The 113,975-nt window shown below is 61.6% G+C and carries 99 protein-coding genes and 3 pseudogenes (2 of these 102 only partly in view); 53 read left to right on the top strand and 49 right to left on the bottom strand.

Annotated elements, in window-relative coordinates; genetic code table 11:
- Window positions 1-1,724: the 3' portion of an NACHT domain-containing protein gene (locus BM186_RS10345; protein ID WP_074915132.1), read on the top strand. 109 nt of this gene lie to the left of the window's left edge; the window shows 1,724 of its 1,833 coding nt (coding positions 110-1,833); its start codon lies off the left edge, out of view; it ends in the stop codon at window positions 1,722-1,724.
- A gap of 35 nt (window positions 1,725-1,759) precedes the next feature.
- On the top strand, window positions 1,760-2,530 hold the full coding sequence (locus BM186_RS10340) for a hypothetical protein (protein WP_074915130.1): 771 nt from the start codon (window positions 1,760-1,762) through the stop codon (window positions 2,528-2,530).
- Here BM186_RS10340 and BM186_RS26620 read toward each other — a convergent pair.
- From BM186_RS26620 to BM186_RS10330, 3 genes are all read right to left on the bottom strand, one after another.
- Window positions 2,514-2,987, bottom strand: a complete 474-nt coding sequence (locus BM186_RS26620) for a hypothetical protein (RefSeq protein ID WP_143520406.1) — start codon at window positions 2,985-2,987, stop codon at window positions 2,514-2,516. The two genes, BM186_RS10340 and BM186_RS26620, sit on opposite strands and share 17 nt — an antisense overlap.
- A gap of 57 nt (window positions 2,988-3,044) precedes the next feature.
- The gene (locus BM186_RS10335) at window positions 3,045-3,470 is read right to left on the bottom strand and encodes a type II toxin-antitoxin system HicB family antitoxin (RefSeq protein ID WP_074915128.1); all 426 of its coding nucleotides are present in this window, start codon (window positions 3,468-3,470) and stop codon (window positions 3,045-3,047) included.
- Between the two features lie 126 nt (window positions 3,471-3,596).
- Window positions 3,597-3,773 carry a type II toxin-antitoxin system HicA family toxin gene (locus tag BM186_RS10330; protein ID WP_074915126.1) on the bottom strand — a complete coding sequence of 59 codons (177 nt, stop codon included), beginning with the start codon at window positions 3,771-3,773 and terminating at the stop codon, window positions 3,597-3,599.
- A gap of 792 nt (window positions 3,774-4,565) precedes the next feature.
- On the opposite strand from BM186_RS10330, the gene BM186_RS10325 reads away from it, so the two are divergent.
- Window positions 4,566-5,927 carry a UDP-glucose dehydrogenase family protein gene (locus BM186_RS10325; protein WP_074915124.1) on the top strand — a complete coding sequence of 454 codons (1,362 nt, stop codon included), beginning with the start codon at window positions 4,566-4,568 and terminating at the stop codon, window positions 5,925-5,927.
- Window positions 5,928-5,969: 42 nt separating this feature from the next.
- Window positions 5,970-6,809, top strand: a complete 840-nt coding sequence (gene galU / locus BM186_RS10320; RefSeq protein ID WP_003460169.1) for a UTP--glucose-1-phosphate uridylyltransferase GalU — start codon at window positions 5,970-5,972, stop codon at window positions 6,807-6,809.
- A 48-nt stretch (window positions 6,810-6,857) separates the two neighbouring features.
- Here the strand turns inward: galU (BM186_RS10320) and BM186_RS10315 are convergent, their stop codons facing one another.
- A complete protein-coding gene (locus BM186_RS10315) occupies window positions 6,858-7,280 on the bottom strand; it encodes a VOC family protein (RefSeq protein ID WP_074915117.1) in 423 nt (140 codons plus the stop codon).
- A gap of 73 nt (window positions 7,281-7,353) precedes the next feature.
- On the opposite strand from BM186_RS10315, the gene gorA reads away from it, so the two are divergent.
- The 7 genes from gorA to BM186_RS10280 all read left to right on the top strand — a co-directional run bounded on the left by gorA (window position 7,354) and on the right by BM186_RS10280 (window position 12,447).
- Window positions 7,354-8,712: a glutathione-disulfide reductase gene (gene gorA / locus BM186_RS10310; protein ID WP_074915115.1), complete on the top strand. Its 1,359-nt coding sequence runs from the start codon at window positions 7,354-7,356 to the stop codon at window positions 8,710-8,712.
- 7 nt (window positions 8,713-8,719) lie between these two features.
- Window positions 8,720-9,343 (top strand): trimeric intracellular cation channel family protein, encoded by a 624-nt coding sequence (locus tag BM186_RS10305; RefSeq protein WP_072423924.1) that lies wholly within the window; start codon window positions 8,720-8,722, stop codon window positions 9,341-9,343.
- Between the two features lie 2 nt (window positions 9,344-9,345).
- Window positions 9,346-9,726 carry a VOC family protein gene (locus BM186_RS10300; RefSeq protein WP_074915113.1) on the top strand — a complete coding sequence of 127 codons (381 nt, stop codon included), beginning with the start codon at window positions 9,346-9,348 and terminating at the stop codon, window positions 9,724-9,726.
- A gap of 165 nt (window positions 9,727-9,891) precedes the next feature.
- Window positions 9,892-10,755: a UTP--glucose-1-phosphate uridylyltransferase GalU gene (gene galU / locus BM186_RS10295; RefSeq protein ID WP_072423926.1), complete on the top strand. Its 864-nt coding sequence runs from the start codon at window positions 9,892-9,894 to the stop codon at window positions 10,753-10,755.
- Window positions 10,756-10,780: 25 nt separating this feature from the next.
- Window positions 10,781-11,635, top strand: coding sequence for an SDR family oxidoreductase (locus BM186_RS10290; RefSeq protein ID WP_072423927.1), 855 nt, complete (start codon window positions 10,781-10,783; stop codon window positions 11,633-11,635).
- A 92-nt stretch (window positions 11,636-11,727) separates the two neighbouring features.
- Window positions 11,728-11,898 (top strand): con-10 family general stress protein, encoded by a 171-nt coding sequence (locus tag BM186_RS10285; RefSeq protein ID WP_017676855.1) that lies wholly within the window; start codon window positions 11,728-11,730, stop codon window positions 11,896-11,898.
- Between the two features lie 78 nt (window positions 11,899-11,976).
- Window positions 11,977-12,447 carry a hemerythrin domain-containing protein gene (locus tag BM186_RS10280; protein ID WP_072423928.1) on the top strand — a complete coding sequence of 157 codons (471 nt, stop codon included), beginning with the start codon at window positions 11,977-11,979 and terminating at the stop codon, window positions 12,445-12,447.
- A 214-nt stretch (window positions 12,448-12,661) separates the two neighbouring features.
- Here the strand turns inward: BM186_RS10280 and BM186_RS10275 are convergent, their stop codons facing one another.
- A complete protein-coding gene (locus BM186_RS10275; protein ID WP_074915111.1) occupies window positions 12,662-13,630 on the bottom strand; it encodes a class I SAM-dependent methyltransferase in 969 nt (322 codons plus the stop codon).
- Between the two features lie 24 nt (window positions 13,631-13,654).
- Entirely contained in the window at window positions 13,655-15,046 is a 1,392-nt protein-coding gene (locus BM186_RS10270; RefSeq protein ID WP_072423930.1) for an iron-containing redox enzyme family protein, read from the bottom strand.
- 172 nt (window positions 15,047-15,218) lie between these two features.
- Here BM186_RS10270 and BM186_RS10265 point away from each other — a divergent pair, with 172 nt between their 5' ends.
- The 4 genes from BM186_RS10265 (at window position 15,219) to BM186_RS10250 (ending at window position 17,471) form a co-directional block, all read left to right on the top strand.
- The gene (locus tag BM186_RS10265; RefSeq protein ID WP_072423931.1) at window positions 15,219-16,355 is read left to right on the top strand and encodes a carboxylate-amine ligase; all 1,137 of its coding nucleotides are present in this window, start codon (window positions 15,219-15,221) and stop codon (window positions 16,353-16,355) included.
- A 79-nt stretch (window positions 16,356-16,434) separates the two neighbouring features.
- On the top strand, window positions 16,435-16,779 hold the full coding sequence (locus BM186_RS10260; protein ID WP_017676860.1) for a YgaP family membrane protein: 345 nt from the start codon (window positions 16,435-16,437) through the stop codon (window positions 16,777-16,779).
- 72 nt (window positions 16,780-16,851) lie between these two features.
- Complete coding sequence (locus BM186_RS10255; protein ID WP_074915109.1) at window positions 16,852-17,274, top strand: hypothetical protein; 423 nt, start codon at window positions 16,852-16,854, stop codon at window positions 17,272-17,274.
- Window positions 17,271-17,471, top strand: coding sequence for a hypothetical protein (locus tag BM186_RS10250; protein ID WP_072423933.1), 201 nt, complete (start codon window positions 17,271-17,273; stop codon window positions 17,469-17,471). The genes BM186_RS10255 and BM186_RS10250 overlap by 4 nt, the downstream gene beginning before the upstream one ends.
- 111 nt (window positions 17,472-17,582) lie before the next feature.
- Here the strand turns inward: BM186_RS10250 and BM186_RS10245 are convergent, their stop codons facing one another.
- Window positions 17,583-17,963 carry a Rho termination factor N-terminal domain-containing protein gene (locus BM186_RS10245; RefSeq protein ID WP_074915108.1) on the bottom strand — a complete coding sequence of 127 codons (381 nt, stop codon included), beginning with the start codon at window positions 17,961-17,963 and terminating at the stop codon, window positions 17,583-17,585.
- Between the two features lie 152 nt (window positions 17,964-18,115).
- On the opposite strand from BM186_RS10245, the gene BM186_RS10240 reads away from it, so the two are divergent.
- The 4 genes from BM186_RS10240 (at window position 18,116) to glgB (ending at window position 26,250) form a co-directional block, all read left to right on the top strand.
- Window positions 18,116-18,640, top strand: a complete 525-nt coding sequence (locus tag BM186_RS10240) for an MgtC/SapB family protein (protein ID WP_074915106.1) — start codon at window positions 18,116-18,118, stop codon at window positions 18,638-18,640.
- A gap of 152 nt (window positions 18,641-18,792) precedes the next feature.
- On the top strand, window positions 18,793-20,775 hold the full coding sequence (locus BM186_RS10235; RefSeq protein ID WP_074915093.1) for an alpha-1,4-glucan--maltose-1-phosphate maltosyltransferase: 1,983 nt from the start codon (window positions 18,793-18,795) through the stop codon (window positions 20,773-20,775).
- Window positions 20,776-20,791: 16 nt separating this feature from the next.
- Window positions 20,792-24,091 (top strand): maltose alpha-D-glucosyltransferase, encoded by a 3,300-nt coding sequence (treS, locus tag BM186_RS10230; RefSeq protein ID WP_074915092.1) that lies wholly within the window; start codon window positions 20,792-20,794, stop codon window positions 24,089-24,091.
- A complete protein-coding gene (gene glgB, locus BM186_RS10225) occupies window positions 24,088-26,250 on the top strand; it encodes a 1,4-alpha-glucan branching protein GlgB (RefSeq protein WP_074915090.1) in 2,163 nt (720 codons plus the stop codon). Before treS ends, glgB begins: the two co-directional genes overlap by 4 nt.
- Before the next feature lie 141 nt (window positions 26,251-26,391).
- On the opposite strand, the gene BM186_RS10220 is transcribed toward glgB, so the two are convergent.
- From BM186_RS10220 to BM186_RS10205, 4 genes are all read right to left on the bottom strand, one after another.
- Window positions 26,392-26,805: a CBS domain-containing protein gene (locus BM186_RS10220; RefSeq protein ID WP_024308219.1), complete on the bottom strand. Its 414-nt coding sequence runs from the start codon at window positions 26,803-26,805 to the stop codon at window positions 26,392-26,394.
- Between the two features lie 70 nt (window positions 26,806-26,875).
- Window positions 26,876-27,646, bottom strand: a complete 771-nt coding sequence (locus BM186_RS10215) for an alpha/beta hydrolase family protein (protein WP_074915088.1) — start codon at window positions 27,644-27,646, stop codon at window positions 26,876-26,878.
- On the bottom strand, window positions 27,643-28,731 hold the full coding sequence (locus BM186_RS10210; protein WP_072424208.1) for a DUF3182 family protein: 1,089 nt from the start codon (window positions 28,729-28,731) through the stop codon (window positions 27,643-27,645). The genes BM186_RS10215 and BM186_RS10210 overlap by 4 nt, the downstream gene beginning before the upstream one ends.
- The gene (locus tag BM186_RS10205; RefSeq protein ID WP_072423941.1) at window positions 28,731-29,159 is read right to left on the bottom strand and encodes a hypothetical protein; all 429 of its coding nucleotides are present in this window, start codon (window positions 29,157-29,159) and stop codon (window positions 28,731-28,733) included. Before BM186_RS10205 ends, BM186_RS10210 begins: the two co-directional genes overlap by 1 nt.
- 184 nt (window positions 29,160-29,343) lie before the next feature.
- On the opposite strand from BM186_RS10205, the gene BM186_RS10200 reads away from it, so the two are divergent.
- On the top strand, window positions 29,344-31,809 hold the full coding sequence (locus tag BM186_RS10200; RefSeq protein ID WP_074915086.1) for a glycogen/starch/alpha-glucan phosphorylase: 2,466 nt from the start codon (window positions 29,344-29,346) through the stop codon (window positions 31,807-31,809).
- 54 nt (window positions 31,810-31,863) lie between these two features.
- Here the strand turns inward: BM186_RS10200 and BM186_RS10195 are convergent, their stop codons facing one another.
- The 10 genes from BM186_RS10195 to glgA all read right to left on the bottom strand — a co-directional run bounded on the left by BM186_RS10195 (window position 31,864) and on the right by glgA (window position 45,946).
- Window positions 31,864-32,085 (bottom strand): hypothetical protein, encoded by a 222-nt coding sequence (locus BM186_RS10195; protein ID WP_072423943.1) that lies wholly within the window; start codon window positions 32,083-32,085, stop codon window positions 31,864-31,866.
- 172 nt (window positions 32,086-32,257) lie between these two features.
- Window positions 32,258-33,232, bottom strand: a complete 975-nt coding sequence (locus tag BM186_RS10190) for a lysylphosphatidylglycerol synthase domain-containing protein (RefSeq protein WP_074915084.1) — start codon at window positions 33,230-33,232, stop codon at window positions 32,258-32,260.
- On the bottom strand, window positions 33,229-34,431 hold the full coding sequence (clsB, locus tag BM186_RS10185; RefSeq protein ID WP_074915082.1) for a cardiolipin synthase ClsB: 1,203 nt from the start codon (window positions 34,429-34,431) through the stop codon (window positions 33,229-33,231). The genes BM186_RS10190 and clsB overlap by 4 nt, the downstream gene beginning before the upstream one ends.
- Entirely contained in the window at window positions 34,428-35,216 is a 789-nt protein-coding gene (locus BM186_RS10180; protein ID WP_074915080.1) for an endonuclease/exonuclease/phosphatase family protein, read from the bottom strand. The genes clsB and BM186_RS10180 overlap by 4 nt, the downstream gene beginning before the upstream one ends.
- A gap of 259 nt (window positions 35,217-35,475) precedes the next feature.
- Complete coding sequence (gene glgX, locus BM186_RS10175; RefSeq protein ID WP_074915078.1) at window positions 35,476-37,590, bottom strand: glycogen debranching protein GlgX; 2,115 nt, start codon at window positions 37,588-37,590, stop codon at window positions 35,476-35,478.
- Between the two features lie 10 nt (window positions 37,591-37,600).
- Entirely contained in the window at window positions 37,601-37,852 is a 252-nt protein-coding gene (locus BM186_RS10170) for a DUF2934 domain-containing protein (RefSeq protein ID WP_074915077.1), read from the bottom strand.
- 16 nt (window positions 37,853-37,868) lie between these two features.
- Entirely contained in the window at window positions 37,869-40,613 is a 2,745-nt protein-coding gene (locus tag BM186_RS10165; RefSeq protein ID WP_074915075.1) for a malto-oligosyltrehalose synthase, read from the bottom strand.
- Window positions 40,606-42,660: a 4-alpha-glucanotransferase gene (gene malQ, locus BM186_RS10160; protein WP_074915073.1), complete on the bottom strand. Its 2,055-nt coding sequence runs from the start codon at window positions 42,658-42,660 to the stop codon at window positions 40,606-40,608. The genes BM186_RS10165 and malQ overlap by 8 nt, the downstream gene beginning before the upstream one ends.
- The gene (treZ, locus tag BM186_RS10155) at window positions 42,657-44,387 is read right to left on the bottom strand and encodes a malto-oligosyltrehalose trehalohydrolase (RefSeq protein WP_074915070.1); all 1,731 of its coding nucleotides are present in this window, start codon (window positions 44,385-44,387) and stop codon (window positions 42,657-42,659) included. Before treZ ends, malQ begins: the two co-directional genes overlap by 4 nt.
- A gap of 23 nt (window positions 44,388-44,410) precedes the next feature.
- Entirely contained in the window at window positions 44,411-45,946 is a 1,536-nt protein-coding gene (gene glgA, locus BM186_RS10150; RefSeq protein ID WP_074915068.1) for a glycogen synthase GlgA, read from the bottom strand.
- 228 nt (window positions 45,947-46,174) lie between these two features.
- On the opposite strand from glgA, the gene BM186_RS10145 reads away from it, so the two are divergent.
- Window positions 46,175-46,657, top strand: coding sequence for a CinA family protein (locus BM186_RS10145; RefSeq protein WP_074915066.1), 483 nt, complete (start codon window positions 46,175-46,177; stop codon window positions 46,655-46,657).
- A 48-nt stretch (window positions 46,658-46,705) separates the two neighbouring features.
- Here the strand turns inward: BM186_RS10145 and BM186_RS10140 are convergent, their stop codons facing one another.
- Window positions 46,706-47,230, bottom strand: coding sequence for a DUF4142 domain-containing protein (locus tag BM186_RS10140; protein WP_072423954.1), 525 nt, complete (start codon window positions 47,228-47,230; stop codon window positions 46,706-46,708).
- A 266-nt stretch (window positions 47,231-47,496) separates the two neighbouring features.
- Here BM186_RS10140 and katE point away from each other — a divergent pair, with 266 nt between their 5' ends.
- Entirely contained in the window at window positions 47,497-49,635 is a 2,139-nt protein-coding gene (gene katE / locus BM186_RS10135) for a catalase HPII (protein WP_074915064.1), read from the top strand.
- A 13-nt stretch (window positions 49,636-49,648) separates the two neighbouring features.
- Here katE and BM186_RS26615 read toward each other — a convergent pair whose 3' ends face one another.
- The 9 genes from BM186_RS26615 to coxB all read right to left on the bottom strand — a co-directional run bounded on the left by BM186_RS26615 (window position 49,649) and on the right by coxB (window position 56,344).
- Complete coding sequence (locus BM186_RS26615; RefSeq protein ID WP_158234280.1) at window positions 49,649-49,822, bottom strand: hypothetical protein; 174 nt, start codon at window positions 49,820-49,822, stop codon at window positions 49,649-49,651.
- Window positions 49,819-50,148 (bottom strand): four-helix bundle copper-binding protein, encoded by a 330-nt coding sequence (locus tag BM186_RS10130; protein ID WP_072423956.1) that lies wholly within the window; start codon window positions 50,146-50,148, stop codon window positions 49,819-49,821. The genes BM186_RS26615 and BM186_RS10130 overlap by 4 nt, the downstream gene beginning before the upstream one ends.
- A gap of 123 nt (window positions 50,149-50,271) precedes the next feature.
- Window positions 50,272-50,496, bottom strand: a complete 225-nt coding sequence (locus BM186_RS10125) for a PLD nuclease N-terminal domain-containing protein (protein ID WP_074915062.1) — start codon at window positions 50,494-50,496, stop codon at window positions 50,272-50,274.
- A 130-nt stretch (window positions 50,497-50,626) separates the two neighbouring features.
- The gene (locus tag BM186_RS10120) at window positions 50,627-51,013 is read right to left on the bottom strand and encodes a hypothetical protein (protein ID WP_074915060.1); all 387 of its coding nucleotides are present in this window, start codon (window positions 51,011-51,013) and stop codon (window positions 50,627-50,629) included.
- An 84-nt stretch (window positions 51,014-51,097) separates the two neighbouring features.
- Window positions 51,098-51,415, bottom strand: coding sequence for a hypothetical protein (locus BM186_RS10115; protein WP_074915058.1), 318 nt, complete (start codon window positions 51,413-51,415; stop codon window positions 51,098-51,100).
- Between the two features lie 345 nt (window positions 51,416-51,760).
- Window positions 51,761-52,582: a cytochrome c oxidase assembly protein gene (locus BM186_RS10110; protein WP_074915056.1), complete on the bottom strand. Its 822-nt coding sequence runs from the start codon at window positions 52,580-52,582 to the stop codon at window positions 51,761-51,763.
- A complete protein-coding gene (locus tag BM186_RS10105) occupies window positions 52,573-52,926 on the bottom strand; it encodes a hypothetical protein (protein ID WP_074915054.1) in 354 nt (117 codons plus the stop codon). The genes BM186_RS10110 and BM186_RS10105 overlap by 10 nt, the downstream gene beginning before the upstream one ends.
- Window positions 52,926-55,457 (bottom strand): cytochrome c oxidase subunit I, encoded by a 2,532-nt coding sequence (ctaD, locus tag BM186_RS10100; RefSeq protein ID WP_074915052.1) that lies wholly within the window; start codon window positions 55,455-55,457, stop codon window positions 52,926-52,928. Before ctaD ends, BM186_RS10105 begins: the two co-directional genes overlap by 1 nt.
- Window positions 55,454-56,344: a cytochrome c oxidase subunit II gene (coxB, locus tag BM186_RS10095; protein WP_074915260.1), complete on the bottom strand. Its 891-nt coding sequence runs from the start codon at window positions 56,342-56,344 to the stop codon at window positions 55,454-55,456. Before coxB ends, ctaD begins: the two co-directional genes overlap by 4 nt.
- A gap of 147 nt (window positions 56,345-56,491) precedes the next feature.
- Here coxB and BM186_RS10090 point away from each other — a divergent pair, with 147 nt between their 5' ends.
- Complete coding sequence (locus tag BM186_RS10090; RefSeq protein ID WP_013715587.1) at window positions 56,492-56,950, top strand: DUF2231 domain-containing protein; 459 nt, start codon at window positions 56,492-56,494, stop codon at window positions 56,948-56,950.
- A gap of 79 nt (window positions 56,951-57,029) precedes the next feature.
- Here the strand turns inward: BM186_RS10090 and BM186_RS10085 are convergent, their stop codons facing one another.
- Entirely contained in the window at window positions 57,030-57,443 is a 414-nt protein-coding gene (locus BM186_RS10085) for a CopD family protein (RefSeq protein WP_072423964.1), read from the bottom strand.
- A 415-nt stretch (window positions 57,444-57,858) separates the two neighbouring features.
- On the opposite strand from BM186_RS10085, the gene BM186_RS10080 reads away from it, so the two are divergent.
- The 3 genes from BM186_RS10080 (at window position 57,859) to BM186_RS10070 (ending at window position 59,630) form a co-directional block, all read left to right on the top strand.
- Complete coding sequence (locus tag BM186_RS10080) at window positions 57,859-58,410, top strand: ATP-dependent Clp protease proteolytic subunit (RefSeq protein ID WP_074915050.1); 552 nt, start codon at window positions 57,859-57,861, stop codon at window positions 58,408-58,410.
- A gap of 129 nt (window positions 58,411-58,539) precedes the next feature.
- Window positions 58,540-59,004, top strand: coding sequence for a ferritin-like domain-containing protein (locus BM186_RS10075; protein ID WP_072423966.1), 465 nt, complete (start codon window positions 58,540-58,542; stop codon window positions 59,002-59,004).
- Window positions 59,005-59,081: 77 nt separating this feature from the next.
- Entirely contained in the window at window positions 59,082-59,630 is a 549-nt protein-coding gene (locus BM186_RS10070) for a PA2169 family four-helix-bundle protein (protein WP_074915048.1), read from the top strand.
- A 9-nt stretch (window positions 59,631-59,639) separates the two neighbouring features.
- Here BM186_RS10070 and gabD read toward each other — a convergent pair whose 3' ends face one another.
- From gabD to fabG, 5 genes are all read right to left on the bottom strand, one after another.
- On the bottom strand, window positions 59,640-61,082 hold the full coding sequence (gene gabD, locus BM186_RS10065; RefSeq protein WP_072423968.1) for an NADP-dependent succinate-semialdehyde dehydrogenase: 1,443 nt from the start codon (window positions 61,080-61,082) through the stop codon (window positions 59,640-59,642).
- Window positions 61,083-61,157: 75 nt separating this feature from the next.
- On the bottom strand, window positions 61,158-62,801 hold the full coding sequence (locus BM186_RS10060) for an acetolactate synthase large subunit (protein WP_074915046.1): 1,644 nt from the start codon (window positions 62,799-62,801) through the stop codon (window positions 61,158-61,160).
- Between the two features lie 43 nt (window positions 62,802-62,844).
- The gene (locus BM186_RS10055) at window positions 62,845-63,189 is read right to left on the bottom strand and encodes an antibiotic biosynthesis monooxygenase family protein (protein WP_074915044.1); all 345 of its coding nucleotides are present in this window, start codon (window positions 63,187-63,189) and stop codon (window positions 62,845-62,847) included.
- 40 nt (window positions 63,190-63,229) lie between these two features.
- Window positions 63,230-64,204, bottom strand: a complete 975-nt coding sequence (locus tag BM186_RS10050) for a zinc-dependent alcohol dehydrogenase family protein (RefSeq protein ID WP_074915042.1) — start codon at window positions 64,202-64,204, stop codon at window positions 63,230-63,232.
- A 307-nt stretch (window positions 64,205-64,511) separates the two neighbouring features.
- Window positions 64,512-65,459 carry a 3-oxoacyl-ACP reductase FabG gene (gene fabG, locus BM186_RS10045; protein ID WP_241519868.1) on the bottom strand — a complete coding sequence of 316 codons (948 nt, stop codon included), beginning with the start codon at window positions 65,457-65,459 and terminating at the stop codon, window positions 64,512-64,514.
- 207 nt (window positions 65,460-65,666) lie between these two features.
- Between fabG and qhpR the strand changes: the two genes are divergently transcribed.
- Window positions 65,667-66,719, top strand: coding sequence for an AraC-like transcriptional regulator QhpR (qhpR, locus tag BM186_RS10040; RefSeq protein WP_074915038.1), 1,053 nt, complete (start codon window positions 65,667-65,669; stop codon window positions 66,717-66,719).
- A gap of 78 nt (window positions 66,720-66,797) precedes the next feature.
- On the opposite strand, the gene BM186_RS10035 is transcribed toward qhpR, so the two are convergent.
- Window positions 66,798-67,811 carry a phosphotransferase enzyme family protein gene (locus tag BM186_RS10035; protein ID WP_074915036.1) on the bottom strand — a complete coding sequence of 338 codons (1,014 nt, stop codon included), beginning with the start codon at window positions 67,809-67,811 and terminating at the stop codon, window positions 66,798-66,800.
- A 259-nt stretch (window positions 67,812-68,070) separates the two neighbouring features.
- Between BM186_RS10035 and BM186_RS10030 the strand changes: the two genes are divergently transcribed.
- The 10 genes and pseudogenes from BM186_RS10030 to BM186_RS09980 all read left to right on the top strand — a co-directional run bounded on the left by BM186_RS10030 (window position 68,071) and on the right by BM186_RS09980 (window position 81,775).
- Window positions 68,071-69,381, top strand: a complete 1,311-nt coding sequence (locus BM186_RS10030) for an aspartate aminotransferase family protein (protein WP_074915035.1) — start codon at window positions 68,071-68,073, stop codon at window positions 69,379-69,381.
- A gap of 55 nt (window positions 69,382-69,436) precedes the next feature.
- Complete coding sequence (exaC, locus tag BM186_RS10025; protein ID WP_074915033.1) at window positions 69,437-70,957, top strand: acetaldehyde dehydrogenase ExaC; 1,521 nt, start codon at window positions 69,437-69,439, stop codon at window positions 70,955-70,957.
- Window positions 70,958-71,036: 79 nt separating this feature from the next.
- Window positions 71,037-72,485, top strand: coding sequence for an ethanolamine permease (gene eat / locus BM186_RS10020; protein WP_074915032.1), 1,449 nt, complete (start codon window positions 71,037-71,039; stop codon window positions 72,483-72,485).
- A 95-nt stretch (window positions 72,486-72,580) separates the two neighbouring features.
- Window positions 72,581-73,231 (top strand): annotated as a pseudogene (locus tag BM186_RS10015) (AMP-binding protein); the annotation flags it as partial.
- Window positions 73,182-73,355 (top strand): AMP-binding enzyme, encoded by a 174-nt coding sequence (locus BM186_RS27075; RefSeq protein WP_083431589.1) that lies wholly within the window; start codon window positions 73,182-73,184, stop codon window positions 73,353-73,355. The pseudogene BM186_RS10015 and the gene BM186_RS27075, both read left to right, overlap by 50 nt.
- 165 nt (window positions 73,356-73,520) lie before the next feature.
- A pseudogene (locus BM186_RS10005) lies at window positions 73,521-74,485 on the top strand (GNAT family N-acetyltransferase).
- 591 nt (window positions 74,486-75,076) lie between these two features.
- Window positions 75,077-75,694 (top strand): translesion DNA synthesis-associated protein ImuA, encoded by a 618-nt coding sequence (gene imuA, locus BM186_RS09995; protein WP_074915028.1) that lies wholly within the window; start codon window positions 75,077-75,079, stop codon window positions 75,692-75,694.
- A gap of 7 nt (window positions 75,695-75,701) precedes the next feature.
- Complete coding sequence (locus tag BM186_RS09990) at window positions 75,702-77,111, top strand: Y-family DNA polymerase (RefSeq protein WP_074915026.1); 1,410 nt, start codon at window positions 75,702-75,704, stop codon at window positions 77,109-77,111.
- Complete coding sequence (locus BM186_RS09985; protein ID WP_074915024.1) at window positions 77,108-80,176, top strand: error-prone DNA polymerase; 3,069 nt, start codon at window positions 77,108-77,110, stop codon at window positions 80,174-80,176. The genes BM186_RS09990 and BM186_RS09985 overlap by 4 nt, the downstream gene beginning before the upstream one ends.
- Before the next feature lie 345 nt (window positions 80,177-80,521).
- Window positions 80,522-81,775, top strand: coding sequence for an OprD family porin (locus BM186_RS09980; RefSeq protein ID WP_074915023.1), 1,254 nt, complete (start codon window positions 80,522-80,524; stop codon window positions 81,773-81,775).
- A 33-nt stretch (window positions 81,776-81,808) separates the two neighbouring features.
- On the opposite strand, the gene pdxR is transcribed toward BM186_RS09980, so the two are convergent.
- Window positions 81,809-83,308 carry a MocR-like pyridoxine biosynthesis transcription factor PdxR gene (pdxR, locus tag BM186_RS09975; RefSeq protein ID WP_074915021.1) on the bottom strand — a complete coding sequence of 500 codons (1,500 nt, stop codon included), beginning with the start codon at window positions 83,306-83,308 and terminating at the stop codon, window positions 81,809-81,811.
- Window positions 83,309-83,435: 127 nt separating this feature from the next.
- On the opposite strand from pdxR, the gene BM186_RS09970 reads away from it, so the two are divergent.
- The gene (locus BM186_RS09970; RefSeq protein ID WP_074915020.1) at window positions 83,436-84,641 is read left to right on the top strand and encodes an NAD(P)/FAD-dependent oxidoreductase; all 1,206 of its coding nucleotides are present in this window, start codon (window positions 83,436-83,438) and stop codon (window positions 84,639-84,641) included.
- Between the two features lie 46 nt (window positions 84,642-84,687).
- Here BM186_RS09970 and BM186_RS09965 read toward each other — a convergent pair whose 3' ends face one another.
- The 4 genes from BM186_RS09965 to BM186_RS09950 all read right to left on the bottom strand — a co-directional run bounded on the left by BM186_RS09965 (window position 84,688) and on the right by BM186_RS09950 (window position 88,390).
- Window positions 84,688-85,551 carry a helix-turn-helix transcriptional regulator gene (locus BM186_RS09965; RefSeq protein ID WP_074915018.1) on the bottom strand — a complete coding sequence of 288 codons (864 nt, stop codon included), beginning with the start codon at window positions 85,549-85,551 and terminating at the stop codon, window positions 84,688-84,690.
- A gap of 195 nt (window positions 85,552-85,746) precedes the next feature.
- Window positions 85,747-86,250 carry a hypothetical protein gene (locus tag BM186_RS09960; protein ID WP_072424017.1) on the bottom strand — a complete coding sequence of 168 codons (504 nt, stop codon included), beginning with the start codon at window positions 86,248-86,250 and terminating at the stop codon, window positions 85,747-85,749.
- A 165-nt stretch (window positions 86,251-86,415) separates the two neighbouring features.
- Window positions 86,416-87,309 (bottom strand): chemotaxis protein CheV, encoded by an 894-nt coding sequence (locus BM186_RS09955; protein ID WP_072424018.1) that lies wholly within the window; start codon window positions 87,307-87,309, stop codon window positions 86,416-86,418.
- Between the two features lie 58 nt (window positions 87,310-87,367).
- A complete protein-coding gene (locus BM186_RS09950; RefSeq protein WP_074915016.1) occupies window positions 87,368-88,390 on the bottom strand; it encodes a zinc-dependent alcohol dehydrogenase family protein in 1,023 nt (340 codons plus the stop codon).
- A gap of 218 nt (window positions 88,391-88,608) precedes the next feature.
- Here BM186_RS09950 and BM186_RS09945 point away from each other — a divergent pair, with 218 nt between their 5' ends.
- From BM186_RS09945 to BM186_RS09920, 6 genes are all read left to right on the top strand, one after another.
- Complete coding sequence (locus tag BM186_RS09945; RefSeq protein WP_072424020.1) at window positions 88,609-89,523, top strand: LysR substrate-binding domain-containing protein; 915 nt, start codon at window positions 88,609-88,611, stop codon at window positions 89,521-89,523.
- A gap of 186 nt (window positions 89,524-89,709) precedes the next feature.
- Complete coding sequence (gene mexE / locus BM186_RS09940; protein WP_074915013.1) at window positions 89,710-90,948, top strand: multidrug efflux RND transporter periplasmic adaptor subunit MexE; 1,239 nt, start codon at window positions 89,710-89,712, stop codon at window positions 90,946-90,948.
- Between the two features lie 27 nt (window positions 90,949-90,975).
- Window positions 90,976-94,155 (top strand): efflux RND transporter permease subunit, encoded by a 3,180-nt coding sequence (locus BM186_RS09935; protein ID WP_074915011.1) that lies wholly within the window; start codon window positions 90,976-90,978, stop codon window positions 94,153-94,155.
- The gene (locus BM186_RS09930) at window positions 94,152-95,540 is read left to right on the top strand and encodes an efflux transporter outer membrane subunit (protein WP_074915009.1); all 1,389 of its coding nucleotides are present in this window, start codon (window positions 94,152-94,154) and stop codon (window positions 95,538-95,540) included. Before BM186_RS09935 ends, BM186_RS09930 begins: the two co-directional genes overlap by 4 nt.
- Window positions 95,541-95,788: 248 nt before the next feature.
- Window positions 95,789-96,565: an AadA family aminoglycoside 3''-O-nucleotidyltransferase gene (locus BM186_RS09925; protein ID WP_074915257.1), complete on the top strand. Its 777-nt coding sequence runs from the start codon at window positions 95,789-95,791 to the stop codon at window positions 96,563-96,565.
- Window positions 96,566-96,596: 31 nt separating this feature from the next.
- The gene (locus BM186_RS09920) at window positions 96,597-96,950 is read left to right on the top strand and encodes an MmcQ/YjbR family DNA-binding protein (protein ID WP_017676915.1); all 354 of its coding nucleotides are present in this window, start codon (window positions 96,597-96,599) and stop codon (window positions 96,948-96,950) included.
- Here the strand turns inward: BM186_RS09920 and BM186_RS09915 are convergent.
- Together BM186_RS09915 and BM186_RS09910 are read right to left on the bottom strand one after the other, a co-directional pair.
- Entirely contained in the window at window positions 96,936-97,658 is a 723-nt protein-coding gene (locus tag BM186_RS09915; protein ID WP_074915007.1) for a DUF1294 domain-containing protein, read from the bottom strand. The two genes, BM186_RS09920 and BM186_RS09915, sit on opposite strands and share 15 nt — an antisense overlap.
- On the bottom strand, window positions 97,655-98,485 hold the full coding sequence (locus BM186_RS09910) for an undecaprenyl-diphosphate phosphatase (protein ID WP_072424025.1): 831 nt from the start codon (window positions 98,483-98,485) through the stop codon (window positions 97,655-97,657). Before BM186_RS09910 ends, BM186_RS09915 begins: the two co-directional genes overlap by 4 nt.
- 251 nt (window positions 98,486-98,736) lie before the next feature.
- Between BM186_RS09910 and BM186_RS09905 the strand changes: the two genes are divergently transcribed.
- The 4 genes from BM186_RS09905 to BM186_RS09890 are packed head-to-tail and all read left to right on the top strand — an operon-like array spanning window position 98,737 to window position 102,161.
- Window positions 98,737-100,371, top strand: coding sequence for a methyl-accepting chemotaxis protein (locus tag BM186_RS09905; RefSeq protein WP_074915005.1), 1,635 nt, complete (start codon window positions 98,737-98,739; stop codon window positions 100,369-100,371).
- A gap of 7 nt (window positions 100,372-100,378) precedes the next feature.
- Window positions 100,379-100,993 carry a hypothetical protein gene (locus BM186_RS09900; protein ID WP_017676920.1) on the top strand — a complete coding sequence of 205 codons (615 nt, stop codon included), beginning with the start codon at window positions 100,379-100,381 and terminating at the stop codon, window positions 100,991-100,993.
- Between the two features lie 50 nt (window positions 100,994-101,043).
- Complete coding sequence (gene pnuC / locus BM186_RS09895) at window positions 101,044-101,613, top strand: nicotinamide riboside transporter PnuC (protein ID WP_074915003.1); 570 nt, start codon at window positions 101,044-101,046, stop codon at window positions 101,611-101,613.
- Complete coding sequence (locus BM186_RS09890; RefSeq protein ID WP_074915002.1) at window positions 101,610-102,161, top strand: AAA family ATPase; 552 nt, start codon at window positions 101,610-101,612, stop codon at window positions 102,159-102,161. Before pnuC ends, BM186_RS09890 begins: the two co-directional genes overlap by 4 nt.
- On the opposite strand, the gene BM186_RS09885 is transcribed toward BM186_RS09890, so the two are convergent.
- On the bottom strand, window positions 102,129-102,596 hold the full coding sequence (locus BM186_RS09885) for a DUF3429 domain-containing protein (RefSeq protein WP_072424029.1): 468 nt from the start codon (window positions 102,594-102,596) through the stop codon (window positions 102,129-102,131). The genes BM186_RS09890 and BM186_RS09885 overlap by 33 nt on opposite strands.
- Window positions 102,597-102,665: 69 nt before the next feature.
- Complete coding sequence (locus BM186_RS09880) at window positions 102,666-103,838, bottom strand: sigma-54-dependent transcriptional regulator (RefSeq protein WP_241519867.1); 1,173 nt, start codon at window positions 103,836-103,838, stop codon at window positions 102,666-102,668.
- Between the two features lie 266 nt (window positions 103,839-104,104).
- Between BM186_RS09880 and BM186_RS09875 the strand changes: the two genes are divergently transcribed.
- From BM186_RS09875 to BM186_RS09860, 4 genes and pseudogenes are all read left to right on the top strand, one after another.
- Window positions 104,105-105,979, top strand: coding sequence for a di-heme-cytochrome C peroxidase (locus BM186_RS09875; protein ID WP_074915000.1), 1,875 nt, complete (start codon window positions 104,105-104,107; stop codon window positions 105,977-105,979).
- 33 nt (window positions 105,980-106,012) lie between these two features.
- A complete protein-coding gene (locus tag BM186_RS09870; RefSeq protein WP_074914998.1) occupies window positions 106,013-107,206 on the top strand; it encodes a catalase family protein in 1,194 nt (397 codons plus the stop codon).
- A gap of 181 nt (window positions 107,207-107,387) precedes the next feature.
- Window positions 107,388-107,657: a hypothetical protein gene (locus BM186_RS09865; protein WP_003460201.1), complete on the top strand. Its 270-nt coding sequence runs from the start codon at window positions 107,388-107,390 to the stop codon at window positions 107,655-107,657.
- 101 nt (window positions 107,658-107,758) lie between these two features.
- Window positions 107,759-107,985: pseudogene (locus tag BM186_RS09860) on the top strand (DUF1272 domain-containing protein).
- A 51-nt stretch (window positions 107,986-108,036) separates the two neighbouring features.
- Here BM186_RS09860 and nfuA read toward each other — a convergent pair.
- Both nfuA and BM186_RS09850 read right to left on the bottom strand, forming a co-directional pair.
- Window positions 108,037-108,621 carry a Fe-S biogenesis protein NfuA gene (gene nfuA, locus BM186_RS09855; RefSeq protein WP_072424033.1) on the bottom strand — a complete coding sequence of 195 codons (585 nt, stop codon included), beginning with the start codon at window positions 108,619-108,621 and terminating at the stop codon, window positions 108,037-108,039.
- A 142-nt stretch (window positions 108,622-108,763) separates the two neighbouring features.
- The gene (locus BM186_RS09850; protein WP_074914997.1) at window positions 108,764-111,040 is read right to left on the bottom strand and encodes a fatty acid cis/trans isomerase; all 2,277 of its coding nucleotides are present in this window, start codon (window positions 111,038-111,040) and stop codon (window positions 108,764-108,766) included.
- A 152-nt stretch (window positions 111,041-111,192) separates the two neighbouring features.
- Between BM186_RS09850 and metH the strand changes: the two genes are divergently transcribed.
- On the top strand, window positions 111,193-113,975 hold the 5' portion of the coding sequence (metH, locus tag BM186_RS09845) for a methionine synthase (RefSeq protein ID WP_074914995.1). 928 nt of this gene lie beyond the right edge of the window; the window shows 2,783 of its 3,711 coding nt (coding positions 1-2,783); the start codon lies at window positions 111,193-111,195; its stop codon lies beyond the right edge, outside the window.

The following is a 113,975-nucleotide window of genomic DNA, read 5'->3' as shown; positions in this document are numbered from 1 at the left end:
TTAAAGTTATACTCGAAAAGAGCTTCTCAAAATACTTGGTGAGAAGTTATGAGAGATACTCAAAAACTAAAACATTACTATATCGTGATCAACCTGTAAGGCTGAGGGATTTTTACGTAAAAACTGATCTTTCTCTAGGCCAGGAAAGGGTTGAGGCTGAGAACTTCTATGGGGAGGTTGTCAGGTACAGAAAGGTTGTCGTGAGTGGCACTGCAGGAACGGGTAAGTCTACTTTTTGTAAAAGTCTGTTCTTGGATATGGTGGAGAATGGAGGAGAGGTCGTACCAATATTCGTAGAATTGAGGCATTTGAACTCGGCTGGCAGCTCAGGGATTATAGAGTTTCTTATGTCGGTGATGACTGAAATAGAGCCGGCTTTCAGCCGCATTCAGTTAGAGTACGCATTGAGGCTGGGAAGGGTTTTGCTGATCTTAGATGGTTACGACGAGCTTTTGGTAGAGCGCAGGGAAGAGTTCTATCAAGAGGTGTTAAAGCTCTCTAATCAGTATGGACGATTAATGGTTGTGGTATCTAGCCGTCCAGATGGCTGCTTTGATTCATGGGAAGAATTCTACCTATATCGAGTGCTTCCTCTCGATAAAGAAAAAGCTAAATCTTTGATAGGGAAGCTGGAGTACGACAGGGCTGTTAAAAGAAAGTTCCTGGAGGACTTGGATGATAGTCTGTTCGATAAGCATCAGAGCTTTGCTAGCGTGCCGCTGTTGCTTACGATGATGCTTATGACCTACGAGCAAATTGCTGAGATACCGAACAAAATACATCTATTTTATGAGCAGGCCTTTTTAACGCTGTTTAATAAGCACGACTCTCTTAAAAGCCTTTATAAGAGACAGAGCATGTCTAAGTTGGCTCTCGATGATTTCAAAAAGGCCCTTTCGTCATTTGCGGTTGTAAGTTATGTTGATGCTAAATATTATTTCTCAGAGGAAGAAGTTGTCACTTACGCTAGAAAGGCAATCGGACTGTGCGGTCTGAAAACCAAAGCTGAGGATTTTGTACATGACTTAGTAAGTAATGTCTGTGTGTTGCAGCGCGATGGACTTGGCTATGCTTTTTCTCACAGATCTTTTCAGGAGTATTTTACAGCGCTTTTTCTGGTTGGCTACGCTGGTGCAAATAAATTTGAACTGATAGATAAGGTGGCTTTCATCAATCATAGGAATGATGTTATTCCTATGGTCTATGATATTAATGCTGATCTCTTGGAAAAAGAGTGGTTGTTGCCTCGACTAAATCGTCATGTAAGTAATATGCAGCTTTTTCCGGATACTCTTGAAGGCCAGGTTTCAATGATTGCCTCTATGTATGACTCTATAAGCGTGAGGCTTCATGAGGGTCGAAGACTGATCTATTTTGGTATAGTTGGTTCTGACGTAAGAGATAATTCTGAGGCTTTTTTTTATATGATCCTTAGCAGGCTGTATAGCAAGGATTGGTCTAGATTTTTTTCTCGAAATCGCTGGGATAAAGAGCTTTCCGAGAGTCAAGAGAAAGCTTTGAATGATCTTTTTAAAAAGAAAAATGTTCACGGGAGCTTGGATTTGACATCTGACCTGACGTTAAAGCAAAAAAAACTAATTGTTGAAGCAGGGTATCTTGAGAGATTTGTGTCTAGGCTTGAATTTGCCAAAGGCAAGATAAAGGTTCTTGAGAGAAAACATAAGAAAAAACAAGCGGATATATCTGAGTTCTTGTTAGGTTGAAACATAAGGAGATTAAGGAATAGCAGGGAGGCAATATGAAATCAGACTGGGATGACGCACCAGACTACCTACGCAGCAAGAAAAAGCCCGGCCCATGGAGAATGATGGCCATCTTGGGCGTAGGTTCCGCGATTACCTGGGGCGTGATCGCGATGTTTGCAAAGCCAATCGTGATCAATGTGGATCAGCTCAAGCAGGCGATCCACGTAGACGGCAAACCCCTATTCAGCCAGCAATCGGCGCCACAGCCCTACAGCGAGCCGGAAGAGCCTATAAGGCTGCCATCCATTCCCATCGATCCACCCTCGCGACAGGTCGCATACGAACCGGTAAGCCAGCCTCAGCCATACGCCTCGATGGAGTGGACGGAGGAAGAAAAGGCGAGGGCGATTGCCAGCTCTCAGAACGTGTTTAGTGACAAGAACTACACACCCAAGCAGCCGGCCAGCACCTACACACCGCCCGCTACCCATCGCATAGCCCAAGCACCCCAGCAGACGCAGCAGCGCCAAACCAGACAGGTGAGCAACGAGCGTACTTCCAGATGGATAAAGAGTTGGAACGGTGGCAGCAACTACCTGGCGGAATGGCTATCGGTGAATAACTACATCGACAGCACCAGCGTCTGCGCCAATCACCGGCGCGGATCAATCGACTACCGCGAATGCCGAAAGGCCGCCAAACAGCACTTCCACGAAGAGTGCCGAACCTGGCGCGCCCGCTATGACAGTGACCGCAAGACAAGCAGTGATCGCATGAAGACGCGCTATTGCTCTGCAGCGAGCAGTTTTAATCCGATGGGGTAGGCCCAATATTTGTCTGGCGTCCTTTTTTAAGGAGGGCTATTAATACTAGGCTTTTTCCAATGATTAGACATATAGCGCTACTTATTAATAGCCATAGTTTTATTTTAGAGAAAAGCTCAGCTTGCCCTTTTAATGCTTTTTTGCGTTCGTCTCGCATGGTTATAGATCGAATGGCAGCGTCTGTGGCTCTGTTCTTAGCATCTATAGCCATTTTGTTCTGAAGATTTTGATCTGTTACAGCCGCTAGCGCAGCTAGGTCAGCTAGAGTGTATAGCGTCGCTAGATTTACCTCTTCCTGAATCCAGTATTGCCACTCTGGGGATTGGGTGTCCCACCAGCCAGAATATTCATTTTCCCAAAAGGTTGCAATCAATAGTAGAAAGAGGCCTATAGCCTCTAATGCCACTCCCGATATTTCATATTTTTTTTTGCAATTATTGCTCCGCTTGGCATGCATAGGAAACGTGCTAGTTATTGCCTAAATAAATAAGGCCCCATTGCGGGGCCTTGATATTTATGCAACAGATATTTCTAGGTGCTTGCCTAGTCTTTCTAGCGCTTCCTCTAAACCTTCCAGTTTTGATTTATGCCTTACGTCAAGGAGTCTATCAATCTGTGGCATTGCAACGTGTAGTCTACGTGCAAGTTCAGATTTCCTTATTCCTTGCTCAAGCATTTCATTATGCAAGATTGCTTTGGTTGCTGTTAATGCGGGTATTCTTACTTTGTAAAGGTCTTTAATTTTTTTAGGATTTGCTGGTGGAGTTGGCCACCTACGACGTTCCTGAATATATATTTCTAAAGCTGTTTCTAAGCCGTCAACTGCGTTGATCAAGGCTTCTTCAATGTCATCTCCGACACTTGCAAATTCAGGAATATCGGCGCAAGTGACCAGGACACTACCATTAGTGTCTTGCTCAACTTCTACTAAATATTCCATGGCTACCCTCGTAAGTATAAATAATATTAAGTTTTTCCGCTGTGTCTAAAGTGTAGTTGGATCGTTCACTTTTATTACCTCTCTGTGAATCAGCTCGCCTACCGCGTAGTCCGTTAGGACCTAGCTTTACAAGCCTAGGTCCTTCAGGATTTTACGGCGGAGGCCCTCGCCGATTTCCTTGGAGCCGTGGTAGGGAACCGTTGTTTGCCTACCATTGATAGCGGCAATCAAGTGGCTCCCTTTCCCTGGCTGGAATTCAACACCTTGTTGGGCCAGCCACCGCTTGAACTCGCTGTACTTCATGGTACGGCTCCTTCTAGCCAGTGGGCGGCCACAGACTACAACAGAAGTGTTGCGTTATGCAACATTTGTGTTGTCTTTTAGTAGGGCACATCCACAGGTATTTGTCAGTGATTCAGACGAGCGGTCGTAGAATCCGCGAGGGATACGTGGTGAGCATGAGAAACCTTAGGTGACCTACTGTTCCCTAAGAGGTGTCGAAAAAGTGTCGAAATTACTGTGACGAACTGAGACGAAACGAGCAGGCGGGGAGGCTGGAAAGCCCGTATTGAGAGGGTTTGGTACGGACTGACACGCTGTCGAAACGGGTTCGAATCTCTTCTTCACCGCCACTTTCGCAATACCAAAAGCCCTGAAAGCTAACAATCTTTCAGGGCTTTTGGTTTTCTGGCTTGTCGCTCATCTCTCGGCGCAAGACGCTAAACAGCCAGCCGCTCGTTTCAAATCGATGGAGGAGGTGACTGCCTGGAGCGTCGTACACGTTCACGCAGGCTAGCGAAATATCGCTGATTGGCGGGCTTTGCTGGCTTGGATTCGGCGCCGGCCAGCAACTTATTGCGTAGTTGCTGGCGTTTGTCGTCTGGCATGGTCGTTCCCTTGGGGCAATTAGCTCGAACGGTTATTCGTCTGGCACGGTCAGGCCGTGCTCCTTACCTACAGCGCCGAAGATACAGCCACATTGGCCAATACCCGCCGACTACGGCGAAGGCGCTTGTCATCATTCCTTCGTCGTTCCGTCATATCGCTGCCACCGCGATTGGTTGCAATCGCAGCATAGGCCAGGAGGATGCTGCGATGCAGATATGCGTGATTGGAGCAGGGTACGTAGGTTTGGTGACGGCCACCTGTTTTGCCGAAATGGGCAATCAGGTGGTCTGCGTCGAGCGAGATCCGCAGCGCGTCGCGATGCTTTCTCGAGGTGAGGTGCCGATTTATGAACCTGGCCTGGAAACGATGCTCAAGGTGCAGCTGGCCGCAGGGCAGCTCAGTTTCACTTCGCAGCTGAAGTCCGGCATCCGCCGCGCCGAGGTGATTTTCATTGCGGTGGGCACGCCCAGTGGTGAGGACGGTTCGGCCGATCTGAGCCATGTGCTGGCGGTTGCCGACGAGCTGGGTGAACGGCTCGATCATGCGTGTCTGGTGGTGGACAAATCCACGGTGCCGGTGGGCACCGCCGAGCGTGTGGCGCAGCGCATCAACGCCGGCCTGGCGCGTCGGGAACAACGGGCGCGGGTGATCGTGGCGAGCAATCCGGAGTTTCTCAAGGAAGGTTCTGCGGTCGAGGACTTCATGCGCCCCGATCGGGTGATCGTCGGCTGCGACGACGAGCGTGGGCGCGAGTTACTACGCCGGCTGTATGCGCCATTTCTGCGCAATCACGACCGCCTGTTGTGCATGGGCGTGCGCGCCGCCGAGTTCAGCAAGTACGCGGCCAATGCCTTTCTGGCGACCAAGATTTCCTTTATCAACGAGATGGCAGGTATCTGCGCGCGGTTGGGCGTGGATATCGAGGAGGTACGCCGCGGTATCGGTAGCGACCGGCGTATCGGCACGCACTTCATCTACGCTGGTTGCGGTTATGGCGGCTCGTGCTTTCCCAAGGATGTGAAAGCGCTGATCCGTACGGCTGAGCACGAGGGTATCGAGCCGGGCATCCTGCGTGCGGTCGAAGCGCGCAATGCGCTGCAGAAAACGCTGCTGTTCCAGGCCTTGCGCGAGCATTTCAATGGCCACTTGCAGGGGCGGGTCGTCGCGCTCTGGGGGTTGGCATTCAAGCCCGGTACTGACGATCTGCGTGAAGCGCCCAGTCTGGTGCTGCTCGACGCATTGCTGACCGCTGGCGCCAAGGTGCAGGCTTGCGACCCTGCTGCCACGGCAGCTGTTGCTGCACGTTATGCGGCGGCCGTCGAGGCGGGGCAACTGGTGCTGAGCGAATCCCCCTATGCCGTCGCCCAGGGTGCGGATGCGCTGGTGCTGGTGACGGAGTGGAAGCAGTTTCGTCAGCCTGACTTCCCGCGTATTCGCGGTGCGATGCGCATGCCGGTGCTGTTCGACGGGCGCAACATCTATGACGCCGATCAGCTGGCGGAGCTGGGTTTTCTTTATCGCGGCATCGGTCGACCTGCAAGCGGCAGTTGTAAGGCTAGCGCGGCTTGATAGACTGAGCGCGCATTCCAACCATCCCCACTAGGGAGTCCCATGATCAAGAAATGCCTGTTCCCCGCTGCCGGTTACGGCACGCGCTTCCTGCCTGCTACCAAGGCAATGCCCAAGGAAATGTTGCCGGTGGTGAACAAGCCACTGATTCAATACGGGGTTGAAGAGGCACTCGAGGCTGGCCTCAACCAGATCTCCATCGTCACCGGTCGCGGCAAGCGTGCGCTGGAAGACCATTTTGACGTGAGCTATGAGCTCGAACACCAGATCAAGGGCACCGACAAGGAGAAGTACCTGGTTGGCATCCGTCGTCTGATCGACGAGTGCAGCTTCTCTTACACCCGTCAGGTCGAAATGAAAGGCCTGGGCCACGCCATCCTCTGCGGTCAGCCGCTGATCGGTGACGAGCCGTTCGCTGTGGTACTGGCTGACGACCTGTGCCTGAACCTGGAAGGCGATAGCGTGTTGGCGCAGATGGTCAAGCTGTACAACCAGTTCCGCTGCTCCATCGTGGCGATTCAGGAAGTGCCGAAGGACGAGACGTCCAAGTATGGCGTGATCGCCGGCGAGATGATCCGCGATGACATCTACCGCGTCAGCAACATGGTGGAGAAGCCCAAGCCCGAGGACGCGCCGTCGAACCTGGCGATCATCGGCCGCTACATCCTCACCCCGGACATCTTCGATCTGATTCGCAGCACACCGCCGGGCAAGGGTGGCGAAATCCAGATCACCGATGCGCTGATGCGCCAGGCCCAGCAGGGCTGCGTGATGGCATACAAGTTCAAGGGTCAGCGTTTCGACTGCGGTAGCGCCGAGGGTTACATCGACGCGACCAACTTCTGCTTCGAGAACCTGTACAAGACCGGCAAGGCATTCTGATACGCCTTCAGGTCAACGAAACGCCACCTTCGGGTGGCGTTTTGCGTTTCAGGGGATGGGCATTTCCTCGGAGCCAGGCCCGAGCGGCTGGCCATAGCTGAACTCCACGTAGTTGCCGGCCGGATCGCGCAGGCCGCAGTAGTAACCGACCGGGTAGGGCTCGTCCCGCGGTGGCCAGATCAGGCAGCCCGCTTGTTCGGCCATGGCGGCGATGCGATCGACCTCTGCGCGGCTGCCCAGGGCGAAGCCGAAGTGGCTGTAGTCATTGGCGGCCAGGTGCCTGTCCTGGCCGCCGGGCATGATCACGAAGATGAACTGGTGCTCCTTGCCCGGCTCTGCCATCCAGACGATGCGTGTGCCTTTGCCGGGGCGCTCGTGGATCACCTGCATGCCACAGAAACGCTGATAGAAGGCAATGCAGGCGTCGAGAGCGGGGACGTGCAGGGCCAGGTGAGTCAGGGTAGGGCGCATGGTGTTCTCCTCTGCCTATCAGCTTAGCGCGGGCCTTTACGGTATGCTCCTCGTCTGCCAAGGAGATACCCTCATGAGTTACGACTTCGACCTGTTCGTTATCGGCGCCGGTTCCGGCGGCGTGCGTGCGGCGCGCTTCGCCGCTGGTTATGGTGCGCGCGTTGCGGTCGCCGAGAGCCGCTATCTGGGCGGAACCTGCGTCAACGTCGGCTGCGTACCAAAAAAACTGCTGGTGTACGGCGCGCATTTCGCCGAGGACTTCGAGCAGGCCTCGGGTTTCGGCTGGTCGCTGGGCGAAGCGAATTTTGATTGGACGACGCTGATCGCCAACAAGAACCGCGAGATCGAACGCCTCAATGGCATCTACCGCAATCTGTTGACCAACAGCGGCGTCAGTCTGTTCGAGGGGCATGCGCGCATCGTCGATGCGCATACCGTCGAAGTGAACGGCCAGCGGCACAGCACTGAACGCATCCTGATCGCCACTGGCGGCTGGCCGCAGATTCCCGATATCCCCGGTCGCGAACACGCCATCAGCTCCAACGAAGCCTTCTTCCTCAAGCAACTGCCCAAGCGCGTACTGGTGGTGGGCGGCGGTTATATCGCCGTGGAGTTTGCTTCGATCTTCCATGGCCTGGGTGCAACTACCTCGCTGCTTTATCGAGGCGATCTGTTCCTGCGCGGCTTCGACGGCGCCGTGCGCGAGCACCTGCGCGACGAGTTGAGCAAGAAGAGCCTGGACCTGCAATTCAACGCCGACATCGCCAGCATCGAACGCAAGGCCGATGGCAGCCTGGCTGCGACGCTCAAGGATGGTCGCGTACTGGAGGCCGATTGCGTGTTCTACGCCACCGGCCGCCGGCCTATGCTGGACAACCTCGGTCTGGAAAACGTCGAGGTCAAGCTGGACAAGCGCGGCTATATCGAAGTCGATGACCTGTTCCAGACCTCCACGCCGTCGATTCTCGCCCTTGGCGACGTGATCGGCCGCGTGCAGCTGACCCCGGTTGCGCTGGCCGAAGGCATGGCCGTGGCGCGTCGGTTGTTCAAGCCCGAGGAATACCGGCCGCTGGATTACAGCATGATCCCTACCGCCGTGTTCAGCCTGCCGAACATCGGCACCGTTGGCCTGAGTGAAGAGCAGGCCATCGAAGCCGGGCACAAAGTGAAGATCTTCGAGAGCCGCTTCCGCCCGATGAAGCTGACGCTGACCGAGAACCCGGAACGCACGCTGATGAAGCTGGTGGTCGATGCCGACAGCGATCGTGTGCTCGGCTGCCATATGGTCGGGCCGGAGGCCGGCGAGATCGTCCAGGGCCTGGCCATCGCGCTAAAGGCCGGTGCGACCAAGCAGATCTTCGATGAAACCATCGGCGTGCACCCGAGCGCTGCCGAGGAGTTCGTCACCCTGCGTACGCCGGTCAGCCGCTGAGGGCAGCATGGAAAAGCTTTTCTATGTCGCAGACCTGTTCGGTGTGGCGGTGTTCGCCATCACCGGCGCCCTGATGGCTGGGCGCAAATCCATGGATCTGTTCGGCGTGCTGGTGATGGCCATCGTCACTGCGCTGGGCGGCGGCACGCTGCGCGACCTGATTCTGGACAATCATCCGGTCAGCTGGATTCGCGACGACACCTACATCCTGGTGGCCTCGCTGGCGGCACTGGGCACGGTGGCCTGGGTGCGCATGACCCGGCCGATTCACGAGAAAGGCCTGCTGATCGCCGATGCCTTTGGCCTGGCCGTGTTTACCGTGTATGGCACCGAGCTGGCGCTGCAGCACGGCACTCCGATCAGTACCGCGGTGATCATGGGCGTGATGACCGGCGTGGTTGGTGGGGTGATTCGCGATGTGCTGTGCAACGAGATTCCGCTGATCTTCCAGAAGGAAATCTACGCCACGGCCTGCATCGCCGGCGCGCTGACCTTCATCGGCCTGCGAACCCTGGGCACGCCGCACTGGCTGGATACTGCCGCGGCGATGTTCGTGGTGCTGGCCGCTCGTCTGGCGGCAATCCACTGGCACCTGGGGTTACCGCGTTTTCATCTTCTGGACAGGCATTGAGCATGATCGAGAGACTGGACCATCTGGTACTGACGGTGGCGGATATCGACGCCACCGTCGACTTTTACCAGCGCGTGCTGGGCATGCGTCACGAGCGTTTTGGCGCCGGGCGCAGTGCTCTGGTATTCGGCCAGCAGAAATTCAATCTGCATCAGGCCGGGCGTGAGTTCGAGCCCAAGGCGATCAAGCCGACACCGGGTGCCATCGATTTGTGCCTGATCACCCTGTGGCCGCTGGAGCGAGTCATGGCTCATCTGGCCGAGCAGGGCGTGACGGTGGAAGAGGGGCCAGTGGCGCGCACCGGCGCCGTGGGTCCTATCGAATCGGTGTATTTTCGCGACCCGAACGGCAATCTGATCGAAGTGAGCCGTTATCCCGCGTAGGGACAGTTTCTGGCTAGCGGCACCTCGGCATCCGCGTGCTGAGGTCTAGGTGCCGAACTTCGCAAAAGTGCAGCAGCGAAACGGCGCCTGCTGAAATATCTTGAACCGTAAAGGTTCTAAACGGGTCAGGTTCTATTACCGAGTCACTCAATTGGTATAGAACTCATGATCAAGAAATGTTTGTTTCCCGCAGCCGGTTACGGCACCCGTTTTCTTCCCGCTACCAAGTCCATGCCCAAGGAAATGCTCCCGGTGGTCGACACCCCGTTGATCCAGTATGGCGTCGAAGAAGCACTGCAAGCCGGGCTGCATGAAATCGCCATCGTCACCGGCCGTGGCAAGCGTTCGCTGGAAGACCACTTCGACATCAGCTACGAGCTGGAACACGAGATTTCCAACACCGGCAAGGAAAAATCCTTGAGTGGTGTACGCCACCTGATCGATCAGTGCACCTTCTCCTATACCCGCCAGATCGAGATGAAAGGCCTCGGTCACGCCATCCTCACAGGCCGCTCGTTGATCGGCGACGAGGCCTTCGCCGTGGTGCTGGCCGATGACCTGTGCCTGAACCTGGAAGGCGACGGCGTGCTGGCCCAGATGGTCAAGCTCTACGAACAGTTTCGCTGCTCCATCGTCGCCATTCAGGAAGTGCCGATGGAGGAGGTTTCGCGCTACGGCGTGATCGCCGGCGAAGCGCTGCGTGACGACATCTTCCGCATCGAGCGGATGGTGGAAAAACCCAACCCCGAAGATGCGCCGTCGAACCTGGCGATCATCGGCCGCTACATCCTCACGCCGGATATCTTCGAGCTGATCGAGCAGACCGAACCGGGCAAGAGCGGCGAGATCCAGATTACCGACGCGCTGATGAAGCAGGCCCAGCAGGGCTGTGTGCTGGCCTACAAGTTCAAGGGTCGCCGCTTCGATTGCGGTTCGGCCGAAGGCTACGTACAGGCCACCAACTTCTGCTTCGAGAATCGCCACAAGACCCATCCGGTGACTGCGAGCCCGCGCCTGCAGGCCGTCTGAACGCCAGCGAAAGGAGGAGTGAAGGATGAACGACAAGACCCTGCCGCCTCAGCATCAGCAGCGGCAACCCGGTGTCGAACACGCCATGCACCCTGAGCCGGTCTACCTTGCCGATGATTACCGCGCGGCCGGCAAGCTGACCGGCAAGGTGGCGATCATCACCGGCGGCGACAGCGGTATCGGCCGCGCCGTTGCCGTGCACTACGCCCTGGAAGGGGCCAAGGTCGCCTTGGTTTACCTGAACGAGGATGAAGACGCGCAGAAAACCCTCGACGAGGTAAAGCACCACGGCGGTGAAGCCATCGCCCTGGCCGGTGACGTGGGCGACGGCGGCTTCTGCCAGTGCGTGGTCGACGCCGTGATCGCCAAGTGGGGGCGCCTCGATATCCTCATCAACAACGCCGGCGAACAGCATCCCGAGCACAATCTCGAAGCACTCGACGAGGCGCAGTGGGAGCAGACCTTCCGCACCAACATCTTCGCCATGTTCCACCTGACCAAGGTCGCGCTGGAGCATCTGCAGCCGGGAGCGAGCATCATCAACACCAGTTCGGTGACAGCCTACAAGGGCAACCCGATGTTGCTCGACTATTCCTCGACCAAGGGCGCGATCACCTCGTTCACCCGCTCGCTGTCGATCAACCTGGCGCCGCGTGGCATTCGCGTCAATGGCGTCGCGCCTGGGCCGATCTGGACGCCGCTGATCCCATCCACCTTCAGTGCCGAGAAAGTCTCCGAGTTCGGCGCGGACACGCCGCTGGGCCGGCCTGGACAACCTGCGGAGGTCGCTCCGGCATTCGTTTATCTGGCCAGCAACGATGCCTCCTACATCACCGGGCAGATGCTGCATGTCAACGGCGGAAGTGTGGTCAACGGCTGATGAAAAAAAGCCTGAACGACTCGCAGTAGAGCCTGCCTCATTTTATGTAGAGGCAATAACGCCTCGCGAGTAACTATCAGGAGGTACCAGCAATGGCGACCAACAAAAATCCGGGTAACTTCGCAAACGATCGTGAAAAGGCCTCGGAAGCCGGCCGTAAAGGCGGTCACAACAGCGGCGGCAACTTCGCCAATGACCGCCAGAGAGCGTCCGAGGCCGGGCGCAAGGGTGGTCAGAAAAGCCAAAGCGGTCGCGAGTCGTGACCGTCATGCCAGGGCCCGCCAGAAGCGGGCCCTGGCATTTTTACCGATGTGATTGGTAGGCCTGAGGAGAGCAAAACGATGAATGCCATCGAACTGCTGAAAAAGGATCACGAAACCGTAAAGGAGCTGCTGAGCAAGCTCGAGGACACCACCGAGCGCGCGGTGCAGACGCGCAAGAAACTGCTGCTCAAGATCGAGCAGGAATTGAAGATTCATACCGAGCTTGAAGAGCAGATTTTCTATCCGGCTTTCAGGCGCGCCGGCAGCAAGGACGACGCCGTGCTTGCCATCGAGGCCAAGGAAGAGCACCGCGCCGTAGAAGCGCTGGTGTTGCCCGACATCAAGGAAACCTCGCCATCGACCCTCGAGTTCGCCGGCCGGGTCAAGGTGCTCAAGGAACTGCTGGAACACCACATCGAGGAAGAGGAACGCGACATGTTTCCCCAGGCCAGCAAGCTGCTGAGCAAACGTCAGCTGCAGGAACTGGGGCAGTCGATGGAAGTGCTGCGCAAGTCGCTCAAGAGCAATGCCCAAGCCAAGGCGGCCTGAGCATCACCGGGCCGATGCTTGCGCAAGGCAGGCATCGGTCTAGCAGGCCGTTGAAGAACTGCCTGCGTTGGCAATACTGCGTTAAAAACGGCCTCGCGTGCGAGCCCAGTCAAAATGCTCATTTACAACGCGTAAACTGCGTTTTTTCGGCCATTTTTGCGGGGCCGCAATCGGTATTGTCTTGCCTGCCTCGCCAACGTTTTTCAACAGCCTGCTAGCGCTGGCGCAGATTGGGCTGATAGCTCAGGCGCAACGCCACGCAAGCGATCCGCTCGGCCTGATCGTACTGCGGTTTTTCCAGCTCCTCACCGAACACATCCGGATCGATTTCCTGGTAGTCCCAGTCCCAACCCGTATCGCCCAGCGACAGGCGAATGGCATTGAGCAAAGGATCTTCGCCGTCAACGATCGCCACCCCGGTATAGAGCAACAGCGTGCCGCCAGGCGCGAGTCTTTCCATTGCCGTATCGAAGATCGCCAGGGACAGTCCGGCGCCATGCTTGCCGCCGCCGTGGCGATAGGTACGCTGTTGCGGATCGAGCATATAGGGCGGGTTGGCGATGATCATGTCGAACTGCCCGTCCACATCCCGTAGCAGGTCGCTGCTCTGCACGCGCAGGTTATAGATGCCCGCCAGGCGCGCATTCACTGCGGTCAGGGCCAGCGCTCTAGGGTTGATATCCAGCGCCATCACTTCTGCCCCTGGGCGTAGTTGCGCTGCCGTGATGGCGCCAGGGCCGGCGCCGCAGCCAATATCGGCGATGCGCCGCAGCGGCTGGTTGGTGTGCGCCAGGTAATCGCGCAGCAGACGGGTGAAGCGGTAGGTATCGGGGCCGAAGAACACTGCGTCGCTTTCCTCCGTGGGAAAACGCGAGTGCACATAGAGCCCGTCGCCCAAGGTCGACCAGCGCACCTGGCTGATCCAGCCTTGCGCGTGAGGTTGCAGCACCTCGGCCTCACGCATGCTGTCGAGGATTTCCTCGTCCAGCGTGCCGTCAGCGAAGGGTCGGCTCCAACCGAAGACATCACGCAAACCCTTGGCCATGGCATTGCCCGGACGCTGGTTGACGCGCTGATGGCTGAGTGGTGTGGGGGTGACGAAGCGATAGCCGCGTGCACGTAAAAGCGTGCCCAGGCGCAGCAAGGCGAGACTCTGGGGGGCGTTGAAGGTGGGTTCGAGCATGAGCGGATTCCAGGGGCAGGGCGGCTATTGGATCAGCGCCGCGAAGGTACGGGTGGCCGCCAGACCGGCGCTGGACCAATGCTGCGCCGGCGCCTGCAGGCCGATCAGGCGAGATTCGCGGCGATAGGCGTCCATGCCTTGCAGCTCCTGGATCAACTCGCGGCGCTCGCGGTCCAGCTCGCCATGCTGCGCGCTGCCCGCTAGCGAGAGTGCGGCTTGAGGCTTGCGCCGCGGACGGAAGGGTTTCGCCGGCGCCTCCGGCTGCCAGCTACCGGCAATCCAGTCATGCAGCAGCTGGCGCTCGTAGGGGCTGAACACACCGAACATGGCCGCTCCTGGCCCCTGAATCAGGCGCCAGAAGCGGCTGCAGGCCGGGTCCGTGTCGCGCCGTATCCAACCGCTGTTCTGCAGTGCTTCGAGAAAGTTCGCCACGCTGCCGGAGCTGCCCAGCCATTGATTGACCGTGCGTCCTTCGATACGGCAGTAGTCGGAATGCACCTGGCTGGCGACCGCGCGCTTTTGCTCGAACATCTGCAGTAACTGCTGCTGCAGATCGAAGCTGTCGATCACAACCGTCGAGCCCACACCCAGCTCATTGAGCATGTAGCCGCGCAGCACGCGCTGGTAGAACGCCTGGGCGTCGCCCACACGCGGCAGATTGGTCAGCACACTCTGAACGGCCTTGGCGGCATGACCGCTGGAGCCGTTATCGATGGTCACGTGCAGTTGGAAGTAGTAGGGGTCGATGTCCAGCTCGTTCAGCTCGAAGGCACTGATCAGCAGGTGCAGCGGCAATTGTTCATAGCCCAGGTTGTAGCCGATCACTTCGGGCAGGAACTCGTCGGCCAGCAGGCCCAGCGCCAGCTGGATGGCGCCCTGGCGATACAACTCATCGCCCAGTTCGAGGGCATCGTCACAGCCTTGGCTGGCCAGCAGGCGCTGGTAGAGCAACACGTGATTCTGCGCCGCGACCCCGTCGCCAAGCTCTTCCAGGTAAGTGCGTACCAGCGGATACACGCGATAGTCGCGCCAGTGGGGCAGAACTCCGTACAGCCAGGCACCGTCGACCAGCTTCGTCGGTGCCACGGCGCGCAGAAAGTGCAGGGCATCGGCCTTGCGTGGGAAATAACGCCGGCCTTCACCGGCGCGTCGCCCCGCGAGATAGTCAGCGTAGTCCGCTGTCACACGCTGGTGCTGACGTTGGGACCAGGCCGCCAGTTCATAGGGGCTTTGCGGCAGTTCGCAGGGTAGCTCCGCCACCTCCTGCAAGCACTCCAGCAGAAACTCACGGGCCTGCGGGTGGCCCGGTTCGGGCTCAGCCAGCAGTTGCTGATAAAGATTCTGAAAAGGTCCTGAAATGGGCGCGAGCGAAATGCGCTGGGCGCCGGGGCTGTCGATGAAACTGGCAATCGACATGGGGCAGATCTCCTGAATAAGTCCATCTATAAGAGGGCGATGTGTTGCATAGGAGCGGTCGATTCGGACAAAGATTCCCACTGAATTTTCGCCGCCCAACGGGCGATCAAAGAGGTTGAACTCACGCTTGCCGGCGGCCCTCAACTACAGGAACCACGGGAGCAGGCGAGTCATGGCAGCGAGCACGTTCGGCATCGAGGAAGAGTACTTTCTGACTGACCTGGCAAGCCGCTGCGTGGCGCAGCATGGGGTCGAGGCCTTTGCCATATCCAGTCGTCGCGCGCTGGGCCAGCGGGTGACGCGAGAGATGTTCGCCGCACAGTTCGAAGTGGTCACGCCGGTGCTGAACAGTCTCGACGAGGCGCGCGACTGTCTTGGCCAGGCGCGCACGACCATGGCCGACCTGGCCAGCGAGTTCGGCTGCGGCATCCTCGCTGCCGGCACCCATCCGTTGGGGCAATGGCGTAGCGTTCAGGCGACCAACATGGCGCGCTACCGGGCGATCTTCGATGACTACCGGATCGTTGCCAGCCGCAGCGTGCTGGCCGGCCTGCATGTGCATGTCGGCGTGCCCGAGGGTGTCGACCGCATTCGCCTGATGAACCGGCTGACGCCCTGGCTGCCGTTATTGCTAGGTCTGAGCGCGTCGTCGCCGTTCTGGGATGGTCGGCCCTGCGGTTTGATGAGCTATCGTCAGGCGGTCTGCGATGAATGGCCGCGCATGGGCATTCCCGATCATTTTCGCGATGACGCCGAGTACCAGCGCTACCTGAAGGTAATGACCGATACCGACTGCATCGGCTCGGCCGTCAATCTGTGGTGGAACATCCGCCCGTCACTGCGCTTCCCCACCCTGGAGCTGCGCATCGCCGATGCCTGCCCGCGTCTGGACGATGCCCTGTGCATCGCCGGGCTGTTTCGCGCCATGCTCGGCCATGCCCTGGACGCGCCTCACCATGGCTGGTTCGATGATCCGCTGACCCGCATCCTTACCCTGGAAAACCGCTGGCGCGCCAAGCGCCGCGGCCTGCGTGGGCTGTTCATCGAGCCGCACAGCCAGAGCACTTTGCCATTCGCCGCTTGGCTGGACGAAGTGCTGGCCTGCATCGGCGAGCAGATTGCGCCTGACGAACGCTGGGTCATGGCCCACGCACGCAAGCTGGCGCGGGTCGGCGGCAGCGCCGAAAACCAGCTCATTACCTACCGCCGCGCCCGCAGTGGTGGAGCCGATCATCGCGCAGCCCTGTTCGATGTGGTCGACAGGCTGATGCAGCAGACCGCCCTGCAGGACGTTCGGCAAATAGCCTGAACCTTTGCCGTACACCTGGCTTTCTAAACCTCACGTGAGCCGCAATTGGCTGCGTCATCCAACGCTAAGGAGAAACGCCATGTCACTGACCCATAACGTTCATCGTCTGGAACGTGCCGTATCACTCGCCACCGGCGCCACCGCCATCGTCGCCGGGGTTTGCCAGGGCGGTACCTCAGGTGTGCTCAAGGCCCTTGGTGGCGCCGCGCTGCTGCAGCGCGGGATCAGCGGACACTGCGTGGTCAAGGGAATGATCAGCGACCCCAAGAGCGAACTCGAAAGCTTGCGTGAGCGGGTGGCCGAGCTGCGCGCGGCATTACCGAAACTGCAAAAGGAGATGGAGCGGGTGAAAGGGCGCCAGGAAAACCGGCTGGATCATGCGGTGGAGGAAACCTTTCCTGCCAGCGACCCGATTTCGCCTTGAACCGAGCGTACGGACGATGGCGCATCTGCGCCGTCGCCATGCGCGGCCCATATCGTTCGAAGGAGGCATCTCATGAAAGACACAATTCCAGGTCCCACCCCGGAGCGAATCGATGAACAGGCGCTGGACTTCAGCGATGAGGAGTACAGCCTCGGCACCGGCGATCCCACCTTGCAGCCGACCGCGCGACCATCGTCCACCCCAGAGGAGGAAATCGGCCTGACCGGTGCCGCGACGCTAGGCGAAAGCGAGCATGAGGACAACGTCAGCCTCGACGATCTCAGCCCGGATACGCTGATCGATGACAGCGGTGCGCGCTCGCCGCTGGAACGCGGTGGCGATGGCGCCCTCGATGAGGAGTTCAGTGTGGTCGACGAGAATCAGGTCGGTGGTGGCTCCGGCCTCGACGAAGCGGAACTGGCCCGTTCCGCGCCGCTCGATGGCAAACCCTGGAGCGACAAGGTCGTATCCACCGACGAGGAGCGTGAGCCATGAGCGCATATACCTGTGCATGCCCGCATTGCGATTGCGCGGTCGAGTCTCGGGAGTGGGTACACGAAGTCGCGGGAGATGATCTGGTCTATTGCTGCGAAGCCTGCATGCAGCGCCATCCCAAGGGCATGGTCCCGTGCCATAGCCCAGGCTGCGATTGCGGCGAGCGCATGGAGCGTGAGCGCGAACTGGCGTCTTGATAAACGTCACTCCCGCGTAGGCGGGAGCCCAGCTCGCAGGGTATTTCTGGGTTCCCGACTATGAAGAGATCTTCAGGCCGACCGAGTCATTGCCCGAGAAGGCAACGTGCCTCAGGCACTGGCCTTGCGCAGCGCCTGCAGCAGCTCCTCCTTGCGCATACGGGAGCGCCCGGCGATATCCCGCTTGCGCGCCAGCTCCATCAGCTCGGTCTTATTCATCGCTTCCAGACGCTGACCAGGGCGGGGTGTGCCTTCACGGGTCGCTGCCGCACGCCGTGCCGAGGACTTGCGTGCGGCCTCCTTGCTGGCCGCGCTGGTCTTCTGCCCGGAACCGCCAGCCTTGTTGCCACCGCCGGACTGCTTGTTGACCGTGGCCCAGGCACGCGCTTCGGCCTCATCCTCGGGTACACCGCGGGCCTTGTAGCTGTCTTCGATGTGCTCGGCCTTGCGCTTCTGCTTGGCGGTGTATTTGTCTTTGCTGCCTCGGGGCATGAGCGTTCTCCCGGTTGGTTTGGGTCTCTAAGGGAAGTGAATGCCCGTTGGGGCATAGGTTCCCTGTTTCGGATAACCGGCAGTGAGGATGATCCGAACCTCTGCGTGCCGAATTCGCTCAGATGAAAAGCATCCGTGGAGATTGAACGACGATGGACGTATTCGAACGAATTCTCACGACCCTGGTGCAGGAGTTTTCCGACCTAGGCCAGGTGGAGCACATCACCCGCGCCACGTTGCGCCTGATTCTGGCCATGGTCCTCGGCGGCCTGCTCGGCTACGAGCGCGAGGTGATGGGCAAGGCCGCCGGCATGCGCACGCATATGCTGGTGTGCCTCGGCGCGGCGATCTTCGTCATGGCGCTGGAGCAGGACGGCGCTGAAGCCGATGCCATGAGCCGGGTGATCCAGGGTATCGCCGCCGGTGTCGGTTTTCTCGGCGCCGGCACCATCCTCAAAGGCCAGAACATCTCCGACGTCAAAGGCCTGACCACTGCAGCCGGTCTGTGGGCCTCGGCCGCCATCGGCGTGGCGGTCGGGCTCGGGCGCGAGGCCACCGCTGTGCTGTCCACTGTGATCGTGCTGGTGGTGCTGCACCTCATGCCGCTGCTGGTCGATCCGGGCACCAGGACCAAGCCGGACGACCAGGCCGATGAAAACCCGGGCGACAGGCAATAGCCGTCAACCTGGTGAACCGGCAAAAACTGCCTGAACTTTTTCCGCCGCCTCCGCCTCGGAATTTCTGACAGGTGCAGCGCTTCGCGCGCTGCCGCAAACCTGCCCGCCAATCCCTTCGAACACGTCTGCCAGGCGTAGAGGAGCCAGGAACGATGCCGTCCCCGCAACATGCTGACCAGGCCGTCACCCATGCCATCGCCCAGCCTCGGCTTGCCATCGAAGCAGTACAGCCGATCATTGAAGGTGGCCGCTTCGCCAGCAAATGCCTGTGTGGTCGGGAGTTTCCGGTCACGGCGGTGATCTTCAGCGACGGCCATGAGCAACTGGCCGCCGACCTGCTGTGGCGCGCCAATGGCGAGGCCACCTGGCAGCGCGTGCCCATGCAGGCCCTGGGCAATGATCGCTGGAGCGCCGTGCTGCGCATCGACCAGCAGGGCCGAGGCGAATTTGCCATCGAAGCCTGGCTGGACGTTTACGCCAGCTTTCGCCAGGAACTGGTGAAGAAACTCGGGGCCGGTGTGCCGGTGGAAGTCGAACTGCAGGAGGGCGCTCAGCTGGTTCGGCGCATCGCCGCGCAGGCCCCGGAAGAATTACGCGGCGAGCTGGCGGCGCTGATCGAACGCATGGAGGCCTCGCAATCGCAGGCCGAACGCGAAGCGGTGCTGATCGATCCCTCCGTCAATGATTTGATGCGTCGCGCCGAATATCGTCCGCACTTGCTACGCACGCCGAACTACCCGCTGGATGTCGAGCGCAGCCTGGCCGAGTTCGCCAGCTGGTACGAGCTGTTTCCCCGCTCGCTGGGCGACGAGCAGCGCCACGGTAGCTTCGCCGACGTGCATGCACGCATCCCCGAGATCGCCCGGATGGGCTTCGATGTGCTGTATTTCCCTCCTATTCATCCCATCGGCCGGGCGCACCGCAAGGGGCCGAACAATAGCCTCAAGGCCGGCCCGGGCGACCCTGGTAGCCCCTACGCCATCGGCAGCGAGGAGGGCGGTCACGACGCCGTGCACCCGCAGCTAGGCAGCCTCGAGGACTTTCGCCAACTGGTGCGCGTAGCGCGTGAGCACGGTCTGGAAGTGGCGCTGGATTTTGCCGTGCAGTGCTCGCCGGATCACCCCTGGCTCAAGCAGCACCCCGGCTGGTTCAGCTGGCGCCCGGACGGCAGCATCCGCCATGCCGAGAACCCGCCGAAGAAGTACGAGGACATCGTCAACGTCGAGTTCTATGCCGAAGCGGCGCTGCCCGATCTGTGGCTGGCTTTGCGTGACGTGGTGCTGGGCTGGGTGGAGCAGGGTGTGACGCTGTTTCGCGTCGACAACCCGCACACCAAGCCGATGCCGTTCTGGGAATGGCTGATCGCCGACGTGCGTGAGCGCCACCCCGAGGTGATCTTCCTTTCCGAGGCGTTTACCCGCCCGGCGATGATGGCGCGTCTGGGCAAGCTGGGTTTCAGCCAGAGCTACACCTACTTCACCTGGCGCAACACCAAGGCTGAGCTGCAGAGCTACCTGACCGAACTGAACCAGCCGCCATGGCGCGATTGCTACCGGCCGAACTTCTTCGTCAACACCCCGGATATCAATCCCTATTTCCTGCAACGCAGCGGTCGCCCCGGCTTTCTCATCCGCGCCGCGCTGGCGACCATGGGCTCGGGGCTGTGGGGCATGTATTCGGGCTTCGAGCTGTGCGAGGCCGAGCCGGTGCCGGGCAAGGAGGAGTACTTCGATTCGGAGAAGTACCAGCTGCGTCCGCGCGACTACCAGGCGCCGGGCAACATCAACGCCGAGATCACCCGGCTCAACCAGATTCGCCGCGAGAACCCGGCGTTGCAGACCCATCTGGGCTTCCAGGCCTACACCGCGTGGAACGACAACATCCTCTACTTCGGCAAGCGCACGGCTGATCTGAGTAACTTCATCCTGATCGCCATCAGCCTCGATCCGCATCACGCCCAGGAAGCCCACTTCGAACTGCCGCTGTGGGAGCTGGGCCTGCCCGACGATGCCGATCTGCAGGGTGAAGACCTGATGAACGGCCACCGCTGGACCTGGCACGGCAAGGTGCAGTGGATGCGCATCGAACCCTGGCACCTGCCTTTCGGTATCTGGCGAATCCAGACCGCCCGCTGAACAACGGAGTAGCACCATGGCCAAGCGCAGCGCCGGCAAGACCTTCCTCAATGACCCACAGTGGTACAAGGACGCGGTGATCTACCAGGTTCACGTCAAGTCGTTCTTCGATGCCAACAATGACGGCATCGGCGATTTCCAGGGCCTGATCGACAAGCTCGACTACATTGCCGAACTGGGCGTGAACACGCTCTGGCTGCTGCCGTTCTACCCGTCGCCGCGGCGTGACGACGGCTATGACATCGCCAAGTACAACGATGTCCACCCGGACTATGGCTCGCTGAGCGACGCCCGGCGCTTCATCGCCGAGGCGCACCGGCGCGGCCTGCGCGTGATCACCGAGCTGGTGATCAACCACACCTCCGATCAGCACCCCTGGTTCCAGCGCGCGCGCCGGGCGAAGAAGGGCTCCAAGGCTCGTGATTACTACGTCTGGTCCGACAGCGACGAGAAGTACGCCGGCACGCGGATCATCTTCATCGACAGCGAGAAGTCCAACTGGACCTGGGACGCAGTAGCCGGCCAGTACTTCTGGCACCGCTTCTACTCGCATCAGCCGGACCTCAATTTCGACAATCCCAAGGTGCTCGAAGCCGTGCTCGGAGTGATGCGCTTCTGGCTCGACATGGGCGTCGATGGCCTGCGCCTGGACGCCATCCCTTACCTGATCGAGCGCGACGGCACCAACAGCGAGAACCTGCCGGAGACCCACGCCGTGCTCAAGCGCATCCGCGCCGAACTGGATGCACGCTATCCGGATCGCCTGTTGCTGGCCGAGGCCAACCAGTGGCCAGAGGACACCCGCCCGTACTTCGGTGAAGACGACGAGTGCCACATGGCCTTCCACTTCCCGCTGATGCCGCGCATGTACATGGCCATCGCCCAGGAAGACCGCTTCCCGATCACCGACATCCTGCGCCAGACGCCGGAGATTCCGCCCAATTGCCAGTGGGCGATCTTCCTGCGCAACCACGATGAGCTGACCCTGGAGATGGTCACCGACGACGAGCGCGACTACCTGTGGAACTACTACGCCGCCGACAGCCGTGCGCGCATCAACCTCGGCATTCGCCGCCGACTGGCGCCGCTGGTGGGGCGTGACCGGCGGCGCATCGAGCTGCTCAACAGCCTGCTGCTGTCGATGCCCGGCACGCCGACGCTGTACTACGGTGACGAGCTCGGCATGGGTGACAACATCTACCTCGGCGACCGCGACGGTGTACGCACGCCGATGCAATGGTCAGTGGACCGCAACGGCGGCTTCTCCCGCGCCGATCCGGCGAGCCTGGTACTGCCGCCCATCATGGACCCGCTATACGGCTACCAGACCATCAACGTCGAGGCGCAGGCGCGCGACCCGCATTCGCTGCTCAACTGGACGCGGCGCATGCTCGCCATCCGCAACCAGCACAAGGCCTTCGGCCGTGGCTCGCTGACGATGCTGACGCCGAGCAACCGGCGCATCCTGGCGTACCTGCGCATGCATCGAGGCGAGGGCGGCAGCGAGCAGCAGATACTCTGCGTGGCCAACCTGTCCAGTGCGGCCCAGGCCGTGGAGCTGGAACTGGCTGACTACCGCGACCGGGTACCGGTGGAAATGATCGGCGGCGCCTCGTTCCCGCCCATCGGCCAGCTCACCTACCTGCTGACCCTGCCGCCGTACGGCTTCTACTGGTTCTACCTGGCCGACGCCTCGCAGATGCCCAGCTGGCACCTGAAACCGGTGGAGCGCATGCCGGAGCTGCAGACCCTGGTGCTGGGGCGCGCCCTGAGCGAAGTGATGGATGGGCGCGCGCGGCAGACGCTGGAGCGCGAGTCGCTGCCGTTGTATCTGCCCAAGCGCCGCTGGTTCGCGGGTGAACAGCGCCCGGCCGTTAGCGTGCTGTACGTGATGCCGCTTGGTGGCGATGCCAATGCGCCGCTGCTGGCCGAGGTTCAGGTGACGGGGGGGGGCGGCGTCGAGCATTACCGCCTGCCGCTGGCGGCCGTGCCGGAACGCGCCGAGGGTAACGATCTACCACAGCAACTGGCGCTGGCCCGGCTGCGCCGGGGTCGCCATGTGGAGCTGCTGACCGATGCCTTCAGCCTGCCGCAGTTCAGCCAGCAGGTTCTGCGCCTGCTGCGTGAGCAGGCAGTGCTGCGCAGCGCTGGCGGCGAATTGCAGTTCCGCGCCGAGGCGGCGCTGCTGGCGCTCGAAGGTATCGACGAGAACGACTTCAAGCTGCTTTCGGCCGAGCAGTCCAACAGTTCGGTGCTGATCGGCGAGCAGCTGTTGCTCAAGCTGTTGCGCCGCGGCTTCCCCGGTATCCACCCGGAGGTGGAAATGGGACGTTTCCTGACCGATCACGGCTACGCCAATGTCGCGCCGTTTCTTGGCGAGGTGGTGCGGGTCGACGAGCACGGTCAGCCTCACACCCTGATGGTGATGCAGCGTTATCTGGACAATCAGGGCGACGCCTGGCAATGGACGCTCAATACCCTCGACCGTGCCATCCGCGATGAACTGGTCGGCGGCACCGCCGATCCGGATGTCGATGCCCTGGGCGAACTGCAACAGTTCGCCGGCGTGCTCGGCAAACGCGTCGGCGAGATGCACGCGGTACTGGCGCGGCCGGTTGAGAATCCGGACTTCGGTTATCAGCTCAGCGGCGAGCGCGACAGCGCCCACTGGGCCAAATCCATCACGGCGCAGCTGCAGGAAGCCTTGCAGGCTCTGGCTCGTCAGCGGGACGCCCTCAGCCCGGCGACAGTCGAACAGGCCGACTGGCTGCTGGCCAGGGAGAAATCCTTGCTGGAGGCCGTCACCCGCCTGGCAACGCAGGCGGCAGGTGGCCTGCGCATACGGGTGCACGGCGACCTTCACCTGGGCCAGGTCCTGGTGGTGCAGGGCGATGCCTACATCATCGACTTCGAGGGTGAGCCCAACCGCTCGCTGGAGGAGCGCCGCCAGCGCCACAGTCCGTTCAAGGACGTTGCCGGCATGCTGCGCTCCTTCGACTACGCGACCGCGGTAGCCCAGCGCAACGCCGGCGGCGTGGAAGGCGCGGCGGACGCCCAGCAGGTAGTTCGCGACGTGGTGTCACGCTACCGCGAGCAAGCGTGCAGTGCCTTTCTCGATGCCTATCGTCTGGCCGCCAACGGCCTGCCCCACGAATGGCACGAACGCGACGGCGAGGGCGCAGCCCTCGACCTGTTCTGCCTGGAGAAGGCTGTCTATGAAATCGTCTACGAAAGCGGCCACCGCCCCGACTGGATCGATGTCCCGTTGCAGGGGCTAGTGGATCTCGCTAACCAATTGCCAGGAGTGCGACCTTGAATCAGAACAGAGTGCAGCGCCTGCAGCGCGCCGAAGACGGCGATCCGTTCAGCTTCCTTGGCCCACACCCGCAGGGCGACGAGAGCCTGGTGCGGGTCTGGCTGCCCGGTGCCGACGCGGTGGAGCTGCTGGCCAGCGACGGCTCGCTGCTGGGACGCATGCACTGCAGCGACCCGCAGGGTCTGTTCGAATTGCAGCTGCCCCAGGCGCAGCGCTACCGCCTGCGCATTCACTGGCCGGGCAGCGTGCAGGAGACGGAAGATCCCTATGCCTTCGGCCCGCTGCTGGGTGACACCGACCTCTACCTGTTCGCCGAAGGCAACCACCGCCAGTTATGGCGCTGTCTGGGCTCGGCACCGGTAGAACATGAAGGCGTGCCTGGCGTGCGTTTCGCCGTCTGGGCGCCCAATGCACGGCGGGTGTCGGTGGTCGGCGACTTCAACAGCTGGGACGGGCGCCGGCACCCCATGCGTCTGCGCTACCCGGCGGGGGTGTGGGAACTGTTCATCCCGCGGCTGCAGCCTGGCGATTGCTACAAATACGAAATCCTCGGCCCTCACGGCGTGTTGCCGCTGCGCGCAGATCCCATGGCGCAAGCCACCGAGACTCCGCCGGCTACCGCTTCGAGGGTGCCGCAGGGCGAGGCCTTCGCCTGGCAGGACCAGCAGTGGATGAGCGAGCGCCAGCAGCGCCATGCTTCGCAGGCACCGCTGTCGATCTACGAGCTGCACCCAGGCTCCTGGCAATGGCAAGACGATCACGCGCCGGACTGGGACGAGCTGGCCGAACGGCTGATTCCCTATGTACAGGATATGGGCTTCACCCATATCGAGCTGATGCCGATCATGGAGCACCCGTTCGGCGGTTCCTGGGGCTACCAGCCGCTGTCGATGTTCGCACCCACCTCGCGCTTCGGCAGCCCACAGCGCTTCGCCGCCTTCGTCGATCGCTGCCACCGCGCGGGCATCGGCGTGATTCTCGATTGGGTGCCGGGGCATTTCCCCAACGACGCTCACGGTCTGGCCGAATTCGACGGCACAGCGCTTTACGAGTACGCGCACCCGTTCGAGGGATTTCACCCGGACTGGAATACCTGCATCTACAACCTCGGCCGCACTGAAGTACACGGTTTCATGCTGGCCAGCGCGCTGTACTGGCTGCGCGAATACCACGTCGACGGCCTGCGCGTGGATGCAGTGGCGTCGATGCTCTACCGCGATTATTCACGCGAAGCAGGGCAGTGGATCCCCAACCGCCACGGCGGGCGCGAGAACCTGGAGGCCATCGACTTTCTCCAGCACCTCAACGAGGTGGTGCGCAGCGAAGTGCCCGGCGCGCTGATGATCGCCGAGGAATCCACTGCCTGGCCTGGCGTCAGTCGCCCGGTGCAGCAGGGCGGCCTGGGCTTCAGCCACAAGTGGAACATGGGCTGGATGAACGACAGCCTGAGCTACATCCAGCAGGACCCAATGTACCGCCTGCACCATCACCACCAGATCACCTTCGGCCTGCATTACGCCTTCTCCGAGCGTTTCATCCTGCCGATCTCCCATGACGAAGTGGTGCACGGCAAACGCTCGCTGCTCGGGCGCATGCCTGGTGATCGCTGGCAGCAATTCGCCAACCTGCGCCTGTTCCTCGCCCTGATGTGGAGTCACCCGGGCAAGAAGCTGCTGTTCATGGGCTGCGAGTTCGGCCAGTGGCGCGAATGGGACCACGACCAGCAACTGGACTGGTACCTGCTGCAGTACCCCGAGCATGCCGCAGCCCAGGCGCTTGTACGCGAGCTGAATCGCCTGTACCGCGAAGAGCCGGCGTTGCACCGTCTCGATGACCAGGACAGCGGTTTTCAGTGGCTGGTAGGCGATGACGCGCGCAACAGCGTATTCGCCTGGCTGCGCAAGGGCGGCGAGGGCAGCGCACCGCTGCTGGTGGTGCACAATTTCACCCCGCAGGTGCTTGATGGCTACCGCATCGGCGTGCCGCACGCGGGCCGCTGGCGGGTGCTGCTCAATACCGATGACCGTTGCTGGAGCGGCTCGGGCGCAGGCAGCGAGGGTGAGCTGCACAGCGAGCAGACGACCGCTCACGGCCAGTCCGATTCGCTGAATTTGCAGTTGCCCCCACTGGGCACGCTGATTCTGCGACCGGTGCAATAAGTGTCGCCGCTGAAGCGCCTCCCACAAAGGGCGAAGTGTGTCTTGGAGTAATGATTCTGCTCCGGCCAACTAGGCGCCGGACTCGTAGTGGGAGGGCTTTAACGGCAATCGCGGCTAAAGCCCCTCTCACACAGGGTGCGGTCAGTGCGCAGAGGTCACGCCGCGCAGCACGGTGTCGTTGGCCATCCGGCTGTGGCCGGAGGCGATATTGCCCAGCGAAACCACACCCACCAGGCGCTTCTCGCGGTTGAGCACGGGCAGCCGGCGTACCTGGATATCGGCCATGTTGGCAGCCACATGCTCGACGTCCTCGTCGTCGAAGCAATAACGCACGTTGCTGCTCATCACCTGACGTACCGGCGTATTGCCGTCCAGGCCCGCAGCAACGGCACGTACGGCAATGTCGCGGTCGGTGATCATGCCGATCAGGCGGTCACCTTCATTGATCAGCAGCGCACCGCTGTCGATATCGGCCATCAGCGTGGCGGCCTCACGAATGCTGCGCTCGGGCTCTAGGGTACGAACGTTGCGAGTCATTATTTTGCTGATTTTCATCGGTGTCTCCTGTTGCAGTTGTGAAAGGGCGAATGCCCAGGGGGAACCGCAGCGAGCAGGGCACGGCGATTCAGGAATAGCGCACCAGGTGATGCGGGTAGTCACCTACCCGTGCGCCCATCACCATCTCGCTGACCCAATCGATCAGGATGCGCGTATAGGCTTGCTGGTGACGGTCCTCGCTGAGCCCGTGGTCGGCACCGGCCATGGTGCGATGGCTCAGCGAGTGTGCCTTGTCGAAGGCATTGCGGTAGCTCATCAGCGTGGTGTGCGGGACGAAGTCGTCATGCTCGGACTCCACCAGCAGCACATCGCCGCGAAACTCGGAGCAGGCGCCGAGCGCCAGATTGTCCTGCGCGCGCAGCGGCGTGCGGCGGTACTCGGCCAGCCGTGCAACGTCTAGCTGGCGCTTGGGCAGCTGCCATTGCTCGTCCCAGTACAGCGCCGGCACGCGCAGGGCCAGCCAGCGCACTGGGCGCCGCACGCTGAGCAGGGTGGCGAGGTAGCCGCCGTAGCTGGTGCCGATTACCGCGATGCATCCGGGGTCGACCGCCTCGTGCGCGGCCAGCAGGTCGTAGGCGGCGAGGATATCGGCCAGGTTGTCTTCGCGCGATACGCGCTCCTGCGCCTCGACGTTGCGCTCGTGCCCGCGCAGGTCGAAGGTCAGGCACACGCAGCCCAGCCCGGCGATACCACGGGCACGCGCCAGATCGCGTTGCTGGCTGCCGCCCCAGCCGTGCACGAACAGCACGCCGGGAACCTTGTTCGGTGGGGTCAGCAGGGTGCCTGCAATGTGCTGGCCATCCACCAGAATATCGAGGCTCTGGCTGCTCGCACTCATAGCGGCCCGACCTTGACATACTTGGCAAGCGGGCCGTCTTCGCTGTCCTGGCCTTGGTACAGGCAGATGGAACCAGGTGGCGGTGGTGCGTCCCGATAGCATTCGTGGGTCGAGGCCTGCAGTGTTTGCAGCTGCGGGTCCTTGATGAACGCTTCCAGGGCAAAGATTTCCGCCGCACTGGCCCCGCCGACGCGCCAGGATTGCTCGAGTACGCCACTGCGCGACTTGCCTCGCGCGTTCAGCCCTTGCGCCACGTCGTAATTGCGCCGTGACGCCTGGATGGAGGGATATATCTCCAGTGCCGCCAGTTCGAAGATGCGCGCCTGCTGCACGGCCAGGCGCACGGCGCGTGGCAGATCGAGGGTCATCAGTGCCAGGTAGTCGCCGCGCACCAGCGTCAGGCGTGAGCCGCCGTAGACCTGATTGCCGTGACCGTCGTCAGTCAGTTGCTGGGTACCGTGGTAACTGAGAGTGACACCTGCCACGCGAATCTGGCCGACGCTATAGGTATCGGGCTGCTGCAGGTCTTCCTCGAGCACCAGGCCCTGTTGCCGCACATGTTGCTCATCGAGCGCCGCCAGCGCGCTTTCCAGCTCATGATGGGAGCGCACCACCTGCTGGCCTCGGCCGCCGGTGCCAGCAACCGGCTTCAGGCGAATCGGCCCGTCGCGCAGCAGGCGTTTACCTGCTTCGGTAGCGTCCTCCAGATCAAAGACGCTGAAGCCCCGCAAGGTGACGCTTTCGACCTGCCGGGCGAAGCGCTCGGACCAACCCTCAGGCAAGTGGCGCGGTGCATCGAGGGCAGGGTGACTGATGGCCTTGGTGGCCAGAAAGGCATGCTCGACCTGGCCGCCAAAGAAATCGTCCGGCCCGTCGATGCCCAGCGAGCCGACATCGCCGACCAGGGTGTCCTCAGGCAGGTAATAGTGACGTCCGCAAATCTGCGTGCCCGGCTGGCAAGGGCCGAGGAAGGGACAACCGAGCAGGTCGGCGAGTTTCTCGCCGAGCTGGCGTTGCACCATGCGCTCATGGGCCATGTGCTGAGCGGTGCCAGGTAGCAGAAGCAGGCCTTGGTAAGCACCCATCATCGATCCCGCCAGGTGCCGCCGGCACTTTCGCAATCGATGCGTACCTGCTTGAGGTCGCCCGCCTGGTAATAGTGGGTGACCACCTTGGCATCGTTGGGCACGGCTGGTCGCGCTTCGCCCCGGTCATCATCGCCGGAGCGATAGTTGGTCAGAGTTTCCTGGGTCAGCGCCGCTTCGCAGCTGCCCAGCTTGGCCTCGGCGCAGCTGGCCACCGTGCGCTGGTCAGTGTTGAGCATGTCATCCGCCTCGTTATTGCACGACCAGTCAATGGCACCCTCGTCCATGCCGGTGAATTCGTAGCAGAACTCCTGTGCGACCTCGGCGATGGCATCGCTGGAAGTCCGGGCGCTGACGTAGCAGGCTTCCGCCAGTGCGTCGCCGGCTGCCAGCGCGCCGACCAGAAGGCCGGGAATGATGGCTCGCATGATTTTCTCCTCGACAATGGCGTTCTTAAGTTGTGAGGGGAGCCACCAAGTCGAAGTTCAGGCTTTTTGATCAGAGGGGGCAAAGGGCAGAAAAACCCTGAACTCATCGCCGTTGTGACGGCCACAAAGAAAAAGCCGGACCCATCGCTTCGGCTGTAATCGACGCGCGCGTGAGGGGATCGATATGAGCGAATCGCACAGCGAGGCCGAGAGTGCCGTAGTCCAGTTCAAGGCGGCCATCCTGGCCAAGCTGCGCTACGCCGTGGGCAAGGACCCGAGTACCGCCTTCGATCACGACTGGTTCGAGGCGCTGGCCCTGGCCACGCGCGACCATATGATCGACCGTTGGGAAGAGTCATCCGCCCAGATCGAGCGGCAGGGCGCCAAACGCGTCTATTACCTGTCCCTGGAATTTCTGATCGGCCGTTTGCTGGTGGATAACCTGAGCAACCTTGGCTTGCTCGATGTGGCGCGCCAGGCCATGGCCGAACTCGGTGTCGAGCTCGAACGCATCCGAGAGGTCGAACCCGATGCAGCGCTCGGCAATGGTGGGCTAGGGCGTCTGGCCGCCTGTTTCATGGAGAGCATGGCGACCCTGCGCCTGGCCGCCCATGGTTACGGTATCCGCTACGAGCATGGCCTGTTCCGCCAGGCGATCGTCGACGGCTGGCAGGCCGAACAGACCGAGACCTGGCTGGATTTCGGCAACCCCTGGGAGTTCGAGCGGCCTGAGGTGGCGTATCGCATCGGCTTCGGCGGTGGTGTGGAAACCCTGGACGACGGTACCGGCGGCACACGCCAGCATTGGCATCCGCAGGAGAGGGTGCGTGCCATCGCCTATGACACCCCGGTGGTGGGCTGGCGCGGCGCCTCGGTCAATACGCTGCGGCTGTGGCGTGCACGCGCCGAGGAAAACCTGCAGCTGGACCGCTTCAATGCCGGCGATCACTTCGGCGCAGTGGCCGGCGAGGTGCGTGCCGAAAGCATCTCACGCGTGCTCTATCCCGCCGACGATACCGAGGCCGGCCAGGAGCTGCGTCTGCGCCAGGAGTATTTTCTGGTCTCCGCGTCGCTACAGGATCTGCTAGAGCGTCATCTGCGTCTGCATGACGGTCTGCAGTGTCTGCCGCAGCAGGTGGCGATCCAGCTCAACGACACCCACCCGGCCATCGCCGTGGTCGAGTTGATGCGCCTGCTGGTGGACGAGCATCGCATGTCCTGGGCGCAAGCCTGGCAACTGACGGTCTCCACCACCTCCTACACCAACCACACGCTGCTGCCCGAAGCGTTGGAGTCCTGGCCGGTAGCGTTGATGGAGCGTCTGCTGCCGCGGCATTTGCAGATCATCTACCTGATCAACGCCGAGCATATCGATGCGCTGCGTGCCAAGGACATCCACGACTTTCGCCTGCTGCGCGCGGTGTCGCTGATCGAGGAAGACCACGGCCGCCGCGTACGCATGGGCAACCTGGCGTTTCTCGGCGCGCACAGCATCAACGGCGTTTCCGCGCTGCATACGCGGCTGATGCGCGATACGGTGTTTCGTGATCTGCACCGGCTCTATCCAGACCGGGTGAACAACAAGACCAATGGCGTGACCTTCCGTCGCTGGCTGTTTCAGGTCAATCCGGGGCTGACGCATCTGCTGGTCGACGCTCTGGGCGAGCAGGTTCTGCATCGCCCCGAGGATCATCTGCAGGCGCTGGAACCCTTCGCCGAGCGCCAGGATTTCCGCGACGAATATGCACTCTGCCGCCAGCGCAACAAGGAGCTGCTGGCCGAGCGAGTCAGGCACGTGCTGGGGATCAGCATCGACACGACGGCCATCTTCGATGTGCACGTCAAACGCATCCATGAATACAAGCGTCAGTTGCTCAACCTGCTGCATACCGTCGCGCTGTACCAGGCCATCCGCAACGATCCGACCACCGACTGGGTACCGCGGGTGAAGATCTTCGCCGGCAAGGCGGCGGCCAGTTATCGCCAGGCCAAGCTGATCATCAAACTGGCCAACGACATCAGCCGCACCATCAATGGTGACCCGACCGTACGCGGGCTGCTCAAGGTGGTGTTCATCCCCAATTACAACGTCAGCCTGGCCGAAACCATCATTCCCGCAGCCGACCTTTCCGAGCAGATCTCCACCGCTGGGCTGGAAGCTTCCGGTACCAGCAATATGAAGTTCGCCCTCAATGGCGCGTTGACCATCGGCACGCTGGACGGCGCCAACGTGGAAATGTGCGAGCAGGTTGGCGAAGATCACATGTTCATCTTCGGCATGACCGCCCAGCAGGTTGCCGCCCGGCGGCGCCTGGGCCTGGAGATGAGCGATGTGGTGGCGGATTCGGAACGTCTGGAGGCCGCGCTCGGCGCCATTCGCGGCGGAGTGTTCTCCCCAGACGATCCAGCGCGCTATGTGGGCCTGGTGGATTCGCTGCTGTACGAGGACCATTTCATGGTCTGCGCCGATTTCGATGCCTATTGGAAGGCGCAGCGCCAGGTCGATCAACGCTGGCAGCGGCCTGAGCAGTGGTGGCGTTCGGCGGTTCTGAATACCGCGCGCATGGGCTGGTTTTCATCCGATCGCACCATCACCGAATACGCCCGGGATATCTGGCAGGTGCCGCTGCCGCGGCGTGAGGGAGACTAGGCGCGGCCTGTTCAACCTCTTGCAGCGAGACACTGCAAGAGGTTGAACAGGCTTTCAGCGCTGTACGCGGTGCGCCGGCGTGCCGCCGCCTTTCTTCGGATGCAGGATGCGCGTGACCTGCACGTCGGTGAACTCGTTGGGCCATTCGAAGGTGTGCAGGGCACTGAGGTAGAAGCGTGCCTGGTCCGGCGTGAGCTGTTCGCGGTCCGACTCGACTTCGACGCTGTGCGGCTGGTTGTGCAGGATGTAGCTGATCAGATGCAGTGGCTTGGCCATGGTATGCCTCCGGTTTTGCTGAATGATGTGAGATAGACCTGCGTAACGCGCTTGTGAGTTCCCACCATCCGCCGGGTGGTTGCCCGTAGCGGTGCGCTGCGTGCACCGGCCCCGGTGCCTTGTGCAGCCGGTGCGCATGGCGCACCCCGCGTCAATAGGTTGTTTGGCCTCGTTAGCCGGGCTGGGTCTCTACACCTTGTTCACCACGCTTGCGCAGCGTTTTCGCGCGCTTTTCCAGCAGCAGGTAGGTAGCGCTGGCCAGGAGCAGCGGCAGCAGGTAATAGAGCACGCGATAGGCGAGCAGGGCGGCGATCAGGCTGGCCTGGCTGTATTGATGCTGCAGCAGGGCGAGAAACACCGCCTCGAGCACGCCCAGCCCGGCGGGGATGTGCGCCACCACCGCCGCCATGCAGCTGATCAGCAGCACCCCGAGCACCGAGGTATAGGCGGCGCCCTCGGGTAGCAGCCAGAAGATCAGGGCCGCCATCAACGCCCAGTTGCTCGCGCCCAGGACTATCTGCATCACCGCCATGCGCAACGAAGGCAGGGTGATCGAACGCTCGCGCAGGTGCCACACGCGTTGCCGCGCGAAAGCGCAGATGCCGATATAGGCACTGACCACTCCCAGCAGCGCGAACCCCACCAATTGCAGGCCGGTGACGCCCAAGCCCCAGTTGTCGGGCAACTGCACCAGGCGCAGGGAGAAGATCACCCCAGCCAGTGCCATGTAGCCGGTCCAGTTGGTCAGCAGGCTGAGGCTGAGGATGCGCGTCACCGTCGAGGCGCTAAGGCCCAGGCGCATGTACAGGCGGTAACGCATGGCCACACCGCCGATCCAGGTGGTGAAGTTGAGGTTGAAGGCGTAGCAGACCATCGCCACCGGCAGGACCTGGCGTGCCGGCAGGTGATGGCGACTGTAATGGCGGCCCAGCAGGTCGTAGCAGCCAAATACCAGATAGCTGGCGCAGGCGATCAGCGCGCCCACCAGCAGGGTTTGCAAGCTGTAATCACTGAGCGCCTGGCGCACTTCGCCCCAGTCCAGGTTGCGCGCCAGCATGTACAGCAGGGCTGGTACGGCCAGGACAAAGAACAGGGTGAGTGCGCGTTTGCCCCAGCGCATCCAGGGGTTGGTGGGAGCGGCATTCATCCAGTCTTTTCCTCTTCGTAACCGCTGGCCTTGTCGATTGGCTCCAGCGGCTTCAGGTTCTTGCGGTGCGCCGGCAGCCAGCCGGCGATGGCCGGGAAGCGGCGCAGAAAGTGAAAGCACAGGAACACCAGCGGTGCGCGCCACCAGTAGCCGCGTATCACCCGCTCCAGTTCGATGCGCTTGCAGTGTTCGCTAGACAGCGCTAGCAGGTGCTCATGCAGGTAATGGTTGAAGGCCCGGTCACGGATCACCAGATTGGCCTCCAGATTCAATGCCAGGCTCAGCGGGTCGAGATTGCTCGAACCGACCGTGGACCATTCGTCATCCACCAGTGCCACCTTGCCGTGCAGCGGGCGCTGGCAGTATTCGTAGACCACTACACCGTGGCGCAGCAGGTAGTTGTAGAGCAGGCGGGAAAAGGCCTGGACCCAGCGCATGTCCGGCTGGCCCTGCAGGATCAAGGTCACCTGTACGCCGCGCTGCGCCGCGTTGCGCAAGGCGCGCAGCACACGATAGCCGGGGAAGAAATAGGCGTTGGCGATCACCAGGCGCTTGCGCGCCGCTTCGAAGGCGCGCAGGTGTTCGTCTTCGATATCGGTGGTGTGGCGCTCGTTGTCGCGCTCCAGCAGCATCACCCGCGCATCGCCCACCGGCTCTCTGGAGGGTTGCGCCGGACTCGGCTCGCTGAACGCCGGGCGTAGCAAGCGCAACATGGCCACGTGCAAGTCGCTGACGATCGGGCCGCTCACCTCCACGGCATAGTCCTGCTTGGCCATCTCGCCGAAGTCGCCGAGATGGTCGGCCGAATAGTTGATGCCGCCGACGAAGGCGCACTGGCCGTCGATCACAACCAGCTTGCGATGAAGGCGGCGGAACAGGTTGGTACGCATGCCAAAGCGCCGGGGGCTGGGATCGAAGACATGGATCTTCACCCCCTCGCGGGTCAGCGCTGCGACGTACTCATGCTGCAGGTCGGCGGTGCCGTAGCCGTCCACGGCGATGACCACGCGCACGCCACGCCGCGCGGCCTCGATCAGCACCTGTTGCAGTTCGAGGCCGACCTTGTCCTCACGAATGATGAAGGTTTCCAGCAGCACTTCGATGCGCGCCGCGCGAATGCATTCGAACACCCGCGGATAATAGTCTTCGCCATTGATCAGCAGGCGCAGCTGGTTACCGTCTCGCCATATGCCGCTCACAGGTGAATCTCCGCAGCGAGTGGCGCGTGGTCGGAGAGGTGCGACCAGGGCCGGGTGGACAACACCTGCGGCTGGTATGCCGTGGCATTGCGGGTGTAGATGCGATCCAGGCGCAGCAGCGGCATGCGGGCCGGAAAACTGCGCGCAGGCTTGCCGTGGCGATGCTCGAACGCCTCGCGCAGGCCATGCGGTGCCAACAGATCGTCCGCGCGCAGACGCCAGTCGTTGAAATCGCCGGCGACGATTACCGGCGCACCGGGTTCGAAGGTCGCCAGCAAATCCAGCAACAAGCCCATCTGCTGACGACGATGCGCCTCACGCAAACCGAGGTGTACGCACACCGCATGTACGGCGTCCTGCCCTGGTACGTCGAGGCGGCAATGCAGCAGGCCGCGCTGCTCGGTGCCGCTGACCGTCACGTCGAGGTTGTGATACTCGAGGATGGGAAAGCGCGAGAGCAGGGCGTTGCCGTGATCGCCCGCCGGGTACACGGCGTTGCGCCCGTAGGCGAACTGCGGCCACATGCTGTCGGCGAGAAATTCGTACTGCGGCACGCTGGGCCAGTCGTGGAAGCGCTTGGCATGCAGGGCATGGTTGCCGAGCACCTCCTGCAGGAACACCAGGTCGGCCCCGGTGGCCTGCACCGCGCTGCGCAATTCGGGGAGGATGAAGCGACGGTTGAGTGCGGTAAAACCCTTGTGCGTGTTGATCGTCAACACGCGCAGACATTTCATCGGTGTCACGCGGTCGATGATTACCTCCGGCTTGGCAATGGTGCTGTTCATTGTCGGCTGCGCTCGCTCACAGGTCGCCCACCGCATGAGCGAGCATGTCGACCTGATCCCGGCAGCTATCACGGTCGGCATTGAGTACTTCGGTTGTCATCACGGGCTCCCTTTGCCAGCCAGGCGGCCGGTTTGCGTAGGTTCGCTATTTCTCTGTCAGGCTGATGCGCCGTGCACGGCGCCGCTTCTAGAACTTTTTCTCATCCTAGTTTTCGAGTTGGCAGACAAAGGCTGGGTTCAGGCTTTTTTTTTGCGCCTGCTAGCGCAGCAACTCCAGCAGCTGCAGCGAGCGCCCGGCCAGCTCTATCGCAGCGTGCTGCAACGGGCTTGGCACTGTTTGCGCGGTATGCGTATCGACCAGGCACAGCCAGTGGCGCCCGCCGTGCACTTCGGGCAGTTGGAACTCGCAGGGCTGGTGGCCCGCGTTGAGGAGCAAGAGCAGGGTGGCGTCGGCGCCGCTGCGCTTGACGCCCGATGGCTGCGCGCGGCCGTCCATGAGCATGCCCATGCAGCGCGCTTCCTCGTCGTGCCAGTGGTCCTCGTTCATCTCGCCGCCTTCCGGTGCCAGCCAGGTGACGTCCTTGACGTCCAGCTCCTCGTTGTAATGCCCCACCAGAAAACGCTGGCGGCGCAGGATCGGGTAACTTCGGCGCAGGGCGATCAGATGCTGGCAGAAGGCGAGCAGCTCGCGGCCTTCGTCGTCGAGTGTCCAGTCCACCCAGCTCAGCTCGTTATCCTGGCAGTAGGCGTTGTTGTTGCCGTGCTGGGTGCGGCCGAACTCGTCGCCGGCCACCAGCATCGGTGTGCCCTGGGCGAACAGCAGGGTGGCCAGCATATTGCGCATCTGCTGCACGCGCAGGCGGCGGATCGACGGGTCGTCGGTGGCGCCTTCGCAGCCGTGGTTCCAGGAAATGTTGCGGTCGGTACCGTCCTGGTTGTTCTCGTCGTTGGCCTCGTTGTGCTTGTGGTCGTAGGACACCACGTCGCGCAAGGTGAAACCGTCATGTGCGGTGATGAAATTGACCGAGGCGAATGGCCTTCGTCCGCGCTGGTTGTACAGATCGCCCGAGGCGGTCAAGCGTCTTGCCAGTTCGCCGAGCTCGCCGCGATCGCCCTTCCAGTAGGCGCGCACGTTGTCGCGAAACTTGTCGTTCCACTCGGCCCAGCCCGGCGGAAAGCCACCGACCTGATAGCCGCCGGGCCCACAGTCCCAGGGCTCGGCGATCAGCTTGACCTTGCTCAGTACCGGGTCCTGACGGCAGGCGACGAGAAAGCTGTGGCGCTCGTTGAAGCCATCGGCATAGCGCCCGAGAATGGTCGCCAGGTCGAAGCGAAAGCCATCCACGCGCATCTCGGTAGCCCAGTAGCGCAACGAGTCGGTAACCATCTGCAGCACGCAGGGATGGCTCAGATCCAGCGTATTGCCGGTACCGGAGTCGTTGATGTAGTAACGGCGTTCGTCCGGCAGCAGGCGGTAGTAGCTGGCGTTGTCGATGCCGCGCATGGACAGCGTCGGGCCGCGCTCGTTGCCCTCGGCGGTGTGGTTGTAGACCACATCGAGAATCAGCTCCAGGCCGGCTTTGTGCAGGTGCGCGACCATCTCCTTGAATTCGCTGATACGACCGCTGGCGAGGTAGGCCGGGTGCGGGGCGAAGAAGCCGATGCTGTTGTAGCCCCAGTAGTTGTTCATGCCCTTTTCCAGCAGATGCTGGTCGTTGACGAAGGCATGCACCGGCAGCAATTCGACGCTGGAGACGCCCAGCTCGCGGATATGCCGCAACAGTTCGGGGTTGGTCAGCCCGGCGCAGGTGCCACGCTGGCGCTCGGGCACAGCCGGATGACGCATGCTGATGCCGCGCAGGTGCGTTTCGTAGATCACCGTGCGATCCCAGGGCGTGCGCAGGCTGGGTTGTTCACCCCAGGTGAAGGCGGGGTCGATGACCTTGCACTTGGGCACGAACGGCGCGCTGTCACGCTCATCGAAGCTCAGGTCGCCGGCTGGGTCGCCAATGGTGTAGCCGAATAGCGCCTCCGACCATTGCAGCTTGCCCACCAGCTGCTTGGCGTAGGGATCAATCAACAGCTTGTTGGGGTTGAAACGGTGCCCGGCTTCGGGCTCGTAGGGACCGTACACGCGGTAACCATAGACCTGCCCGGGACGTGCGTCCGGCAGGTAGCCGTGCCAGATCTCGTCGGTGTATTCCGGCAGTTCGATGCGTTCGATTTCGGTCTCGCCGCGCTCGTCGAACAGGCACAGTTCGACCCGCGTGGCATGCGCCGAGAACAGGGCAAAGTTGACGCCAAGCCCATCCCAACTGGCGCCGAGCGGAAATGGTGTGCCCTCGGTAACGCGTGAGCGCTGATGTTTGCGCATGGTGGTGACCTCAGGCTTTCGGCGGCTTGGGCGTGCGCGGGGCACGGGGTTTCTTCAGCAGCGCCGGCTGTTCGGCTTCGCTCAGCGGCACCGTTTTGGGTTTGCTGATGCGCCGTGGTTTGGGTGTGGCCTGGGCTTGCGCCTCGGCTTCGGCCAGCTTGCTGGCCATCTTCCAGTGCCGCTCGTGCTGGCCATGGGGGCGGCCCTCGGATTCCCAGATCTGAAAGGCAAACTCGCGTATGCGCTGCTCATCGATATTCATGGCGTGACTCCTGTGATCAAGGGGTAAGGCGAAGCAGGTTGACCGGCAACTCGGCCAGCGCGTCGGCAAGTGGCACGCCCCTGCGCGTTGCGACCTGGCAGGGGGTGAGCAAGCCGGTGACATGTCCGTCGTTCAGTTCGCCCGGCAGCACCACGGTGGTGTCGCCCCAGCGCTGTGCGGGTACATGGGGCCGGTCGTGTTCTGCGAGCAGGCCGGCGGCCAGGCGCGGCACGATCACCAGCAGGTGCTCGTCACCGTGACTACGCAGGAAGGCGAGCACCTGGGCGGCGTGTCTGCCTGTGACAGCCAGGGGCTGGTAACTGCCCTGGCTGAACAGCGAGGAATGCGCCGCACGAATCGCCAGCACCTGCTGGATCAGCCATTGTTTGATACGCCCGTCCTGCCAGCTGGCCAGCATCGCCGCTGGCGCATCCCCGGCCTGTAATGCGGCCTGTCGCGCGGCGAAGTCCACCGGGCGACGGTTATCCGGGTCGACCAGGCTGAAATCCCAGAACTCGCAACCCTGGTACAGATCGGGCACGCCTGGTGTGGTCATGCGCAGCAGACATTGCACCAGGCTGTTCAAGGCGCCGGCAGGGGCTATTGCCGCGACGCTCGCAGCCAGTTCGGTGCGCAAGGCCATCCCCGCTGGCTCACACAGCAGGCGCCGCAGAAAGTCGGCGCAGGCGGCCTCGTGTGCGTCGTTCGGCGCACTCCAGGCGCTGTTGAGCTTGGCCTCGCGCAGCGCCTTGCGTTGCCAGCCGAGCAGGCGTTGCAGGTAGGCATCCAGGGCGACCTCATCGTCCGCCTGCAGCCCCAGCGGCCAGCTGCCGATCAGCGCCTGATAGAGAATCGCCTCTTCACCACCGTCCGGCGCCTGTTGCAGCTGACTACTGCGCAGCGGTTGAGCGAGGTGCTGCCAATGCCGGACACGCTCGGCGTACCAGGCGGCGCGCTCGCTCAGCACCGCCAGACGCGCGCGGCAGTCTTCGCCGCGCTTGTGGTCATGGGTGGCGGTGGCCAGCAGGTTGAGCGGGTGGTGGTCCGCACGCTCGGCGCAGGCCTGGTGAAAACGCTCGATGCTGGCACTGAAATGCTCGGCATCGAAGCCCACGTCATAGCGCGACAGCAGCACGCCGGCGCGATACAGCGCGGTGTCTTCCACGGCCTTGGCAGCCACTGGCGAAGTCAGCTGCTGGAAGCGCGTCAGCGCCTGGGCACGCAGACGCCGCGCACGGCCGGGCGGCAGTGCACGCAGGAAGGCACCGCCAAGCCAGTCGTCGAAATGTGGCAGCAGGGGCCAATCAGCCTCGGCCAGGGTTTGCCGCGCACCGTCCAGCGCCTGCTGGAAGAAGCGCCGATCCTGCTGTGAGCGACCACAGGCCTGGGCATAGGTGCGGTACACCGGAAAGTGCACGATCAGCTCGCGCAGCGCCCGGCGGATCGCGCCGAGGGTCAGGTCGCGCGTGGCGATGTCATGGCGGGCGACGTGTAGCAGGCGCTGGGCAACTTCCTCCAGATCACCGGCCAGCGAGCCTTCCAGCACCAGACGGCGCGCCTGCTGAGTCTCGTCCTCGAACGCCGTCGGCCGGCCGCTGAGCGCTTGCCACAGTTCGCTCAGCGGCAGCTCGCCGTGCGGATCGTGTTGCAGCAGCGACACCTGGTTCATGAATTCGTAGCCGGTACTGCCGTCCACCGGCCACTCCTGCGGCAGCCGTTCGTCCGCGCCGAGAATCTTCTCCACGAAAATGGGGAAGGGCGCGTCACCACGTAGTTGCCGGATGCGTCGTCGCAGCCGGCTGCAATAGGCGCGCGGATTGGCCAGACCGTCGACATGGTCGATGCGCAGGCCGTCGATCAGGCCGCGCTCGATCAGCTCGAAGACTTTGGCGTGGGTCTGCTCGAACACCTGGCTGTGCTCGACACGCAGCGCCCCCAGTTCGTTGATATCGAAAAAGCGCCGCCAGTTGATGTCATCCGCTGCGGTACGCCAACTGGCCACACGGTAATGCTGACGTTCGAGCAGCGCATGCATGCGCTTTTGTGCCGCTTCGTCACTGCCCTGAAAACTGGCCAGCAGGGGACGCACCTTATGCGCTTGAGCGGCCAGCTCGGCGCACAGCTGCTCGGCTTGTGTACGGCTATCGCCAGCGCTGCCCAGGCGGGCGAAGCGCTGGCCGAGTTCGCGCAGCGCGGCATGGTCACTGCTGCGCAGGATGCTGGCGTAGCTGGATGGCGTCAGCGGCAGGCGGTGTTCGAAGTGCTGGACGTGAAAGCGCCCGCGCTCGGCATCGAACACCAATTCCAGCGTGCCGTCACGCAGCGCCTCGCCGTAGTCGCTGCGCAGGAAGGGCACCAGTAGCTGGCCGCTGAGCAAGGGGTCATGGGATTGCCACTGGATGTCGAAGAAGTCCGCATAAGGGCTTTCTTGCCCCCATTCCAGTACGTCCAACCACCAGGGGTTGCCGTCGCCGCCCACGGCCATGTGGTTGGGCACGATATCCAGGATCAGCCCCATGTCATGGGCGCGCAGGATGTTCACCAGTCGCACCAGGGCTTCTTCGCCGCCCAGCTCGGGGTTGATCCTGCTCGGATCGATCACGTCGTAGCCATGTTGCGAGCCGGGGCGGGCGGTAAGAATTGGCGAGGCGTACAGGTGGCTGATACCCAGCTGCGCCAGGTAGGGTACCTGCGCTGCCGCGTCGCGCAGGGTGAAGTCCTTGTGCAGCTGCAGACGCAGCGTGGCGCGCAGCTCAGTCATGGCCAGCCTCCCGGCGTGCGCCGTCCAGGGTAGTCAGACGCTCGCTGGTGGCGGGCTGTTCCAGCAGTTCGCTGACCGCCAGCGGGTAGCGCCGTCGCCAGTTCGGGTGAATATCGCCCGGACCGGGCAGGTTGGGCTGCTGCTCCAGGCCGCAGGCGTCCTCCAGTGGCAGCAGCGCCAGCGGCGCCGGGGTACGGCCGACGTGTTCGATGCAGGCTTGCAGACAGGCATCGTCATCACCGCCGCTCACCATGCCTTGGCGTTCCAGCAGTTGGCGTAGCGCCACGCGCTCACCGGCACGCTCGGCGTGATCGCCCTCCAGCAGCTCGGCGTCGCGCTGGCCTGCGCGCACTCGCCATTCCAGATCGCGGCCGGCGAGCCAGCCCTTGATCGTCGGCAGGTCATGGGTGGTGGTGGTCGCCAGGGCATTGCCTGGCCAGCGCTCGGCCGGGACGAAGCCGAGGTCGTCCTGCTCGAACAGCAACACGCGGGTGCCGAGGATATTGCGTGCGGCGAGCTTGTCGCGCAGCCCCTCGGGCACAGTGCCGAGGTCTTCGCCAATCACCAGGGCACGATGGCGATGCGACTCCAAAGACAGCAAGCGCAGCAGGTCATCAAGCGGGTAGCGCAGGTAGGCGCCGTGTTGCGACTCCGCGCCTTGCGGGATCACCCACAGGCGCTGCAGGCCCATCACATGGTCGATGCGAATGCCGCCGGCATGCGCCAGGTTGGCCTGGAGCATCTCGATATAGGCGCGAAAGCCGTGCTGACGCAGGCCTTGCGGCGAGAAGGCGGCCACGCCCCAGTTCTGCCCCTGACGATTGAGCACATCCGGCGGCGCACCGACGGTGACCCGTGGCAGCAGTTCGTCCTGACGCGACCAGGCCTGACTGCCGGCGCAATCGGCGCCCACCGCCAGGTCGGCGATCAGGCCGATGCCCATGCCTGCGCCGCTGGCGGTGGCCTGCGCCGTTTCCAGACCATGGGCGATCAGCCATTGGCAGAAGGCATGAAAGCCCAGCTCGTCAGCATGTTCGATGGCGAAGCGGGTCACTGCGCCCTGATTTGGGCTGCGCAGGGCCGCCGGCCAGGTGCGCCAGTCGCCGCTGGCTCCCTCGCGCAGGCGCTGTGCATGGATGGCCTCGAAACAGCAATGCTGCTGCAGCGCATCACCCCCGGCGGTGCGAAAGGCGTCGAAACGCTCCTGCAACTGGCCGGAGTCATTGCAGAAATCCGCGTACAACTGGCGCATCAGGCGCTGCCGAGTAGCGGCCACGGCCGGCCAGTCGATCAGCTCCAGCGACTCCAGCCGGGTCATCTCGCTGTGCAGACCTGCAACCTGAATCGCGCGTTCGACCCGTTCCTCGCCGAGCAGGGCGACCGGGGCGGCGTACAGGGTGTTGAAGAACAGCCGGCTGGATGGCGAGTAGGGGCCGTAGCTGCGCAAGTCGGCGCTGAATTGTGCATGTACCGGGCTCAGGCCGATGGCATCGGCACCGTGATTGGCGGCATGCCGGGCCAGATCCGCCACCGCCAGGGTATCGCCCAGGCCGCCGTCGCCGGTGCGGCGCAAGCCGTAGAGCTGGGCAGTCAGCCCCCAGATGCGCGGCTTGCCACATAGCTCCTGCACCGACATGCAGGTGGCGGGGGCCACGGCGAACGCATGCTGGGTATCGCGAATCTCCAGCTGGTAATAGCCAGGCTGCTGCTGCGCCGGCAAATGGCCATCGCGGTCAAGCCGACCCTCGCTGATATTGCCCTGCTCGTCGGTGAGCCGATAAAAGCTCTCCGCAGGGTAGAGGGTCAGGGCCAGTGGCTGACCCTGGTCCTGAAGCAGCAGGGCGGAATCTTCCGGCACATGCTGACGGTGCACCAGCGAGGTCAGGCTTTCGCGTATTTGTTCAGGGCTTTGCGCCGGATAACCGAGCGCCTCCAACAGGTTGCGTTGCGCTTCCGGCGTTACGCGCTGCGGCTGGCCGTAGGCATCGACCCAGTCGATGCTCAGATCCGCGGCCTGCGTCAGTTCGGCCAGTAGTTGATCACTCATCGGGCGGGCTCCAGGGTGACCAGGGCACTGCGCGGCGGCAATTGCGCCTGACGCAGGTCGGCGTCGTCGATACGCAAGGTGTACAGCCGTTCGCCGTGGATGGCCTCTGCTGGCAGGGACACGGCGCTGGTACCCAGGTTGATGGCGATACTAAGCGCCGGGCCGTTACCCAGTCGCCAGCGCGCCAGCACGGCGCCGTCGCCGAGCACTTGCGCACCGAGGCTGCGTGCCTCCTGCAAGCCCTGCAGCAGTCGGCTGTGGCGCACCTGCAACAAGCCGCGATAGAAGGCCAGCCACTCGCGTTGTTCGGGCTCCAGGGCCGGCGCGAGATCCGGTTGCGAGCGCTGGAAGCTGGCCTCGGCATTGGGGTCGGCAATGGCCTCGCGACTGTGCGCCGAGTTGAATTGGGAAAAATCGGCGAACTCGTTGCGCCGGCCTTCGCGCACGGCATTGGCCAGCTCGTGGTGGTAATCGGTGAAGAACAGAAACGGCCGCTTGCTGCCCCATTCCTCACCCATGAACAGCAGCGGCACCATCGGGCACAGCAGCAGGAGCACGGTAGCGGCTTTCAGCGCGTCGACGTCGGCCAGCAGCGTCAGGCGCTCGCCAAAGGCGCGGTTACCCACCTGGTCATGGTTCTGCAGAAACAGCACGAAGGCATGCGGCGGCAGATCGGCGCTGGGCTCGCCGCGCGGCTGGCCATGGCGATTGGCCTGGCCCTGGTAAACGAAACCCTGCTCCAGGCAGGTGGCCAGCTTGCGCGTTGGCGCCTGGGCGTAGTTGGCGTAGTAGCTCTCGTTCTCGAAGGTGAGCAGCGCATGCAGAGTGTTGTGGCCGTCGTCGTTCCACTGCGCATCGAAGCCATCACGTAGCAGGTGCGCGGCGTTGTGCTCGTTCTCCAGCACCAGGTGCACCTGGCGTTGTTGCGGCAGCGCCGAGCGCACCCGCGCCGCCAGCTCCTTGAGAAAGTCGTCATCGTCGATGGCGTGCACGGCGTCCAGACGCAAACCGTCGACGCGATAGTCCAGCAACCACATCAGCGCGTTTTCGCAGAAGAAGTCGCGCACCTGTGGGCGGCTGAAATCGATGGCTGCGCCCCAGGGCGTGATGCGCTCTTCGTGGAAGAACTGCCGCGCGTACACGCCCAGATAATTGCCGTCCGGGCCGAAGTGGTTGTAGACCACATCGACAAATACCATCAGGCCATAGGCATGGGCGCTGTCGATCAGTTGCTTGAGTTCATCGGGCGTGCCGTAGGCGTTGGCCGGCGCAAACGGCAGCACACCGTCATAGCCCCAGTTGCGCGTCCCGGAGAAGGCATTGAGCGGCATCAGCTGCAAGGCGGTAATGCCCAGATCTGCCAGGTGCGGCAGGTGCTCGATGACCTGCTGGAAACCACCGAACAGGCCGACGTGCAGTTCGTACAGCACCGTCTCGTGCCAGGGCCGGCCATTCCAGTCGCGGTGATGCCAGATAAAGGACGAGTGATCGATGACCTGGCTGAAGCCATGTACGTCCTCGACCTGGCGGCGCGATGCCGGGTCCGGCACTGGCCACTGTCCGTCGATACGGTAGCGATAGGCGGTATCGGCCGGACACTCGATCAGCGCAACGAACCAGCCTTCCTCCTGCGCCTGCATCGGATGCACGCCACCGCCCTGTAGCTCCAGTTCCACCTGGCGGCTACTGGGTGCCCAGAGGGCGAAGCGCACACGTCCATCGGCCATTGGCCGGGCTCCATGGCTGTACATCAACGCAGCGCTCGATAGGCAGTGGCCTGGCTCAGCAGGCGTTGAAAAAGGCGATCATACGGTTGCACCGACTGGTGCCAGTAGAGCGGGGCGCTCATTGCCTGACAGCGCATGGCTTCCAGCAGTTCGGGATGGTCGAAGACCTGCAGCGCGCGGTCGATGGCCTGGCGATAGGCGTCGGCCCTGGGCGCGTCGAAGAGAAAACCGTTGACGCCATCTTCGATGGTGTCGGCCAGGCCGCCCGTACAACGGGCGATGGGTAGCGAGGCGTAGCGCTGGGCGTACATCTGGCTCAGGCCACAGGGCTCGAAGCGCGAAGGCATGAGCAGGAAGTCGCTACCGGCATACAGGCGCCTGGCATCGCTTTCATCGAAACCAATATGTACGCCAATGCGCCCCGGATGGCGTCGCCCCAGCTCCGCCATGACGGCCTCCAGCGCCGGCTCGCCCTGGCCGATCACACCGATGCGGCCGCCCCGCGCGACGATGTGCTCGGCAACCTGCAGGGTCAGATCTATACCTTTCTGCTGCACCAGACGCGATACCACGGCGAACAGCGGCCCGTCGTCATCGAGGCCCAGCCATTGCTGGACATACGCGGCGTTGGCTCGCTTGCCGGCCCAGTCGCCAGCGCTGAAGCCCTGCAGCAGGTGCGGATCGCTCTCGGGGTGCCAGCTTTCGTCGATGCCATTGGCGATACCGCTGAGCTGATCGATCTGTACCTTGGCCCGCAGCAGGCCATCGAGGCCGCAGCCTTGTTCCGGCGTGGTAATTTCACGGGCATAGCGGCGACTCACGGTGGTTACATGCTGCGCGTAGGCGATACCCGCCTTGAGAAACGACAACTGGCCGTAGAACTCCAGGCCATCGACGCCGCAAGCCGACTCCGGTATCGCCAGCTCGCTGGCGCAGCGCATGTCGCACAGGCCCTGATAGGCCAGGTTATGGATGGTCAGCAGGGACGGCGTACTGGCTTGACGCCAGGCCATGTAGGCCGGCGCCATGGCGGCTGGCCAGTCATTGGCGTGCACCAGCTCCGGACGCCACTGGATGCCGGCATCACCCGTGGCGATTTCTGCGGCGGCCAGGCCAAGGCGGGCGAAGCGAATATGGTTGTCGGCCCAGTCGCGGCCCTGATCATCGACATAAGGTGAGCCATTACGTTCGTACAGCGCCGGGTTGAGCAGTACGTAGACGATCAATCCATCGGCCAGATCCATACGCCCGATCTGACAAGGTGGCAACGCGGCCAGGCCAGGCAACTGCCCGACGATGCGGATCGGTCGGCCGCTTTCCACCACTTGCCGGTAGCCGGGGATCAGCAGGCGAATGTCGTGTTGCGGCGACAGCGCGCGGGGTAATGCGGCAGAGACATCGCCGAGCCCGCCGCACTTGATCAGATCAGCGAACTCCGAGGTGACGAACAGCACGCGCTTGCGCTGCGGATGCTCGCTGTGCATCTGCAAGGGAGGCTTGGCTGCGGCGCAAAGGGTGGGTGTGGCTTGGATGTGTGCGGAGGCTGCAGCGCTTGCCATGTCTCTCTCCATAGGGGGTTGGACCTGAGGACGACTCGCCTTGTGGGCGAGGGCCTGTGGAGGAGTGCGGTGAACGATTGCGCGATCTCCCCCTTACCCTTGAGCTGACGGGGCGAAGCGAACAAAGGTTCGACCTTTTTTTCACCGGGCAAAGGCAACGTAAAAAGTTGAACGCAGCCCTTTCGGCCGCTTTCACAGAGCAATCAGACCGTTGCGAGGAAATGACAGATGCAAAACGTCGAACAGGTGGTGAATTTTCTCAGCAAGTACAAACTGCGCCTGGCCACCGCCGAGTCATGCACAGCGGGGCTGATCAGCTCGCTGGTGGCGGATGTGCCCGGTAGTGGCAAGGTGCTCGACTGCGCGTTCGTCACCTATTCGCCGCAGGCCAAGCAGCGCTGCCTTGGCGTCAGCGCCGATACCATCGAGCGTTTCGGCCTGACCAGCGAGGAGGTAGCGCGGGAGATGGCACTGGGCGCATTGCTGCGCAGCGACGCCGATATCGCTCTGGCCAACACTGGTCTGGCGCAGGCAGAGGGAGAGATGGACGGCGTGCAGTGCATCGCCTGCGCCATTCGCCTGAAGCAGCACCAGGGCATCGTCAGTGAAACGGTGAAGTTCAGCGGAAGCCGCAACCAGGTGCGTGAGGAAACGGCACGCTACGCCCTGATGCAGTTGCCTTACTACTACGAACGACTGCGTCAGGGCTGATTGGCGAGGCGCTGCCGAGCTGCATCAGCAGCCCGGCAAGCCGAGCGATCACTCTTCCGGCAATTGACCGTTCAACTGCTCAGCGCGTTGCAGATGCTGCTCCAGCTTGGGCAGCGTCTCGCGGGCGAAGCTGGCGAGCTCCTCGTCATCCACATTCACGGCGCGACGGAACAACTCGATGGTCTCGCGGTGAGCGACCACCTGATTGTTCATATAGGCCTTGTCGAAGCTGTCTTCGCTGCGCAGTTTGAGCACCAGGGCCTTGGCCTGGTTGATCAGTTCGGCATCGTCTGAGACTTCCAGGTCCTTGCTCTTGGCCAGTTCGGCCAGCTGCTGATTCGCGCGACGATGGTCGTCGATCATCATCTGCGCGAAGCCCTTGACCGCTTCGTTCTGCGATTTCTCCAGGGCCAGTTTGGCCGTTTCGATCTCGGCGACGCCTTTTGCCGATGCCTCTTCGACGAAGTCTTCGCTGCTTATCGATTCCGTCTGGCTGGCAGCCTGCAGGCTGGTGACGGCACAGATGGTGAAGGCTGCTGCGGCCAATAGGGTCAGCGTTTTCAAAGGATGCATGGTGGTTCCTCCTGGGATGTGCGTTCACAGGGGTAGAAGGGCCAGGCCAGGACGAAGTTCAGGACAAATTTGCCCCGCTACGCCAAGCGCAACGGCCCGCCATCATCGGTCTCTCGGGAAAAATTCAGGTCGAACGGAACAGCCGCAGCCCGTCTCAAAAACTACCCGGAGCGACTTTCCCGTCGCTTGCGTGGCCGCCATGTTCGACATGGCCACTGAATAACCGAGCGCGCGATACGCACGCCTCCAATAGCCAGGAGTAGCCCATGAGCAAGCAACCGAAAACCGCCGAAAACAGTCAGATGGCGGGCAGCGATACGCTCGACCGCAGCAACAGCAACGCCAAGCTCGAGCAACTCGAGCGCTTCCGCGAGGACGCCACCGGGGAGGCGCTGACCACCAACACCGGCACGCGCATCGCCGACAACCAGAACAGCCTGCGCGGCGGCGAACGTGGCCCGACGCTGATGGAAGATTTCATCATGCGCGAGAAGATCACCCACTTCGATCACGAGCGCATTCCCGAGCGCGTGGTGCATGCCCGCGGCGCGGCAGCGCATGGCTATTTCGAGGTGACCGAGCCGGCCAACGACCTGACCTGCGCTGCCTTTCTCGGCGAAGCCGGCAAGCGCACGCCAGTGTTCGTGCGCTTTTCCACCGTGCAGGGGCCGCGCGGCTCGGCCGATACCGTGCGTGACGTGCGCGGTTTCGCGGTGAAGTTCTACACCGAAGAGGGTAACTTCGACCTGGTCGGCAACAACATGCCGGTGTTCTTCATCCAGGACGCAATCAAGTTCCCCGACTTCGTCCATGCGGTCAAACCCGAGCCGCACAACGAGATTCCCACCGGCGCATCAGCCCACGACACCTTCTGGGACTTCGTCTCGCTGACGCCGGAATCGGCGCATATGGTGCTGTGGACCATGTCCGACCGCGCCATTCCCATCGCCTATCGCTCGATGCAGGGCTTTGGCGTACACAGCTTTCGCCTGGTCAACGGCGAGGGTCAGAGCAAGCTGGTGAAGTTTCACTGGCGACCCAAGGCCGGGGTCTGCTCGCTGGTATGGGATGAGGCGCAGAAACTCGCCGGCAAGGACCCGGACTTTCACCGACGCGGCCTATGGGAAGACATCGAGCGCGGCCTTTACCCGGAATGGGAGTTGGGCCTGCAGGTGATGGACGAGGAGGACGCTCTGAGCTTTGGTTTCGACCTGCTCGATCCGACCAAGCTGGTACCCGAAGAGCTGGTGCCGGTACGCGTGGTCGGGCGCATGGTGCTCAATCGCAACCCGGACAACTTTTTCGCCGAGACCGAGCAGGCAGCCTTTCACGTAGGGCATGTGGTGCCTGGCATCGACTTCAGCAATGACCCATTGCTGCAGGGGCGCCTGTTTTCCTACACCGATACCCAGTTGCTGCGTCTGGGCGGCCCCAATTTCAACGAAATCCCGATCAATCGGCCGCTATGTCCGTTTCACAACAATCAGCGTGACGCGCCGCATCGTCAGCAGATCAATCGTGGTCGCGCCTCTTACGAGCCCAACTCGATCGACGGCAACTGGCCGCGCGAGACACCGCCAGCACCCAGCGGGGGTGGTTACAGCCCCTATCCCGAGCCGCTGCAGGGGCACAAGGTACGGGTCCGCTCCGCCAGCTTCGCCGATCACTTCTCCCAGGCCAAGCTGTTCTGGCGCAGCATGAGCGAGGCCGAGCAGCAGCATATCGTCGATGCCTACAGCTTCGAGCTGTCGAAAGTCGAGCGTCTGTACATTCGCGAGCGCCAGGTCAAGGAAATCCTCGCCCACATTGATCCGCTGCTGGCGTTGCGCGTGGCGGAGAATCTGGGTATCGATCTGGACAGCACCTCGACCTCGCCTATGGAGGGTAAGCTCCAGGATTCCCCGGCGCTGAGCCAGATGAATCTGCTGCCTGGCGATATTCGCGGACGGCGCGTGGCTATCCTGCTTACCCCCGGCTGCAAGGCTGACGAGGTCGGCAGTCTGAAGAAGATGCTCGAAGCAGCCGGTGCCGTGGCCAAGCTCCTGGCGCCTTCAGCGGCGGCGTTGAAGGACTCTGACGGCCAGCCCATGCAACCCGATGGCAGCTTCGCTTCGGAGCCGTCGATTACCGTCGACGCGGTGTTCGTGCCGGGTGGTGAGTACGTGCTCAAGACCCTGCAGGACGATGGCGTTGCCAAGCATTACCTGCTGGAGGCCTACAAGCACCTCAAACCCGTGGCGCTCAGCGGTGATGCGGTTCAGCTTGCGGCGATGCTGGGTCTGGAGGAGGACGACGGCATGCTCTGCGGCGATAGCTTCGATCCGCTGTACATGCGTTTCGAGACTGCGCTGAAGCAACACCGTATCTGGGCGCGAGAGATGCGCGCCAAGAGCATTCCTGCCTGAACCGACGCCCGGCCTAGCGCGGTTTTTCGTCGCTTGGCCGGGGGCTTTTCTTGCGCTGCGTCCTGGTCGATGGACGCAGCGGCACTGGCGCATCGAGCTGCGAGCCGGGGTCTTCGTTACCGGGGTCGTCCAGTAGCGCCTCGCTGGAACGCGCCACTGGCGTTCGTGTGCTTTTGTCCGATTTCATGCTGGCTCCAGCAATGGCTCTTCTGCACACACCTGGCAGGTTCGCGCGCACTCCTGACAATGCGTGCTGACGTGCTGCACGCATTCCTCGGCGCAGGCCAGGCAGGCGATTCTGCACAGCTGGCTGGCCACCGCGATGTAAGGGCTGTTGCGCAGCATCAGCGTTGCCGTCAGGCGGCACAGGTCGGCGCAATCACGGCATAGCGCGACGCAGCGATAATGCCCGGCATTGCCTTCGCTCAGGCAGGCCGAGGCACAGTGCTCGCAGGCGTTGGCACAACTGCTGTAAGCGGTAATGTGATCGAGATAGTTATACGCTTCTGACATGTCGATGCCTCGCTGTATAAGTACTGTAGAAAATAATCATGAACGCCAATAAATGGTGGTTTTACTTTGCCGGCACTCGCACGCCGAACAACTTCCTATAGGCATTGAAAAAGATCATTTTGATCACTTGCTGTGCTCAGGAGAAGTTGGCCCATCACCATGGCCACGCGGCCCGGCAATACCCCAGATAACCAGCCCGATAATCGGGAATATCCAGATAAGCAGAGCCCAAAGTGTTTTCGTCCCGACATGCTTGTCGCTACGAAATACACTGATAACCGCCCACAGGTGTAGCAGAACGATAGCGGCCGCAATTGTAATGAAAAAGTAAATGACTGAATCCGGCATGACATGCCTCCTTTCAATAAGGTCCATGCATGTCGACAGCCACCCCGATCATTCGCTCAGATAATCGGGATGCGGAAAAAGTGAAGGCAGGATAAAGGCTGGAAATACCAGCCGAGGGCCTCAAGGGCGGCTAGAAGGAGTGATTGGACTTGATCACTTCGATCATCATGTTGTCAGGTCTGTCCGAGTCGCTGTCGTATTGCGCGTCACGGTGTATGTCTGTGCAGGTCAGAATAGAGCGGCTGAATTCGAACCCTGGGTCAGGCCGCCCAGCAGCGGCAGTGTCTTTGCTGCAGTCTTCGCAGTGCAGGTCGTTCAGGTCTTCGCTGCGAACCTGATAGCAGTTCGAGTCGATCTCCTGCAAAGAACGCTGCATCGTCTGAGCTTTCGGTTGAGGCTGGGACAGCATCACCGCCAACGCAGACGGTTGAAAGGGCTGCCAGACCAGCAGCACCACCAGGCATGTAGAGCCGGCCATATAGGGCCACTCGTACATCAACTGGTGCCGATAGGGCATATGCCGCCTGATTCGTCCCAACAGATCTGCCGGCTGGTTTCGAGCCGTCCTTGAGTCGTTGCATCTGGGCACTTGCGTATCTCCTCATTTCTTTTCGAGCTTTCTCATGGCCCATAAGCGAGAGGAGCGCGTGCGGAAAAGCGGCTCGCGCGAGTAGGTGGGTAATTGGGTAGTACTGCAGTGTTTGACCGCCTCGTTGACTGATGAGGCATCCTCATCCAGAGCCATATCGAAATGAATAAGACGAATGAACTCTTGCGTCGAACAACTTCCATCGAGGACGCGCACCAACTGTCGCTCGTTATGAGCAACGGTAAGCACAATGCTGCCGTCCGGTCTTGGCGTCATATCAACTTCGTAGTTGGCTAGCGCCGATCTGATATTTTCCAGGTCATGTTTCATGAGTCTCTCCTTGTGAACACTCATCAACCATAACCATGTATTCAATGCATACCAATGGTTGGGACGATTGGCAAAAAAAAAGTTCAAAGTGACATCATCTACCAGAGTTATACAAAGTGAACTTGGCAATGTTGATTGCAGGAAGATGTTCGCGACTCGATTGCTGCACTCAAGACTTTATTGTTTGAACACAGCACCTTGCGGCTGGGAATAAGCCAACTGCTTCGCACTGACAGAAAAAATACTCTGAACCAAATCTGCAACATGGTTTCGGCAGAAGCGCTGACCATCAGCGGAAAACCTGAATACAAGTTGTACAAGAGGTTGGCGCGCCTGAAAGATGCGCTACAGGGAGTTCTCCGTACCTTCTCGTGCCTGCCGACGCCAGATCCGTGTCAGCCAACGCCAGCTGATCCAGCCGGCAGCAGCGAGGTAGACCAGGCTGCCTGGCACCCACATCAACAAGCCAGCCAGTTGCTGGTCGGCCAGGTCGCGGGACTCGCCATAGAACGTCGTGTTACCGAAGGTGAGCAGGGCGCCGAGCAGGCCGGTGTGCATCAGCGTCAGGAGAATGGCCATCAGCGCGTGCGGCACCTGCCGTGGATTGGCGCGTAGGCACGACCACCAGAACAGCCAGGCGCTGAACAGAAAACAGGCATGCTCAATGGCGTGCCACCAGGTGTTGTCCAGCGCCAGCATGTACAGGCTGGGGGTGTGCCAGACCCAGATCATCGCACCGTGCAACATCGCCAGGGCTACCGGATAACGACCGCTGCGCAGAATCGCATTGGACACCGGCGCCATCCAGCCACCAAGCACTGCTCGCCATTGCGGCAATGGTCGAGCCAGCGCCCAGAGTGGTGCGATGACGATCATGAACAGCATGTGCTGGACCATGTGCAGGCTGGTGCTGGTCTCTGCCCAGTCATCGATGGGGCCGAATACGGCGAGTACCGTGAGGACCATGGCCAGGTGCATCCACAACGCTTCGCGTCCGTGCGGGCGCACCTTGCGGCAACCCAGTATGTACAGCAACCAGGCCGCGCTGAGCAGCAGAGCACTGAGTAGCAGCGGTACACGCTCGTTCAGATGCAGATGGCCGTCGAGCAGACCATGGGCGGCGGCGGTGCCAGGCAGAAGGATAAGGGCGAGTAGGATCAGAGGCATGGCGGCAGGCTCAAGGTGGGCAGGGCGACGAAGACGGTGGCGATAGCGCCGATCAGGTTCACACCTGCCGCGAGGTGAGCCACGAAGCGCGCAGACTGACCTTCGCGCTCGTTTCTGGCGGCGCGCTGAAACAGCCAGGCCAAACCCAGCAGGGCCGCCATGGTGAACAGACTCAGCAGAGCGAGCAGAGCATTCAGCCAGGTCCATTGCCCCTGTGCGGGATCAGGCGGCGCCAGTGCGCAACCAACCGACAATCCGCCGTACAGCACGACGAACCAGATACTCCAGAGCACCAGCCCGAGTGGGATATGGATCGGGTTATAGGGGGAGCGTAACGGCTGCATCACACGCCTCCGAAGGTGGGCGGGAACAGCACCACGCTGCAGTAGGTGATCCACATCACGGCCAGGCTGTATTGCCAGAGTTGTTCGACCACCAACGGCTCGTAGGGCGTGCGTTTGCACACATAGCCGTAGTGCACGCGCAACCCCTGCAACGCGCTGAGAATGCTGGCCAGCACCCCATGCACCAGGCTGTAGACGAGCATCACCACGATCACCGCATCATGCGCAGTGGCGCGTGGCGCCAGGTCTCCCGTCAACAGCGCCCAGAGCAACAGTCCTGCATGCAGCGCACCCAGCAGCGCTACACCACTGAAACAGGTGATCAGCGCGGCGGGCTCGCCCTGGCCCTGACGCAGACGGCGCAATACCGGGAGCTGCCAGAGTACGGCGATGCTCAGCAACACGGCGCTGGCCAGCAGCAGGCGTTGATCGATTACCGGATCGTCCGGCACCAGCCAGTTCGGCGATACCGTCCACAGATAGAACCAGCCGAACAGCAGCGACAGATACAAGGCACCGTTGGCCAGCAGGGTCACGCCCATGCCCCACAGTCCAGGCCCGTCACAGGTGCGCGAATGCAGTGGCGGCTCACCCGGTTGCACTCGCGCATCCGGTGCCGCCAGCGGGTGCGCGCCGTTCTCCCAGCTCCAGCGCAGCAGCACCAGCACGGCGACGATGCTGGCCGCCAGGGCGACCCAATAGAACTTGCTGAGCAGGCCCAGGCAGGTGATGGCGATGAACGCCGCCGCCGCGAACGGCAGCCAGCTGTTGCCCGGCAGGTGGATGATCTCGCGCATCTTGCCGGTCAGCGGTTCGATACCCCAGGTTTCCCGCCGCCCATGATCGATCACGGTCAAGGCGAATTCGCCACGGTCGATGCGTTCCTCCAGGTCTGGCAGCTCCCACATGGGGTGGCGGGTGCGCACCGGCGGCAGGCTGACGAAGTTGAAGGGGCTCGGTGGTAGGTGCGTGCTCCACTCCAGGGTGTCAGCGTTCCAGGGGTTCTTGGTGGCCTTCTGGCCGAAGCGAAAGTGCAGGACTATATCCAGCAGCACCGTGGCGATGCCGATGGCCATGATGAAGCTGCCGATCGACGAGATCAGGTTGGGCAGGTCCCAGCCGAGGCCGGGTTGGTAGGTGTAGATACGCCGCGGCATGCCCATCAGGCCGGTCCAGTGCATGATCAGGAACGTCAGGTTGAAGCCGATGAATACCAGCCAGAAGCCCCATTTGCCGAGGCGCACCGACGGCATGCGTCCGGAAAAATGCGGCAGCCAGTAATAGATTCCGGCCAGCAGCGGGAAGAACATGCCGCCCACCAGCACGTAGTGCATGTGCGCGACCACGAAGTGGGTGTCATGCACCTGCCAGTCGAAGGGCACCAGCGCCAGCATCACGCCGGTCAGCCCGCCGCAGACGAAGATCACCAGAAACCCCACAAGCCACAGCATCGGCACGTGGTACAGCGGCCGGCCGACCCACAACGTGGCGATCCAGGCGAACACCTGGATACCGGTCGGTATCGCCACCAGCATGCTCGCCGCGGAGAAGAACGCCTGCGCCAACTGCGGAATACCCACGGTGAACATGTGGTGCACCCACAGACCGAAGCTGATGAAACCGGTGGTGAGGATCGCCAGCACCACCCAGCGGTAGCCCACCAGCGGCCGCTGGCAGAACACCGGCAACAGGGTCGAGACGATACCGGCCGCCGGCAGGAAGATGATGTACACCTCGGGATGGCCGAACAGCCAGAACAGGTGCTGCCAGAGAATCGGGTCGCCGCCGCGCGCCACCTCGAAGAACGGCAGGCCAACGGCGCGCTCCAGCTCCAGCAGGATGCTGCCGAGGATCAGCGGAGGGAAGCCGACCACGATCATCATGGCCATCACCAGGATGTACCAGGCATAGATAGGCATCTTGTTCAGCGACATGCCTTCGGCGCGGGTGCGCAGGATCGACACCACCAGCTCGACACCGGCCGACACCGCCGAGATCTCCACGAAGGTGATGCCGATCAGCCAGAAATCCGAGTTCGGCCCCGGCGTATGCACGGCGCTGGACAGCGGCGTGTACATGAACCATCCAGCCTTGGGCGCGATACCCAGCAGCAGACTGGCGCACAGGATCAACCCACCGAACAGGTAGCACCAGTAGCCCAGCGCCGACAGGCGCGGAAACACCAGGTCGCGCGCGCCGAGCATCTTCGGAATCAGGTAGACCGCCAGGCCTTCCATCATCGGCACGGCGAAGAGAAACATCATCACCGTGCCATGCATGGTGAAGACCTGGTTGTAAACGTCCGGCTCGAGAAAGTCGTAGCCGGGTATCGCCAGCTGCGTGCGCACCAGCATCGCCAGCAGGCCACCGAACAGGAAGAAGCCCAGCCCGGTGAGCATGAAGCGAATTCCGACGGTGGTGTGATTGACGATGGTCAGCGACTTCCAGCCGCGCGGGTTACCCCATACGTCGTTGAACTGATCGTGCAGTTGTTCCTGGGCGGCAACCTGTTCGTTGCTTGGCGTAGTCACGGGCGCAGGGTCTCCAGCCAGTCGGCGATGGTGCTGAGGTGGTCGGGGTCGAGATCGTCATGCAGCGGCATGGCGTTGCCGGGTTTGAGCCGCTGGTGCTCCTGCAGCCAGCGCAACAGCGCGCCCGGTTCATTGCTCAATACGCCGGCGCCAAGCATCGATCGCGCGCCGACATCGCTCAGGTCCGGCGCGCGATTCCCTTCGCTGACGCCCGCCACGCGATGACACTGACCGCAACGCGCGGCGAACACGTCGCCAGCCGGGCCGGGCAGGGCGCTGACCTGTTGCTCGCGGCGTGCCTGCAGCCAACTGGCGAAGTCTTCCTCCTCGTGAGCCTGCACATCGAGAATCATGTGCGTGTGCTGGGTGCCGCAGAACTCCGAGCACTGGCCACGAAAGGTGCCGGCCTGATCGGCCTGCAGGCGGATGCGGTTGTCCCGGCCGGGGATCATGTCGATCTTGCCGCCCAGGCGAGGGACCCAGAACGAGTGGATGACGTCGGCGCTACTGACGTCGAGGTCCACCGGCCGGCCTACCGGCAGATGCAGCTGATTGGCGGTAACCACGCCGCTGTCCGGGTAGCGCACCTCCCACCACCATTGATGGCCAACCACCTCGATACGCATGGGCTGCTCGCCCGCCAGTGGCAAGGGCAGCATGCGATGGCCGATGGGTATGCCGAACAGCAACAGGAGCAGCACGCTCAAGGTCGGCAGCAGCAGCCCGCCACCGACCAGCCAGCGCAGCGTCAGCTGATGTGCCCGTGCGGCGTCCATCTTTGGGCTGTTGCGGCGCATGGCATGCACCCACAGGGCCGTCACCACGATCAGCACCAGGGTGGCGAAGGCGCACATTGCCCACCACAGCATTGCCACCTCGCGTGCCATCGGCCCGGCCGGATCGAGCGCCGATTGCGGCCCCTCGCAGGCAACGAGAAACGGAACTGCCAGCGTCAGCGTGGTCAACTTGAAACAGGGTGTCAGCCAATGACGCGCCCGTTTCACCTCATCATTCACCTGTACAGGGAGGCCGGGATGGCCGAAATAAAGGAAGTTATCGTCAGTCGCGCCGCCATCGCCGGGCATCCGCTGCACCCGATGATGATCCACTTTCCGGTAGCCGCGCTGCTGGGTCTGGTGGCGACCGATATCGCCTATCTGCTGCTGGCCGATCCGTTCTGGGCGCGAGCCAGTCTCTGGCTGGCGGGCGTTGGCGCATTCGGTGGCTGGGTGGCGAGCATGGCGGGGCTGGTCGATCTGCTTACCGTTGGCAGCATCCGGCGCAAGATCACCGCCTGGTGCCATGCCATCATCGCGGTGATGATGCTGTCGTTGGCGTCGCTGAACTGGCTGCTGCGCTACGCGGGGCCGGAGCAGGGCATGGAGCGTTGGGGCCTGTATCTGTCGCTGCTGACCGCAGCGCTGATTGGCCTGGCTGCTTATCTGGGCGGGCGCCTGGTGTACGAGCACGGCGTGGGTGTCGATACACGCTGAAGCAATCGGCTCCGGCTTGCCAGCTACTGGACGGTAGAGAGCGCGGGGCAGGCCAGGCATATTCTCGGATACTCCATGATCAGAAGGGTTTGGCCAGCACCAGCCACAGTGTGGCGCCGATCAGGGCGCTCAGCAGCAGAGCGATCAGCAGGCAGTCGCGGCGCAGCGCAGGTTCGGCGGCACGTTCGATACGCAGGATCAGTACACCGCACAGGGCGTGACAGAGCACCATCCCGGCGACCGTGGTGAGCTTGACGATCAACCAAGGGTCGAAAATCGACTCACGTAGAAACAGCGCGGTGCCCGACCCAATGGCCAGCAGAGCGGCTGGCGTTGCGATCAGGTTGAAGACGGTGCGGGTGAGGTGAGCATGGTCGCGATAGAACATCTCGTCGCTGCTGCGCGTGCCGGCAGCGATCATCGCTGGCAGATACAGCAGCGCGCCGCACCAGCAAATCAGCGCCATGAAATGCAGCAGTTTGAGCAGTGGCATCGATGCTCTCCCATGCGTCCGTTCGTTGCGAGCACGTGGCCCTGGTGGGCAGGCCACGACGTTGTGACTGCCTGATGGTGTGTGAGTTCGGCCGCTCTCCAGAGCGGGCCAGGATCGTCTCCGGTCAGAAAAGAAGGAACCGCCGCAAGGAGAAGGAGGAGACGGTGCGGCGGCCCTGGGGAAGCAAGATGCTCGTTCGATTTGGCGCAATTGCGCCTGCCAGGTCACGAAACGGCCCCTGACAAAGCTCCCCTGAAATAGACAGAGTTCCACTGGCTGGCTTGCGTTCAAGCTTTTTGCCGGGCTTGCGATGATCAGCACAGCCATCGAGGCATAAAATTGAAACCCTCCCGTGCGTTTTCACTCACTGCAAAAGAAGGCCGCGCAAAGGCATTTCATTGCAGAGGAGACCATCATGAGAACCCACGTCGTGCATTTCACCGCCCCGATCAACTCCTACACCTGCGGTCAGTTGATCGCCAAATGCAGCCAGGCCATCCATCAGGGCGCCGATGAGCTGGTGCTGAAGATTGCCACCATGGGCGGGGAGTGCAGCTACGGCTTCTCCCTCTACAACTTCCTCATTTCACTCCCGGTGCCCGTGAAGACGCACAACCTCGGCACCGTCGAATCCATGGGCAACATCATTTTTCTTGCCGGCGAAACACGCACGGCCTGCCCGCATAGCAAGTTCCTGTTTCATCCCTTTCACTGGACGGTCAACGGCGCCGTGGACCACGCGCGCATGTCCGAGTACGCCATGAGCCTGGACTACGATCTGCAGCTTTACGCCAGCATCGTCGCCGAGTGCACCGCTGGCGCCGAAGCGCCCCTCAACGTGCTCGAATGTCTGATGTCTGCGCCGCGCATTCTCAACGCCTCCGAGGCACTGGCAGCCGGTGTGATTCACCGTGAAGACTGCCTCGGCATGCCGGCCGAGGCAGTCAACTGGTGCGTGCATACCTGAAGCCGGCTCAGCCTGCCGCTTGGAATTTTCCCTGAACGATCCGCGCAGCCTGAGCGTCGGAATCCATGTACGCCCCGCCAGGGGACATACCACCCAGCAATGGCCGTTTAGCCGGCCTGGAGACGACTCATGGAACTCACCGACGATCGTAAAGACCTGGTACGTACCCTCAACAAGCTGATCGAAACCTGCAAGGACGGCGAGGCAGGCTTCAAGATCTGCGCCGAAGACGTCAAACGACCTGACATGAAGCAGCTCTTCTCGCAACGCTCGCGGCAATGCGCCGAAGCGGCGGAAGAACTGCAACGGACCGTCCTGGAATTGGGCGGTGAACCAGAGGACAGCACCAGCGTGGGAGCAGACCTGCACCGCCGTTGGGTCGACCTGAAATCACTGGTCACCGGCAAGGACGAAGAGGCCATTCTCAACGAGGCCGAGCGCGGCGAAGACGTGGCCAAGGAGCGCTACAGCGAAGCGCTGACCAAGAATCTTCCCCCAGAAATCCGCAGCATGGTGGAGCGTCAGTATCAGGGCGTGCTGCGCAATCACGATGAAGTCAGAGCGATGCGTGACGTGGCTCGTGCCAAGAGCTGATCCGTCTACCGGGTGCCGCGACACTGCGCGCACCCGGTGTCAGTTCTTTGCATCCGAGCGCAGGGGAGGCGTAGCGCATGCCGACGTTGGACAAGACCATTGCTCATCTCATCCGGTTGCAGGCCATCTGCGTTGAAGGGCGACGGACCTGTCGACTACTCGCATCGGGCGCTCAGGACGCGCTGTTGCGCGAGTTTCTTGGTGAACGCGAGCGCAACTACTCCGCTCTGATTGTCTGCCTGCGTACTCAGATCACTACCTATGGCGGCCGAGCCAACTGGCACGTCAGCCTGGCAATGCTGTGGCAGCGCGGTTGGTACAGGCTGAGAAGCCTGATCGCGCCGACTGATGATCGAACCAGGCTCGAAGTCGCATCACGGCTCGAAACCCGATCAAGACGGGCCTTCGAGTCGTTGCTGGCGCAAACGCTGTCGCCGGCATTTCAGCAGCAACTGGCTGAGCATCATCAGCACACGATCGCAGCTGCGCAGCAGCTCCAGAACGCGCTCGATCACTGGCCCTGTCTCGACACACTCAGGCGCGAGCATGATCGAGACTCAGACCTGATCCACCCCCGCACAAATGGGGGCAGGGGGCTTAATGGCAGCGTTGAGCACAAGGCGTGATCAGGCGCCTCATACACTCAGACACAGGTATTTGATCTCCAGGTAGTCTTCAATGCCGTACTTGGAGCCTTCACGGCCCAAGCCCGAGGCCTTCATGCCACCGAACGGTGCGACCTCATTAGACACAAGGCCGGTGTTGACGCCAACCATGCCGTATTCCAGGGCTTCCGCCACGCGGAACACACGGCTCAGGTCACGCGCAAAGAAGTACGAGGCCAGACCGAATTCGGTGTCGTTCGACATCGCGATGACCTCAGCTTCGTCTTTGAAGCGAAACAGTGGCGCCAGCGGGCCGAATGTCTCTTCCTTGGCCACGGCGGCGTTGTTGGGCACGTTGGTCAGGATGGTCGGCTCGAAGAAGTTGCCTTCGATGGACTTGCCGCCGGCCAGCAAGGTGGCGCCTTTGGCAACCGCGTCGGCGATATGTTCTTTGACCTTGGCCACGGCTTTGCCGTCGATCAGGGGACCGGCGCTGGTGCCGTCTTCCAGGCCGTTACCGACCTTCAGTCTGGCCACAGCCACCTTGAGCTTCTCGGCAAATGCGTCGTAGACCGAATCCTGAATGTACAGACGGTTGGCGCAGACGCAGGTCTGGCCGTTGTTGCGGTACTTGGAGATGATCGCGCCTTCGACGGCCTTGTCCAGGTCTGCGTCGTCAAACACGATGAATGGCGCGTTACCGCCCAGTTCCAGCGAGACTTTCTTGATGTCCTTGGCGCATTCGGCCATCAGTTGGCGACCGATTTCGGTCGAGCCGGTGAAGGTCAGTTTGCGTACGGTCGGGTTGCTGGTCAGCTCGCTGCCGATGTCGCCGGCGCTGCCAGACACCACGTTGAACACGCCGTTAGGGATTCCGGCACGCTGCGCCAGTTCAGCCAGGGCGAACGCGGAGAATGGGGTTTGCGAAGCCGGCTTGAGCACCATGGTGCAACCGGCGGCCAGGGCTGGGCCGGCTTTACGGGTGATCATCGCGGCCGGGAAGTTCCACGGTGTGATGGCGGCGGTAACGCCGATCGGCTGTTTCAGCACGATCAGGCGCTTGTCCGGCTGATGGCCCGGAATGACGTCACCGTAAATACGCTTGGCTTCTTCGGCGAACCACTCGATAAAGGAGGCGGCGTAGACGATTTCACCCTTGGCTTCTGCCAAGGGTTTGCCTTGCTCCAAAGTCATCAGGCGCGCAAGGTCGTCCTGGTTCTCGATCATCAGTTCGAACCAGCGACGTAGCTTGTTCCCACGCTCCTTCGCGGTCAGTGCGCGCCAAGCGGGCAGTGCCTTGTCCGCGGCTTCAATGGCTCGGCGGGTTTCCGCGGCGCCCATTTTCGGCACGCTGCCCAGAATTTCGCCGGTTGCCGGGTTATCGACCTTGATCGTCTGACCACTGTCCGCGTCAACCCACGCACCATCGATGAAGGCCTGCTGGCGGAACAGCTGAGTGTCTTTGAGTTGCATGATGCACTCCGATTTCAATACGGAAAGACTGGCGGCACCGCAGTGCCGCCTCCAAGACAAACGCGTCTGGTCAGATCAGACCAGGGCACTTCTTCTCTTGATTTCACCATTGAGAATGAAGTCATTCTCCGAGTAGTCCACCGGACAATCGATCACGTGCACGCCTGGCTCGCTGATGCAGCGCTGCAACAGTGGCAGGAAGCCTGCGGCGTTTTCCACTCGATGGCCTTGTGCGCCGTAGCTTTGCGCATACATGACGAAGTCCGGGTTGCCGTAGTCCAGGCCGAAATCGGTGAAGCCCATGTTCGACTGCTTCCAGCGAATCATGCCGTAGCCGCCGTCGCGCAGGATGATGACCGTCAGGTTCATCTTCAGGCGTACTGCGGTCTCCAACTCCTGGCTGTTCATCATGAAACCACCGTCGCCACACACCGCGACCACCGGCCGGTCCGGGCAGACCAAGTGCGCGGCCATGGCCGAAGGCAGGCCTGCACCCATGGTCGCCAGAGCGTTGTCGAGTAGCACGGTGTTCGGCTTGTGCGCCTTGTAGTTGCGCGCGAACCAGATCTTGTAGATGCCGTTATCCAGCGCGACCACGCCTTCGGACGGCAAGGCCTGACGCACGTCAGCGACGAAGCGCTGTGGGTAGATCGGGAAGCGGTTGTCACCAGCGCCCTCGACGATCTGTTCTTCGTTGGCTTCGCGAATCGCCATCAGCCGGCTGAAGTCCCAGTGGTCCTGAATCTGCAACGCTTCGCCAATCTGCCACACGGCGTTGGCGATATCGCCGATCACTTCCACCTGCGGGAAGTACACGGCATCGACTTCGGCAGAACGGAAGCTGATGTGGATGACTTCGGTACCGCCACGCACCATGAAAAACGGTGGCTTTTCGATCACGTCATGGCCGATGTTGACGATCAGGTCGGCGGCCTCGATGGCGCGGTGCACGAAATCGCCCGCGGACAGCGCGGCATTGCCCAGGAAACGTGGGTTGCGCTCATCTACCACGCCCTTGCCCATCTGGGTGGTGACGAAGGGGATGCCGGTCTTGTCGATCAGTTGCTTGAGCACCTTGGCGGTCATCTTGCGGTTGGCGCCAGCGCCGATCACCAGAATTGGAGTGCGGGCGTTCTGCAGTTTCTCTACCGCGCCTTCAATCGCCTTGTGCTCGGCCAACGGGCGACGGTGCAGGCTCGGCGGAATCGGCGTGCTCTCGGTCTGCTCGGCGGCGATGTCTTCCGGCAGTTCCAGGTGCACGGCACCGGGCTTTTCTTCTTCAGCCAGACGGAAAGCTTCGCGCATGCGAGCCGGAATGTTGTCGGCCGAGGCGAACTGGTGGGTGTATTTGGTGATTGGAGCCATCATCCCGCAGACGTCGATGATCTGGAACCGGCCCTGCTTGGACTTCTTGATCGGCTTCTGGCCGGTGATCATCATCATCGGCATGCCACCCAGATAGGCATAGGCACCGGCGGTCACCAGGTTGGTGGCACCAGGGCCGAGGGTCGACAGGCTGACGCCGGTCTTGCCGGTCAGGCGGCCGTAGGTGGCGGCCATGAAACCTGCGGATTGCTCGTGGCGGGTCAGTACCAGTTTGATCTTCGATTTGCGTAGAGACTCCAGCAGATCGAGGTTTTCCTCACCCGGAATGCCGAAGACGTACTCGACACCTTCGTTCTCCAGGCATTGCACAACTACATCAGCGGCCTTGGCCATTGCTCCACCCCACTGTCTGTGGCTGTGAGCGCTTGCGCGCAATTTAAGGTACTGCCACGCCAAAGATGCCGTTCTGGTCTTCATCCTTTCCCGTACTGAAAGCCGCTCCCTCGATGTGATAGACCGTCGGCTCTTCCGAGAAAAATTCCTCCAGGCCCAGCATGAACGTCTGATGGTCGTCACTCGCTTCGAAGCCCGGCGTGTGGTCTTCGAGTGACGCCCAGCGCACGATCAGGTTGAATCGCTCGGGGCTTTCGATTCCCTGCGCGAGCATGTGGCCGCCATAACCCTTGGCCCGCTGGAGCAAGTGAACCACTTCGGCAAATGCCTGTTTGAAGGGTTCGATCTGTTCTTTGTGAACGGGCAGCAGTGCGATTTCATAAATCATTGCGGTATTCCTCTAGAGCAAGTTCGGCAGTTGCATGCACTTACGGTGCGAGCGAGGGCTCGACGGCAATTGCGACTTTTCCGCGAAGACCGTTGTTAGGTGTCTCCAGCAGCGCATGCGCGTTTGAGATATCCGCGAGCGAATAGACCGCGCCAATATGGGGGCGCAGCTGGCCACGCTCGACCAATGCCTTCAGCTCATCGAGCTTGCCGCGGTTCTGCCGGGTGAAGACGAAGTGGTAGCTGGCGTTCTTGCCCCAGGCCTGAATGAGGTTCTGCGGCTTGGCGATGTCCACGATCGAAACCACACGGCCAAGCTGGGCGAGCGCATCGGGGCTGCGGGTCAGGGTGTCACCGCCGATGGTGTCGAAAATCACATCGACACCCTGGCCATCGGTTTCCCGCAGGACGGCGTCAACGTAATCCTCTTGCTCGTAGTCGATGACCACATCGGCACCCAGGCCCCGGGCGAACTCGAAGTTGGCTTCGCGCACGGTGGTGAACACCCGAGCGCCAATGGCTTTGGCCACCTGGATCGCCACGTGGCCAACGCCACCGGCGCCGCCGTGGATCAGAATGCTTTCCCCGACCCTCAGCGATACACGCCCGATCAGGGCTTCCCAGACCGTTCCGCCTACCAGCGTCAGGCTTGCCGCCTCGAGATGACTCAACGATGCCGGCTTCTTGCCGATGATGCTTTCGGACGCCACGTGGTACTCGGCATAGCTGCCATCGCCTTCGAAAATTTGCGTGGTGTACCAGACTTCATCACCTGGCACGAAGCTCGTCACACCCGGACCGACGGCTTCGACGACGCCGGATACGTCATGCCCGGTAATGGCGGGGAGAGGCACGTAGTCGACGTAGTCGCCGCGACGTACCTGGTAATCCAGCGGGTTGATGGAGGTTGCGTGAACCCGCACCAGCACTTGGCCTGCCTGCGGTACGGGTTTGGCCACTTCGCTCAGTTCGAACGCGTTCGGGCCGCCAAAGGATTTGAGTACTTGCGCTTTCATTGTAAATCCTCGTATCTGTGAGGCTTGAGAGTGCTCAAGCCGGGCATGTTTCTTTCAGCATGCGATTCACAAAGAGGTCGCAGGCCGCGCTCTTGCTTGTTCCTCCGGCCGCCGGATAGAAAAGCGTATTACCAGCGGCAGTCACTTGCCTTGGACGAAACGATGGTTCTGGAATCAGGTTGTGGTGATAAATCCAGATGCGCACGCGTGCGCAGCGTACTGGCGAGACTTCGGGGAGTTTTTCAGGCCCTGCACGTCGGCAGATGTCGCGCTGTTCACGGGCAGATTCCTTATTCAGGCTGGCTACTTACTCAATAGCTTGAAGTGATTCCGGCAGGACCTGGCCACCATCGATAATCAGGCTTTGCCCAGTGATGTAGCCGGCTTCACGGCTGGCAAAGAACATGACAGCGCTGGCAACGTCTTCGGGGGTGCCGAGGCGCTTGGCCGGAATCGAAGCGGCCACGCCGGCCTGGTATTCGGCATCCACATCGAGAAAGCCTTCGGTGATGATGTTGCCGGGGAGTACCGCATTGACGGTGATGCCGTCCTTGGCCAATTCGATCGCCGCAGTACGCATGAAACCCAGCTGCGCTGCCTTGCTCGCGCCGTAATGAACCCAACCGGGGGAGCCGGTGACGGGCCCCGTAATCGATGAGGTGAGGATCACCCGACCGTATTCGGCTCGCCGCAGGAGGGGCAGGGCGGCTTGCACGCACAGGAATGTGCCTTTGGCATTGGTTGCCAACACCCGATCCCAATCGGCCTCGGTCAGGTTTTCCAGGGTCGAGCTGGGGAAAATGCCTGCATTGCAGCAGAGCACGTCGAGGCCGCCGTACATTTCATCCAGGGTCCGCATCAATGCCTTGACGGACGCTGAGTCAGCCACATCGGCGGCCAACCCTTGTACCTGCAGCCCATCAGCGCGCATACCGGCCGCAACGGCTTCGACCTTTTCAGCGTTACGGGCGGTGATCAACACGCGCGCGCCCTGAATAGCAAACAGCCTGGCAATTCCAAGGCCTATGCCACTGCTGGCACCAGTGATCAGGACACTCTTGCCACTTAATGACGAGAACATCTGCACAGCTCCTATCCAATTAGGTTCACTGGCATCGTCAGTCAAACCATGGATATCCGCTTGACCGCTTGGCACATTTTTGTGCTCAGCGATCAAAACCCAGAAAAAAACAGGGTCTATGCTTTGCAACTCAGTCATCGACCGGCCTTCAAGTTTCAGGGTTGGCCGCTCCACTTGGCCTCCTTGGACTTGTCACTGATTCGAGGAAAACCGATAGAAAGAGACCGGTGGTCGCTGATAATTCAGGCTGTATCGAATGTTGCTAAGCTCAATGAGATCTCTCACAGGATGTGTGTCAAAGAACGGCATGAACCTTGCCTTGATATCGTGCTTATCAAAACCGACCTAACGGTCCCATCAGCATTCATGTGAGAGGTTGCCATGCAACTTGCCACTACGCGACGACTCGCCGATCAGCTTCAATCCATTGGCGTCCTCAGTTCGGCTGCTACGGGCCTGGCTGAATTCATCCAGCTGAAAGGTGGCGATGCAGACCGAATCTTCGGTCATGCGGGGTTCGACCCGGAGCATCTGCAGCATCCAACGTTGAGCCTTGATCTCAAGCAGTATTGCGCTGTCTTCGAAGAGGCTGCGCGCCAGACCCAGGATGACAACTTTGGTTTGCGCTACGGCAATCAATTCAAACCCGATAGCCTGGGTATGCTCGGTTATGTCGGCATCTGTTCGGAAACCCTGGGAGACGCACTGCGTAACGTGGTGAAGGTGTTCCCTGTTCATCAGCAAGGTAGCTTGCTGCGGCTTGAGGTGGAGGGCGAATGGTGCCGGCTCGATTACCAGGTCCGGTACGGTGCGATCTTTCGCAAGCGTCAGGACGCTGAACTGTCCATGGGCATGTTCACCAACTTGATGCGTCACGCGCTCGGCCAGAAATGGGCCCCTGAGCGGGTTCATTTCGAGCACCCTCAGCCAGAGGCCTGGCACGAACACTGTAAGGCCTTCGATGCTCCTGTCTTCTTTGGCCAGCCCTGTAATTCGCTGGTGTTCAGGAAGAGTACGCTGGAGAAAGCCATGCCCGATCGGGATGGTCGCCTGCTGGCCATCGTCATGGAAAGCATGGAACTGTTGGCGCGCCAATGGGGCGAGCAGCAGGGGGGGCATGGCATCATCAACGATGTGCAGGCGCAGATCCGAATTCAGCTGGCTGAGGGGGAGCCTAGCCTCGAGCAAGTGGCGGACCTGCTGAATATTACACCCTGGAGTTTGCAACGACGCCTTGGCGAGAGAGGATTGACCTTTTCTGCTCTGGTCGAAAAGGTGCGTCAGGAACTGGCCCAGTATTACCTGACCCGAACGAGCTTACCCATCTCCGAGCTCGCACTGCTGCTTGGTTATTCAGAGACCAGTGCCTTTTCGCGCGCTTTCCGGCGTTGGCACGGGGCGAGTCCGAAACAGTGGCGCAAGTCTGACGCGTAATTCGGTCGGCATCTCAGGACTCGATGCCGCCGCCAAAGCGCTATTTCTTGAAAGTGTCCGAATTTCGTTCATGGGGCATCATCGAAGTGCGACCTGGGCGAGTCCATCGTTCAAATATTGCCGGCATAAATCAACGCTTTGTTTCGCCCAGTTCGCCCCCAGGTTGCGGACTTGTTGGGTGTCAGCATGGGTTCCGGTCCAGGCCAGAAGCTGGATGCGTCGCTGGATGATAAAGGTCGGGATCATGGCGATGTCGTACGCCGTCAAACGACTAACCGCCGCATAACCGGCCAGCCAATGTTCGATCCAGTCATTCAGTCGATCATGATGCTCGTAGAAGCTCAGGGCTGAAGCCAGGTCATGCATGTACCAGCCAAAACCGCAGTCATCGAAATCGATAACGTGCGTGTGCTCATGATCGACCAGCAAATTGGCCAAACGCAGATCGGCATGAATCAAACCGTAACGCTTGGCGTCCTGCCCATAGCTCGCCAACTCGCTCTCCACGCGCTGTAACACCTCCTCGATCAAACCAAACGCGCTGCTGTCCAGATTGACCGCATTTCGCCAATTGCCCCAGTGCCCCTCGGGGCCGACCATGCTTTGGTGATTCCAGACAATCCGGCGAAAGTCGGCAGGACGCTGCCATTGCCGGCTGTGCTGATGCAGCTTTGCGGTAATGGCGCCCAGCCGCATGAAGGCACTGACGTCGACATCTGCGGTGGGCTCGGCCCCGCCGACCCAGTTGAACAGCACCAGATTGAGTTCCTTGCCAGCACCGATCTCGGCACTCTGCACATACTGCCCATCCAGGCCAATGACGGGCCGCGGGACTCGAATGCCTGATGCCTGCAGAGCGCTCAGCCAGTCCAGTTCGCTCTCGATATCGGGCCGCTGGTGATAGCCATGCTTGTGCACGCGCAAGGCATAACGATGCCCGCTCGGTGTGTCGATGCGATATGTAGCGTTCTCTGAGTGACACAGCAGTGTTACTTGCCCTTGCACATGGGGCGGGTAGCAAAGGGCGAGCGTGCGAATCGCCACATCTTGCAGGGTCTGAAGGCCTATTTCTTCTTCTTTTGCAGTGCTCATGTGCCAGCTCCAGCGAGTTCTGAGGAAAAGTCAGCATCAGGATGGAGTGACTGTTGCGGGTGTGCTTGACCCTGGGAGGGGGGAATCTGACTGCAGAGGACAATTACAAGATTCAAGTCGAAAAGTTGACCGCAGCGCAGATAACGAATCTGCCAAGGTCAAGTCGCGAGAAGAAACCAGCGGCACTATTTCCATCACGCATCTGATGCCTGGATGCCGCTTCCGGTACTTCTTTGCACGCCTAGCGAGGCCGTTCACCATGCTGAAAACCAACGCTTTTTCACAGGAAAGCAGTAACTCTCTCTCGCCGCGTACCCGCGAGATGATCGAGCGTCGGCGGCGTTTGCTCGGCCCTGGGTATCAATTGTTCTATCAGAACCCGCTGCACCTGGTGCGTGGCGAAGGTGTCTGGGTCCACGATGTCGAGGGGCAGCGCTACCTGGACGTTTATAACAACGTGCCGTCAGTCGGGCATTGCCACCCACATGTCGTCGATGCCCTGTGTCGCCAGGCGCGTCTGCTCAATACGCACACTCGTTACCTGGACGACAACATCCTGGATTTTGCGGAAAAACTGTTGGGCACCATGCCCGCCGAGCTGAGCCAGGTAATGTTCACCTGCACGGGCAGCGAGGCCAACGATCTGGCGGTGCGTATCGCTCGTGAGCATACCGGCGGCACCGGCGTGATCGTTACGAACTACGCCTACCACGGACTCACCGCCAGCATTGCCGAACTGTCCTCCTCGCAGTTTTCGCAGATCGCAGCGAGCCCTGATGTACGTACGGTCGCGGCGCCGATACATAGCCCGGAAAACCCCGAGGAAGTCGGCCGACGTTTCGCTGCCGATGTGCGTGCTGCGCTGGCTGATATGCGCAGCCACGGCATCAAGCCTGCGGCACTGCTGCTGGACTCGTTCTTCACCAGCGATGGCGCTTTCTTCGAACCGTCCGGGTTCTTGCGCGAGGCCGTCGAGGCCGTTCGAGAGGCTGGCGGCCTGTATATCGCCGATGAGGTCCAGCCAGGCTATGGGCGTTCGGGGCGTCATATGTGGGGCTTCCAGTGCCATGGCCTGGTCCCTGACATCGTCACCCTGGGCAAACCGATGGGTAATGGCCACCCAATGGCGGGCATCACCATCAAGCCGCAAATCCTTCAGCGTTTCGCCAACGAGTCAGGCTATTTCAACACCTTTGCCGGCAACCCGGTTTCATCCGCTGTCGGCCTGGCGGTGCTGGAAGTGATCGAGCGGGAAAACCTCATCGCCAATGCCCACGAGTCCGGCAAGTTCATGCTCGAAGGGCTCCGGCGCCTGGCCGTACGCCACCCGGTCATCGGTGATGTGCGTGGCATGGGGCTTTACCTCGGCGTCGACTTCACGACCCCGGAGGGTGCGCCCGATGCCGCGACTGCTGCGCAAGTGGTCAACGGCCTGCGAGAGGAGCACGTGCTGATCGGCGCCGCCGGTCCACATGTCAATACCCTCAAGATTCGCCCACCGCTGGTCTTCCAGCGCGAGCATGCAGAGATTTTCCTGAACAGCTTGGAGCGCGTGCTCGAGCGACTCTGACCGGCGCAGCGGTACTGCGCCCGACAATCACAACAACAATGTCACGGAGAGCACCATGATCTACGCGAAACCCGGAACACCCGATGCGGTCATCCAACTCAAGCCGCAATATGGCAACTATATCGGTGGCGCGTTCGTGGCCCCGGTCAAAGGCCTGTACTTCAGCAATACCAGCCCGGTCGATGGCTCGTTGATTGGTGAGTTCCCACGCTCAGGCAGCGACGACATCGAGTTGGCCCTGGATGCCGCCCATGCTGCTGCCGGCGCCTGGGGCCACACCAGCGTGCAGGAACGTTCGCACATCCTGCTGAAAATCGCCGACCGTATCGAAGCCAATCTCGAACTGCTGGCCGTGGCCGAAACCTGGGACAACGGCAAGGCCGTTCGCGAAACCCTGAATGCCGACGTGCCCCTGGCCGCCGACCACTTCCGCTACTACGCAGGGTGCATCCGCGCCCAGGAAGGCAGCGCCGCCGAAATCGATGAACACACTGCGGCCTATCACTTCCACGAGCCCCTTGGCGTGGTCGGGCAGATCATTCCGTGGAACTTTCCGTTGTTGATGGCCGCCTGGAAACTAGCCCCCGCACTGGCCGCAGGTAACTGCGTGATCTTGAAGCCTGCCGAGCAGACTCCGTTGTCGATTACCGTGCTGATGGAGCTGATCGGCGACCTGCTGCCGCCGGGCGTGCTCAATGTGGTGCAAGGCTATGGCCGCGAAGCCGGCGAGGCCCTGGCCACCAGCAAACGTATCGCCAAGATCGCCTTTACCGGCTCCACCCCGGTGGGCTCGCACATTCTCAAGTGCGCCGCCGAGAACATCATCCCCTCGACCGTGGAGTTGGGCGGCAAGAGCCCGAACATCTTCTTTGAAGACATCATGAACGCCGAGCCTACCTTTATCGAAAAGGCCGCCGAAGGCCTGGTGCTGGCTTTCTTCAACCAAGGCGAGGTGTGCACCTGCCCGTCGCGCGCGCTGGTGCAGGAGTCGATCTACCCACAGTTCATGGAAGTGGTGCTGAAAAAGGTGCAGCAGATCAAGCGCGGCAACCCGCTGGACACCGACACCATGGTCGGCGCCCAGGCCTCTCAGCAGCAGTTCGAGAAGATCCTGTCGTACATGGAGATTGCCCAGGAGGAGGGTGCTGAGCTGCTGACCGGTGGCAAGGTGGAGAAGCTCGAAGGCTCCTTGGCCACCGGTTACTACATCCAGCCGACCCTGCTCAAGGGCCACAACAAGATGCGCGTGTTCCAGGAGGAGATCTTCGGCCCGGTGGTCAGCGTCACCACTTTCAAGGACGAAGCCGAGGCCCTGGCGATTGCCAACGACACCGAGTTCGGCCTGGGCGCCGGGGTGTGGACTCGCGACATCAACCGTGCCTACCGGATGGGGCGCGGCATCAAGGCTGGCCGCGTATGGACCAACTGCTACCACCTGTACCCGGCGCATGCCGCGTTCGGTGGCTACAAGAAGTCTGGGGTAGGGCGCGAGACTCACAAGATGATGCTCGACCACTACCAGCAGACCAAGAACTTGCTGATCAGCTACGACATCAACCCGTTGGGGTTCTTCTGAGTACTGCCATAGCCACTCCCTAATTCGCCTCACGCCGCCGTGCAGGTGCATGGCGGCTGACATGAAGAGGACCCAACTTATGTCCATTCAACAAGAACAAACAATCAGCCTCGCGCGCGGTGTCGAAACCGAGAATGTCGATGCGCAATATTTCCAGAATCGACAGTTGAAACAAGGTGCTGCGGGATGGGTGCTGCTTATCGGTCTGGGGGTTGCCTATGTCATATCGGGTGACTTTGCCGGCTGGAACTTCGGCCTGGCCCAGGGCGGGTGGGGCGGCATGTTCCTCGCCACCTTGCTGATGGCCGCCATGTACCTGTGCATGTGCTTCTCCATGGCCGAGTTGTCTTCGATGATTCCCACCGCAGGTGGCGGTTACGGCTTCGTCCGCACGGCCTTCGGGCCCTGGGGCGGCTTCTTCGCCGGGGCGGCGATCCTGCTCGAGTACGCCATCGCGCCGGCCGCTATCGCGGTGTTCATCGGTGCCTACTGTGAGTCACTGTTCGGAGTTGGTGGCTGGCCGATCTACCTGGCGTTCTACACGCTGTTCATCGGTATCCATGTGCTCGGTGCGGGAGAGGCCCTGAAGGTGATGTTCGTCATTACTGCAGTGGCGGCCATCGCACTTGGCCTGTTCATCGTGGCTATGGTTCCGCACGTCGAGATTGCCAACCTGTTCGATATCCCGGCGAGCGAAGCCAAGGGTGCCAGCAGCTTCCTGCCATTCGGCTATGTCGGCATCTGGGCCGCAATCCCTTACGCGATGTGGTTCTTCCTCGCCGTGGAGGGTGTCGCTCTGGCCGCAGAGGAAACCAAGAACCCCGCGCGCGACCTGCCACGTGGCTTGATCGGCTCGATGCTGCTACTGCTCATCTTCGCCGCGTTGATCCTACTGGTAGGCCCGGGGGCTGCGGGTGCCGAGGCGCTGATGGACTCGGGCAATCCACTGGTGGCGGCCCTGGAGGCGGTGTATGGGGGTTCGACCTGGATGAGCCAGTTCGTCAACCTGGTTGGCTTGGCCGGACTGATCGCCAGTTTCTTCTCGGTGATCTATGCCTACTCGCGGCAGATCTTTGCCCTGTCGCGAGCGGGCTACCTGCCACGCAAGCTGTCGGTCACCAATCGCAACAAGGCGCCGGTCCACGCGTTGGTAATACCGGGGTTCATCGGCTTCGGTCTGTCGCTGACGGGGCAGGGTGACTTGCTGATCCTGGTCGTGGTGTTCGGCGCTACGCTGTCCTACGTACTGATGATGGCGGCGCACATCTCCCTGCGCATCCGTCGCCCGGACATGCAGCGCCCGTATCGCACGCCAGGTGGCATCGTCACGTCGTCATTCGCCTTGATCCTGGCGGCGATCGCCTTGGTCGCCGGCTTCCTGGTAGACCCGAAAGTGATGATGGGTACGGCGGCAATCTACGGGCTCTTCATTGCCTACTTTGCGCTATACAGCCGCCACCACCTGGTGTCCGGCACGCCAGAGGAAGAGTTCGCGGCTATCCAGAAAGCCGAAGAAGCGCCTCATTAGCAGCCTGGCGAGGCCTTTCAACACCTGAATCAGAGCTAACAATCAGCCACTGAAGGCTACCTGCTTGGCGGGTGGCCTTCCTGCAGGAAAACCTCATGTCGATTTTCGAAACTGGCCTGACGCCCTTGGCGGTTAACCACGTAGCGCTCTCACCGCTGAGCTTCATCGAGCGCACCGCAGCGGTTTACGGACAATATCCCGCGGTGATCCACGGTTCCTTGAGACGCAACTGGCAAGACACCTATGAGCGTTGCCGACGTCTTGCCAGTGCGCTCAGCCGCAGGGGCATCGGCAAGGGCGATACGGTGGCGGTGATGCTGCCCAACATCCCGGCGATGCTCGAAGTGCACTTTGGCGTGCCGATGATTGGCGCGGTGCTCAACACGCTGAATGTACGCCTCGATGCGCCGGCGATTGCCTTCATGCTCGAACACGGCGAGGCGAAGGTGTTGATCACTGATCGCGAGTTCCATAGCGTGATCCGTGAGGCCTTGAGTTTGCTGGCGCATCCGCCACTGGTGGTCGATGTCGATGACCCTGAGTACGGCGAAGGCCAGGCGGTCAGCGACCTGGACTACGAAGCATTGCTGGCCGAAGGCGACCCGCAATTCGCCTGGCAGTGGCCCGAGGACGAATGGCAGGCCATCTCGCTCAACTACACCTCCGGCACCACCGGTAACCCCAAGGGCGTGGTCCATCGCCCTCAAGGAGGGGAGTGCGGACACTCGGGAGGAGGACATCATTGGGTTTTGCCGCGAGCAACTGGCCAGTTACAAATTGCCCAAAACCGTGGTGTTCCGTGAGCTGCCGAAGACCTCGACGGGCAAAATACAGAAATACTTGCTGCGCGACTGGGCCAGGGCGCTCTGATAAACCATGTGAGATGCGGTTCAAGTGGAGTAGTGGAGGGGATGTCGCCGTTGAGCGAAGCGGCAATGGCGATAGCTGAATGCTTTGATTAGCTTGAGTGCCGCGCAGGCGGTTCGGCATTACTCGCGTTATGGCTTAAAGTGGCTGGTTGCCGAAAGAACCGTCATGGCCATAGCCATGAAGGGCTTTCATTCTTTGCATATAAGTGTGTGGTGAAGATGAACAAGCCTTTCATTTCGCTGTGCCCTGAAATTACTCGGGCACACGCACTGACGCTGATGGAGTGGTTGCAGGATGAGCGCGTCACCTGCTATCTGAGCGATTCACGTCATGTTTCCCGCTCTATCGAGCAAGCCATCGAACGAACTCAATTGCCGATCCTGACCCATCTGTTCAACCGGGGCGGCCGATTTTTCATGGCTTACGACCGACATGATGAACCGGTAGGCTTTGTCCGACTGATCAAGACCGGCCGCGATTGCGAGATAGTCCTGGCCATCGGAGACAGCAACAAATGGGGCCAAAACCTTGGTGCACGTACGATTCGCGAAGGCATGAAACTGGCCTTCCTCGACATACGGGCCGAGAAGCTCATCGCCAAGATCCATCCGGACAACACGCGCTCGCTGAAAACCTTTCAACGCAGCGGTTTTCTGCTTGAGAGTGAAACGCCGACATTGAAGTCATTTTCCATGACGGCGGGGCGCTACCTCCAGTTATTACGTGAAGGCGCCGTTGGCGACTCCACGGGGATCTATATCACTGAAATCGACAAGGCCAGGCTCGAATGTCTGATCGCGCTCGAGCAAGGCCCGGCCGTTGTTGAGCTCGAACATGAGCTTGAGCGGGCCATCGTCGTCAAGCCGCAACAGGTGGCGTGCAATGTCGTCACGATGAACTCCAGGGCCTTGTTGCAGCTGGATGACGAAGAGATCGAAGTGGCCTTGGTCTATCCTGAGGACGCGGACAGCAGCGCTGGCAAGCATTCCGTGTGTTCCGACATCGGCGCCGCCATCCTGGGCTATCAGGAGGGCGACGCCATCGACTGGCGAGTGTCTGATCGGACTCGCCGGATCGAGATCAGGAAAGTGCTATATCAGCCGGAGGCCGCAGGCGATTACCACCTGTAACTGCGCCTTTAACTAAGAATTCGGTCATCAGGCATGAGGATTTCTCAAAGAGCGGGGATCGCGTTACGTGCCTGATGCGAACCAGCTGTCACAGTGGTTCACCGCATACTCAAGCCAATATGTAATTTAACATAATATACATTATGCGAACCTATGGTTTATCCAATGTGGGAACTCTTACTCTCGATTTGGCCAGACTGAATTACCTATGTTGGCTCCCAGACACTTGAAACGCCGGGCTTCATCGTTCCCATGGTCCATTGATCCATGGGCTCCCATGGGCCTTGAGATCTTTCACAACCGCATCTGCAGCTCCGCTTTGCGGTCGACAATCCTAGGTGCGCGCAGCGATAAATTTCCGAGAAGCCATATGGGTTCGCTTCGAGTCAGCGTCTGCACAACACGACGGATCGTATGAGTCGGTTGTACGTAGATCACGATTCCCTGGATCGACACGATTCTCCGGACTGATTTATTCGGCTGACTCGGCTGCGTCTCGGTAACCAGGCTGAGCACCTTATCGCGATTCTCTTGACCCATGCGTCGGCTCAAATAATACTGTATTCATATACAGTATTTGGTTGCTACTCCATGTCATCCGTGGTCGCGCTTGACCGGTTGATCGACGCTCGCCGCGTATGGCGAGGCCAGGTCGTTTCATCGCCGTCGGGCGCCAATTTCTCAACTGGACATCAGTTTCTCGACGCCGCATTGCCAGGTGGCGGCTGGCCTAAGGCTGCACTCAGTGAAATTCTCACGACTGCGCCTGGCATCGGCGAGCTGAGCTTGCTGTGGCCGACCCTTGCCAGGCTGACGGTTTCCGGCGAACGGGTGGTGCTAATCTCCCCTCCTCATCTGCCCTACCCTCAGGCCTGGATTCATGCCGGCGTCGATTTGCGCCAACTGAGCATCATCCAGGCAGATGGCCGCGATGCCCTGTGGGCTGCCGAACAATGCTTGCGTTCGGGGAGTTGTGGCGCGGTGTTGAGCTGGTTACGCCAGGCCGATGATCGCTCGCTAAGACGTCTGCAGGTGGCCGCTGCGACCGGACAAACCCTGGCTTTCGCCTATCGGCCGCAGGCAGAAGCGGCCAATCCTTCACCGGCAGCACTACGACTGGTGCTCGACAGTCAGCCAGCACAGTTGCGGGTGATCAAGTGCCGTGGTGGTTTGCCGCCTGCACAGCCGCTCGCGTTTGCCTGGCATTGAGCCTGCCATGCTCTGGGCTTGCATCTTGTTGCCGCAACTGGCCATGGACGGCGTGCAGCGCCACCGTGCCAGTCCCGACGAGCCGTTGGTGCTGCTTACCGGCTCGCCACAACGGCGCGTTCTTCAAGCCGTCAACCCGGCAGCCCGAGCCCTGGGACTGAAGCCCGGTCAGTCACTGACTGCAGCGCAGGCGCTGACACGTGGGTTTGCCACGGCAGAATACGATCTTGCGGCCATCGAGCGCTGGCAGCAGTTTCTGGCTGCCTGGGCCTATGGGTTCAGTGCCCAGGTCAGCCTGCACTATCCGCGCTGCTTGTTGCTGGAGGTACAGTCCAGTTTGGGACTGTTCGGCCCCTGGCCGCGTTTCGAAGCACGCCTGCGCGCCGAGCTTTCGGCGCTGGCCTTCCAGCACCGTATTGCCGTCGCGCCGAATCCGGCAGCAGCCCGAGTGCTGGTCAATATCGGTGATGGGTTGATGGCAAGTGATGAGCGGATGCTCAAGCAGATGCTCGATCCCTTGCCAGTGGATCGGCTCGGGCTATCCGCCACGCTAACCACGGCCTTCAATCGCATGGGGCTCAGGCAGTTGCGGCAGCTGTTGGCTCTGCCGCGTGACAGCCTGGCCAAGCGTTTTCCTGGCGAAGTGCTACGTCATCTCGATACCCTGTCTGGCCAGCGCCCCTTAGCGCTGGATTTCTTCGTGCCTGCGAATGTTTTCGATACCCGTATCGAGCTGAATTTCGAAGTGGAATCGCATCAGGCACTGCTGTTCCCGTTGCGCCGGCTGACAGCCGATCTGGCTGCTTACCTGGCCTGTCGTGACAGTGGCGTGCAGCGTTTCACCCTGCATCTGGAACACCGCGCGGGTGCCGATACGCAGATACAAGTGGGCCTGCTCAGCGCCGAGCGTGATCCCGGCATGCTGTTCGAGCTGACACGTGGCCGTCTGGAACATCAGCAGCTACCAGCCCCGGTGCTGGCCGTGCGGCTGGAGGCGCGTGAACTGCCGACCTTCGCGCCGCAGCATCAGCAACTGTTCGACGAGCGTCCACAGCAGAACCAGCCCTGGGAGCAATTACGCGAGCGGCTAAGGGCGCGCCTCGGTGATGAGGCTCTGCATGGCCTCGGTGCCAGAGCCGATCACCGCCCCGAGCATGCCTGGCTAAATGAACCTGCCAATCCCTTGCTGCCTCCCGGCGGCCCGCGCCCCGGCTGGCTGCTGAGCGAACCCCAGCCGCTGCGTGAAGCCTCGCTGCGCATCCTCTCCGGCCCGGAGCGCATCGAGTCCGGCTGGTGGGATGGCGAAGATGTGCGCCGCGACTATTACGTGGTGCAAACCCGTGCCGGTCAGCGCGGCTGGGCGTATCGCCCGGTCGGTAGTGATGGGCCATTGTTGCTGCACGGTTGGTTTGCATGAGCGATTACGCCGAGCTGCATTGCCTGTCCAACTTCAGTTTCCAGCGTGGCGCGTCCAGTGCGCAGGAGTTGTTCGAGCGTGCGGCAAGGCTGAACTATCGCGCCTTGGCAATCACCGATGAATGCACCCTGGCCGGCATCGTGCGCGCCTGGGAAGCCTCGAAGAAAACCGGGGTAAAGCTGATCGTAGGCAGCGAGGTGCTCATTGAAAAAGGCCCGAAGCTGGTGCTGCTGGCCGAGAACCTGACGGGCTATCAGGCGCTATGCGGCCTGATCACTCGGGCGCGGCGCCGAGCGGCAAAAGGCACCTATCGATTGCTGCACGAGGATTTCGTGGCGCCGCTCGATGGCCTGCTGGCCATCTGGCTCAGCGACGGTGACGCCAGCGCCCTGCCCTGGCTTTCCTCGCTGTTTCCCGAGCGTCTGTGGCTAGGCGTTGAGTTGCATCGTGGCGCGGACGATACCGCGCGCCTGCAGCGCCTGCTCGAGCTGGCAGGCGATCACGACCTGCCAGCCGTGGCCTGTGGCGACGTACACATGCATGCCCGTGGCCGCCGCGCCCTGCAGGATTGCATGAGCGCCATCCGTCATCATCTGCCCGTGGCTGAGGCCGGCGCCTATCTGTTTGCCAATGGCGAACGGCATCTGCGCCGGTTTGATGAGCTGGCCGAGCTCTATCCGCCCGAGCTGCTCGCGCAATCGCTGTGCATTGCCGAACGCTGCAGCTTCGATCTCGGCGAACTGGATTATCACTACCCGCACGAGCTGGTACCTGCCGGCCATGATCCCACTTCCTGGCTGCGCGTTCTGGTGGAACGTGGCGCCGCCGAGCGCTGGCGCGAAGGCGTGCCGACCGCCGCTCGCGCGCAGATCGAACACGAGCTGGCACTGATCGCCGAACTGGAATACGAAAGCTACTTTCTGACCGTGCACGACATCGTCCGCTTTGCCCGCGAGCAGCACATCCTCTGCCAGGGCCGGGGGTCGGCGGCCAACTCGAGCGTCTGTTTCGCCCTGGGTATCACCGAGCTGAACCCCACCCACAGCCGGCTGTTGTTCGAGCGTTTTCTCTCCCGCGAGCGCAACGAGCCGCCGGATATCGACGTCGATTTTGAGCATGAACGCCGTGAAGAAGTCATCCAGTACGTGTTTCGTCGCTACGGTCGAACGCGTGCGGCGCTCACGGCCGTGGTCAACACCTATCACGGCGCCGGGGCGATACGCGACGTCGCCAAGGCCCTTGGCTTGCCGCCAGACCAGATCAATGCCCTGGCTGACTGCTGTGGCCGCTGGAGCAGCGGCCCGCCAGCGCCCGAGCGACTGCTGGAGGCGGGGTTCGATCCGCAGAATCCACTGCTCAGGCGCGTGCTGATACTGACCGGCGAGTTGATCGGCTTTCCTCGCCATCTGTCGCAGCATCCGGGCGGTTTCGTCATTTCCGAGCACGCCCTCGATACGCTGGTGCCGGTGGAGAACGCGACGATGGCCGAGCGTACTGTCATCCAGTGGGACAAGGACGATCTGGACAGGGTCGGCCTGCTCAAGGTCGACGTGCTGGCTTTGGGTATGCTCAGCGTACTGCGCCGTTGTTTCGGCCTGATCGAGCGCTACCGAGGCACGCAGTGGACGCTGGCGACCCTGCCCAAGGAAGACCCGGCCACCTACGCCATGATCAGCCGTGCAGACACCATCGGCGCGTTCCAGATCGAGTCCCGTGCGCAGATGGCGATGCTGCCACGACTGCGCCCGAAGGAGTTCTACGACCTGGTGATCCAGGTGGCCATCGTCCGTCCGGGGCCGATTCAGGGCGACATGGTGCACCCCTACCTGCGTCGGCGAAACGGCGAAGAACCGATCGACTATCCCTCGGATGAACTCAAGCCGGTCTTCGAGCGTACACTCGGCGTGCCGCTGTTTCAGGAGCAGGTCATGGAGCTGGCCATCGTCGCTGCCGAGTACACCCCCGGCGAGGCGGATGAACTACGCCGCAGCATGGCCGCCTGGAAGCGTCATGGCGGGCTCGAACCGCATCGTCAGCGACTCACCTCGCGCATGCTGGAAAAGGGTTACACGCAGGCATTCACCGAGCGGATCTTCCGCCAGATCGAGGGCTTCGGCAGTTACGGTTTTCCCGAGTCGCACGCGGCCAGCTTCGCCCTGCTCGCCTATGCCAGTTGCTGGTTGAAGTGCCACGAGCCTGCTGCCTATGCCTGCGCGCTGGTCAATAGTTGGCCAATGGGCTTCTACAGCCCGGATCAGGTGCTGCAGGATGCACGGCGGCATGATGTCGAGGTGCGTCCCGTGGACGTGCATTACAGCGACTGGGATTGCAGCCTGGAGCCCGATGAACATGGCGAGCCGACCATTCGCCTGGGGCTGAGGATGATTCGTGGCATGCGCGAAGACGATGCGCGCCGTATCGAACAGGCGCGCCAGTGCGGCGCATTCCGTGATGTCGAAGACCTCAGCATACGTGCACGCCTGGATGCATCGGCGCGCGAGCGATTGGCCGATGCAGGCGCGCTCTCCGGCCTGGTTGGCCACCGCTACCAGGCGCGCTGGGCGGTTGCTGGCGTCGAGGAGCAGTTGCCGTTGTTCGCTGGCGTGTCTGCGCCGAGTGAAGAAATCCTGAATCTGCCTGCACCATCGCAAGGAGAAGACCTGCTGACCGACTATGCCACGCTTGGCACCACGCTCGGTCCGCATCCTCTGGCTCTGCTGCGCCAGGCGCTGCGCGCGATACGCTGCAAGAGCTCGCGGGAGCTACAGGCAGTTGAGCACGGCCGGCCTGTCAGCATTGCCGGTCTGGTGATCGGCCGGCAAAGGCCGCAAACCGCCAGCGGCGTCATTTTCGTCACCCTCGAAGATGAGTTCGGTCTGGTCAATGTGATCGTCTGGCACGACCTGGCCGAGCGGCAGCGACGGGTTCTGGTGCAGTCGCAGATGCTGCGCATCGATGGTCACCTGGAGACCGTCGACGGTGTGCGCCACGTGATTGCCGGGCGCCTGACGGACATGACGACGATGCTGACGGGCCTGGATATCCGCAGCCGCGATTTTCACTGAGCCATGGTTTGAACCGCCACGCACGGCTGGCTGAGAAAGACGAGAACAAAAAAAGGCCGCACTGGATCACCAGGCGGCCACAAGTCGTCTTAACCAAAGGAGATGAAGTGGAGCCAGAGCGACGGCTTCCGGGAGTGTTGCAAAAACCGCCGCCTATGGAATCTTCATCGGGGAGAAGCCTACCCCCGCTCGCTGCCAACCCCTCATCGAAGAAGTCGATAGTGATCATCGACCACCTTCAGTAGTGCCTGTACCGTCTCGGTGATATTTATGAGCGGTCCGTTTGGACTGGGCCTTGTCTCGATGCGAGGCCTGACAAGAAAACATACCAACACCGGAGCACTCATGCACAAGAAGCACTGTCTCGCGCTGGCTTGCAGCCTCGCGCTGGGCGGGCAGTTGGCTCATGCCAGCAGCCAGTCCGAAGCCAATGGTTTCGTCGAGGACGCCAGCCTCGATCTGTTGCTGCGCAATGCCTACTTCAACCGTGATTTCAAAGACAACACCAACGATGCCAAGACCTGGGGACAGGGCTTCATCGCCACCTTCGAGTCGGGTTTTACCCAGGGCACCGTCGGCTTTGGCGTCGATGCTTTCGGCCTGCTCGGGGTCAAGCTCGACAGTGGTCGCGGTCGCAACTATCGCCCCTTCTTCGATACCGATAGCGAAGGTCGCCCGGTGGACGACCTGTCCCAGGCTGGCGGTGCAGTGAAGCTGCGCATCTCCAATACCGTGATCAAGTACGGCAACCAGTTCCCTTCCCTGCCGGTTCTGGCCCATGACGACACTCGTCTGCTGCCACAGTCGTTCACCGGCACGCTGGTCACCAGCAATGAAATCGACGGCCTGGAACTGAATGCAGGCCGTTTCACCGCTGACAGCCCGATGGGTGACTCGGCTCGCGACCCCAACCGACTCAAGAGCATCGACGTGTTCGGTGGCAGCTACGCCGTCAGCGACGATCTGAGTGTGGCGCTCTATCACGCTGACCTCGAGGACATGTACAAACGCTATTACGCCAACGTCAATTACAACTTGGTGTTGGCCGCCGAACAGGCGTTGAATTTCGACTTCAACATCTATCGCACCAAGTACGACACCGGTTCAGTAGCAGCCCTGGATTACGGCGGCGATGGCGAAGGTGACCGCAACACTATCTGGAGCCTGGCGGCCAAGTACAGCATCGGCGCCCATGCCTTCATCGTCGCGCACCAGCGCAACAGCGGCGATGCCGGATTTGCCAAAGATTATGGCGACGGCGGCGGAACCATCTATGTGGCCAACTCCTACTACTCGGACTTCAACCTGAAGGACGAGCGCTCCTGGCAGGCCAGCTACGAGCTGAACTTCGCCGAGTACGGCGTGCCGGGTCTTCGTTACAAGTTCGCCTACGTACGCGGTGACAACATCGATACCGGCAGCGATAACAACGGTACCGAACGCGAGATTTTCAACCAGATCGGCTACACCTTCCAGAGTGGCGCTGCCAAGGATCTGCACCTGCGCCTGCGTAACTCCATCTATCGCTCCAGCACTGACGTAGGGCCGGATCTCAACGAGATTCGTGCCTTTGTCGAATACCCGCTGAGTATCCTCTGATGGTCGCTGCCCCGGCCTCGGCCGGGGCAGTTCTCAGCCGCGCAGGGTGTGCGCAACGACCCTGGCGGCATCCTCGATGGCGCGTTCTTCATAAGGCGCAAAGCCCATTACCAACCCTGGTGGCCTTGCCTCGACGCAGTAGCTCGCCAGTGGCAACGCGTCGATACCGGCAGCCTGCAAACGCGCGAAAGCTTCCTGCTCGTTCTCCACCTGCAAATGGCAGGCGATATCCATACCTGCACGAATTTCCGGCACCTCGATCAGCCCTTGCCAGTGCTTGTGCGCGGCCTCGGCGAAGGCATCGGCACGCGCTGCGTAGATCTTGCGCATGCGCCGCACGTGACGGTCGAAATGCCCCTCATGGATGAAGTCGGCCAGCACAGCCTGCGCCAGGCTGTTGGCATGGCGCGACATCAGTGCCGACGCGCGGGTGAAACTCTCCACAAGATGCTCGGGCAGCACCAGATAGGCCAGACGAATCGAGGGAAACAGCAGTTTGCTGAAGGTGCCAGCCATGATCACCGAGTGCTCGGCGCCCGGCATGGAGCGCAGTGCCGGAATGGGCTTGGCGATGAAACGGTACTCGCTGTCGTAGTCGTCTTCGAAGATGTAACTGCCCTGCTCCGCCGCCCATTTCAGCAAGGCTAGGCGCCGTGCAGGCGACAACTCGCCGCCCATTGGTGCCTGGCGTGAGGGGGTGACGTAAGCCAACCGAGCGCCAGGAGCCATGCGCCTCCCCTCGTCCACCTTGAGGCCGGAACGATCTACCGGCACGTCCACTCGCGTCACTCCAGAGATGTCCATCAACTGCCGTGCGCCGGGATAACCGGGATCTTCCATCCAGACCTGAGAGTCGCCTGGAGCCAGCAAGCGCAGGCATATATCCAAGCCTTGTTGCACGCTGCCGAGCACCAGGATGCGTTCCGGTGAAACCTGTACCCCACGGGCGATGGCCAGATAGCCGGCGACGGCTTCACGCAGCTCGGGCAGGCCTGCCGGGTCGGCGTCGAGCAACATCGTCAGGCGCGAGCTACGCAACTGCTGGGTGTGCAACTTGCGCCACAGGTCGATGGGAAAGGCGTTGATATCGCCACGGTGAGGAAAGAACGGACGCACGCCGGTTGGCAGCGTTCGCCGCGAGAAGATTGGTTCGATCTCGGCCAGACGCTTTAGCCAGGGCGTGTCAGGTGCTGTGCGCTTCTCTTGCACCTCGGCCACCACCTTGCGCCGAACGTATCCGGCGTTCAGCGTCGGGTCCGGCAACACCTCGCTGACGCGCGTACCGCTGCCGGTTCGAGCTTGCAGATAGTCTTCGGAAAGCAACTGCTGATAGGCAGCCTGCACCGTCCCGCGCGCCAGGCCGTAGTACTCGGCCATGGAGCGAGTACTGGGTAGCTTGCTGCCAGCGGGCAGGCGCCCACTCAGAATCGCGCGACGCAGCGACTCGTATAGCCATCCCTGCAGACTGACTCCCTCCTCCGGCGTTCCCAGCGGCAGAAAGACTACTTGCGGTGGGGTTTTATCGAGTGGCATAGGGTCCTCGAAGTGGACTAATTATTTTTGCAGATACTGGATCAATACCCTGATCCAAAACAACCACACAATCGATCCCGTAGCCAGCCAACACTTCTTCTCTTCAACGACTATGGGAATTCACGATATGAAACAGCAGATCCTGATCATCGGTGCCGGCTTCGGCGGTATGTGGAGTGCGCTGAGCGCCGTTCGCCTGCTGGACCAGCACCAGCGCCTGGACGTCGCCGTTACCCTCCTCGCTCCGCAAGCGGAACTGCGCGTACGCCCGCGTTTCTATGAAAGCGACCTGAGCACCACCGTTGCCCCGCTCGACCCGTTGTTCGATGCGGTCGGTGTGCAATTCGTGCAAGGCAGCGCCACCCGTATCGACGCCGCAGGCAGGCGAGTCATCTATCGCAGCGCAAGCGGCGCCCAGGCCGAACTGAATTTCGACCGGTTGATTCTGGCCTCCGGTAGCCAGGTCGCCCGGCCTCCACTGGCCGGTATCGACCGCTTCGCCTTCGATGTCGACAGCCTGGAGTCGGCGCAGAAGCTTGAGGCCCATCTGCAGAGCTTGTGCGACAAACCGGCCAGCCAGGCCCGTAACACCGTGGTGGTGGTCGGTGGAGGCTTCACCGGTATCGAAACGGCCACGGAAATGCCGGCACGGCTGCGTGCCATTCTGGGTGATGAGGCCGATGTGCGGGTGATCGTCGTCGACATGGGCAAACAGGTTGGCAGCGTCATGGGCGAGCAGATCGCCTCGGTGATCGCCGAAGCCAGCGACACACTGGGCGTGACCTGGAAGCTCGGTAGCCCGGTGTCGATGGTCGATGAGCATGGCGTCCAGCTCGACAACGGCGAACGTATAGAAGCCAGCACCGTAGTCTGGACCGTCGGGGTTAAGGCCTCACCGCTGACGCAGCAGATCGATGGCGAGCGCGATGCCTTCGGCCGCCTGCACGTCGACCGCAACCTGAAAGTGTTGGGCCAGGACGCCATCTACGCCACCGGCGATACCGCCTATGCCGCGGTGGATGAACTTGGCAACCACGCACTGATGACCTGCCAGCACGCCATCGCTCTCGGCCGCTCCTCCGGCAATAACGCTGCAGCCGATCTGCTGGGTATCGAGCCGATTCCCTACAGCCAACCCAAGTACGTCACCTGCCTGGACCTGGGCGCCTGGGGCGCTGTATTCACCGAAGGCTGGGAGCGCAAGGTGGTGCTGACCGGCAAGGAAGGCAAAGAGCTGAAAATGCAGATCAACACCCAGTGGATCTACCCGCCAGAGGCCAAGCGCGAGATCGCCCTGGCAGCCGCCGACCCGCTGATTCCGGTCGTCGCCTGATCGATGAGACGTGCCCAGGGCTGCTGCTGCCCTGGGCATGTCATGCTCAATCGCGGTAAATCTGCACCTGCAGCTTCGCCGGCGGGTCCTCCCCTTCAGCCCGTAACCATTCGCCTGGTGGTTGCCCGACCTGCTGGGCAAAGGTGCGTGAGAACGACGCCTGCGAGGCGTAGCCCACAGCATCGGCGATCACCTTGATCGGCATTCCCTCACGCAGCAGATCCTGCGCCACCTTCATGCGCCAGGCCGTTACATAGGCCATGGGCGTCATGCTCATGACCTCGGAGAACAGCGCTGCGAACTTGGTACGCGACATTTTCGCCAACGCGGCCAGACGCTCGACACTCCAGGCCAACTGGGGTTCCTGGTGAATGCAGATCAGCGCAGGCCCCAGTTGACTGTCCTGCAGCGCATAAAGCAGGCCGCTGGTTATGCGCCCTTCGTTCACAGCGCGGCGTACCAGCAGGACGAATACATATTCGAACAGCAGGTTCAGCGCCTTGCTCCGACCAGGTGCCGGCGTACGGAATTCGTTGACCAGTGAACCGATCACCGGCCCGAGCTGCTCAAGGGCGCTCAGCGGAAACACCAGGGTCTCCAAGAGACCCAATGGAAATGGCTGCTGCCCTGAACGCCCGAACTGGAACGAGGCGCAGATCAGATCCACACCCCCGGGCTGGTGCGCACGCAGCTTGTAGCAGCAGGTGCTGGGACAGAACAAAACGCTGGGTTCACTGATCGCGATACGAGGCTTGTCGGCGTGCACCATATCCAGTGCACCTCGCTCGATCACGTGGATGAATGCCATGCCAGGGGGCTTATCCAACACCAGGGTACCGTCTACCGGGCCGGCGAATAACAGTCGCCCTTGCAGGCTCGTGCGCTCGAAGAACTCGGAAAGAACATCCATATTGGCAATGACCTGATAAAGATTCTCTAGGGTGGTGAAAGCTCAACCGGTTAGAGCCCATGGGTTGAACCGTCGTCGATTGATAGACAGTTCAACCCATGAAAATTCCAACGGTTATTCACCCGGACGGAGAATCATCCGTGATTTACATCACAGTTTTTTACAGGCCCAAACCCTGAAATACCCATCCAACGATCAGATCAGCCCATAAGAATGACCATTGTCTTCTGACTGGGCCTGCATCTTGGCTCGCTCCTCCATGCGCTGGGCAATTTCTTCTTCGACTGCCTTCTGCTGCTCAGGTGGCAGCGCCTCGATCTCCTCTTCGGTCATGCCTATTTCCTTGAGGATACTGTCGCGCATCTTTTCGGCCGGAGTCATCGCCATATAGGCCTTGAAAGCCTCCAGCGCGGCGTTACCGCCCTCGTCGCCCAGTGGCTTTTCCACCTGACCTGAACTGACGGATGTCTCGACCTTGCCGTCTGACGCGTTCTGCAGAGCGACGCGCAAACGAGCGAAGCCCTCCTCCGTAGCCTGCCTGGCGCGGAACTCGCGTTCGGACTCGGCGTTCGCCGTGCGCGTGGTCTTCTCGACATTGCGCGCCAACTGGGCAAGCTCGCCCTGCTCTTCACTCTGCTTGCTGCGAAATCCCGTCAGGGATATGCCACCGTAACTGCCAATACCTCCAATCGTGCTCATGCCGTGCTCCTTGACTGAGTTGCAATTGCCAGGCGCACTGATTCAAGGCGCATGCCAGCTCATAAGGCGCACTTAACCAATTGAAATTATTGGTTTTTCTAATCGAATAAAAAGGAAGCGAGGCAACCCCTTGCCGTCAAGCGGCAAAGGGTTGCAGGGGCGGGCTCAGTGCTGCCCGCTCATTTGCCGGAAGGCATCGAGCAGTGCCTGGCTGAGATCGACCGAGGAGAACTTGGTCAGTACCGCATTGGCACCGACCGAACGCGCCTTCTCGGTATTCATGGTGCTGTCCAGCGAGGTGTGCAGCAGAACGTAGGTGTCAGCAATATCGGGACTGCGACGAATTTCCTGAACCAGGCTGTAGCCGTCCAGCTCCGGCATCTCGATGTCCGAGACCAGAAGCTCGAATGGCATGCCAGCCTGATGGTATTCGTGCAGTTGCTGCAGGGCAGCCTGGGCACTGCGCACAGCCGTGCAATCGAGCCCCAGCTGGCGCAGTACGTTGAGGGTCTGCTGCAGCGCGACTTGTGAGTCGTCGACCAGCAACACGCGGCGACCTTGTAGCAAGCGGGCATCCTGGCCATCGAGCAGTTGCCCGACGGGTGCTTCCTCCAGCGCAGGCGCAATGTCGTGCAGTACCTTCTCGATATCGAGAACCTGCACGATGGCGCCATCGATCTGCGTCACTCCCGTAATGAAGGCACGATTACCGGCCCCGGCGGGTGGCGGACGCACGTCACGGGTGGAGCACTGCACGATACGCTCGACACTCTTCACGTGCAGCCCCTGACGCGAGCGGCTCAACTCGGTGACGATCAGGCAACCGTCGTCTTCGTCAGCCGCACCGCGTTCGCCGATAGCCCGCGCCAGGTCGATCACCGTCATCGCGGCGCCACGCAAAGTGGCGATGCCGCGCACGTTGGGGTGACGATTGGGCAGCTTGGTCAAGGCTGGACAGGGAATGATCTCGTTGACCTTGAGCAGGTTGATCCCCAGCAGGCGGCCGCTATGCAAACGAAACAACAACAGCGATAGCGCGTCGCCGGTAACCAGACTCATGTACCTATCCTTAGAACGAACGTAGACCTAGGTTATAGCGACCGCATGGCCACGGACTTTAATCCGCGGCCAATTTCAGGGCCACTCGCCCGCGGTTCGGGCAGGTTTCCATGTAGCGGTGCGCTTCGACGAAATCCTCGAAGTCGAACACCTTGTCGATCACCGGCGTCAGCAGGCGGTCCGCAGTCATCTGATTGATGTGCGTGAGCGCGCGTTGCACAGCATCATTGTTCGGCTCGATTCCCAGCTCCGGGCACCCGGTGAAATCCAGCACGCAGTGACGGAAAAACTGCAGGTGCTTCTTGAATGCGGCACAAGCAGGGAAAGCCGTATCGTTGCCACCATTGATGCCGTAAAGGATCAGCTTGCCGCGCGGCGCGGCGATATCACCCAATAGCTTCATCTGCGGGCCGGCACACTGGTCGAGAATCACCTCGACACCCTTGCCTTCGGTGTAGCGCTCGACTTCCAGGACCAGGTCCTGTTCCTCGGTGGCGATCACCTTGTCGGCCCCCAGGCCACGCAGGAACTCGCGATCCTCCGAAGAACTGGTGGAAACGATGACCTTGGCACCCAGCGCCTTGGCCAGTTGCACGGTCTGTGGTGCCATGCAGTGGCTAGCCTCGGTGATCAGCACGTGCTGGCCGGGCTTGAGGTGAGCGAGATCGTTCAGCGCCAGGTAGCCGAACAGCAGGCTGGTGTAATGAACGCTGGCCTCGACCGGGCTGAGCACCTCGGGATAACGGGTCAGGGCATGGCTGGGCATCAGCACCAGATCGCCCCAGGTCGGGTAACGGTTCGGCGTGCCCGCCGGGAAACCGGCAACGGCGGTGCCGACTTCGAAGTCGCTCACGCCCTCGCCCAACGCCGCAACGGTGCCGGCCAGTTCGAAACCGGTACCGGCTGGAAGCTTGGCCTGCTCGGCCGCCAGGTTCTGACGCCACAGCACGTCTTTCCAGCCCAGGCCGACGGCCTGAACGCGCACCAAGACTTCGCCAGGGCCGGGCACAGGGGTCGGAACCTCTTCGTACTGGAGCACATCGGCATCGCCGAACTTATGAAAACGGATCATGCGGGACATCGCTTACCTCGAGCTTGATCGCGGATTAACACTTCATTGACTGTGGACTCTATCCGCTGTGCGGCGGCGACACTATCAGACTCTATCGATAGTCTTCATGCCTGTCAGTGATTCAGCGACTTTCAATCCGCTGCACACTGCCCGTACTATTGCCCGGGCAAAGGCTCTCATTTGCAGCGCCGTGCTGACAAGGCCCGTATCCCTCGAATGGTACCCGGATGAACCGCAACGACCTGCGCCGCCTCGATCTGAACCTGTTGATTGTCTTCGAGACTTTGATGCACGAGCGCAGCGTGACGCGAGCCGCGGAGAAGCTGTTTCTCGGCCAGCCCGCCATCAGTGCGGCGCTTGCTCGCCTGCGTACCCTGTTCGATGACCCCCTGTTCGTGCGTACCGGTCGCAGCATGGAACCGACACCGCGCGCGCAGGAGATCTTCGCCCTGCTCTCGCCGGCGCTGGATTCGATTTCCACCGCTGTCAGCCGCGCCGCCGATTTCGATCCTGCCACCAGCAAGGCGGTGTTTCGCATCGGCCTGTCCGATGACGTTGAATTTGCCCTGCTACCCGCCCTGCTCCGCCGCCTGCGCGCCGAAGCCCCCGGCGTGGTGCTGGTGATTCGCCGCACCAACTATTTGATGATGCCGGGGCTGTTGGCTTCAGGCGAAATCTCGGTGGGTGTGGCCTACACCGAAGAACTTCCGGCCAACGCCAAGCGCAAGATTCTCCGCCGCAGCAAGGCCAAACTGCTGCGTGCCGACACCGTACCCGGTGCGCTCAGCCTTGATGATTATTGCGCGCGCCCGCATGCGCTGGTGTCCTTCGCCGGCGACCTTACCGGCTTCATCGACGATGAGCTGGCCAAGATCGGGCGTGAGCGCCACATCGTGCTGGCTGTTCCGCAGTTCAACGGCCTGGCGACCCTCTTGGCAGAAACCGATATCGTCGCCAGCGTGCCGGATTACACCGCCGCCGCCTTGACCGCGGCAGGCGGCCTGCGCGCCGAGGAGCTGCCGCTACAGACGCAGACCTTCGAGCTGCACATGGCCTGGCGCGGCGCCCAGGACAACGACCCTGCCGAGCGCTGGCTGCGCTCGCGCATCCAGATGTTCTGCGGCGACCCGGACAGCCTCTGATAAATATCCGGAAACGCACCACCTAAGTGCCGGCAGGAACCTTGGTGCACCTTCATAGATCGAAATTGATATAAATCTGTCTTTTATCATTCCCGATGATATTCAAGTTCATGGCATTCGATTCGTAGCCCTCCGAGACTCGTCGCAGACTCCGCCAATCCACAAATCCGACTGGCGGAGTCACCCATGGAACAGCAGCACAAGAACATCTGGATATTCCCCCTGGCCCTCGCCGGCGTCCTCGCACTCAGCGGATGCGAACAGGCTGCGCAGACTCAGGCGCAAATGCCCGCACCCAAGGTCAGTGTCGCCGAGGTCATCGAACAGCCGATCAACGAGTGGGACGAGTTCACGGGGCGTCTCGAAGCGCCGCAATCCGTCGAAATCCGCCCACGCGTCTCCGGCTACATCGACAAGGTCGCCTTCGACGAAGGCACCCTGGTGAAGAAAGGCGATCTGCTGTTCCAGATCGACCCACGTCCGTTCCAGGCGGAAGTCAAACGCCTCGAAGCCCAACTGCAACAGGCCCGCGCCAGCCAGGCCCGTGCCGCCAACGAAGCGCGTCGTGGTGAGCGTCTGCGTCAGAGCAACGCCATCTCCGCCGAACTGGCCGATGCTCGTGCCAGCGCCGCCACCGAAGCTCAGGCTCAGGTCGCGGCAATCGCCGCCGAGCTGGAAAACGCCCGCCTCAACCTCAGTTTCACCCGCATCACTGCGCCCATCGACGGTCGCGTCAGCCGCGCCGAGATCACCGAAGGCAACCTGGTCGGTGCCGGCGAGAGCCTGCTGACCTCGGTGGTATCCACCGACAAGGTCTACGCCTACTTCGATGCCGATGAGCGCGCTTTCCTCAAGTATGTCGAACTGGCCCGTGAATCCGGTGCCGACGCCCGTGGCGCCAGTCCGGTGTACCTCGGCCTGTCCGATGAAGCCGACCACCCGCACCTGGGCCAGCTGGACTTTCTCGACAACCAGGTCAACCCGCGCACTGGCACCATTCGTGGTCGCGCCGTGTTCGACAACCAGGATGGTCGCTTTACCCCGGGTCTGTATGCGCGTCTGAAACTGGTGGGCAGCAAGCCCTATACCGCCACCCTGATCAAGGACGAAGCAGTCGGCACCGACCTGGGCAAGAAGTACGTGCTGGTGCTGGGTGACGACAACGCCGTGGCCTATCGCTCCATCGAGCTGGGACCGAAGCTCGAAGGTCTGCGCATCGTGCGTAGCGGCCTGAGCAAGGGCGAGAAGATCGTCGTCAACGGCCTGCAGCGCGCCATGCCCGGCTCCACCGTCGATCCGCAGCCGGTATCCATGGCCGATGACAGCACCCTGGAGCAACTGGCCCGCATGCGCCAGGCCGTCGATGGCAGCCAGGCCCCGCGTATCGCCGCCGAAAAAATCGAAGCTCGCTCGCCGCGCGGCTGATCCAGACCGCGCCCAGAGGAAAGACCCATGAATTTCTCGCAATTCTTCATCCAGCGGCCGATCTTCGCCGCGGTGCTGTCGCTGCTGATCCTGATCGGCGGCGCCATCTCGCTGTTCCAGCTACCGATCAGCGAATACCCTGAAGTGGTGCCGCCCACCGTGGTGGTGCGTGCCGATTTCCCCGGCGCCAACCCCAAGGTGATCGGTGAAACCGTCGCCTCGCCGCTGGAACAGGCCATCGTCGGCGTCGAGGGCATGCTCTATATGTCGTCGCAGTCGACCATCGACGGCCGCCTGACGCTGACCGTGACCTTCGCCCTCGGCACCGACCTGGACAACGCCCAGGTGCAGGTGCAGAACCGCGTCACCCGCACCATGCCTACCCTGCCTACCGAGGTGCAGCGTCTCGGCGTGACCGTGGACAAGGCCTCCCCGGACCTGACCATGGTGGTGCACCTGACCTCGCCGGATCAGCGCTACGACATGCTCTACCTGTCCAACTACGCCGCGCTCAATGTCAAGGACGAGCTGGCGCGTCTGGATGGCGTGGGCGACGTGCAGCTGTTCGGCATGGGCAACTATTCGCTACGCGTCTGGCTCGACCCGAACAAGGTAGCCTCGCGCGGGCTCACCGCCACCGACGTGGTCACCGCCATCCGCGAGCAGAACCGTCAGGTCGCCGCCGGCGCCCTCGGTGCACCGCCTTCCGATGCCGGCAACAGCTTCCAGCTGTCGATCAACGCCCAGGGCCGCCTGGTCTCCGAGGAAGAGTTCGAGAACATCATCATCCGCGTCGGCGACAACGGCGAGATCACCCGTTTGCGCGACATCGCCCGCGTCGAGCTGGGTTCGAACCAGTACGCCCTGCGCTCGCTGCTGAACAACCAGCCGGCGGTCGCCATCCCGGTATTCCAGCGCCCCGGCTCCAACGCCATCGAGATTTCCGACTCGGTGCGCGGGCGCATGGCCGAACTGAAGAAGTCCTTCCCGCAAGGCATGGACTACGAAGTGGTGTATGACCCGACCATCTTCGTGCGTGGTTCCATCGAGGCGGTGGTGCACACCCTGCTCGAAGCCGTGGTGCTGGTGGTGCTGGTGGTCGTGCTGTTCCTGCAGACCTGGCGCGCCTCGATCATTCCGCTAGCCGCGGTGCCGGTGTCCTTGATCGGCACCTTCGCGGTCATGCACATGTTCGGCTTCTCGCTCAACGCCCTGTCGCTGTTCGGCCTGGTGCTGGCCATCGGTATCGTGGTGGACGACGCCATCGTCGTGGTGGAGAACGTCGAGCGCAACATCGCTCTGGGCAAACCCCCGGTCGAGGCCACCCGCCAGGCCATGAAGGAAGTGACCGGTCCCATCGTCGCCACCGCTCTGGTGCTGTGCGCGGTGTTCGTGCCGACGGCCTTCATCTCCGGTCTTTCGGGGCAGTTCTACCAGCAGTTCGCCCTGACCATCGCCATTTCCACGGTGATTTCGGCGATCAACTCACTGACCCTGTCACCAGCCCTCGCCGCCATCCTGCTCAAGGATCACCACGCACCGAAAGATGCCTTCTCGCGCGGGCTCGATAAGCTGTTCGGTGGCTGGCTGTTCGCCCCGTTCAACCGCATGTTCGAGCGCGCCAGCAACCGCTACGTCGGCACCGTGCGTCGTGTGCTGCGTGGTAGCAGCATCGCCATGCTGATCTACGGTGGTCTGCTGGTGCTCGGTTACCTGGGTTTCTCCAGCACTCCGACCGGCTTCGTGCCGCAGCAGGACAAGCAGTATCTGGTTGCCTTCGCGCAGTTGCCGGACGCGGCGACGCTCGATCGCACCGAAGTGGTGATCAAACGCATGAGCGAAATCGCCGGCAAGCATCCGGGCGTGGAAAACACCGTGGCCTTCCCGGGCCTGTCGATCAACGGCTTCACCAACAGCCCCAACAGCGGCATCGTTTTCGTCACGCTCAAGGACTTCAGCCTGCGCAAGGACGAAAACATGTCTGCCGGCGCCATTGCCGCCGAGCTCAACGGCCAGTTCGGTGAAATTCAGGAAGCCTACCTCGCCATCTTCCCGCCGCCGCCGGTACAGGGCCTGGGCACCATTGGTGGCTTCCGTCTGCAGATTCAGGACCGTGGCAACCTGGGCTACGAAGAGCTGTACACGCAGACCCAGAACATCCTCAACAAGGCCCGCCAGTTGCCGGAGCTGAACCCGATGTCGGTGTTCACCAGCTACCAGGTCAACGTGCCGCAGGTCGATGCCGCCATCGACCGCGAAAAGGCCAAGACCCATGGTGTGGCCATCAGCGATATCTTCGACACCCTGCAGGTTTACCTGGGCTCGCTGTATGCCAACGACTTCAACCGTTTCGGCCGCACCTACCAGGTCAACGTCCAGGCCGACCAGCAATTCCGTCTGGAACCGGAGCAGATTGGTCAGCTCAAGGTGCGTAACAACCGTGGCGAGATGGTGCCGCTGTCGACCTTCGTCAAGGTCGATGACAGCTCCGGCCCGGATCGAGTGATGCACTACAACGGCTTCCTCACCGCCGAGATCAACGGTGCCGCCGCGCCAGGCTACAGCTCGGGCCAGGCCGAAGCAGCCATCGCCAAACTGCTGAACGAGGAACTGCCGATCGGCATGACCTTCGAGTGGACCGATCTGACCTACCAGCAGATCCTCGCCGGCAATACCGCGATCTTCATCTTCCCGCTCTGCGTGCTGCTGGCCTTCCTCGTGCTGGCCGCCCAGTACGAAAGCTGGAGCCTGCCGCTGGCGGTGATCCTGATCGTGCCCATCGTGCTCTTCACCGCCATCACCGGGGTGATCATCGCCGGGCTCGACAACAACATCTTTACCCAGATCGGCCTGATCGTGCTGGTGGGCCTGGCCTGCAAGAACGCCATCCTGATCGTCGAGTTCGCCAAGGAGAAACAGGAAGAGGGTCTCGATCGCGTCGCCGCCGTGCTGGAAGCCTGCCGTCTGCGTCTGCGCCCGATCCTGATGACCTCGATCGCCTTCATCATGGCCGTGGTGCCGCTGGTGCTGTCCAGCGGTGCGGGCGCCGAGATGCGCCATGCCATGGGCGTGGCGGTGTTCTCCGGGATGATCGGCGTGACCTTCTTCGGTCTCCTGCTGACTCCGGTGTTCTATGTCCTGATCCGCGGCTTCGTCGAGAAACGCGAAGCCCGCAAAGCCGCCCGTCTGCAGGAGTCGCATGCATGAAAGCCTTTGCCCCCGCTCTCCTGACCCTGGCGCTGTCGGCGTGCGCCGTCGGCCCGGACTATCGAGCGCCCGTAACCGACCCTGCGCGCATTGCCGCGCTGGAGGCGGCCGATTACGACCGCAGCCGTTTCGAAGCCGCCTGGTGGCAGCAGTTCGACGACCCGACGCTGAACCAGCTGGTGCAGCGTTCGCTGCAGGACAACCGCGAGTTGCGCGTGGCGTTCAACCGCCTGCGTGCGGCACGGGCGATCCGTGATGACGTGGCCAACGACCGCTTCCCCACCGTCACCAGCCGCGCCAGTGGCGAGTTCGGCAAGGCCCAGCAGCCGCCGACCACGGACGAGCGCATCCGTCAGGAACGCTACGACCTGGGGCTGGACATGGCCTGGGAAGTGGACCTGTTCGGCCGTATCCAGCGCCAATTGGAAGCCAGTGAAGCGCGCATCGAAGTGGCCGAAGCTGATTACTACCAGTTGCAGGTCAGCCTTATTGCCGAACTGGTCGATGCCTACGGAACCCTGCGTGGCGCACAACTGCGCGAAAGCATTGCCCGCGAGAACCTGAAGAATCAGGAGGATTCGCGTGCCATCACCGAGCAGTTGCGCGATGCCGGTGTTGGCAACGAGCTGGACGTACTGCGCGCCGATGCACGTCTGGCCGCCACCGAAGCCAGCCTGCCGCAACTGCAGGCGCAACAGGTGCGTGCACAGAATCGCATCGCTACCCTGCTTGGCCAGCGCCCGGAGCAGTTGCAGATCGATCTGTCGCCCAAACCCCTGCCGGTGATTGCCAAGGCGCTGCCCATCGGCAATCCGGCCGAGCTGCTGCGTCGCCGCCCGGATATCCAGGCGGCCGAGCGACAGCTGGCGGCGGCCACGGCACAGGTCGGCGTAGCGACTGCCGACCTGTTCCCGCGCGTCAGCCTCTCCGGCTTTCTCGGCTTTACCGCCGGGCGCGGCTCGCAGCTGGGTTCGTCTGCGGCCCGCGCCTGGGGTGTAGCGCCAAGTATCAGCTGGGCGGCCTTCGATCTCGGTAGCGTGCGGGCGCGTCTGCGCGGCGCCGAAGCCGAGGCCGATGGCGCGCTGTCGCAGTACGAGCAGCAGGTGTTGCTGGCGTTGGAAGAATCGGAAAACGCCTTCAGCGACTACGCCAAGCGCCAGCAGCGCCTGGTTTCCCTGGTGCGCCAGGCCGAAGCCAGCCGCGCGGCGGCGGATCAAGCGGCGATTCGCTATCGTGAAGGCACGGTGGATTTCCTCGTGCTGCTGGACGCCGAACGTGAGCGCCTGGCCGCCGAAGATGCCCAGGCCTCGGCCGAGGTCGAGCTCTACAGCGGTATCGTCGCGATCTACAAGGCGCTCGGCGGCGGCTGGCAGCCACAAGCCTGAACTGCTCTCCCCGGTCGGCAGTCCTGCCGACCCTCCTCAGCCCCGGAGTCGATGCTCAGGGGCTTTTTTTGCGCTCAGCTATCCCGGCGAATCCCAAGGGAGCCACGCAAATAGTCCGGCCAGACACATCAGATGGCGTGGAACGCTATCGGGGAACCGACCAGACCCGGGCCTCGGGAACCCGCCTCTGCGAGACGAGGCCGAACGGCGGTAAAGTGCAGCGCAACCCGAAGCAGAATGACGAAAACATGAACCTGCAGATCAGCAATGCCCTCACCCTCCTGCATCATCATCTTGGCGACAACCTGCTGGCGGTGCATCTGTTCGGTTCCGCCGTCAGCGGCGGCCTTAAGCCGGCAAGCGATATCGATATGCTGGTCACCGTCCGCACGCCCCTGAGCGACAGCACGCGCAAGGCCCTGATGACCGACCTGCTGAGGCTGTCGGCCTGGCCGGCCACCGCGCACCTGCGCCCGCTGGAGGTGACGCTGCTGGTGCACGAAGCCGTGCGGCCCTGGCGTTATCGGCCGATGCGCGAACTGCAGTTCGGCGAATGGCTGCGCGACGAACTGCAGGAGGGTCGCTTCGAGCCGGCCATGGCCGATCATGACCTGGCCATCCTGCTGAGCAAGGCGCGCCAGCACGCTATTAGCCTCATGGGCCCGCCGGCTGCCGAACTGTTCGAGCTGGTGCCTGAAGCGGACATGATTCGCGCCCTGCACGACACCGCGGCGCAATGGAGCGGACCGGACGACTGGCTGGGCGATGAATGCAACGTGGTCCTGGCTCTGGCACGCATCTGGCTGACACTGAGCAGCGGCGAGATCGCTACCAAGGACGGGGCGGCCGACTGGCTGCTCGAGCGCTTGCCTCCTGAGCACCGGCCGCTGCTGGAAACTGCGCGAGACGTCTACCTGGGCCAGGCCAGGGATGACCTGGCTCAGCGTCCCCAGGCATTGGCCGCTTTCATCGGCTATGCCCGGCGCCAGATCGACCGACTACGCAGCGAGTCGGCCAGCCGATAGACTGCCGTTTGGACCAGCGATGGACATGCCCATGACGCCCGACCAGATCGCCGCCTTCTGCCTCGCCCTGCCCGGCGCCCGCGAAGACCTCAAGTGGGGCAGCAACCGGGTGTTCTCGGTGGCTGGCAACAAGATGTTCGCCATTCTTGATTTTCTTGGCGAGGATTTGGCCTTCAAGGTCGATAACGACCTGTTTCTCGGTCATGTAGACCGTCCAGGCATCCGCCCTGCCCCGTATCTGGCTCGTGCTTACTGGATCAGTATGAGCGCCCACCGGCCGCCGCTGGGCGACGATGAGCTGCGCCAGTTGCTGACGCGCTCGCATCAACTGGTGGTGCGCCGCCTGCCCAAGCGCCTGCAACCCGGCCTGCTACTGGACGAATAAGGGTATGTGGTGGGGGATGTAGGCGCCGTCGAGCAGCAGCAGATCGATCCAGAACAGTTGATGAACTGCGATGATCAGCCAGAAAACAGCCTGATAGGAAACCTTGCGCGTCTTGTGCCGGAATGTCTGCTGAGCGATCAGCGCACCTGGCCAACCACCAGCCAGCTCGACCAGATGCAGGGTGTTTTCCGCCGTGCGTCGGCCGCCGCTCTGAGCGCTGCGTTTATCCAGCCAGTACTGCAGGAAACTCAGCAGGCTGGCCAGCAGATAAAGCGGCAATACCCACCAGAGCCCCCTGCCGAACAGCGTCACGCAGCCGAGCAATGGCAGGATGCACAGCAAAGCGAGCACCAAGGCCTTGCTGGAGAAGTTCTGGATGGAGCCTTGAGTCGATGACCGGTGCGTGGATTTGGCAGCAGCCTTTCGCACTACCGGTGCCGCCGTGCCGGGCGTTTTCGGTTTGCGCCGGATAGACTGGCGATCGAGGCTGAGCTCACCAGTCAGGCGCAAGTGCTCGGCCCGTGGCCGCCCTCTTTCCTCACGCCCCTCGATGAACAGCACTTCGTCGCCCGGCTGCGGGCGACGATCACCGCGCATCACCGAGATGTGCGCGAAGACTTCAGCGCCGCCGTTGAGCGGCTGGATGAAACCAAAACCCTTGGCGTCATCCCAGCTTTTAAGACGCCCCTTGCGTTCGTTGCCGATCACGGTTGCGCCGTGCTCCAGTCGATCAGGTGCAGTTGCCAGGTGGCGAGAATCACCAGGCCGAAGGCAATGCGGTACCAGGCGAACACCGCATAACTGTGGCTGGTGATGAACTTGAGCAGTGCGCGCACGGTGATCATCGCCACGATGAAGGTGCTGACGAAACCGATGGCGAAGATCGGCAAGTCGCTTATCTGCAGGATGTCGCGGTACTTGACCAGCGAATAGACCGTAGCCGCGACCATGGTCGGCATGGCCAGGAAGAAGGAGAACTCGGTCGCGGCCTTGCGCGACAACCCAAATACCAGGCCGCCAATGATGGTGGCGCCCGAACGCGACGTACCCGGAATCAGTGCCAGACATTGCGCAAGGCCAACCTTCAATGCCAGCTTCCAGGTCATGTCGTCGACCGTTTCGGCCTTGATCGCGTGTTCGCGCTTCTCCGCCCAGAGCATGATGATGCCGCCAATGATCAATGCCATGGCCACTGTGATCGGATTGAACAGCCAATGCTCGATCAGATCGGCGAAGGCCAGGCCAAAGATCACCGCAGGAATGAACGCCAGCAGCAGGTTGAAGGTGAAACGCTGCGCGTTCGGGTCGCTGGGCAAACCGACGACGACGCCGAGCACCTTGGCTCGAAATTCCCAGATAACCGCCAGGATGGCGCCAAGCTGGATGATGATCTTGAACGCAGTCGCCTTTTCGCCATTGAAGCCCAGCAAGTCACCGACCACGATCAGGTGTCCGGTGCTGGAAATCGGCAAGAACTCGGTCAAGCCTTCCACTATGCCCAGAATCAGGGCCTGAAAGGCCACCCAGAAATCCATCAAATCCCCCAAAGCGCGGCAACTACCTACGCGTAAAACTCAGAACGTGGAGCATGGCCCCGGCCCTGGGACACAAAACCGTCATGGAGGTTCCTTGCGACGGTCTAGCCCGGTGCTCATTCAGGTTCTGCCTCGGGCTGCCGAAATGCTATCAGACAACTAGAGTGAATAATGCCTCGATGTGACAGTATTGCTCTGCACCCTTCGAGGCAGCCCTGAAGCCGACAATTACAACAATCAGGAATTCGTCCATGAACAGCTTACGTAGTCTTCCCATCAGCCGCCGTCTATGGCTGATCCTGGCGCTGGCCATTCTGACGCTGATCTTGCAGGGCGCCTACATGCTGCGCCAGATCCACACCGATCTTTACGCCGGCAAATCGGAAAAGACCGAGCATGTGGTGCAGAGCGCGGCCGGTATTCTCAAGCACTTCCATGACCTGGAAAGCGCCGGCAGCCTGAGCCGCGAAGAGGCGCAGAAGCAGGCCATGGAAGTGGTACGCGGTTTGCGCTACGACGGCCAGGAGTACTTCTGGATCAATGACCAGACCCCGGTGATGCTCATGCATCCGATGAATGCCAAGCTCGAGGGGCAGAACCTTTCCGGCTTCAAGGACCCGGACGGCAAGGCGCTGTTCAACGACATGGTTGCCATTACCCGCAGCCAGGGGGCCGGCCAGGTCGACTACCGCTGGCCAAAACCCGGCGCCACTGACCCGGTACCGAAAATCTCCTATGTCGAGCTGTTCCAGCCCTGGGGTTGGATCATCGGCTCCGGCGTCTATGTCGATGACGTGCAGGCGGAGTTCAGGGCCCAGGCAGTGAAAGCCATGAGCATCGGTCTGCTGATCGCCCTGCTCCTGACTGGACTGGTGGTGCTGATCACTCGCAGCATCGTGCAGCCGCTGCAGGCCGCAGTGGACGCCATGGCCAGCATTTCCAGCGGCGAAGGCGACCTGACTCGCAACCTCGACACCCATGGGCGTGACGAGTTGACCGCCCTGGCGACCTATTTCAATGCCTTCACCGCGAAGCTGCGTCATGTGATCCGGCAGATGCTCGATTCAGCGGGGTCGCTCGATCAGGCTGCCCGCTCGCTTGGCGACATCTCCAGCGAAGCGCAGCGCCACAGCCAGCAACAGGCGCAGCAGATGGAACTGGTGGCGACCGCCGTCAACGAGGTGACCTACGGCGTGCAGGACGTGGCGAAAAACGCCGAGCACGCCTCCAGCGAGATGCACACCGCCGAGGAGCAGGCCAGCCAGGGCCAGCAGAACATCGAGGCGAGCCTGCGCCAGATCGATCAGCTGTCGGGCACCATCGACAAGGCCGTCGAGGTGATCCAATCGCTGGCCAGTGAGAGCACGCAGATCGGCAGCGTGCTGGAGGTGATCCGTTCCATCGCCGAGCAAACCAACCTGCTCGCTCTCAACGCCGCCATCGAGGCTGCCCGCGCCGGTGAGCAGGGCCGTGGTTTCGCCGTGGTCGCGGACGAAGTGAGGCTTCTGGCGCAACGTACCCAGCAGTCCACCGCTGAAATTCAGGGTATGATCGAGCGCCTGCAAGGCAACTCCGAGGCCGCCGTCAAGGTGATCAACGACAGCAGCCGTGCTTCCCAGCTGACCGTGGAACAGGCCAGCCAGGCTGGCGAGAGCCTCGCCCAGATCGCCCAATCGCTACGCAACCTGACCGGGCTCAACGCCTCGATCGCCAGCGCCACCCTGCAACAATCCCACGTGGTGGAAGACATCAATCAGAACGTCACGCAGACGGCAGCACTGGCCCACAACACCGCCGAGGCTGCCGAACAGTCGAGCGCAGCCAGCCAGCACCTGAAACAGCTGGCCGACCAGCTCAATCGTCTGCTTGGGCAGTTCCGCGTATGAGTCGAGCATGAGCAGCATGCAACATCAGGAGGTCGATTTCAGTCGGCCGCAGAACCAGGACCTGATCTGGGACCTGGACAGCATGGCCCGCCGCGAGCTGGCCGAGCGTTTCATCAAGCTGTTCGAGAATCGCCTGTGCGTCTATTCCGAATCGGTGGGGCAGCTGTACACCAACTACAGCCTGCACTTCCCCACCGATCTCGGTCGCAAGATGGTGGTGCTGCCCAACCCCTACGCCTTCCACGACACCCTGCACGGCATCGACAGCCAGGCCATCCGCAAGACGGGCCTGTGCGTATTGCCGGGCAAGGTTCTGGGCAAGCCGGGCCTGCTGCTCAGCACCCAGATCAAGGACGATGGGCCTGCGCCCAAGACCATGCCCTTCAAACCGGCACTGGCGCAGATCATCAGCAACCAGAAGAAAATCGGTGATCTGTTCCTGCCGGTATTGATGAAGGGCGACCTGCGTGAGTTCGACCAGCAGATGCCCTACATCCACCTGCATCGCCTGCAACTGGCACGCCTGGAGCGACTGTCGAGCTTCGAGCGCGACGACATCCAGCAAACCATCACCCGTAAGCTGCTGATGCTCTATCGACAAGCCGACAGCCTGGTGTGCTGAACCGCCGGCATCAGTACAATCGCCACCCTTTTCATATTTGAGGACGCCGGATGTCCTGGCTCGAACTCGTTGCTGCCGGGCTCGGCATCGTCGCGGTATGGCTGACGGTCAGACAGAACCCCTGGTGCTGGCCCATCGGCCTGGTGATGGTGTTGCTCTACGCCTGGCTGTTCTATGACTGGCGCCTGTACTCCAATCTGCTTCTGCAACTGTTGTTCGCCGCGCTGCAGCTCTACGGCTGGTGGCAGTGGACCCGTGGCGGCGAATGCCATGATGGGCGCAAGGTCAGCCGCCTGGGCATGGTCGCAGCCCTGACTGGCCTGTTGATCGGCACGCTCGGTGCCGGGCTGCTCGGCTATCTCATGGCGACCTACACCGACGCCAGCTCGCCCTGGCTGGATTCAGCGCTGACTGCCTTCAGCCTGGTCGCGCAACTGTGGATGGCGCAGAAACGCCTGCAATGCTGGGCGCTTTGGGTGGTGGTAGACCTCTGCTACGTGGCCTTCTTCCTCTATAGCGAGCTGTATCTTACTGCTGGTCTCTACGCTGCTTTCACCGCATTGGCCGTCAGCGGCTGGTTGAGCTGGCGTCGCGACCCGGCGTTGCAGTACGCGCCATGAAAGTACTGGTGCTGACCGGGCCGGAGTCCAGCGGCAAAAGCTGGCTTGCGGCGCAAATACAGGCACGCTTCGGTGGCGTGGTGGTGGGCGAGTACGTGCGCCATTTCATCGATGAGCAGCGGCGCGATACCTGTTACGCCGACATCGCCGAGATCGCGCGCGGGCAACTGGCCTGGGAGGATGCTGCGCGGGCAGTCAGGCCGCCACTGCTGATTCTCGACACCCACCTGCTGAGCAACATGCTCTGGAGCCGTTGCCTGTTTGGCGACTGTCCGCAGTGGTTGGAGGCCGAATTGCTGGCGCGTCACTACGACCAGCATCTGTTGCTCGACCCCGCTGGCGTGCCCTGGGTCGAAGATGGCCAGCGTTGCCAGCCACAGTTGGCAGAGCGCCAGGCTTTTCATCAGGCTTGCCGGGATTGGCTGCAGGGTAACGGGCAGCGTTTCTGCGAACTTTCAGGTGACTGGGACGAGAGGCGACAGGAAGCGCTGAAGCAGGTCGCAACGCTGCTCGGCTCAGCGAATCAGTACGCTGGCCCAGGCCACTAACAGGCTCAGGCACACCACCAGCGTCAACGGCGTACGCAGTGCCGGATACCATTGCGGCGCCAGTCCTACGCGTACCGCGTGCATGTCTGCCAGATACAGGCCGATAAAGGCAAAAAGGAAAATCGGTAGCGACAAGCCCATCGGCAGTCCGCCAGCCAGTGCAGCCCAGCCCAGCAACGGCGGGATCACCGAGAGCCCCAATTGCAACTTGGCATTCTCGTCGGTTTCCTCCGCCCGCATCGCCAACCCCCAGTGGATGGCGCCCATGAAAGCCAGGATCACGGCTGCGAAATCCAGCAACGCCCCCAGCACGAAAGGCCGCCAGCCCATGGGAATCACCCAGATACCCAGCGCACCGCCAACGAATGGAACCAACCCGGCATAACCCAGCAACACGGCCAGTTGCGGCGGCTTCTCGGCGTCGAATGGGTGCATGGCGATCTCCTTGGCGATAGGTGTCCCGAGCACCTTAGCAGTGTTTCTCAAGCGTTACAGCCATGAGTCTCAGCGCAGACGATGCTTGTGCAGCAAGCGATAGAAGGTTGGCCGAGACACCCCGAGCGTCCGCGCCGCCTGGCTCATGTTGTTGGCGTAGCGGCCCAGGACGTCGTTCAGCGCCTGCCGTTCGGCCCGCAGTATGTAGTCTTCCAGCGTTACCGGGGCGTCGATGCTGGCCTGTGCCGGGCGCAAGCCAAGGTCGGCTGCAAGAATCTGTCGCCCTTGAGCCAGCACCAGTGCGCGTATCACGCGATTGCGCAGCTCGCGCACATTGCCTGGCCAGGTATGGCTGATCATGGCGTCGATCGCTTCTTCACTGAAACGCCGATGATGCCGCCCGATCATCGCCCCGTGCTGTTTGGCGAAATGCTCGGCCAGCAGCGACAGGTCGCCTGGATGTTCGCGCAGATTCGGCGTTTGCAGCTGTTGCGCCGCCAATTGATGAAATAGATCCCGTCTGAAACGTCCCTGCTGGACTGCCTGCGCCAACTCGCCTCGGTCCAGGGTCAATAGATGTGTTTGAGGATGGCGCTGCAGGTAGTCCAGCAACCTTTGCTGGTCAGCCGCAGAAAGCAGGGAGGCGTTTTCGAGCAGTACGCTGGTAACGCTCGATGCGGCGAGAGCGCCCTCGTCGAGAGGCTCGGCGCAGTCGATAGCGCGCATGGCCTGGGCTGCAAAGGATGAGCGCTGATGGAGCAAGCGGGCCAGAAGATGTTTGCCACTACCACGTTCCCCGCTGACCAGCAGCGGCCCATCGATACGACTCAGGCGATCCAGCTGCCGACGCAGACTGCGCGCTGCACCGCAATTACCCAAGAACTGCGGCAGTTGTCGTCCGCTTTTCAATCTGCGCAAGCGAGTGACTGCCTGCGCCTGTTGCAAGGTCTCCAGTAAGCGGGGCATTTCCCCCGGCAATGTCAGCGCGGCGAAACACCATTCGCCGGCCAGCTCTTCGCTGCCGACCTGCCTCAATCGCTCGGCATCCGCCAGCACGATGCAACCCAGTCCCGTCAGTTGCAGCTGTTTGAGCAATGCATGACTCGGTCGCTGATCGAGGTACAACAAGAGTGCGTCACCTGCATGGCCATTGAGCGTTTCTGGCGTGCAGTGCTGCACCGACCAGCCAGCGGCCTGCAATGGTTGAAGCAGCGCTTCGCATGCATCGAAAGGATCGAGCATCAGTAATTGCCGGGATGCGACGGAAACAGCCTCCAACATACTCCATCCTTGGCGCCATTATTTTGTAATTCCAATAAAAACAACAATTTGGCGCTCGCAAACGTAAAGCTAGCAAGAACTTTGACGCTTCATGGATCATTTCTCTATATGCATTGTTCCTACTGGTTATTGCAGAGTTTTCATGATCAAGGGGATGGCACCTTGCCAATAGTCTGCAGTATTGGCATAACAGACCGATTAATAAGAACGCTACAAGGAAGTCTCTGATGCGTCTGCTCCGCCGTACCCTTAAAATTTTCATCTTGCTGGCGCTTATCGGCCTGGCGGTGGCGCTGTATTACGTCGCCAACCCCAACCTGCCGACCTATCAGCAGCCCAGAGATTTGCACTATCTGGACCAGTGGAGCGAAGAGCAGCGCCAGACCTATTACTACACGCCGCAGGGCACCACGGTTAAAGGCCTGCGCTATGACTGGTTCAGCGCGCTGGAAATGCCATTCGGTACCGAGAAATTCGCCCGCCTCGATTATCTGGCCCGCTTCGGCTTTCTCACCGATCCCAAGCAGCAGCCAAGCGCTCTGAATCCCGGCAATCTGCCTGTCGGTTTTACCCGTCACCAGGACAACGAAAGCGGCGAGCACTTTCTCGATATCAGTTGCGCCGCCTGCCATACCGGCGAGCTGCGCTACAAAGGCCAGGCCGTGCGTATCGACGGCGGTGCTGCCCTGCACTCGCTGGCCTCCACCGTACCCACCCTGCGCGGCGGCGGTTTTGGCCAGGCGCTAGGCATGAGCATGGCCTTCACCTATTACAACCCGCTGAAATTCCGTCGTTTCGCCCAGGAAGTCCTGGGTGATCAATACCCGCAAGGCCGTGACCAACTGCGCGAGGACTTCAAGCAAGTGCTCGACCGGCTGCTGGCTACGGCTTTCAACGACTGGCACCGCGGCCTGTATCCGACCGAAGAAGGCTTTGGCCGTACCGATGCATTCGGTCGTATCGCCAATACCGTGTTCGGCGATGTGCTGGATGACGCCAACTACCGCGTCGCCAATGCCCCGGTCAGCTACCCGCAACTCTGGGACATCTGGAAATTCGACTGGGTGCAATGGAATGGCTCGGCCATGCAGCCGATGGCGCGCAACGTTGGCGAAGCCCTTGGCGTCGGTGCCAGCCTGCATCTGCTCGACGAACACGGCAAAGGCGTCGCCGAGGCTGATCGCTATGCCTCCAGCGTGCGCCTGCATGGCCTCTACACCCTGGAGGAAACCTTGAAACGGCTGCAGCCACCCAAGTGGCCAGAGGCTGTATTCGGCAAGGTGGATCTGCCGCTGGCCAGCCGTGGCAAGGCGCTCTACACCGAGAATTGCGCCTATTGCCATGCCCCCGATCCCAAGCCGCGCGACCAGCGCCTGGCTCCTTCGCGCGACCCTGAGTGGAAGATGCGCGTCGTACCGATCAGCATCGTCGGCACCGACCCGACTACCGCCGACAACATCGCTGATCATCGTTTCGATATCAGTCGCCTGGGCTGGACCAAGGCTGAGCTGTCGCGCCTGGATGTGAAGTTGTTCGGCTCCAGCCTCGATGAGGTCGATTTCAAGAGCATTTCCAGCGCCAAGGGCCTGGCCTATATCACCGCTTACGTGGAAAACCGCGCCTATCAGGACGCCGGCATCGGGCCACGCCAGCGCAAGGAAATGGACGGCTATGGCCTGCCTATCGGCGTCCAGGAAAAGCGCGGCTACAAGGCCCGCCCACTCGACGGCATCTGGGCCACCCCACCCTTCCTGCACAACGGTTCGGTACCCAATCTGTTCGAGTTGCTCTCTCCCGTATACGAGCGGCAGGCCCAGTTCTGGGTCGGTAATTTCGAATTCGACCCGGTACGCGTGGGCTATCGCAGCGACAAGTTCCCGGGGGGCTTCCTGCTCGATACCCGCGTTACCGGCAATGGCAATGGTGGCCATGAGTTCCGCGATGGCTGCCGTCAGGAGGGCGTCATCGGGCGCGCCTTGTCACCCGACGAACGCCTGGCGCTGATCGAATACCTGAAAGTGCTGGGTAATGCCGATCTGGAAACTCAGCTCAGTGACGTGCCGGTACAAGCCTGGACGCCCGGCCCGAACTGCGAAGGCTGATTTCAACCGATATCTAGAACAAGGATTGCAACGATGTTGAAACGCTTTTGGCTCTGGCTCGGTCGCCTGCTCGGCAAACTGCTGCTCACCGTCGCCCTTGTAGGCCTGGTTGGCTGGGGCCTGGGTGAAGCCTATTACGCCTGGAAATTCTCCGGCCCGGTTTCCACGCAAGAACAGATCGCGCCGGATGAGGCCGCGCTCACCAGATTGATCATCGAAGACGCGGTACGTATCGTCGAGCAGCACCGCGACAATACCCGCGTGCTGCGCGATGCGCATGCCAAGGCCCATGGTTGCGTCAAGGCCGAAGTCCAGGTGCTGGACGATCTCGATGAGAGCCTGCGCCAGGGTGTGTTCGCCGAGCCGGGCCACACCTGGCAGGCTTGGATGCGCCTGTCCAACGGCAATGCCTACCCGCAGTTCGACCGTGCTCGCGATGCGCGCGGCATGGCCATCAAACTGCTCGACGTACCTGGCGAGAAACTCATGAAGAGCTCGGCGCATGCTGGCGAACAGGATTTCGTGATGTTCAACCATCCAGCCTTCTTCGTTCGCGACGTGGCTGAGTACCGTACCAACTTCGCCGCCCAGGCCGATGGCAAGAAGGCCCTGGCGTTCTTCCCCAGCTGGGATCCGCGCACCTGGGAGGCACGCCACCTGATCATCGCCCTGAAGACCCTGGCTCCGGCGCCAGAAAGCCCCGTGGCCACTACCTACAACTCCATCGCGCCGTTCAAGCTCGGCGAGTTGAACATCAAGTACCGCGTGGTGCCGGCCCCACAGAATTGCCCACCCTACGAGCTGCCGGAACAAAACACCGACCTGCCCAACTTCCTGCGTAATGCGCTCTACCAGCAGTTGTCACTGGACCGTGCGCCGGCCTGTTTTGAACTTCAGGTGCAAAAGCAGAACGCGCAGTACTACATGCCCATCGAAGATCCGACAGTCGAATGGAGTGAAAAGATATCGCCCTTCGAGAGCGTTGCACGTATTACCGTACACCCGCAGGACTTCGATAGCCGTGAACAAAACCTGTTCTGCGACAATTTGTCCTTCAACCCCTGGCATGCACTTCCCGAACACCGGCCTATCGGTGGCATAAACCGTTTGCGCAAGTCGGTATATGAGGCGGTAAGCGCCTATCGCCATCAGCGCAACGCCCCAGCCCCCGCTAACGCTGCGCCGCAGCCAGTTGCGCAAGAAACAGAGGTGGAACTTTCGCAGTAGAGAGTTGTAGCCGGCGAGACGCCAGAAGTTTTTATCAAGGCACACTACACCGGTAATAAAACTTTTTTCAGCCATGTGTGACTTATGGGTCTGCTGAGTTCATCAACAACATTGAAAGGCCAACATCAATAACCTGTTGGCCGCCATTGATTGTTGGGAACAACTCGGAGAAGCCGACCCCATGAACACACCGCTGCGTTTCAACGAAGCCCTGCTGATTGCCGATCGCGCCTTCCGCCCGTTCCAGTGCGTGGCCTGGGCTCCGCAGGACGGCACCGGCGTCGTCAGCATCAGCGTCATCGACCGCACCAACACCCGCCTGCTCGGCCGCACCCAGCTGTCCAGCGCCACTTACAGTGACCCGCAACAGCTGGAAGACGCACTGCAGCGCTCCCGTGATGAGCTGCGCAGCCAAGGTTTTGACCTGGCGCCTTGGAGCATGCCGGAATAAACCCCGCCGGGGCGCCTTGCGCGCCCCCAGATTTGCCCGTTGCGCCTGGCCGCCAGCGACTGCAGACTGCTGCGATCACCCACTGTGCCGAGCCTAGCGCCATGCTTGAACTGCGCCCCAACTGCGAGAACTGCGATGCGATCTGCCTGCGTCCAGTGTTGATGCCCTGATCTGCTCCTTCGAGTGCACCTTCTGCCGCTCCTGCGCCGAATCCGTCCTGGCGCTACGCTGCCCGAACTGCGGTGGTGAACTGGTGAAGCGCCCGATTCGCCCGGCCGAAAAGCTCGAACGCTTCCCCGCCTCCAGCAAACGCGTACTCAAGGCCTGACATGAAAAAGGGGCGACTCCAGTCGCCCCTTTTTCATGTGCAAGACGCTTATCAGTAGTAGGCGTTCTCGCGATTGCTGTGGTCGGTCACGTCACGCACCCCCTTGAGTTCAGGAATGCGCTCGAGCAAGGTCTTCTCGATGCCTTCCTTGAGGGTGTAATCGGCTTGGCCACAACCCTGGCAACCACCGCCGAACTGCAGCACGGCAATGCCCTCTTCGACCACGTCGATCAGCGTCACCTGGCCGCCATGGCTGGCCAGGCCGGGATTGATCTCGGTCTGCAGGTAGTAGTTGATGCGTTCGTTGAGTGGACTGTCTTCGTTGACCATCGGCACCTTGGCGTTCGGCGCCTTGATGGTCAGCTGGCCGCCCATGCGATCGGTGGCGTAGTCGACGACTGCGTCTTCCAGGAAAGGCTCACTGATGCCATCGATCCAGGCGGTGAAACTGGCCAGGCCAACGGCGGTGTCTTCAGGCTTCTGCTCACCCGGCTTGCAGTAGGCAATGCAGGTTTCCGCGTAAGGCGTACCCGGCTGGGTGATGAAAACTCGGATGCCGATACCCGGAGTGTCCTGCTTGCTCAGCAGCTCGGCCAGGTAATCTTCGGCAGCTTGGGTAATGATGATGGCGCTCATGGCAACTCCTCGCGAACATGAGCGCAGTGTACGCCAGAGCGCCGCCCGGTTAAAGCCCAACTAAATTAGTAGGAATTGATCGCAGCCATAGCTGCCATGCAACAAGCGATCTGGAGCGCACTTCACGTGCGCTCCGGTGCGTTTAGAGGTTCTGATAGCGGTTCATATCCAGCACGCCTGTCTCCAACGGCTGGGTTTCGCGAATATGCTCGGCGAGATCGTGAAAATAGCGCCAGAACTCGGGATGACTGCGCCGTACACCCCAGCGCTCGACGATTTGCTCGAAGGATTTTGCGTCGCTAACACCTTCCATCTGCTTGACGAAGGTATCCACCTCCCCCGCTTCGACCGTGAACAGGAAATTCGGGTAGCTGCTCAGCACTTCCGGGTAGATGGTCAGGGTGTCCAGGCGCGGTTGATAGCGCAGCTCCTCTCCCAGCATGAACGCCACGTTGCTGTGCGCACGGTTGCGCAGCAGGCTGTAGATCTCGCGCGAACCATCACTCAGTTCCACCCGCAACATCGTCGCCTCTGGCAGTTGATCGATCACCCGCAAGCCGCCCGCCGGACGACTGGCCAGGCGCGCCAACGTCTGCTCGACATCTTGCAGCTCCCTGGGCAAACCGTCGCGATAACACTGCGCGCCCGTGCAGCGGTTGATCGGATCAGGACGCGCGTTGAGCTTGGCGTAGCGCTGCAGCAGCTGTTCGGCGAACTGCTTCTTCGGATCGTCACCGGTCAGGCCAATGGCGCTCGGTGAACGATGATCGACCGAGGTGTAGTCCAGCAGCATCTTCAACTTGCCGCTGTTCTGATACCAGTCATCCAGGTAAGCCTCACGAGAACGCGCCGGCAGCAGGCGCAGGAAGTTCACTTCGGCGCCATTGCGGATCAGATCGAAATACAACCGCGTCTGCGCCTGGTGCGAAACGTTGCCGAACACGTCGAAGTTGACCACCAACTGGTAGTAGGTGCGCTCCAGCAGCGGGTAATCCATCCACCAGAGGGTCTGCGGAATTTCCCCGAGCAGGCCTTTGCGCACCGAGGCACTGTCGTGCTGGCGAAAGATCGACAGCAGCGCGTTGTCATTGCCGCTCCAGATATGCGCCCAGTCCGCAGGAGGTGCGTCGGCGTAAGCGTCCTTGCGCAGGTTCTCGTAATCGTTGCGCTTGTCGCGATAGTTGCGCCACAGGCCCAACAGATCGCCGATATCGTCGAACTGGCCGGGCATGGCCAACAGCGGCGTGGCCTCGCGCTGGTAATTGGCATCGGTGATGTAGAGATCGTGCTCCGGCGCCTGGAACACGGCCCAGAAGTTGTCGCGAATCACGTCAGTGGCGATCTGCCCGCGGCACACCGGACCACGGATGAAGGTACGCACGAAATACTCGGCGTTATCCAGCATGAACTGATAGCGCGCACGCGCCGGAATCGCGGCGAAGGTTTCGAAGGGGTTGGCGCGACGTTGTGCGCCGTAACCCGGCACAGCGTCCAGCGCCCAGTCTTCGCCGAAGAACAGCTCCTTGACCCGCGCCAGCTTGGCGTCATCCAACGGATAGGTGATATGCGTCTTGTGCACGATCACGCCCTGGATCGGCCATAGCCGGTAGTAGAACTCGGTGCCCGGATCGTCGTTGGGGCGGCGCGTGGCGATAGGATCGATGGGTTTGCCGCTGGGGGTACGCGAACGGACCATCTGGAAGAAGTGCCCAGGCTCACCGCCCTCGAAGTGCAAATGCGCGAGGAACAGGTGCTCGTAGAGCCAGCGCGCCACCAGATCCTGCCGCGCACCGGGCGCATTCATGAAGCTTTCCCAATCCTCCACCTGGCGCAACTCGATTGCACTGGGTTTGAGCGCCTGTTCGGCGACCGGTGCACCCTGGGCCAGCCACTGTTCCAGGGTGGCGTACTCGTCATCGTTCAGCCCCGTCACGGCGAACGGCATGCCGCCATGGGGATTCTTCTGCGCATAGGCAGCGAACTCGCCCGGCAATGGGCAGCTGTTGCTGCGGGTGATGGCAATGTCGAGATTGTCAGGGAGCTTGGCATTGGGCTCGATCGGTTGGCTACGACCCAGCTCCAGCATGCGTTTGATCAGCGCCGCCTGGTCGTTCCCGCCATCGAGCACGGAATGAAAGTCGCGCTGGCGCCAGGCTGCCTCGCCATGTGCGTCCAGATAAAGCCGAGTGGTCGCTTGCGCCTTGCTGCGCGTACCGTCGTACACCAGTTGCTTGCTGGCGCCGCGAGCAATGCCCTCACCGCTACCGAGATTGAGCTGGCACGGCGCGTCATAGCAGGTATGGCAGGCCACGCATTTGTGGGTGAGGATCGGTTGGACATCATCGATATAGGAAATCGCTTCCGCACGGGCCAGGCCAGCTGCGAAAGAAAGAAGAAACAGAGCAGCAGGCTTGAGCATGACCACGTCCTTGAGTGCGATGCTGGCAATTCTAACGAGACGGCGCCCCCAGCAACATGAATGAAATTCATGAAAAGCCCGCTAGTGCTCCAGAACCCTGCAGCTTTGCTATCATCGCCCACCTTTGTTTCCGCTTTGCTCAGGTAGTTCTCATGTCCGATCGCAGCGCCCGCCTCCAAGCCCTCCAGCAAGCCCTGAAGGAGCGCATCCTGATCCTCGATGGCGGCATGGGCACCATGATCCAGAGCTACAAGCTGGAAGAGGCCGACTACCGCGGCGAGCGCTTCGCCGACTGGCCGAGCGATGTAAAAGGCAACAACGACCTGTTGTTGCTCAGCCAGCCGCAGGTCATCGCTGCCATCGAGAAGGCCTATCTGGATGCCGGCGCCGACATTCTGGAAACCAATACCTTCAATGCCACCCAGGTATCCCAGGCCGACTACGGCATGGAAGGCCTGGCCTATGAGCTGAACGTCGCCGGTGCCCGTGTAGCCCGTGAAGTGGCCGACGCCAAGACCCTGGAAACCCCGGATCGCCCGCGCTTCGTCGCCGGCGTGCTTGGCCCGACCAGCCGCACCTGCTCGATTTCCCCTGACGTCAACGATCCCGGCTACCGCAACGTTACCTTCGATGAACTGGTAGATAACTACACCGAGGCCACTCGCGGCCTGATCGCAGGTGGCGCCGACCTGATCCTGATCGAGACCATCTTCGACACCCTCAACGCCAAGGCGGCGATCTTCGCCGTGCAGCAAGTGTTCGACGAAGACGGCGTCGAGTTGCCGATCATGATTTCCGGCACAATCACCGACGCCTCCGGCCGTACCCTGTCCGGCCAGACCACCGAGGCGTTCTGGAACTCGGTGCGCCACGCCAAGCCGATTTCCGTCGGTCTGAACTGCGCCCTTGGCGCCAAAGACCTGCGCCCGTATCTGGAAGAACTGTCCAACAAGGCCGACACCCACGTCTCTGCGCACCCCAACGCCGGCCTGCCCAACGCCTTCGGCGAGTACGACGAATCGCCTGCCGAGATGGCCGCGGTGGTCGAAGAGTTCGCTGCCAGCGGCTTTCTCAACATCATTGGCGGTTGCTGCGGCACCACGCCGGGGCATATCCAGGCCATTGCCGAGGCGGTCGCCAAGTACCAACCGCGCGCCATTCCAGAGATTCCGAAGGCCTGCCGCCTGTCGGGCCTCGAGCCCTTCACCATCGACCGCAACTCGCTGTTCGTCAACGTCGGCGAGCGTACCAATATCACTGGCTCGGCCAAGTTCGCCCGGCTGATCCGCGAGGAGAACTACACCGAGGCACTGGAAGTCGCCCTGCAGCAGGTGGAAGCCGGCGCCCAGGTGATCGACATCAACATGGACGAAGGGATGCTCGACTCCAAGGCGGCCATGGTCAGGTTCCTCAACCTGATCGCCGGTGAGCCGGACATCTCGCGCGTGCCGATCATGATCGACTCCTCCAAGTGGGAAGTGATCGAGGCCGGCCTGAAGTGCATCCAGGGCAAGGGCATCGTCAACTCCATCTCGATGAAGGAAGGCGTCGAGCAGTTCAAGCACCACGCCAAGCTGTGCAAGCGCTATGGCGCCGCCGTGGTGGTAATGGCCTTCGACGAGGTCGGCCAAGCCGACACCGCCGCGCGCAAGAAGGAAATCTGCCAGCGCAGCTACGATATCCTGGTCAACGAAGTGGGCTTCCCGCCGGAAGACATCATCTTCGACCCGAACATCTTCGCCGTCGCCACCGGCATCGAGGAACACAACAACTACGCCGTGGACTTCATCGAAGCCTGCGCCTTCATTCGCGACAACCTGCCCTATGCGCTGAGCTCAGGCGGCGTGTCCAACGTGTCGTTCTCCTTCCGCGGCAACAACCCGGTACGCGAGGCGATCCACTCGGTATTTCTCTACTACGCGATCCAGAACGGCCTGACCATGGGCATCGTCAACGCTGGCCAACTGGAAATCTACGACGAGATTCCCAAGGAGCTGCGCGACAAGGTCGAGGATGTGGTGCTCAACCGCACACCCGGCGGCACCGACGCCCTGCTCGCCATCGCCGACCAATACAAGGGCGACGGCGCCGCCAAGGAAGTCGAAAACGAAGAGTGGCGCTCGCTGCCGGTAGACAAGCGCCTGGAGCACGCCCTGGTCAAGGGCATCACTGCCTTTATCGTCGAGGACACCGAGGAGTGCCGCCAGCAGTGCGCGCGCCCCATCGAGGTCATCGAAGGCCCGCTGATGAGCGGCATGAACGTGGTTGGTGACCTGTTCGGCTCGGGCAAGATGTTCCTGCCCCAGGTGGTCAAGTCTGCTCGCGTTATGAAGCAGGCCGTTGCCCACCTGATTCCCTTCATCGAAGCGGAGAAAGGCGACAAGCCGGAGGCCAAGGGCAAGATCCTCATGGCCACGGTCAAGGGCGACGTACACGATATCGGCAAGAACATCGTCGGCGTGGTGCTGGGCTGTAACGGCTACGACATCGTCGACCTCGGCGTGATGGTGCCAGCGGAGAAGATCCTGCAGACCGCCATCGCCGAGAAGTGCGACATCATTGGCCTGTCCGGCCTGATCACCCCGTCGCTGGACGAGATGGTGCATGTCGCCAAGGAAATGCAGCGTCAGGGCTTCAACCTGCCATTGATGATCGGCGGCGCCACCACCTCCAAGGCTCATACCGCGGTGAAGATCGACCCGCAGTACAGCAACGACGCGGTGGTCTACGTGACAGACGCTTCGCGCGCCGTGGGCGTGGCCACCCAGTTGTTATCCAAGGAGTTGAAGGCCGACTTCGTGCGCAAGACCCGCGAGGAATACGTCGTAGTGCGCGAGCGTACCTCGGCCCGCGCCTCGCGTACCGAGCGCCTGGGCTATGCAGACGCCATCGCCAACAAGCCGGCCTTCGACTGGAACGGCTACGTCGCACCCAA

It is taken from the genome of Ectopseudomonas toyotomiensis, assembly GCF_900115695.1.
GTDB classification, from domain to species: Bacteria; Pseudomonadota; Gammaproteobacteria; order Pseudomonadales; family Pseudomonadaceae; genus Aquipseudomonas; species Aquipseudomonas toyotomiensis.
Note: the sequence above shows the minus strand (reverse complement) of the source record. Positions and strands in the feature narration are given on the sequence as shown.

Bases quoted from the DNA above. Each gene is read 5' to 3' on its own strand.
- BM186_RS10060 (WP_074915046.1), bottom strand. From the start codon at position 62,801: ATGGCCAAGGCCGCTGATGTAGTTGTGCAATGCCTGGAGAACGAAGGT.
- nfuA (WP_072424033.1), bottom strand. From the start codon at position 108,621: ATGAGCGCCATCATCATTACCCAAGCTGCCGAAGATTACCTGGCCGAG.
- BM186_RS09900 (WP_017676920.1), top strand. From the start codon at position 100,379: ATGAGCAGCATGCAACATCAGGAGGTCGATTTCAGTCGGCCGCAGAAC.
- pdxR (WP_074915021.1), bottom strand. From the start codon at position 83,308: ATGCCACTCGATAAAACCCCACCGCAAGTAGTCTTTCTGCCGCTGGGA.
- BM186_RS10030 (WP_074915035.1), top strand. From the start codon at position 68,071: ATGCTGAAAACCAACGCTTTTTCACAGGAAAGCAGTAACTCTCTCTCG.
- glgX (WP_074915078.1), bottom strand. From the start codon at position 37,590: ATGCGCAAACATCAGCGCTCACGCGTTACCGAGGGCACACCATTTCCG.
- gabD (WP_072423968.1), bottom strand. From the start codon at position 61,082: ATGCAACTCAAAGACACTCAGCTGTTCCGCCAGCAGGCCTTCATCGAT.
- BM186_RS10075 (WP_072423966.1), top strand. From the start codon at position 58,540: ATGGAACTCACCGACGATCGTAAAGACCTGGTACGTACCCTCAACAAG.
- BM186_RS09925 (WP_074915257.1), top strand. From the start codon at position 95,789: ATGAACCTGCAGATCAGCAATGCCCTCACCCTCCTGCATCATCATCTT.
- BM186_RS10265 (WP_072423931.1), top strand. From the start codon at position 15,219: ATGGCAGCGAGCACGTTCGGCATCGAGGAAGAGTACTTTCTGACTGAC.
- BM186_RS09935 (WP_074915011.1), top strand. From the start codon at position 90,976: ATGAATTTCTCGCAATTCTTCATCCAGCGGCCGATCTTCGCCGCGGTG.
- BM186_RS10140 (WP_072423954.1), bottom strand. From the start codon at position 47,230: ATGCATCCTTTGAAAACGCTGACCCTATTGGCCGCAGCAGCCTTCACC.
- BM186_RS10260 (WP_017676860.1), top strand. From the start codon at position 16,435: ATGTCACTGACCCATAACGTTCATCGTCTGGAACGTGCCGTATCACTC.
- BM186_RS09850 (WP_074914997.1), bottom strand. From the start codon at position 111,040: ATGCTCAAGCCTGCTGCTCTGTTTCTTCTTTCTTTCGCAGCTGGCCTG.
- glgA (WP_074915068.1), bottom strand. From the start codon at position 45,946: ATGGCAAGCGCTGCAGCCTCCGCACACATCCAAGCCACACCCACCCTT.
- eat (WP_074915032.1), top strand. From the start codon at position 71,037: ATGTCCATTCAACAAGAACAAACAATCAGCCTCGCGCGCGGTGTCGAA.
- BM186_RS10055 (WP_074915044.1), bottom strand. From the start codon at position 63,189: ATGATTTATGAAATCGCACTGCTGCCCGTTCACAAAGAACAGATCGAA.
- BM186_RS10070 (WP_074915048.1), top strand. From the start codon at position 59,082: ATGCCGACGTTGGACAAGACCATTGCTCATCTCATCCGGTTGCAGGCC.
- BM186_RS10305 (WP_072423924.1), top strand. From the start codon at position 8,720: ATGGAAAAGCTTTTCTATGTCGCAGACCTGTTCGGTGTGGCGGTGTTC.
- BM186_RS09930 (WP_074915009.1), top strand. From the start codon at position 94,152: ATGAAAGCCTTTGCCCCCGCTCTCCTGACCCTGGCGCTGTCGGCGTGC.
- gorA (WP_074915115.1), top strand. From the start codon at position 7,354: ATGAGTTACGACTTCGACCTGTTCGTTATCGGCGCCGGTTCCGGCGGC.
- coxB (WP_074915260.1), bottom strand. From the start codon at position 56,344: ATGGCACGCGAGGTGGCAATGCTGTGGTGGGCAATGTGCGCCTTCGCC.
- BM186_RS10165 (WP_074915075.1), bottom strand. From the start codon at position 40,613: ATGACTGAGCTGCGCGCCACGCTGCGTCTGCAGCTGCACAAGGACTTC.
- BM186_RS10035 (WP_074915036.1), bottom strand. From the start codon at position 67,811: ATGAGCACTGCAAAAGAAGAAGAAATAGGCCTTCAGACCCTGCAAGAT.
- BM186_RS10115 (WP_074915058.1), bottom strand. From the start codon at position 51,415: ATGAAACATGACCTGGAAAATATCAGATCGGCGCTAGCCAACTACGAA.
- BM186_RS09875 (WP_074915000.1), top strand. From the start codon at position 104,105: ATGCGTCTGCTCCGCCGTACCCTTAAAATTTTCATCTTGCTGGCGCTT.
- BM186_RS09885 (WP_072424029.1), bottom strand. From the start codon at position 102,596: ATGCACCCATTCGACGCCGAGAAGCCGCCGCAACTGGCCGTGTTGCTG.
- BM186_RS10085 (WP_072423964.1), bottom strand. From the start codon at position 57,443: ATGCCACTGCTCAAACTGCTGCATTTCATGGCGCTGATTTGCTGGTGC.
- qhpR (WP_074915038.1), top strand. From the start codon at position 65,667: ATGCAACTTGCCACTACGCGACGACTCGCCGATCAGCTTCAATCCATT.
- BM186_RS10290 (WP_072423927.1), top strand. From the start codon at position 10,781: ATGAACGACAAGACCCTGCCGCCTCAGCATCAGCAGCGGCAACCCGGT.
- galU (WP_003460169.1), top strand. From the start codon at position 5,970: ATGATCAAGAAATGCCTGTTCCCCGCTGCCGGTTACGGCACGCGCTTC.
- BM186_RS10325 (WP_074915124.1), top strand. From the start codon at position 4,566: ATGCAGATATGCGTGATTGGAGCAGGGTACGTAGGTTTGGTGACGGCC.
- galU (WP_072423926.1), top strand. From the start codon at position 9,892: ATGATCAAGAAATGTTTGTTTCCCGCAGCCGGTTACGGCACCCGTTTT.
- BM186_RS10180 (WP_074915080.1), bottom strand. From the start codon at position 35,216: ATGAACAGCACCATTGCCAAGCCGGAGGTAATCATCGACCGCGTGACA.
- BM186_RS10240 (WP_074915106.1), top strand. From the start codon at position 18,116: ATGGACGTATTCGAACGAATTCTCACGACCCTGGTGCAGGAGTTTTCC.
- BM186_RS10250 (WP_072423933.1), top strand. From the start codon at position 17,271: ATGAGCGCATATACCTGTGCATGCCCGCATTGCGATTGCGCGGTCGAG.
- exaC (WP_074915033.1), top strand. From the start codon at position 69,437: ATGATCTACGCGAAACCCGGAACACCCGATGCGGTCATCCAACTCAAG.
- BM186_RS10330 (WP_074915126.1), bottom strand. From the start codon at position 3,773: ATGAAGTACAGCGAGTTCAAGCGGTGGCTGGCCCAACAAGGTGTTGAA.
- malQ (WP_074915073.1), bottom strand. From the start codon at position 42,660: ATGAGTGATCAACTACTGGCCGAACTGACGCAGGCCGCGGATCTGAGC.
- BM186_RS09980 (WP_074915023.1), top strand. From the start codon at position 80,522: ATGCACAAGAAGCACTGTCTCGCGCTGGCTTGCAGCCTCGCGCTGGGC.
- BM186_RS09865 (WP_003460201.1), top strand. From the start codon at position 107,388: ATGAACACACCGCTGCGTTTCAACGAAGCCCTGCTGATTGCCGATCGC.
- BM186_RS10205 (WP_072423941.1), bottom strand. From the start codon at position 29,159: ATGCGAGCCATCATTCCCGGCCTTCTGGTCGGCGCGCTGGCAGCCGGC.
- BM186_RS10120 (WP_074915060.1), bottom strand. From the start codon at position 51,013: ATGCCCTATCGGCACCAGTTGATGTACGAGTGGCCCTATATGGCCGGC.
- BM186_RS09880 (WP_241519867.1), bottom strand. From the start codon at position 103,838: ATGCTCGATCCTTTCGATGCATGCGAAGCGCTGCTTCAACCATTGCAG.
- treZ (WP_074915070.1), bottom strand. From the start codon at position 44,387: ATGGCCGATGGACGTGTGCGCTTCGCCCTCTGGGCACCCAGTAGCCGC.
- treS (WP_074915092.1), top strand. From the start codon at position 20,792: ATGGCCAAGCGCAGCGCCGGCAAGACCTTCCTCAATGACCCACAGTGG.
- BM186_RS10210 (WP_072424208.1), bottom strand. From the start codon at position 28,731: ATGGGTGCTTACCAAGGCCTGCTTCTGCTACCTGGCACCGCTCAGCAC.
- BM186_RS26615 (WP_158234280.1), bottom strand. From the start codon at position 49,822: ATGAAATCGGACAAAAGCACACGAACGCCAGTGGCGCGTTCCAGCGAG.
- BM186_RS10335 (WP_074915128.1), bottom strand. From the start codon at position 3,470: ATGGAATATTTAGTAGAAGTTGAGCAAGACACTAATGGTAGTGTCCTG.
- BM186_RS10125 (WP_074915062.1), bottom strand. From the start codon at position 50,496: ATGCCGGATTCAGTCATTTACTTTTTCATTACAATTGCGGCCGCTATC.
- BM186_RS10340 (WP_074915130.1), top strand. From the start codon at position 1,760: ATGAAATCAGACTGGGATGACGCACCAGACTACCTACGCAGCAAGAAA.
- BM186_RS09955 (WP_072424018.1), bottom strand. From the start codon at position 87,309: ATGAGTCTGGTTACCGGCGACGCGCTATCGCTGTTGTTGTTTCGTTTG.
- BM186_RS09905 (WP_074915005.1), top strand. From the start codon at position 98,737: ATGAACAGCTTACGTAGTCTTCCCATCAGCCGCCGTCTATGGCTGATC.
- BM186_RS10285 (WP_017676855.1), top strand. From the start codon at position 11,728: ATGGCGACCAACAAAAATCCGGGTAACTTCGCAAACGATCGTGAAAAG.
- BM186_RS10050 (WP_074915042.1), bottom strand. From the start codon at position 64,204: ATGAAAGCGCAAGTACTCAAATCCTTTGGCGGCCCGAACGCGTTCGAA.
- BM186_RS10215 (WP_074915088.1), bottom strand. From the start codon at position 27,646: ATGAGTGCGAGCAGCCAGAGCCTCGATATTCTGGTGGATGGCCAGCAC.
- mexE (WP_074915013.1), top strand. From the start codon at position 89,710: ATGGAACAGCAGCACAAGAACATCTGGATATTCCCCCTGGCCCTCGCC.
- BM186_RS10195 (WP_072423943.1), bottom strand. From the start codon at position 32,085: ATGGCCAAGCCACTGCATCTGATCAGCTACATCCTGCACAACCAGCCG.
- imuA (WP_074915028.1), top strand. From the start codon at position 75,077: ATGTCATCCGTGGTCGCGCTTGACCGGTTGATCGACGCTCGCCGCGTA.
- BM186_RS10245 (WP_074915108.1), bottom strand. From the start codon at position 17,963: ATGCCCCGAGGCAGCAAAGACAAATACACCGCCAAGCAGAAGCGCAAG.
- BM186_RS09965 (WP_074915018.1), bottom strand. From the start codon at position 85,551: ATGGATGTTCTTTCCGAGTTCTTCGAGCGCACGAGCCTGCAAGGGCGA.
- BM186_RS09910 (WP_072424025.1), bottom strand. From the start codon at position 98,485: ATGGATTTCTGGGTGGCCTTTCAGGCCCTGATTCTGGGCATAGTGGAA.
- BM186_RS09960 (WP_072424017.1), bottom strand. From the start codon at position 86,250: ATGAGCACGATTGGAGGTATTGGCAGTTACGGTGGCATATCCCTGACG.
- BM186_RS10220 (WP_024308219.1), bottom strand. From the start codon at position 26,805: ATGAAAATCAGCAAAATAATGACTCGCAACGTTCGTACCCTAGAGCCC.
- BM186_RS09985 (WP_074915024.1), top strand. From the start codon at position 77,108: ATGAGCGATTACGCCGAGCTGCATTGCCTGTCCAACTTCAGTTTCCAG.
- BM186_RS10110 (WP_074915056.1), bottom strand. From the start codon at position 52,582: ATGCCTCTGATCCTACTCGCCCTTATCCTTCTGCCTGGCACCGCCGCC.
- BM186_RS09970 (WP_074915020.1), top strand. From the start codon at position 83,436: ATGAAACAGCAGATCCTGATCATCGGTGCCGGCTTCGGCGGTATGTGG.
- BM186_RS10090 (WP_013715587.1), top strand. From the start codon at position 56,492: ATGGCCGAAATAAAGGAAGTTATCGTCAGTCGCGCCGCCATCGCCGGG.
- BM186_RS09945 (WP_072424020.1), top strand. From the start codon at position 88,609: ATGAACCGCAACGACCTGCGCCGCCTCGATCTGAACCTGTTGATTGTC.
- BM186_RS26620 (WP_143520406.1), bottom strand. From the start codon at position 2,987: ATGCATGCCAAGCGGAGCAATAATTGCAAAAAAAAATATGAAATATCG.
- BM186_RS09870 (WP_074914998.1), top strand. From the start codon at position 106,013: ATGTTGAAACGCTTTTGGCTCTGGCTCGGTCGCCTGCTCGGCAAACTG.
- BM186_RS09890 (WP_074915002.1), top strand. From the start codon at position 101,610: ATGAAAGTACTGGTGCTGACCGGGCCGGAGTCCAGCGGCAAAAGCTGG.
- BM186_RS10190 (WP_074915084.1), bottom strand. From the start codon at position 33,232: ATGAATGCCGCTCCCACCAACCCCTGGATGCGCTGGGGCAAACGCGCA.
- BM186_RS10235 (WP_074915093.1), top strand. From the start codon at position 18,793: ATGCCGTCCCCGCAACATGCTGACCAGGCCGTCACCCATGCCATCGCC.
- BM186_RS10130 (WP_072423956.1), bottom strand. From the start codon at position 50,148: ATGTCAGAAGCGTATAACTATCTCGATCACATTACCGCTTACAGCAGT.
- BM186_RS10200 (WP_074915086.1), top strand. From the start codon at position 29,344: ATGAGCGAATCGCACAGCGAGGCCGAGAGTGCCGTAGTCCAGTTCAAG.
- BM186_RS10105 (WP_074915054.1), bottom strand. From the start codon at position 52,926: ATGCAGCCGTTACGCTCCCCCTATAACCCGATCCATATCCCACTCGGG.
- BM186_RS10170 (WP_074915077.1), bottom strand. From the start codon at position 37,852: ATGAATATCGATGAGCAGCGCATACGCGAGTTTGCCTTTCAGATCTGG.
- BM186_RS10270 (WP_072423930.1), bottom strand. From the start codon at position 15,046: ATGTCGATTGCCAGTTTCATCGACAGCCCCGGCGCCCAGCGCATTTCG.
- katE (WP_074915064.1), top strand. From the start codon at position 47,497: ATGAGCAAGCAACCGAAAACCGCCGAAAACAGTCAGATGGCGGGCAGC.
- BM186_RS10255 (WP_074915109.1), top strand. From the start codon at position 16,852: ATGAAAGACACAATTCCAGGTCCCACCCCGGAGCGAATCGATGAACAG.
- BM186_RS10145 (WP_074915066.1), top strand. From the start codon at position 46,175: ATGCAAAACGTCGAACAGGTGGTGAATTTTCTCAGCAAGTACAAACTG.
- BM186_RS10080 (WP_074915050.1), top strand. From the start codon at position 57,859: ATGAGAACCCACGTCGTGCATTTCACCGCCCCGATCAACTCCTACACC.
- BM186_RS10315 (WP_074915117.1), bottom strand. From the start codon at position 7,280: ATGCGCCCTACCCTGACTCACCTGGCCCTGCACGTCCCCGCTCTCGAC.
- BM186_RS09990 (WP_074915026.1), top strand. From the start codon at position 75,702: ATGCTCTGGGCTTGCATCTTGTTGCCGCAACTGGCCATGGACGGCGTG.
- pnuC (WP_074915003.1), top strand. From the start codon at position 101,044: ATGTCCTGGCTCGAACTCGTTGCTGCCGGGCTCGGCATCGTCGCGGTA.
- BM186_RS09920 (WP_017676915.1), top strand. From the start codon at position 96,597: ATGACGCCCGACCAGATCGCCGCCTTCTGCCTCGCCCTGCCCGGCGCC.
- BM186_RS09950 (WP_074915016.1), bottom strand. From the start codon at position 88,390: ATGTCCCGCATGATCCGTTTTCATAAGTTCGGCGATGCCGATGTGCTC.
- BM186_RS10300 (WP_074915113.1), top strand. From the start codon at position 9,346: ATGATCGAGAGACTGGACCATCTGGTACTGACGGTGGCGGATATCGAC.
- BM186_RS10280 (WP_072423928.1), top strand. From the start codon at position 11,977: ATGAATGCCATCGAACTGCTGAAAAAGGATCACGAAACCGTAAAGGAG.
- BM186_RS10275 (WP_074915111.1), bottom strand. From the start codon at position 13,630: ATGCTCGAACCCACCTTCAACGCCCCCCAGAGTCTCGCCTTGCTGCGC.